The sequence below is a fragment of the Agrococcus sp. GCM10030265 genome, assembly GCF_042666675.1.
In the GTDB taxonomy this organism is placed as follows: Bacteria; Actinomycetota; Actinomycetes; order Actinomycetales; family Microbacteriaceae; genus Agrococcus.
In genome coordinates this window covers 1-115,343 of the sequence record NZ_JBHTCZ010000001.1, presented here as the reverse complement: position 1 = coordinate 115,343, position 115,343 = coordinate 1, and the positions used below count along the sequence as shown (strand labels likewise).

Annotated in this window: 77 protein-coding genes and 1 tRNA gene (1 of these 78 running past the window's edge); 51 read left to right on the top strand and 27 right to left on the bottom strand. The window is 73.6% G+C overall.

Annotated elements, in window-relative coordinates; all coding sequences use genetic code 11:
- Both lysS and ACFQPP_RS00385 read left to right on the top strand, forming a co-directional pair.
- Positions 1-1,705, top strand: partial view of a lysine--tRNA ligase gene (gene lysS, locus ACFQPP_RS00390; protein WP_376914476.1) — the 3' portion only. 26 nt of this gene lie to the left of the window's left edge; 1,705 of the gene's 1,731 nt are visible here — the last part of the coding sequence; its start codon lies beyond the left edge, outside the window; the stop codon is at positions 1,703-1,705.
- 57 nt (positions 1,706-1,762) lie between these two features.
- Positions 1,763-1,939: a hypothetical protein gene (locus ACFQPP_RS00385; protein WP_376914475.1), complete on the top strand. Its 177-nt coding sequence runs from the start codon at positions 1,763-1,765 to the stop codon at positions 1,937-1,939.
- Positions 1,940-2,000: 61 nt separating this feature from the next.
- Here the strand turns inward: ACFQPP_RS00385 and ACFQPP_RS00380 are convergent, their stop codons facing one another.
- Complete coding sequence (locus ACFQPP_RS00380; protein ID WP_376914474.1) at positions 2,001-3,680, bottom strand: type II CAAX prenyl endopeptidase Rce1 family protein; 1,680 nt, start codon at positions 3,678-3,680, stop codon at positions 2,001-2,003.
- A gap of 131 nt (positions 3,681-3,811) precedes the next feature.
- On the opposite strand from ACFQPP_RS00380, the gene ACFQPP_RS00375 reads away from it, so the two are divergent.
- The 4 genes from ACFQPP_RS00375 to ACFQPP_RS00360 all read left to right on the top strand — a co-directional run bounded on the left by ACFQPP_RS00375 (position 3,812) and on the right by ACFQPP_RS00360 (position 8,118).
- Entirely contained in the window at positions 3,812-6,292 is a 2,481-nt protein-coding gene (locus ACFQPP_RS00375) for an ATP-dependent Clp protease ATP-binding subunit (RefSeq protein WP_376914473.1), read from the top strand.
- A 213-nt stretch (positions 6,293-6,505) separates the two neighbouring features.
- Positions 6,506-7,024, top strand: a complete 519-nt coding sequence (locus ACFQPP_RS00370; RefSeq protein WP_376914472.1) for an amino-acid N-acetyltransferase — start codon at positions 6,506-6,508, stop codon at positions 7,022-7,024.
- A 9-nt stretch (positions 7,025-7,033) separates the two neighbouring features.
- Positions 7,034-7,699 carry a hypothetical protein gene (locus ACFQPP_RS00365; RefSeq protein WP_376914471.1) on the top strand — a complete coding sequence of 222 codons (666 nt, stop codon included), beginning with the start codon at positions 7,034-7,036 and terminating at the stop codon, positions 7,697-7,699.
- A 149-nt stretch (positions 7,700-7,848) separates the two neighbouring features.
- On the top strand, positions 7,849-8,118 hold the full coding sequence (locus tag ACFQPP_RS00360; protein WP_376914470.1) for a hypothetical protein: 270 nt from the start codon (positions 7,849-7,851) through the stop codon (positions 8,116-8,118).
- 36 nt (positions 8,119-8,154) lie between these two features.
- On the opposite strand, the gene ACFQPP_RS00355 is transcribed toward ACFQPP_RS00360, so the two are convergent.
- On the bottom strand, positions 8,155-8,481 hold the full coding sequence (locus ACFQPP_RS00355) for a hypothetical protein (protein ID WP_376914469.1): 327 nt from the start codon (positions 8,479-8,481) through the stop codon (positions 8,155-8,157).
- A gap of 231 nt (positions 8,482-8,712) precedes the next feature.
- Here ACFQPP_RS00355 and ACFQPP_RS00350 point away from each other — a divergent pair, with 231 nt between their 5' ends.
- Together ACFQPP_RS00350 and ACFQPP_RS00345 are read left to right on the top strand one after the other, a co-directional pair.
- Entirely contained in the window at positions 8,713-10,077 is a 1,365-nt protein-coding gene (locus ACFQPP_RS00350; RefSeq protein WP_376915279.1) for a flavin monoamine oxidase family protein, read from the top strand.
- Positions 10,074-11,618, top strand: coding sequence for an APC family permease (locus tag ACFQPP_RS00345; protein WP_376914468.1), 1,545 nt, complete (start codon positions 10,074-10,076; stop codon positions 11,616-11,618). The genes ACFQPP_RS00350 and ACFQPP_RS00345 overlap by 4 nt, the downstream gene beginning before the upstream one ends.
- Before the next feature lie 111 nt (positions 11,619-11,729).
- Here ACFQPP_RS00345 and ACFQPP_RS00340 read toward each other — a convergent pair whose 3' ends face one another.
- The 3 genes from ACFQPP_RS00340 to radA all read right to left on the bottom strand — a co-directional run bounded on the left by ACFQPP_RS00340 (position 11,730) and on the right by radA (position 13,861).
- Entirely contained in the window at positions 11,730-11,927 is a 198-nt protein-coding gene (locus tag ACFQPP_RS00340) for a hypothetical protein (protein ID WP_376914467.1), read from the bottom strand.
- Between the two features lie 97 nt (positions 11,928-12,024).
- Positions 12,025-12,441, bottom strand: coding sequence for a GNAT family N-acetyltransferase (locus ACFQPP_RS00335; protein WP_376914466.1), 417 nt, complete (start codon positions 12,439-12,441; stop codon positions 12,025-12,027).
- Between the two features lie 64 nt (positions 12,442-12,505).
- Positions 12,506-13,861 carry a DNA repair protein RadA gene (gene radA, locus ACFQPP_RS00330; protein WP_376914464.1) on the bottom strand — a complete coding sequence of 452 codons (1,356 nt, stop codon included), beginning with the start codon at positions 13,859-13,861 and terminating at the stop codon, positions 12,506-12,508.
- A gap of 183 nt (positions 13,862-14,044) precedes the next feature.
- Between radA and ACFQPP_RS00325 the strand changes: the two genes are divergently transcribed.
- The 4 genes from ACFQPP_RS00325 (at position 14,045) to ACFQPP_RS00310 (ending at position 15,693) form a co-directional block, all read left to right on the top strand.
- Positions 14,045-14,440 (top strand): VOC family protein, encoded by a 396-nt coding sequence (locus tag ACFQPP_RS00325; protein ID WP_376914462.1) that lies wholly within the window; start codon positions 14,045-14,047, stop codon positions 14,438-14,440.
- Between the two features lie 11 nt (positions 14,441-14,451).
- Positions 14,452-15,006 (top strand): GNAT family N-acetyltransferase, encoded by a 555-nt coding sequence (locus ACFQPP_RS00320; protein ID WP_376914460.1) that lies wholly within the window; start codon positions 14,452-14,454, stop codon positions 15,004-15,006.
- On the top strand, positions 15,003-15,557 hold the full coding sequence (locus ACFQPP_RS00315; protein ID WP_376914459.1) for a GNAT family N-acetyltransferase: 555 nt from the start codon (positions 15,003-15,005) through the stop codon (positions 15,555-15,557). The genes ACFQPP_RS00320 and ACFQPP_RS00315 overlap by 4 nt, the downstream gene beginning before the upstream one ends.
- A gap of 45 nt (positions 15,558-15,602) precedes the next feature.
- A tRNA-Ser gene (locus tag ACFQPP_RS00310) sits at positions 15,603-15,693 on the top strand.
- Positions 15,694-15,747: 54 nt separating this feature from the next.
- On the opposite strand, the gene ACFQPP_RS00305 is transcribed toward ACFQPP_RS00310, so the two are convergent.
- Together ACFQPP_RS00305 and eccCa are read right to left on the bottom strand one after the other, a co-directional pair.
- Positions 15,748-16,953 (bottom strand): S8 family serine peptidase, encoded by a 1,206-nt coding sequence (locus tag ACFQPP_RS00305; RefSeq protein ID WP_376914458.1) that lies wholly within the window; start codon positions 16,951-16,953, stop codon positions 15,748-15,750.
- Positions 16,950-20,933, bottom strand: coding sequence for a type VII secretion protein EccCa (eccCa, locus tag ACFQPP_RS00300; RefSeq protein ID WP_376914456.1), 3,984 nt, complete (start codon positions 20,931-20,933; stop codon positions 16,950-16,952). The genes ACFQPP_RS00305 and eccCa overlap by 4 nt, the downstream gene beginning before the upstream one ends.
- Before the next feature lie 200 nt (positions 20,934-21,133).
- Between eccCa and eccD the strand changes: the two genes are divergently transcribed.
- The 12 genes from eccD to ACFQPP_RS00240 all read left to right on the top strand — a co-directional run bounded on the left by eccD (position 21,134) and on the right by ACFQPP_RS00240 (position 47,908).
- Positions 21,134-22,582, top strand: a complete 1,449-nt coding sequence (gene eccD, locus ACFQPP_RS00295; RefSeq protein WP_376914454.1) for a type VII secretion integral membrane protein EccD — start codon at positions 21,134-21,136, stop codon at positions 22,580-22,582.
- Positions 22,583-22,637: 55 nt separating this feature from the next.
- Positions 22,638-23,912: a type VII secretion protein EccB gene (eccB, locus tag ACFQPP_RS00290; RefSeq protein ID WP_376914452.1), complete on the top strand. Its 1,275-nt coding sequence runs from the start codon at positions 22,638-22,640 to the stop codon at positions 23,910-23,912.
- 93 nt (positions 23,913-24,005) lie between these two features.
- Complete coding sequence (locus tag ACFQPP_RS00285; RefSeq protein ID WP_376914451.1) at positions 24,006-24,299, top strand: hypothetical protein; 294 nt, start codon at positions 24,006-24,008, stop codon at positions 24,297-24,299.
- A 29-nt stretch (positions 24,300-24,328) separates the two neighbouring features.
- Entirely contained in the window at positions 24,329-24,613 is a 285-nt protein-coding gene (locus tag ACFQPP_RS00280; RefSeq protein ID WP_376914450.1) for a hypothetical protein, read from the top strand.
- A 61-nt stretch (positions 24,614-24,674) separates the two neighbouring features.
- Positions 24,675-25,007: a hypothetical protein gene (locus tag ACFQPP_RS00275; protein WP_376914449.1), complete on the top strand. Its 333-nt coding sequence runs from the start codon at positions 24,675-24,677 to the stop codon at positions 25,005-25,007.
- Between the two features lie 45 nt (positions 25,008-25,052).
- Positions 25,053-28,481 (top strand): hypothetical protein, encoded by a 3,429-nt coding sequence (locus ACFQPP_RS00270; protein ID WP_376914448.1) that lies wholly within the window; start codon positions 25,053-25,055, stop codon positions 28,479-28,481.
- Complete coding sequence (locus tag ACFQPP_RS00265; protein WP_376914447.1) at positions 28,478-28,879, top strand: YbaB/EbfC family nucleoid-associated protein; 402 nt, start codon at positions 28,478-28,480, stop codon at positions 28,877-28,879. Before ACFQPP_RS00270 ends, ACFQPP_RS00265 begins: the two co-directional genes overlap by 4 nt.
- Positions 28,869-29,186 (top strand): hypothetical protein, encoded by a 318-nt coding sequence (locus ACFQPP_RS00260; RefSeq protein ID WP_376914446.1) that lies wholly within the window; start codon positions 28,869-28,871, stop codon positions 29,184-29,186. Before ACFQPP_RS00265 ends, ACFQPP_RS00260 begins: the two co-directional genes overlap by 11 nt.
- Before the next feature lie 61 nt (positions 29,187-29,247).
- Entirely contained in the window at positions 29,248-41,025 is an 11,778-nt protein-coding gene (locus tag ACFQPP_RS00255; protein WP_376914444.1) for a hypothetical protein, read from the top strand.
- 72 nt (positions 41,026-41,097) lie between these two features.
- A complete protein-coding gene (locus ACFQPP_RS00250; RefSeq protein ID WP_376914443.1) occupies positions 41,098-44,109 on the top strand; it encodes a hypothetical protein in 3,012 nt (1,003 codons plus the stop codon).
- 11 nt (positions 44,110-44,120) lie between these two features.
- Positions 44,121-44,918, top strand: coding sequence for a hypothetical protein (locus ACFQPP_RS00245; protein ID WP_376914442.1), 798 nt, complete (start codon positions 44,121-44,123; stop codon positions 44,916-44,918).
- Complete coding sequence (locus tag ACFQPP_RS00240; RefSeq protein WP_376914441.1) at positions 44,903-47,908, top strand: AAA family ATPase; 3,006 nt, start codon at positions 44,903-44,905, stop codon at positions 47,906-47,908. The genes ACFQPP_RS00245 and ACFQPP_RS00240 overlap by 16 nt, the downstream gene beginning before the upstream one ends.
- Positions 47,909-48,004: 96 nt before the next feature.
- Here ACFQPP_RS00240 and ACFQPP_RS00235 read toward each other — a convergent pair whose 3' ends face one another.
- A complete protein-coding gene (locus tag ACFQPP_RS00235) occupies positions 48,005-48,541 on the bottom strand; it encodes a sigma-70 family RNA polymerase sigma factor (protein ID WP_376914440.1) in 537 nt (178 codons plus the stop codon).
- 128 nt (positions 48,542-48,669) lie between these two features.
- Positions 48,670-50,610 (bottom strand): Hsp70 family protein, encoded by a 1,941-nt coding sequence (locus tag ACFQPP_RS00230; RefSeq protein WP_376914439.1) that lies wholly within the window; start codon positions 50,608-50,610, stop codon positions 48,670-48,672.
- Positions 50,611-50,743: 133 nt separating this feature from the next.
- On the opposite strand from ACFQPP_RS00230, the gene ACFQPP_RS00225 reads away from it, so the two are divergent.
- Positions 50,744-51,415 carry a response regulator gene (locus ACFQPP_RS00225; protein ID WP_376914438.1) on the top strand — a complete coding sequence of 224 codons (672 nt, stop codon included), beginning with the start codon at positions 50,744-50,746 and terminating at the stop codon, positions 51,413-51,415.
- Positions 51,412-53,163, top strand: a complete 1,752-nt coding sequence (locus ACFQPP_RS00220; protein ID WP_376914437.1) for a hypothetical protein — start codon at positions 51,412-51,414, stop codon at positions 53,161-53,163. The genes ACFQPP_RS00225 and ACFQPP_RS00220 overlap by 4 nt, the downstream gene beginning before the upstream one ends.
- Positions 53,164-53,170: 7 nt before the next feature.
- On the opposite strand, the gene ACFQPP_RS00215 is transcribed toward ACFQPP_RS00220, so the two are convergent.
- Genes ACFQPP_RS00215 through ACFQPP_RS00205 form a run of 3 tightly spaced genes read right to left on the bottom strand, consistent with a single transcriptional unit; the run spans position 53,171 to position 54,900 of the window.
- Positions 53,171-54,118, bottom strand: coding sequence for a sensor histidine kinase (locus tag ACFQPP_RS00215; protein ID WP_376914436.1), 948 nt, complete (start codon positions 54,116-54,118; stop codon positions 53,171-53,173).
- Between the two features lie 21 nt (positions 54,119-54,139).
- Positions 54,140-54,475 (bottom strand): hypothetical protein, encoded by a 336-nt coding sequence (locus tag ACFQPP_RS00210; protein ID WP_376914435.1) that lies wholly within the window; start codon positions 54,473-54,475, stop codon positions 54,140-54,142.
- Between the two features lie 56 nt (positions 54,476-54,531).
- The gene (locus tag ACFQPP_RS00205) at positions 54,532-54,900 is read right to left on the bottom strand and encodes a hypothetical protein (protein ID WP_376914434.1); all 369 of its coding nucleotides are present in this window, start codon (positions 54,898-54,900) and stop codon (positions 54,532-54,534) included.
- Positions 54,901-55,060: 160 nt separating this feature from the next.
- On the opposite strand from ACFQPP_RS00205, the gene ACFQPP_RS00200 reads away from it, so the two are divergent.
- Entirely contained in the window at positions 55,061-56,425 is a 1,365-nt protein-coding gene (locus tag ACFQPP_RS00200; protein ID WP_376914433.1) for an ABC transporter substrate-binding protein, read from the top strand.
- A 106-nt stretch (positions 56,426-56,531) separates the two neighbouring features.
- On the opposite strand, the gene ACFQPP_RS00195 is transcribed toward ACFQPP_RS00200, so the two are convergent.
- A complete protein-coding gene (locus ACFQPP_RS00195; RefSeq protein ID WP_376914432.1) occupies positions 56,532-57,047 on the bottom strand; it encodes a metallophosphoesterase family protein in 516 nt (171 codons plus the stop codon).
- Complete coding sequence (locus ACFQPP_RS00190; protein ID WP_376914431.1) at positions 57,044-58,225, bottom strand: MFS transporter; 1,182 nt, start codon at positions 58,223-58,225, stop codon at positions 57,044-57,046. The genes ACFQPP_RS00195 and ACFQPP_RS00190 overlap by 4 nt, the downstream gene beginning before the upstream one ends.
- 22 nt (positions 58,226-58,247) lie before the next feature.
- On the opposite strand from ACFQPP_RS00190, the gene ACFQPP_RS00185 reads away from it, so the two are divergent.
- The gene (locus tag ACFQPP_RS00185) at positions 58,248-58,817 is read left to right on the top strand and encodes a TetR/AcrR family transcriptional regulator (RefSeq protein WP_376914430.1); all 570 of its coding nucleotides are present in this window, start codon (positions 58,248-58,250) and stop codon (positions 58,815-58,817) included.
- Here the strand turns inward: ACFQPP_RS00185 and ACFQPP_RS00180 are convergent.
- A complete protein-coding gene (locus tag ACFQPP_RS00180) occupies positions 58,814-59,761 on the bottom strand; it encodes a carbohydrate ABC transporter permease (RefSeq protein WP_376914429.1) in 948 nt (315 codons plus the stop codon). The genes ACFQPP_RS00185 and ACFQPP_RS00180 overlap by 4 nt on opposite strands.
- Positions 59,761-60,651, bottom strand: a complete 891-nt coding sequence (locus ACFQPP_RS00175) for a carbohydrate ABC transporter permease (RefSeq protein ID WP_376914428.1) — start codon at positions 60,649-60,651, stop codon at positions 59,761-59,763. The genes ACFQPP_RS00180 and ACFQPP_RS00175 overlap by 1 nt, the downstream gene beginning before the upstream one ends.
- 285 nt (positions 60,652-60,936) lie before the next feature.
- On the opposite strand from ACFQPP_RS00175, the gene ACFQPP_RS00170 reads away from it, so the two are divergent.
- Positions 60,937-61,953: a GNAT family N-acetyltransferase gene (locus tag ACFQPP_RS00170; protein WP_376914427.1), complete on the top strand. Its 1,017-nt coding sequence runs from the start codon at positions 60,937-60,939 to the stop codon at positions 61,951-61,953.
- Positions 61,950-62,717 carry a LysR family transcriptional regulator substrate-binding protein gene (locus tag ACFQPP_RS00165; protein ID WP_376914426.1) on the top strand — a complete coding sequence of 256 codons (768 nt, stop codon included), beginning with the start codon at positions 61,950-61,952 and terminating at the stop codon, positions 62,715-62,717. The genes ACFQPP_RS00170 and ACFQPP_RS00165 overlap by 4 nt, the downstream gene beginning before the upstream one ends.
- Positions 62,718-62,862: 145 nt before the next feature.
- Here ACFQPP_RS00165 and ACFQPP_RS00160 read toward each other — a convergent pair whose 3' ends face one another.
- Both ACFQPP_RS00160 and ACFQPP_RS00155 read right to left on the bottom strand, forming a co-directional pair.
- Positions 62,863-63,510, bottom strand: a complete 648-nt coding sequence (locus tag ACFQPP_RS00160) for an alpha/beta hydrolase (protein WP_376914425.1) — start codon at positions 63,508-63,510, stop codon at positions 62,863-62,865.
- Positions 63,507-63,938: a YdeI/OmpD-associated family protein gene (locus ACFQPP_RS00155; RefSeq protein WP_376914424.1), complete on the bottom strand. Its 432-nt coding sequence runs from the start codon at positions 63,936-63,938 to the stop codon at positions 63,507-63,509. Before ACFQPP_RS00155 ends, ACFQPP_RS00160 begins: the two co-directional genes overlap by 4 nt.
- A 192-nt stretch (positions 63,939-64,130) precedes the next feature.
- Between ACFQPP_RS00155 and ACFQPP_RS00150 the strand changes: the two genes are divergently transcribed.
- Entirely contained in the window at positions 64,131-64,670 is a 540-nt protein-coding gene (locus tag ACFQPP_RS00150; protein ID WP_376914423.1) for an NUDIX hydrolase family protein, read from the top strand.
- A gap of 173 nt (positions 64,671-64,843) precedes the next feature.
- Positions 64,844-65,290, top strand: a complete 447-nt coding sequence (locus tag ACFQPP_RS00145) for a hypothetical protein (protein ID WP_376914422.1) — start codon at positions 64,844-64,846, stop codon at positions 65,288-65,290.
- A gap of 42 nt (positions 65,291-65,332) precedes the next feature.
- Here the strand turns inward: ACFQPP_RS00145 and ACFQPP_RS00140 are convergent, their stop codons facing one another.
- The 9 genes from ACFQPP_RS00140 to ACFQPP_RS00100 form a co-directional block, all read right to left on the bottom strand.
- On the bottom strand, positions 65,333-66,151 hold the full coding sequence (locus ACFQPP_RS00140; protein WP_376914421.1) for a spermidine synthase: 819 nt from the start codon (positions 66,149-66,151) through the stop codon (positions 65,333-65,335).
- Positions 66,148-66,597: a SprT-like domain-containing protein gene (locus ACFQPP_RS00135; protein ID WP_376914420.1), complete on the bottom strand. Its 450-nt coding sequence runs from the start codon at positions 66,595-66,597 to the stop codon at positions 66,148-66,150. The genes ACFQPP_RS00140 and ACFQPP_RS00135 overlap by 4 nt, the downstream gene beginning before the upstream one ends.
- An 83-nt stretch (positions 66,598-66,680) precedes the next feature.
- On the bottom strand, positions 66,681-68,321 hold the full coding sequence (locus ACFQPP_RS00130; protein ID WP_376914419.1) for an amidohydrolase: 1,641 nt from the start codon (positions 68,319-68,321) through the stop codon (positions 66,681-66,683).
- Between the two features lie 96 nt (positions 68,322-68,417).
- Entirely contained in the window at positions 68,418-69,281 is an 864-nt protein-coding gene (locus ACFQPP_RS00125; RefSeq protein ID WP_376914418.1) for an ABC transporter permease, read from the bottom strand.
- On the bottom strand, positions 69,278-70,213 hold the full coding sequence (locus ACFQPP_RS00120) for an ABC transporter permease (RefSeq protein WP_376914417.1): 936 nt from the start codon (positions 70,211-70,213) through the stop codon (positions 69,278-69,280). Before ACFQPP_RS00120 ends, ACFQPP_RS00125 begins: the two co-directional genes overlap by 4 nt.
- Positions 70,210-71,343, bottom strand: a complete 1,134-nt coding sequence (locus ACFQPP_RS00115; RefSeq protein WP_376914416.1) for an ABC transporter ATP-binding protein — start codon at positions 71,341-71,343, stop codon at positions 70,210-70,212. The genes ACFQPP_RS00120 and ACFQPP_RS00115 overlap by 4 nt, the downstream gene beginning before the upstream one ends.
- A gap of 2 nt (positions 71,344-71,345) precedes the next feature.
- Positions 71,346-72,521, bottom strand: a complete 1,176-nt coding sequence (locus ACFQPP_RS00110; protein ID WP_376914415.1) for a spermidine/putrescine ABC transporter substrate-binding protein — start codon at positions 72,519-72,521, stop codon at positions 71,346-71,348.
- Between the two features lie 196 nt (positions 72,522-72,717).
- On the bottom strand, positions 72,718-73,317 hold the full coding sequence (locus ACFQPP_RS00105; protein ID WP_376914414.1) for a hypothetical protein: 600 nt from the start codon (positions 73,315-73,317) through the stop codon (positions 72,718-72,720).
- Between the two features lie 94 nt (positions 73,318-73,411).
- A complete protein-coding gene (locus tag ACFQPP_RS00100; RefSeq protein WP_376914412.1) occupies positions 73,412-74,254 on the bottom strand; it encodes a spermidine synthase in 843 nt (280 codons plus the stop codon).
- Positions 74,255-74,437: 183 nt separating this feature from the next.
- Here ACFQPP_RS00100 and rpoB point away from each other — a divergent pair, with 183 nt between their 5' ends.
- From rpoB to ACFQPP_RS00005, 19 genes are all read left to right on the top strand, one after another.
- Positions 74,438-78,019, top strand: a complete 3,582-nt coding sequence (gene rpoB / locus ACFQPP_RS00095) for a DNA-directed RNA polymerase subunit beta (protein WP_376914411.1) — start codon at positions 74,438-74,440, stop codon at positions 78,017-78,019.
- 40 nt (positions 78,020-78,059) lie between these two features.
- Entirely contained in the window at positions 78,060-81,947 is a 3,888-nt protein-coding gene (gene rpoC / locus ACFQPP_RS00090) for a DNA-directed RNA polymerase subunit beta' (protein ID WP_376914410.1), read from the top strand.
- A 174-nt stretch (positions 81,948-82,121) separates the two neighbouring features.
- Positions 82,122-83,516, top strand: coding sequence for a hypothetical protein (locus tag ACFQPP_RS00085; RefSeq protein ID WP_376914409.1), 1,395 nt, complete (start codon positions 82,122-82,124; stop codon positions 83,514-83,516).
- A gap of 136 nt (positions 83,517-83,652) precedes the next feature.
- Positions 83,653-89,805 carry an Ig-like domain-containing protein gene (locus ACFQPP_RS00080; RefSeq protein WP_376914408.1) on the top strand — a complete coding sequence of 2,051 codons (6,153 nt, stop codon included), beginning with the start codon at positions 83,653-83,655 and terminating at the stop codon, positions 89,803-89,805.
- Positions 89,806-89,916: 111 nt separating this feature from the next.
- Positions 89,917-96,090 (top strand): Ig-like domain-containing protein, encoded by a 6,174-nt coding sequence (locus ACFQPP_RS00075; RefSeq protein ID WP_376914406.1) that lies wholly within the window; start codon positions 89,917-89,919, stop codon positions 96,088-96,090.
- 25 nt (positions 96,091-96,115) lie between these two features.
- Complete coding sequence (locus tag ACFQPP_RS00070; RefSeq protein ID WP_376915278.1) at positions 96,116-97,087, top strand: AAA family ATPase; 972 nt, start codon at positions 96,116-96,118, stop codon at positions 97,085-97,087.
- Complete coding sequence (locus ACFQPP_RS00065; protein ID WP_376914405.1) at positions 97,087-98,466, top strand: DUF58 domain-containing protein; 1,380 nt, start codon at positions 97,087-97,089, stop codon at positions 98,464-98,466. The genes ACFQPP_RS00070 and ACFQPP_RS00065 overlap by 1 nt, the downstream gene beginning before the upstream one ends.
- Positions 98,463-100,799 (top strand): transglutaminase domain-containing protein, encoded by a 2,337-nt coding sequence (locus ACFQPP_RS00060; RefSeq protein WP_376914404.1) that lies wholly within the window; start codon positions 98,463-98,465, stop codon positions 100,797-100,799. The genes ACFQPP_RS00065 and ACFQPP_RS00060 overlap by 4 nt, the downstream gene beginning before the upstream one ends.
- A complete protein-coding gene (locus ACFQPP_RS00055; RefSeq protein ID WP_376914402.1) occupies positions 100,796-102,439 on the top strand; it encodes an RDD family protein in 1,644 nt (547 codons plus the stop codon). The genes ACFQPP_RS00060 and ACFQPP_RS00055 overlap by 4 nt, the downstream gene beginning before the upstream one ends.
- Positions 102,432-103,265 (top strand): PP2C family protein-serine/threonine phosphatase, encoded by an 834-nt coding sequence (locus ACFQPP_RS00050; RefSeq protein ID WP_376914400.1) that lies wholly within the window; start codon positions 102,432-102,434, stop codon positions 103,263-103,265. Before ACFQPP_RS00055 ends, ACFQPP_RS00050 begins: the two co-directional genes overlap by 8 nt.
- Positions 103,265-104,671 (top strand): FHA domain-containing protein, encoded by a 1,407-nt coding sequence (locus ACFQPP_RS00045; RefSeq protein ID WP_376914398.1) that lies wholly within the window; start codon positions 103,265-103,267, stop codon positions 104,669-104,671. The genes ACFQPP_RS00050 and ACFQPP_RS00045 overlap by 1 nt, the downstream gene beginning before the upstream one ends.
- On the top strand, positions 104,668-106,251 hold the full coding sequence (locus ACFQPP_RS00040) for a serine/threonine-protein kinase (protein ID WP_376914396.1): 1,584 nt from the start codon (positions 104,668-104,670) through the stop codon (positions 106,249-106,251). The genes ACFQPP_RS00045 and ACFQPP_RS00040 overlap by 4 nt, the downstream gene beginning before the upstream one ends.
- The gene (locus ACFQPP_RS00035) at positions 106,244-106,978 is read left to right on the top strand and encodes a hypothetical protein (RefSeq protein WP_376914395.1); all 735 of its coding nucleotides are present in this window, start codon (positions 106,244-106,246) and stop codon (positions 106,976-106,978) included. Before ACFQPP_RS00040 ends, ACFQPP_RS00035 begins: the two co-directional genes overlap by 8 nt.
- A complete protein-coding gene (locus tag ACFQPP_RS00030; RefSeq protein ID WP_376914394.1) occupies positions 106,975-111,564 on the top strand; it encodes an FtsK/SpoIIIE domain-containing protein in 4,590 nt (1,529 codons plus the stop codon). The genes ACFQPP_RS00035 and ACFQPP_RS00030 overlap by 4 nt, the downstream gene beginning before the upstream one ends.
- Before the next feature lie 87 nt (positions 111,565-111,651).
- Positions 111,652-111,942, top strand: coding sequence for a hypothetical protein (locus ACFQPP_RS00025; RefSeq protein ID WP_376914392.1), 291 nt, complete (start codon positions 111,652-111,654; stop codon positions 111,940-111,942).
- Between the two features lie 17 nt (positions 111,943-111,959).
- Positions 111,960-113,126, top strand: coding sequence for a hypothetical protein (locus ACFQPP_RS00020; protein WP_376914391.1), 1,167 nt, complete (start codon positions 111,960-111,962; stop codon positions 113,124-113,126).
- 31 nt (positions 113,127-113,157) lie between these two features.
- The gene (locus ACFQPP_RS00015) at positions 113,158-113,772 is read left to right on the top strand and encodes a hypothetical protein (protein ID WP_376914390.1); all 615 of its coding nucleotides are present in this window, start codon (positions 113,158-113,160) and stop codon (positions 113,770-113,772) included.
- Positions 113,769-114,392 carry a hypothetical protein gene (locus tag ACFQPP_RS00010; RefSeq protein ID WP_376914388.1) on the top strand — a complete coding sequence of 208 codons (624 nt, stop codon included), beginning with the start codon at positions 113,769-113,771 and terminating at the stop codon, positions 114,390-114,392. Before ACFQPP_RS00015 ends, ACFQPP_RS00010 begins: the two co-directional genes overlap by 4 nt.
- Positions 114,389-115,156, top strand: coding sequence for a hypothetical protein (locus tag ACFQPP_RS00005; RefSeq protein ID WP_376914386.1), 768 nt, complete (start codon positions 114,389-114,391; stop codon positions 115,154-115,156). The genes ACFQPP_RS00010 and ACFQPP_RS00005 overlap by 4 nt, the downstream gene beginning before the upstream one ends.
- Positions 115,157-115,343: the final 187 nt, after the last annotated feature.

Below are 115,343 nucleotides of genomic sequence, written 5' to 3'. Positions count from 1 at the left end.
CGACGTCCGCGACGACTGGGTGTCGAGGCTCGCCGACGAGGTGATCGCAGAGGCCGAGCGTCGCGGCACGATGCCTCGCGTCGCGTCCGGCCTGTCGCCCTCTGGCGTCATCCACCTCGGCAACTTCCGCGAGGTCATGAGCCCGCACCTCGTCGGCGACGAGATCCGCCGTCGCGGGCTCGAGGTCGAGCACATCATCTCGTGGGACGACTACGACCGCTTCCGCAAGGTGCCCGCGGGCATCGAGGGCGTGGATGCGTCGTGGGCCGAGCACATCGGCAAGCCGCTCACGTCGGTGCCCGCGCCTCCCGGCTCGCCGCACGCATCGTGGGCCGCGCACTTCCGAGCGCAGGCCGAGGAGGGCTTCGCAGCCCTCGGCATCCGCTACCGCGGCATCTCGCAGACCGAGCAGTACACGTCGGGCGCGTACGCGGACCAGATCCTCGACGCCATGCGGATGCGGCGCGAGATCGACGCGATCCTCGCGCAGTTCCGCACGCTGCCGGCGGCGAAGGACGAGGACGAGGAGCTCCAGCGCGTCCTGGACGCGGGCTCGGGCGCGGCGTCGGAGGACGACGGCTCGGGCGGCGCGGAGTACTACCCGTACAAGCCGTACTGCACGGCGTGCGGCACCGACCTCACGACGATCACGGCCTACGACGACGACACGACCGAGCTCTCGTACACGTGCCGGTGCGGGCACGCCGAGACCGTGCTGCTGCGCGAGCACCGCTCGGGCAAGCTCGTGTGGAAGGTCGACTGGCCGATGCGCTGGGCCTACGAGCGCGTGGTGTTCGAGCCCTCGGGCGTCGACCACCAGTCGCCGGGCTCGTCGTTCCAGGTCGGCCTCGAGCTCGCACCGCTGTTCGGCTGGGAGCGCCCCTACGGCCCCATGTACGCGTTCGTCGGCTTCGGCGGCGCCGCGAAGATGTCGTCCTCGCGCGGCGGCGCCCCGGCGCCCATCGACGCGCTGCAGGTCATGGAGGGCCCCGTGCTGCGCTGGCAGTACGCGCGGCGCCGCATGAACCAGTCGTTCGACGTCGCCTTCGGCTCCGAGCTGCAGCGGCTGTACGACGAGTGGGATGCCCTCGGTCGCAAGCTCGATGCGGGCACGGCCGGCGCAGCCGAGATCGCCGCGCACGCGCGCGCCGTCGGCACCGCCGACGAGACCCTCGAGGCGACGCCGCACCGCGTCGCCTTCCGCACCCTCGCATCGCTCGTCGACCTGTCGACGGGCGACCCCGCGCAGCTCGTGCGGCTCGTGCGCCAGGTCGACGCATCCATCGACGACCTCGGCGACCTCCAGCCGCGCCTCGGCCGCGTCGAGACGTGGGTGGCGACGCAGATGCCCGCCGACGAGCGCACCACCGTGCGCGAGACGCCCGACGCCGAGGCGCTCGCCGCGCTCGAGCCCGGGCAGCGCGACGCCATCGCGCTGCTGCTCGACGGCGGGGGTGGCCTGCCGGCCATCGGCGACGCCTGGACGCTCGACGGCCTCACGAACCAGGTCTACGGCGTCGTCAAGGTGCAGCGCGGCCTCGAGCCGAGCGCGGTCGTGAAGGGCGACAAGGCCATCGCCGCCGAGCAGCGCGCGTTCTTCACCATGCTGTATCGCCTGCTCGTCGACCGCGACGCCGGGCCGCGACTGCCGACGCTGCTGCTCGCGATCGGCGAGGAGCGCCTGCGGGGGCTGCTGGCGGCGTAGGCACGCGCTCGCACGAGCGCGGGGATCGCGCGCTCGCGGCGGCGGTACGATGGATGCATGCCGCAGGACTTCTGGGGGAACGCGATCTTCTCGCTCGTCCCGACGATCCTCATCGTCGCGATCTTCTGGTTCGTGCTGCGCTCGATCGTCCGCGCCGACCGCACGGCACGCCGCGCCTACGACCGCATCGAGGCCGAGGAGCGCGAGAAGGCCGGCCTGCCGCCCAAGGCCTGACGCCCCGAACGACGACGCCCGCACCGGATGGTGCGGGCGTTCGTGCGTCTGGGGGTCGCCCTCAGCGGTCGTCGGGGCGCGCCGCCTGCTCGGCGGGAGGTGCCTCGTCGGGCCGGGGCGCCTGCTCGGCGTGCGGCGCCTGGGCGTGCGGTGCCTCCTCGGCCGGCGCACCCCATCCGTGCGTCTCGGCCGGGCTCGCATGCTGCACGGGCGGCTGCGACGGATCCGGCTGCCAGCCGGGCTGCGGGATGCCGTAGCCGGCTGCGCCGTAGCCGGGCTGTGCGCCGTAGCCGGGCTGTGCGCCGTAGCCGGGCTGTGCGCCGTACGCGGGCTGGGCGCCGTAGCCGGGCTGTGCGCCGTAGCCGGGCTGTGCGCCGTACGCGGGCTGGGCGCCGTAGCCGGGCTGTGCGCCGTAGCCGGGCTGCGCACCGTACGCGGGCTGCGCACCGTACGCGGGCTGCGCACCGTACGCGGGCTGCGCGCCGTACCCGGGAGCGACCGCCATGGCCGCAGGCTTCGGCAGCAGGAGCAGCTCGGCGCCCGGCGCGCCCTCGGTGGTGCGCTGCCACCGCCTCGAGATGAGGTGCACGCCGAGGTACGACAGGCCGAGGGCCACGAGCGCCGCCGCGAACGACACGAGCTCGACCCACACGGGGCCCGACTCGCCGGTCGACGTCGCGAACGGCGAGATGCCCATGAGCGCGAGCGGCAGCATGATGAAGAGGTTGTTCGCCGTGTGCAGCACGCTCGCCGACTCGAGGCCGCCCGTGCGCCACGTGAGCAGCGTGCACACGAAGCCGACGAGCGTCACCTGCAGGATGGCGAGCGGGCCGTAGCCGTTGGGGATGTGGACGAGGCCGAACACGACGGCGATCGCCGCGCCGGGCACGAGCGACGCGACGACCGGATGCCGGATCCAGGAGCCCAGCTGCTGCGTGAGGAAGCCGCGGAAGAGGAACTCCTCGCCCGTGGCCTGCAGCGGCGTCGTGAGCAGCACGACGGCGACGAGCACCCAGTTCGGGTCCCACCGCCACTCGACGCTCGAGTCGATCGCGAGCATCGAGCCCACGTAGACGACGAAGATCGGCACGACGACGAGCGCCGCGCGCCCCGTGATGCCCCACCGCCACCGGCCCGCGACGCTCGACGCGAAGCCGAGCAGCCGATCGCCGTAGGCGGCGATGGCGAGGATGCCCGCCGGGATCCAGGAGGCGAGCAGCAGGTTGTTGGCCAGGAAGACCTCGGGCGACGACAGCAGGTCGCCGACGAGCGACCGATCCGTCGGGTCGACGACGAGGGGCATGTCGGCGAACGACGAGAGCAGGGCGGGCACCATGATCGCCATCGCGACGATGGTGCCCGCGCCTGCGACGCCGAGGAAGATCGCCCACGCGAGGAACCATCGGCCGACGCGGCGCGTGAGCGGCCGCAGGGTCTGCGCGAACACCTGGCCCTCGAGCGGCAGCGCGGCCGGCACCCGGGTGCGCGACGCCGCAGCGGGCGGCTGCTGCTGCCATCCGGGCGGCGCCTGCGGCGCCGCGGGCGGCGTCCATGGATGCGGGGTGCCCCACTGCGCCTGGTAGATGGCGTCCTCGCCGCGGCTGAACCCTGCGGGCACGACGCGGTCGGGTGCGCGATCGGCGGCGGTCGCGGGGTTCTCGACCGGTCCGGCCGCCTCCGCGGGCTGCTGGCGTCCGAGCGGCGCGGGGGCGCCGGTGCGACGCGGGTCGTCAAGGGTCACGGGACCTCCTCGAGAAGGCAGGGTATCCAGCCCGCATCGGTCGCGCCTGTGCGCGCCATGCCGACAGCGAACAGGGCGCCGCAGCGCTCGCGCACGGTCTAGCCTCGAATCCAGACGTCAGGAGGCATGCGATGTTCGAACGGTTCACCGATCGCGCCCGCCGTGTGGTCGTCCTCGCCCAAGAAGAGGCGAAGATGCTCAACCACAACTACATCGGCACCGAGCACATCCTGCTCGGTCTCATCCACGAGGGCGAGGGCATCGCCGCCAAGGCGCTCGAGCAGCTCGGCATCTCGCTCGACGCCGTGCGCGAGCAGGTGCAGGACATCATCGGCACCGGTGCGCAGCAGTCGAGCGGGCACATCCCCTTCACGCCGCGTGCGAAGAAGGTGCTCGAGCTCTCGCTGCGCGAGGCGCTGCAGCTCGGCCACAACTACATCGGCACCGAGCACGTGCTGCTCGGGCTCATCCGCGAGGGCGAGGGCGTCGCAGCCCAGGTGCTCGTGAAGCTGGGCGCCGACCTCAACCGCGTCCGCCAGACCGTGAACCAGCTGCTCTCGGGCACGCAGTCGCGCGAGTCGACGACGGTCGGCGGCGAGTCGCAGCAGCAGGGCGGCGACCAGAAGGGGTCGCAGATCCTCGACCAGTTCGGGCGCAACCTCACGCAGGCAGCGCGCGACGGCCGGCTCGACCCCGTCATCGGGCGCGAGAAGGAGATCGAGCGGGTCATGCAGATCCTCTCGCGTCGCGGCAAGAACAACCCCGTCCTCATCGGCGAGCCCGGCGTCGGCAAGACCGCCGTCGTCGAGGGTCTCGCGCAGGCCATCGTCAAGGGCGAGGTGCCCGAGACGCTGAAGGACAAGCAGGTCTACACGCTCGACCTCGGCTCGCTCATCGCCGGCTCCCGCTACCGCGGCGACTTCGAGGAGCGCCTCAAGAAGGTGACGAAGGAGATCCGCACCCGCGGCGACATCATCACCTTCATCGACGAGATCCACACCCTCGTCGGCGCGGGTGCCGCCGAGGGCGCGATCGACGCGGCCAACATCCTCAAGCCGCTGCTGGCGCGAGGCGAGCTGCAGACGATCGGCGCGACGACGCTCGACGAGTACCGCAAGCACTTCGAGAAGGACGCCGCGCTCGAGCGCCGCTTCCAGCCGATCCAGGTGGCCGAGCCGTCGGTCGCCCACACGATCAACATCCTCAAGGGCCTGCGCGACCGCTACGAGTCGCACCACAAGGTCACGATCACCGACGGCGCGATCGTCGCCGCCGCGAACCTCGCCGACCGCTACGTGCAGGATCGCTTCCTGCCCGACAAGGCGATCGACCTGATCGACGAGGGCGGCGCACGCCTGCGCCTGTCGATCCTCTCGGCACCGCCCGAGCTGCGCGAGTTCGACGAGCGCATCGCTGACGTGCGCACCCGCAAGGAGCGCGCGATCGAGGATCAGGACTTCGAGGGCGCCGCACGCCTGCGCGACGAGGAGAAGAACCTCCTCGGCGAGCGCCTGCGCCTCGAGAAGCAGTGGCGCTCCGGCGACGGCGGCCCCACGGGCACGCTCGACGAGGGCATCATCGCCGAGGTGCTGGCGAACGCGACCGGCATCCCCGTCTTCAAGCTCACCGAGGAGGAGTCCGCTCGCCTCGTGTTCATGGAGAAGGCGCTGCACGAGCGGGTCATCGGCCAGGACGAGGCGATCGGCGTGCTCGCGAAGTCCATCCGTCGCCAGCGAGCGGGTCTGAAGGACCCGCGTCGCCCCGGTGGGTCGTTCATCTTCGCCGGCCCCACGGGCGTCGGCAAGACCGAGCTCGCCAAGGCGCTCGCCGAGTTCCTGTTCGACGACGAGGACGCCCTCATCTCGCTCGACATGTCGGAGTACAGCGAGAAGCACACCGTCTCGCGCCTCTTCGGCGCCCCTCCCGGATTCGTCGGCTACGACGAGGGCGGCCAGCTCACCGAGAAGGTGCGCCGCAAGCCGTTCTCCGTCGTGCTCTTCGACGAGATCGAGAAGGCGCACCCCGACATCTTCAACTCGCTGCTGCAGATCCTCGAGGAGGGTCGTCTCACCGACGGTCAGGGTCGCGTCGTCGACTTCAAGAACACCGTCATCATCATGACGACGAACCTCGGCACGAAGGACATCGCGGGCGGGCCGGTCGGCTTCGTGCTTGAGGGCTCGAGCGCCAACGACTACGAGCGCATGCGTGCCAAGGTCAACGAGGAGCTGAAGAAGTCCTTCCGCCCCGAGTTCCTCAACCGCGTCGACGAGACGATCGTCTTCCCGCAGCTCACGCCGCAGGAGCTCCTGCAGATCGTCGACCTGTTCGTGAAGCGTCTCGCCGACCGCATGATGGATCGCGACATGACGATCGAGCTGACGACCCCGGCCAAGGAGCGCCTCATCCACCTCGGCTACGACCCGGCGCTCGGCGCCCGCCCGCTGCGGCGTGCGGTGCAGCACGAGGTCGAGGACGTGCTGAGCGAGAAGATCCTGCACGGCGAGCTCACCGCGGGTGCGCACGTGCTCGTCGACTTCGTCGACGGACAGTTCGCGTTCTCGGTCGAGGACCGCTCGGGCGCGGCCGAGGCCGTGGCCACCGCCGGCTGACGCCCTCGCTCGATCGACGCCCCCGCATCCACCAGGATGCGGGGGCGTCGTCGTGGGTGCCGCGGGGCCGGTGGCGGGTGGTTGCGTCTCGCAGGCGATCCCGGCTGCGGAGGGAACATGCCCCTCCGCCACCGGGATCGCCTGCGAGACGCGTACGCCCGGGTCGACCAGGGCGTGGTCGGCGGGGCATCGCCGCGGGGATAGCGTGGATGCATGCCCTCCGTCGCCGTCCGCCAGGCTCGCACGAGCGACGTCCGCGCCATGCGCGACCTCATCGAGCCGTACGTGCAGCGACGCATCCTGCTCGGCAAGGAGCTCGTGACGCTGTTCGAGGCGGTGCAGGAGTTCGTGGTCGCCGAGGTCGACGGGCGCGTCGTCGGGTGCGGCGCCCTGCACGTCATGTGGGAGGACCTCGGCGAGATCCGCACCATCGCGGTCACCGACGACGTGCACGGCTCGGGCGTGGGGCACCGCATCCTCGACGCCCTCGAGCAGCGCGCGCTCGACCTCGGCCTCTCGCGGCTCTTCTGCCTCACGTTCGAGACCGCGTTCTTCGGCAGGCACGGCTACGACGCCGTCGCCGACGAGGTCGTGCCGCCCGACGTCTTCCAGCAGCTGCTGCGCTCGAACGACGACGGCATCGCCGAGTTCCTCGACCTCGCGCACGTGAAGCAGAACACGCTCGGCAACACCCGCATGGTGAAGCGCCTCCAGGGGCCCGTCGCCGCCTAGCCTTGGCTGGTGACGACGGAACGGGAGCGCAGGCGGCGGCAGGCCGTCGCACGACGACGTCGCACGATGGCGCTGCTGGCGCTGCTCGTCGTGGCGGGACTCGTGGTCGTCGCGCTCATGTGGCGACCGTGGGAGGCAGCCGGCGAGCCGTCGGCCGAGCCGGCGCCGAGCGCGGCGCCCACGCCGAGCGCCTCGCCGAGCCCCTCGCCGACGCCCACGTCGACGCAGCCGTACACGCCCATCGGCGGCATCCCCGAGGACGGCGACGGCTCAGCCGCCTGCACGCCCGAGCAGGTGCTCCTGACGCCCATCACGGATGCCGTGACGTACGCGTCGGGGCAGGAGGTGCAGATGTCGTTCCAGATCCAGAACGTGTCCGGCGATCCGTGCAGGCTCAACGTGGGCACGACGCAGCAGCGCTACGAGGTGCGCACGGGCGAGCAGGTCGTGTTCCGCTCCGACGACTGCCCGGTCGACCAGGTCGACCAGATCGTCGAGCTCGCGCCCGGCGTGCCCCAGCGCACCCTGCCCATCACGTGGGATCGCACGGCCTCGTCGCCCGAGACGTGCGCCTCGCCGCGCGACCAGGTCACCGCCGGCGGCGCGAGCTATCACCTCGCCGTGACGGTCTCCGGCATCGCCGGGGCGTCGGAGCAGCAGATCATCCTGTCCTGATGGGCGCGCCGATGCTCGAGCGCTGAGGCGGTCGCCGCGCACGGGACGCCGAGGGCGGGGCATCCGACGCCACGCGCGCCCGGTATCACATGCGGGCGAGGTCGGAGGGGGCCTCGTGGCCCGTGGCGCAGGCTCCTACGCTTCGAAGCATGTCGAGCTCGAACAATAACCGCGTGATCGCCTACACCGGCACGACCGCCACCGACGCCGCCGCGTCGCTCGAGGCGGCGATCGAGGCGCTCGACTTCCCCGCGGAGGTCGTCTGCGTCGCCCTCGCCTCGCACGATGGCGTGCTCCACGGGGTCGCGACGGTGCGCCTCATCGAGGTCGTCGACCCCGAGGGCATCCCGGTCACCGCGGGCAGCGTCGCAGACGAGCCTGCCGTGCTCGACGAGCTCGACGCCACCGTCGTGCGCTGACGCGCGGCGCCGCACGACGCCGCAGGCTGCGGCGGCTCAGGCCCGGTCGAGCGCCTGCGGCTCCTGCGACTCGGCCTCCGTCATGAGCACGAGGCCCCGCGGCGAGTTCGCGCCCTCCATGAGCGCCTGCGTCCACCGCGGGTTCAACCGCTCGGGCTGCGCCGAGCGGAACGAGAACTCGAGAGGGATCGCCGGGTCGATCGTGAGGGCGACGCGGCCGGAGCCGGCATGCGCCTCCACGGTCCAGCTCAGCTCGAAGTGCTGGTGCTGGCGGAGCTTCGCGACGATCACGGCACGGAGGTGCGCGAGCGTGCGGTCGTCGATCTCGTATGCGGTCGAGCCACCGTAGGTCAGGATGCCCATCGAGCAGACCGTAGGCCATCGCAGCCGATAGCGGCGAAGTCACCGGCCCTCCGACCGCCGCCGCGCGCCCGTCGACGTCACCATGGCGGCGTCGTACGCGAGCCGCTCGCGCGTCGCGCATGCGGATACCGCCGTGCTCGGCATCGTGCGCTATCGGATCCGTCGCCGGTGCGCGTATGCTGCGACGACATCCATCGTGAGGGAGCCGTGGGAATGACCGATCCGCAGCAGATCGAGCACGTCGATGCCGACGTCGTCGTGGTGGGAGCCGGTGTCGCCGGGCTCTCGGCGGCGACGAGGCTCGTCGAGGCCGGGCACGACGTCGTGGTGCTCGAGGCACGCGAGCGCGTCGGCGGCCGACTCTGGACCGAGACGATCGACGGCGCGATGCTCGAGCTCGGCGGCCAGTGGGTGTCGCCCGACCAGTCGGCGCTGCTCGAGACGCTCGACGCCCTCGGGCTCGAGACGTACGCCCGCTACCGCGACGGCGACTCGGTGTACGTCTCCGAGACGGGCGAGCGCATCCGCTTCACGGGCGAGCAGCTGCCCGTCGCCGACGCGACCGTCGCCGAGATGGAGCGCCTCACGGTGCTGCTCGACGAGCTCGTCGCCGAGATCGGCGCCGAGGCGCCATGGGCGCATCCCCGGGCCCGCGAGCTCGACACCGTGTCGTTCTCGAGGTGGCTCGAGCAGCAGTCCGACGACGAGGTCGCTCGCCGCCACATCGCGATGTTCATCGGCGAGGCGATGCTGACGAAGCCCGCGCACGCCTTCTCCGCGCTGCAGGCCGTGCTCATGGCCGCGTCGGCCGGCTCGTTCTCGAACCTCGTCGACTCGGAGTTCATCCTCGACCGCCGAGTCGTCGGCGGCCTGCAGCGGGTGCCGCTGACCCTCGCCGAGCAGCTCGGCGACCGCGTGCGCACCGGCACGCCCGTGCGCCGCCTCGAGCACACGGCCGACGGCGTCGTCGTCACCTCCGACCGGGTCGTCGTGCACGCGCGCCGCGCGATCGTCGCCATGCCGCCGACGCTGTACGGCCGCATCGACTACCAGCCGCCGCTGCCTCGCAGGCAGCACCAGCTGCACCAGCACCTCTCGTTCGGGCTCGTCATCAAGGTGCACGCCGTCTACGACCGACCGTTCTGGCGCGAGGACGGCCTCTCGGGCACGGCGTTCAGCCCCTACGAGCTCGTGCACGAGGCCTACGACAACACGAACCACGAGGACGCCCGCGGCACGCTCGTCGGCTTCGTGTCCGACGAGCACGCCGACGGCGTCTTCGCGCTGCCCGCCGACGAGCGCAAGGCGCGCATCCTCGCCTCCCTCGCCGCCTACTACGGGCCCGAGGCCGCGAACCCCGTCGTCTACTACGAGTCCGACTGGGGCTCGGAGGAGTGGACGCGCGGCGCGTACGGCGCCTCGTACGACCTCGGTGGGCTCACCCGCTACGGCGCCGACCAGCGCACGCCCGTCGGGCCCATCCACTGGGCGTGCAGCGACTTCGCGGGCCTCGGCTTCCAGCACGTCGACGGCGGCATCCGATCCGGCTGGGCCGCAGCGGCCGACGTGGCCTCGAGCCTCGAAGGCCGATCGTGACCACCGAGCACGCCGTCGCGAAGGTGGCGCAGAAGGGCCTCGCGAAGGGCTCCGTCGGGCTCATCGGCGCCGTCGTCATCGGCATCTCCTGCATCGCGCCCGCCTACACGCTGACCGCGGCGCTCGGCCCGACCGTCAGCGCCGTCGGCGCGCAGGCGCCAGCGATCGTGCTGCTCGGCTTCATCCCGATGCTGCTCGTCGCCTTCGGCTATCGCGAGCTGAACTCGGTCATCCCCGACTCGGGCACCTCCTTCACGTGGGCGACCCGCGCCTTCGGCCCCTATGTGGGGTGGATGGCCGGATGGGGCCTCATCGCCGCCACGATCCTCGTGCTGTCGAACCTCGCAGGCATCGCGGTCGACTTCCTGTACCTGCTCATCGCGCAGATCACCGGGCAGCCGTCGATCGCCGACATCGCGGCGAACCCGCTCGTCAACGTCGTCACGTGCCTCGCGTTCATGGCCGGCGCGACCTTCATCGCCTACCGCGACATGCAGACGACGCAGCGCGTGCAGTACGTGCTCGTCGGGTTCCAGGTGCTCGTGCTCGTGGTCTTCGCGATCGCGGCGTTCGTGCACGTCGCGAACGGCACCGCGTTCGACGCCACCCCCGTCTCGCTGTCGTGGTTCGACCCGTTCGCCGTCGACTCGTTCTCGGCGCTCGTCGCCGGCCTGTCGCTGTCGATCTTCATCTTCTGGGGCTGGGACGTCACCCTCACGATGAACGAGGAGACGAAGGATCCGTCGCGCACCCCCGGTCGCGCCGCGACGGCGACGGTGCTCATCATCGTCGTGCTCTACCTGCTGCTCACCGTGGGGCTCCTCGCGTTCGCCGGCACCGGCGAGGGGGAGTTCGGGCTCGGCAACCCCGACATCCAGGACAACGTGTTCTTCGCGCTCGCCGGCCCCATCCTCGGCCCGCTCGCGGCGTTCGTGTCGCTCGCCGTGCTGTCGTCGTCTGCGGCGTCGCTGCAGTCGACGTTCGTCTCGCCCGCTCGCACGCTGCTCGCCATGGGCCACTACCGGGCGCTGCCGAGGCGCTTCGCAGCGGTGACGCGGTTCAAGACCCCCGGCTACGCGACGCTCGTCGCCGCGATCGTCGCGTCGGCGTTCTACGCCGTCATGCGCTTCGTGAGCGAGAACGTGCTGTGGGACACCATCACGGCCCTCGGCATGATGATCTGCTTCTACTACGGCCTCACCGCGTTCGCGACGGTGTGGTACTTCCGCACCACGTGGTTCCGGTCGGTGCGCAACGCCTTCTTCCAGCTGATCTTCCCGCTCGTCGGCGGCGTCGTGCTCGGCGTGCTGTTCGTGACGACGCTCGTCGACTCGATGGATCCGGCCTACGGCTCCGGGTCGTCGATCGGCGGCCTCGGCCTCGTGTTCGTGCTGGGCGTCGTCGTGCTCCTGCTCGGCGCGGTCGTCATGATCGTGCAGCGCGTGCGCGAGCCCGGCTTCTTCCGCGGGGAGACGCTGGATGCCTCGACCGCGACGGGCATGATCGACACCGAGGTGACGACCAGGGGCGTGCAGGACTAGGCGTCCCGAGGAGCGGGTCGGCTCCTCGGGCGAACCGGCCACGGCGCGCGTCCTCGCTCCCAGGGCGACGAGCGCCGTGGCCTCCCTCGTGCGGTGGACCGTGCGCGGCGGTCAGCGCGTGCGGGTGCGGGCGAGCACGACGTTGGCCACCACGGCGCCGGCCACGAAGCCGACGAGCAGCGCCACGCCCCACTCGACGATCGGGAACAGCTGCAGCTGCGCGAGCAGCGTGCGCACCCCGATGGCGACCACCACGGTCGTGACGGCCGCGGCGACGACGTGCCACGGGAAGCGGCGGGTGTCGAGCATGGAGCTCCTCTCGTCCGCCGCCACCATGGCAGGTGCGCCAATGGATGCCCTGGGTGCGGGGCCGGGTCGGCATGCGCGGCTGCCCGCTCTCGGCTGCTCAGCGCAGGAGCACGAACGCGCGCAGCGCATGCGGGGCGACGTCGTGCGCCTCGGTGAAGCCCGCCGCCTCGTAGAACGAGCGCTGGCCCGGCTCGGCGTCCGTGAGCAGCACCGTCTGCCGGATGCCCGACGTGCGCTCGAGGATGGCGTCGAGCAGCGCGCGTCCCACGCCGAGCCTCTGATGCGTCGGTGCGACGAGGACGTCCTGCACGTACGCGATCGTCGCGCCGTCGGAGACGACGCGCGCGAGCCCGACGAGGCGGCCGCCGTCACGCGCCGCGACCACGAGCCACGATGCGGCGACGCCCGCGACGAGCACCTCGGGCTCGCGCGTGTACGCGCTCCACCCCACGGCGTCGTAGAGCGCGAGCAGCTCGGCACGGCTCGGGACCTCGGCGGCGACGACGGTGGGCATGCGTCCATCGTCGCAGTCGCGCCGGATCCGGCGCGCTCGCTCGGGCTCGAGCTCGAGCTCGAGGCTAGAACTCGACGACGCCCGCCGGCTGGCGCAGCGCGTCGGACAGGAGGGTGATCGTCTCGACGGCGCCGCGCAGGTGCACGGCCGAGTCGTCGAGCACGTGCTCGTAGCCGAGCCTGCGTGCCTCGGCGACGCGCTTGCGCGCCGCCGCAGCCGGTCGGATCTCGCCAGCGAGCGAGAGCTCGCCGACGGCCACGAGGCGCGCGGGCAGCGGCACGTCGCGCACCGACGAGACGATGGCGAGGGCGATCGCGAGGTCGGCGCCCGGCTCGTGGAGGCGCATGCCGCCCACGGTGGAGACGTACACGTCGCGATCGGCGAGCCGCAGGCCGACGCGCTTCTCGAGCACGGCGAGCAGCATCGCGACGCGCGACGAGTCGACGCCGTTCACCACGCGACGCGGGTTGGGCGTCGACGACGTGACGGCGAGCGCCTGGATCTCGACGGGGATCGCGCGGCGCCCCTCGAGCGCGACGGTGACGCAGGAGCCCGAGTCGGGCGAGGTCTGCCGCGAGAGGAAGAGGCCGGAGGGGTCGGGCACCTCGGCGATGCCCTCGCCCGTCATCTCGAAGCAGCCGATCTCGTCGGTGGGGCCGAAGCGGTTCTTCGTCGCGCGCACGAACCGCAGCGCCGTCTGACGATCGCCGTCGAAGTGCGTCACGACGTCGACGAGGTGCTCGAGCACGCGCGGCCCCGCGATCGTGCCCTCCTTCGTCACGTGGCCGACGAGCAGGACGGGGATGCCCGTCGTCTTCGCGAGGCGCGTCAGGGCGTTCGCGACGTCGCGCACCTGGCTCGGACCGCCGGCGATGGCGTCGTTGTCGGCGTTCGCGACCGTCTGCACCGAGTCGACGATGACGAGGTCGGGCTCGACGGCGGCGATCTGGCCCATGATCTGCGCGAGGTCGGTCTCGGCGATGAGGAAGAGGCGCTCGTGCAGGGCTCCCGTGCGCTCGGCCCGCAGCCGCACCTGGGCGACCGACTCCTCGGCGCTCGCGTAGAGCACGCGCCTGCCCGACTGCGCCGCTCGGCTCGCGACCTCGAGCAGCAGCGTCGACTTGCCGACGCCCGGCTCGCCGGAGCACAGGATGGCGGCGCCCGGCACGATGCCGCCGCCGAGCACGCGATCGAACTCGCCGATGCCGCTCGCCCAGCGCGGCGCATCGGACACGTCGATGTCGGTGATGGGGCGCGCGACGCGGCTCGCCGGGATGCTCGCCGCCTTCACGCGCTCGGCCGCCTGCGCCCCGACCTCCTCGACGGTGCCCCACTGCTGGCACTCGCCGCAGCGGCCGACCCACTTCGCGGTCTGCCAGCCGCACTCGGAGCAGCGGAAGCGCGCGTCGGTCTTGGCCATGCTCACGAGGCTAGCCGCGGCCGCCGACACCGCTCACCGTCGGTCGCCCCTCGCGTTCCGAGGTGCGCGACGTGCGCCGTGAGGGACCCGAGTCGCAGCGGGGTGCCGCACGAGCAGCGTCTGCGCGCGGCTCGCGTCCCTCGCGACGGGCCTCGCGGCGGGGCGGGTGCGCAGGGTGGCCGCATGCTCGTCGTTGGGTCGATCGTCATCCGGGTCGTCGACCTGCACGCGCAGATCGCGTTCTGGACGGCCGCGCTCGACCTCGTCGTGCGCGAGCCCGTCGACGACGACTTCGCGCTGCTGCGCCCGCGATCGGGAGCGGGCCCGAACGTGTCGCTCGACGCGCACGCGAGCGAGCGCGCGCTGCCGCCGCGCATCCACCTCGACCTCTACGCCGACGACCAGCAGGCGGAGGTCGCGCGCCTCGAGGCGCTCGGCGCCGAGGTCGTGCCGTGGGATCGCATGCCGGGCGACGCCGACTTCGTCATCATGCAGGACCCCGAGGGCAACCGCTTCTGCGTCGTCGACGCTGCGGGCTGGCCAGGGTTCGAGCGCCACGGACGCCCAGGCGCTCGGTGAGATGGTGGGGGATGCCCGCCGCCGTCTCCGTCCGCACCGCGACCGTCGACGACGCCCGCGCGATCTCGATCGTGCAGGTCGAGACGTGGCGCGCCGCGTACGCCGGCCTCATGCCCGAGGCGCTGCTGCGCCGCATGGACGTGGACCGCAACGCCGAGCGGCGAGCCGAGCGCTGGCGGGTGCGGCACGTCGATCCGCGCGCCGTCGACCTCGTGGCCGAGCGCGACGGCGAGGTCGTCGGATGGGCGGCGACCGGCGCGACCGACCAGCGAGACCTGCCCGGCCACGGCCAGCTGTACGCCATCTACGCGCTCGAGCGTGCGTGGTCGTCGGGCGTGGGTCACGCGCTCCTGACGGAGGCCGAGCGGCGCCTGCGCGAGCACGGCTTCGCGCACGCGTGCCTGCTCGTGCTCGACGGCAACGACCGCGCCGCGGGCTTCTACGAGCGGCACGGCTGGCGCGAGGACGGGCACACGTGGGTCGACGAGCGCTTCGGGTACGGCGGCGTGCTCGTGCCGCTGCTCGAGCGGCGACGCATCCGCGACCTGGGCGAGGTGCTGCCGTGACGCTCGTGCTGCGCGACGGGGCCGTGGGCGACGCCGCCGCGATCGCGCGCATCCACGTCGACGCGTGGCGGCACGCGTATCGCGGGCTCATCGGCGACGCCGTGCTCGACGCGCTCGACGTGGCCGACCGCACCGCGAGCTGGACGCGCTGGCTCGAGCGCTCGCTCGCGGGGCGCGGCACCGACGGCGACGTGCGCCACGATCTGCTCGTCGCCGAGCGCGACGCCACGGTCGTCGGATGGGCGACGTACGGCCCAGCGCGTGAGCCCTCGCGGGTGGGGTGGGGCGAGCTCGCCGGGCTGTACGTCGCGCCGTCGGCTGCGCGGGGAGGCGTGGGACGCGCGCTCGTGGCCGAGGTCGAGCGCCGCCTCGCGGCGAGCGGCGTCGCCGAGGCGTACCTGTGGGTGCTCGAGGGCAACGCGCCTGCCGAGGCCGCGTACGAGCGCTACGGCTGGCTCGAGGACGGCGCGACGCTCGTCGACCGCGAGACCGACCCGACGCGCGTGCTCGTCGACCGCGCCCGCGTCCGCCGCCTCCCGCCCGCGCGCTGACGGCCGTTTTGGGCGCAGCGCCCGATGCTGTGTATCCTCGTCCACGGTGACGTGTCCGAGCGGCCGAAGGTGCAACTCTCGAAAAGTTGTGTGGAGTAACCCTCCACCGTGGGTTCAAATCCCACCGTCACCGCCAGCGAGAAGCCCCGACCAGATGGTCGGGGCTTCCGTCATGTGCGGCGCGACCGCGTCAGGGTGCCTGCGCACGGCGCCGCCGCACCGCGACGATGCCGAGCACGGGGCCGAGCAGGGCGAGCACGCCCGCGAGCGCCGCGAGCGCGACGGTGCGCGCGAGGTCGGCGGGGCGCTCGTCGGGCTCGGGCGGCATGTCGAGGGTGGGGGTGTCGTCGGATGCGGCGACGACGCCCACGGGGTCGAGCCGCGAGACGGCGGCGACGGGGTCGACGACCCCCGCGCCGAGCGAGGGATCCGTCGTCATGCCCTCGGGGATCGGCGCCGTCGACGGATCGGCGGTCGAGAGGAGGCGCTGCCGCACCTCGTCGGCAGTCAGCTCGGGCTGCTCGGCGCGCACGAGCGCCGCAGCGCCCGCCGCGTACGCGACGGCGAGGTCGGCCTCGTCGGCAGTGACGTGACCTGCGCCGTCGGGCACGGCACCCACGAGACCCCCGGAGGGGGCTGCGAGATCGGGCTCGGCGCCGAGCGTCGAGGGGTCGGCGCCGCCGTCCTCGTCGACGGGCGCGACCGACAGCACGCCCTCGAGGCTCGCCGGGTAGGCGAGCGCGTCGGTCGTGGGGGCGCTCGCCGCGGCGACGACGAGCACGTCGGAGGCGACGGCGGCCTGCACGGCCGACTCGAGCTCGGGCGACGTCGACGCAGCCGTGAGGGGGATGGCGACGACCCGTGCGCCGCCGGCGACCGCGGCCGTGATGCCACGCGCGAGCAGGCCGGGCAGATCGGTCGAGAGCGTGAAGTCGTCGGGATCGTCGGTGATGCGCACCGGGAGGATCGAGGCGCCCGGGGCGACGCCCGCGAACGCGGTGCCCTCGACGGGCCGCCCCGCGATGAGGGAGGCGACGAACGTGCCGCGCCCGTAGCAGTCGGCGTCGCCGGTGCCCGCGCCGAGGTCGGTGCCCGGCAGCACGACGCCCTGCAGCGATGCTGCGTTCGCGCTGACGCCCGTGTCGAGCACCGCCACGACGACGTCGCCCGTCGAGCGCGGCCAGGCGCGCTCGGCGCCCATGCGCTGCTGCCCCCACGACGCGTCCTCGATGACGGGCGAGCCCGCCGTCGCCGCGCACGACTCGGCGGCCGCCTGCGTCGTCTGCCCGATGGGCGCGACGACGCCGACGAGCGCCGCGAGCGTCGCACCGACGGCGAGCAGGGCGACGCGGCCCGTCGTCGCGCGCGAACCCATGCCGACGCGAGCGCCGCTCATGCCGGCGGCTCCGTCCATCCGAGCTGCAGCCCCGTGCCGCCGCGGCGCGTGAGCAGCGCGGCGCGGCCGGGAGGCAGCGGCCTGCCGCGGCCCGGCGTGAACGTGAGCGGCTCGGATGCGGGCAGCGAGAGCGTGAGCTCGGGCGTGTTCGACTCGTGCAGCCTGCGGATCACCGCATCCATCGCCGTCCTGCTCGAGCCGGCGCCGGCCCGGGCGAGGACGAGGTGCAGGCCGATGTCGCCCGCCTGCGGGATGAGCTCGACGAGCGGCGCGAGCGGCCCGCCCATCGTGCCGAGCAGCAGGTCGTAGTCGTCGACGAGCACGAAGTGCTCGGGCCCGCTCCACCAGTCGCGCCTGCGCAGCTGCGCGGGCGTGATGTCGGCGCTCGGCACCCGCTCGCGCAGCTCGGCGACGAGCCGTGCGACGACCTGCTCGGTCGCCGCCGTCGAGAACGCCGTGGCGAACTGGTACGCATCGGGCACCGACTCGACGACGCCGCGGCGCGGGTCGATGACCGTGATGCGCACCTCGTCGGGCGAGTAGGCGCCGACGACGCCGGTCGCCAGCAGGCGCAGCGCGCCCGTCTTGCCGCTGGCGGAGTCGCCGACGATGCTGAGATGCGGCCTGGCGGCGAAGTCGTGCCAGACGGGCTCGAGATCCTGCTCGCCGTGGCCGAGCGCGATGCGCGGGCCGGGCGTCGTCGGCGCGGGTAGCAGGGATGCGTCGAGCACGCCGGGCAGCATGCGCACCTGCGGTGCGACAGGGCCGCTCCACGCCTCCGCGACGGCGTCGCCGAGGTCGCGCGATGCGGCGGCGAGGGCGTCGACGCTCGTCGCGCCGTCGATCCTCGGCACGCCCGCGAGGAAGTGCATGCCGTCGACCGTGATGCCGCGGCCCGGCAGCTGCGGCACCGTGGCGGCCTTGCGCATGCCGTGCACCGAGTCGATCGGGTCGCCGAGCCTCAGCTCGACGCGCGTGCCGAGCTGGTCGCGCAGCGAGCTGTGGACGTCGGTCCAGCGGTTCGTCGAGATCATGACGTGGACGCCGTAGGCGAGACCCTGGCGGGCGATCTCGCGCAGCGCCATGTCGTGCTGCTCGTGCTCGGCGCGCAGCGCCGCCCAGCCGTCGACGACGAGGAAGACGTCGCCGAACCGCTGCTCGGCGAACTCGCCCGCCGCGCGTCGCGCTCGGTACTCTGCCATGCCCTCGAGCGACGCGTCGGTGAAGAACTGCTCGCGATCGCGCAGCAGCGTGCCGACCTCGGCGATCGTGCGCGCCACCTGCTCGGCCTGGCGACGGGTGGCGACGCTGCCGACGTGCGGCAGCGTCTCGAGCGTCGAGAGTCCGCCGCCGCCGAAGTCGATGCAGTACACCTGCACCTCGGCGGGCGTGTGGGTGAGGGCGAGCGCGCTCACCATCGTGCGCAGCAGCGTCGTCTTGCCCGACTGCGGGCCGCCGGCGACGCCGACGTTGCCGCCCGCGCCGGCGAGGTCGATCTCGTACAGCTCGCGCGTCTGCTCGTACGGCTTGTCGACGACGCCGATCGGCACGCTCAGATGCCCGGATCCGGTCCATCCGATCGCGTGCAGGCCGCGATCCGGATCGGGCAGCAGCGGCGGCAGCAGCTGGTCGAGCGTCGGCGGAGGGCCGAGCGGCGGCAGCCACACCTGGTGCGCGGGCGGGCCGTGGCCGACGAGCTTGTCGACGATCATCCCCATCACCGTCTCGTCGCTCGACGGCTGGTCGACGACCGGCTGCGGCGCGACGACGGCATCCTCGAGCGCCGGCAGCTGCGACTCGTCGACCGCGGGCGGCGCGACGCGCGCCGCGCCGAACCTGACGACCTGCTGACGCACCTCCTCCTGCCGCTGCTCGCGCGTGCGCCTGCGGTAGGTGCCGGAGACGTAGGCGGCCTTGAAGCGCGTCAGCGTGGCGACGTCGCTGCGCAGGTAGCCGTTGCCCGGCGCGTTCGGCAGCTGGTGCGCGTCGGGCACGCCGATGACGCTGCGGCTCTCCATCGCCGAGAACGTGCGCAGACCGATGCGGTACGAGAGATGGCTCTCGAGCTTCGTCATGCGGCCGTCCTCGAGACGCTGGCTCGCGAGCAGCAGGTGCACGCCGAGCGAACGGCCGAGCCTGCCGATCATCACGAAGAGCTCGGCGAAGTCGGGGTTCGATGCGAGCAGCTCGCTGAACTCGTCGACGATGACGAAGAGCGTCGGCATCGCCTCGAGCGGCGCGCCCGCGAGCCTCGCCTTCTCGTGCTCGAGCAGCGACGAGTAGTTGCCTGCCGCGCGCAGGTACTCCTGGCGTCGATTGAGCTCGCCGGCGAGCGCATCCTGCATGCGGGTGACGAGCGTCGCCTCGTCGGCGAGGTTCGTGATGAGCGCAGACACGTGCGGCAGCTCGTCGAGGCCGAGGAACGTCGCGCCGCCCTTGAAGTCGACGAGCACGAAGTTCAACGTCTCCGACGAGTGCGTCATCGCCATGCCGAGCACGAGCGTGCGCAGCAGCTCGCTCTTGCCCGAGCCGGTCGCGCCGATCAGCAGGCCGTGCGGGCCCATGCCGCCCTGCGCCGCCTCCTTCACGTCGAGGTCGACGGGGTGGCCGCGCTCGTCGACGCCGAGCGGGATGCGCAGCCGGGAGCGGTCGAGGCCCTCGCGCATGAAGCCCTCGGGCCGCCACTGGTCGACGTCGTCGATGCCGAGCAGCGTCGGCAGCTCGAAGTCCGACACCATCGGCTCGCTCGCATCCGCCGACCTGCTGCCGACGCGATACGGCGCGATGACGCGCGCGAGCGCCGTCGCCGCAGCGACGCCCATGCCGTCGGGAGCGCAGAGGGCCGTGCGCTGCACGCCCTCGGTGCGATCGGTGCGCAGCATGTGCACGGCGTCCGGCTGCACGTCGAGCAGCAGCCCCGAGGTGTCGCTCTCGTCGACCTCGACGCCGAGCGTGATCGTCGTCGTGCAGCGGTAGCCGGCCGAGGCGACCCGCGAGCCCGTCGGGGGAGCCACGCCGTCGAAGACGACGACGTGGTACGGCTCGTCGGCGGTGGGGGAGGCGCCGGGCTCGAAGCGCGAGCGGCCGTTGAGCTCGCCGTCGAGCAGGTCGACGAACTCGGCGACGTCGACGGCGAACAGCCGCGCGGATCCCGCGCCGTCCTGGCTGCTGGGATGCTGCGCGTGCGGCAGCCACTTCACCCAGTCCCAGTCGGCCGCACGCTCGGGCGTCGTGCAGATCGCGATGCGCAGCTCGTCGGGCGCGTGCGCCGTGACGGCCTGCGCCACGAGCGCGCGCACCATGCCGCGCGCCGCATCCTCGTCGCCCATGAGGCGGATGTCGGCGAGGCGCCGCACGAACAGCGACACGGGCAGGTCGGGCACCGAGCCGTGCACGGCGATGAAGCGCCGCAGCGCGCGAGCCGAGAGCGGCTCGAGGTCGGCGATCGGCTTCGTCGACAGCGGGGTGATGCGCTGGCTCAGGCTGTGCGAGCCCGTGCCGATGCGCAGCTCGCCGAAGTCGCCGTGGCTGCCGCGACGCTCCCACAGCCTCGCCGTCATCGCGACGTTCGACAGCGACGCGGGATGGGGATGCCGCCACATGAGCGACGCGCGCTGCTGGGCGGCGGCGCCGCGCACCTTGTCGCGCACCTGGCCGAGGTAGCGCATGAAGTCGCGGCGATCGCCGCGCACGGTCGTGCGACGCTCGGCGGCTGCGCGCGTGAGCTGCACGAGCACCATCAGCACGGCGAGCGCGAGCATGCCGAGGAACAGGCCGACGGCGAGCGCCGGGTTCCGCTGGCCGAGGAAGACGAGCATCATCACGCCGCTGATGAGCATCATCGGCACCATCATGAGCATCGCGACCGGATCCTTCGGCTGCAGCTCCGGCAGCGACGGCGGCTCCTGCAGCTCGATGTCGCCCGAGGGCAGCTCGGGCGGCTTCTCCCGCTGCTGCCTGCGGAATGGGATGGTGCTCATCTCGGCTCTCCTCGATGCGTGTCACCCCTCCCACGGCTGCGACCCCCTCGCGGGGTTCACCCGGGATGGACGAGGCCGGGGATGGCGGGTCGAGGCGGCCGCGTCGGGTCGAGCGATCGGCCGAGGGCCGACGCACGCGACGTGAGGTGGAGCGCACCGGTCGCGTGAACCCTCCGCTCGTCGCCGCGCGTGTGCACTGCATGACGACGCTCGATCAGCGCATGGAGACCGGTGCGGCACAGGGCACGGCGCAGGCCGCCGAGCCATCCGTCGCCGCCGCGGGTGCCGGCGACATGTGCAGGCTCAGCGTCGTCGGGCCGACGTCGCGCGTCGAGCTCGCCGTGCCCTCGCACATCCCCATCGCCGAGCTGCTGCCGACGATCGTCGGCCACCTCGACCCCATGCTCGCCACCCGCGGCCTCGACCACGGCGGCTGGGTGCTGCAGCGGCTCGGGCACCCGCCGCTCGACGAGGACCTCGGCACGGCATCCGCCGGGCTGCTCGACGGCGACGTGCTCTACCTGCGGCCGCGCACCGCCGCGCTCGCGCAGGCGCAGTACGACGACCTCGTCGACGGCGTGCAGTCGGTGCTCGACGCGCGCGACGACGACTGGACCGCCGCATGGACGCGGCGCGCCGCGCTCGCCGCCGCGACCGTCGCATGCCTCGCCGCCGTCGCGATCGCCGGCGCCACCGGCACGGCCGCGCCGATCGTCGCGGGCTCGCTCGCGCTCGTGCTGCTCGCGGCGGGGGTGCTCGTCGGCAGGCTGTGGGACGACGCGATCGGATCCGTGCTCACCGGCACGGGCGTCGTCGCCGCGACCGTCGCCGGCGCCGCGCTGCCCGCTGCGCTCTTCCCCGACGTCGGCGCGACCCCGCTCGCGGCCGTCGCGATCGGCGCCGCGACCACCGGCGGCGCAGCCGGCGCCGCCGCCTACGCGCGCGGCGGCGTCCGCCCCGTGCTGCTCGCGACCGCGGGCGCCGCCATCGTCACGGTGCTCGGCCTCGCCGTGCCGCTCGTGCTCGGCCTGGGCCTCGTCGCAGGCGCCGCGATCGTCGTGGTGCTCGCCCTCGCGCTCGCTCGCGCCATCCCCGCCCTCGCCGCGTGGACCGGTGGGCTCGCCGTCGACCCCGTGCCGCTGTCGTCGAAGGAGTTCCAGACGGGCCTCGACGCCGTGCCCGCCCGCGACGTCGAACGGGGCGCGACCATCGCGCACGCGATGGCCACCGCGCTGTGGGCCGCATGGTCGGCGGTGCTGTGCGCCGCGATCGTCGTGCTCGCCCTCAGGCCGGACTGGGCGTGCGTCGCGCTCACCATCGCCGCGAGCGTCGGCGTGCTGCTGCAGGCCAGGGAGCTGCGCGCCACGCTGCAGCGCGGTGCCGTGCTCGTCGCCGCCGCGCTGCCGCTCGTCGTGCTCGCGCTCGCGCAGACGGCGGCATTCGACCCGCCGTGGCAGATCCTCGCGGCCGCCCTGCTCGTCGTCGTCGCAGCCAACGCGTGCGTCGCGGCGCTGCTGCTGCCGCGCAAGCGCCTCGCGCCCACGTGGGGCAGGGCCGGTGACGTCCTGCACTGGTGCTGCGCCATCGCCGTGCCCGCGCTCATGCTCGCCGTCGTCGGTCTCTACGCCTGGATCGCCGACCTCGTGTGAACCATCCACGGCGACGACGCCGTGGTCGAGATGAAGCAAGGAGAGGAGGAGCGACATGTACGGCAGACGTGATCTCGTGGATGCGCACCTCTTCCTGCGCGGGCGCCTCTCGGCAGCCGTGCTGCGCTCCGACCCCGACGCGCCCGACCGCCCGCTGCGTCGCACGTCGACCGGCATGGGCATCGGCGTCGCCGTCGCAGCCGCCGTCCTCGTCGTCGTCGTCGTGCTCAACATCTTCCTGTTCACGACGAACGACGCGTGGCGGGAGGAGCCGGGTGCGCTCATCGTCGACGAGACGACGGGCAGCCGCTACATGCTCATCGACGAGACGCTGCACCCCGTCATGAACCTCGCATCCGCCGCGCTGCTCGCAGGCGGCCCGCCCACCGTCATCCGCGTGTCGAGCGAGGATCTCGCCTCCGTGCCTCGCGGGCAGGCCGTCGGCGTGGAGGGGCTGCCGGACGAGCTGCCCGCCCCGCAGCCGACGCCGCCCAGCTGGACCGCCTGCGTCGCCGACGGCGGCACGGCGCTCGCGATCGGCGGCACGCCCGACGCCACCCCCATCGGCGACGACGAGGCCGTGCTCGTGACGTCGGGCGACCGGCTCTCGCTCGTGTGGCAGGGCGTGCGGTCGCAGCTCGCCGGCCCCTGGGCGGCCCGCGCGATCGGCTTCGAGCCCACGTCGGCCGTGCCCGTCGAGGCCGCGTGGCTGGACACCATCCCGAGCGGCCGCGACCTCGCGCTCACCCCGCTGACGCTCGGTGGCGAGGGCCCCACGATCGCCGGCGAGCCGACGACGCTCGGCCAGGTCGTCGACGCCGACGGCGAGGGCACCCGCTACGTCGTGACCGAGGACGGGCTCATGCCCATCACCGAGACCGTCGCCGCCCTGCTGTCCGCCGAGCAGGAGTCGGCCCTCCCCGAGCCGCGCACCCTCACGCGTCGCGACCTCGTCGCCGCGCCGATCACCGACGCCGCCGCCTGGCAGGCGGAGCTGCCCGAGACGCCGCCGAGCCCGCGCGCCGCAGGCGACGCGCCGTGCTCCGTGTGGACCGACGGCGAGACGAGCATCGCGACCGTCGACGCCACCACCCTCGCCGACGCGGCGGGCGCCGTCGACGTCGCCCCGGGCGCCGGCCTCCTCGCCGCCTCGGCCGCAGCGCCCGGCGTCAGCGGCACCGGCCTCTACCTCGTCGCCGACGACGGCAGCAAGTACCCCGTCGCCGACGCCGCCACCGCATCCGCCCTCGGGCTCGATGCCTCCAGCTCCCCCGCCGTGCCAGCAGCGCTCCTCGCCCTACTGCCGACGGGGCCGACGATCGCGACGTAGGACAGGAGACCGCCGACGACGCACGCATCCGACCTCATGACCACCCCGACCAGCATCCGACCCTGAGAACACCGACCGACGAAGGAGAACCCCATGGCACAGCTCACCGGATTCGAAGCAGGCACCCTGCAGCAGATCATCAGCCGCACGATGGAGCAGGTCTCCGCGATGGAGGCCGCACGCGGCCGAGTCGAGGACGCCACCCAGACGATCGCCTCCGCGGCGCAGGCGCAGGCGGGCACCGTGCTCCGCCAGCGCCTCACCGAGTGGCAGGGCGAGTACAGCGACATCAAGAACAAGCTCGACGTCCTGAACACCCAGGTCCAGACGCTCCTCTCGCAGCGCACCAGCACCGACGACTCGACGACGTCGAGCGCCGCAGCCTGACCCTCACCCCTTCCACGAAAGGAACCGACATGTCCTTCAACGTCGACCTCGTCCAGTTCGAGGTGGCCAACCAGTCGCTCAACAGCTCCTGCCAGGAGGTCGAGCAGATCCTGCAGAGCATCTACGACACCATCCGCCCGATGGGCGAGGCCCAGTGGGGTCGCTCGCTGCCCGTGTGGGGCGAGCTGCAGCAGCGCTGGAACACCGAGTACCAGGAGGTCCAGCAGGCGGGCCTCAACATCAAGAACGCCGCCGTGCGCGTGCGCGAGGAGTTCTTCGACGGCGACGTGCGAGGCGCGGCCGTCTTCAGCTGAGCATCACGGGGTGCCCGCCGCACGGCGGGCACCCCGCGCTCCACGACCAGAGGAGAAGACCATGGCAGACGACGGCACCCGCGTCGCGTTCGATCGCGAGCAGTACAAGAAGGTGCAGGCGCTCGTCTCGGACGTCGAGCGGACGAACGACGACGCCCTCTACGGCACCGACGGCTACGCGATCGGCACGGACCTGCGGGCGCAGCCCGCGGCGGCGCGCTGGGAGGTCGCCGTGCAGGTCGGCAACGACGTGTCGGCGCTCGCCGGCCAGGTGCGCCAGTTCACCGACACCTTCACCGACAAGACCCTCCCCGAGTTCCGCGATCAGCTGGAGAAGGCGGAGCGGCTCTTCGAGGAGACCGACGACCTGAGCGTCGCCGACGCCCAGGCCTGACGGCCCCGCCCACCCACACGAACCCCCTGCGCACGAGGAGACGACATGGCCGACGACGAGACGAACGGCGGCTCGGGCGACCACGGAGCCTCGGGCGGAGGGGGTTCGTCGAGCGGATCGACCGCGACGGGCGGCATGGGTCTCGAGGCGCTCCTCGCCCTCGTCACCGGCGTGGAGGACAGCGGCCTCGCGACCGTCCTCGAGCAGATGCAGGACGCCAAGAGCGGATGGATCACCGGCACGCCCGGCGGCGACGGCCGCGGCGCGTGGTCGGCGAACATGCGGTACGGGTACTACCACTACGAGGACGACGTCCGCTCCTACGAGCTCATCAACAATCCCGGCGCGATGCCGCAGTTCTCGGATGCGTACGAGGCGCTGCGCCGCAACATCCAGACGATCGCCGACGACGACTCGCCCGGCCTCAGCGCCAGGCGCGCCGACACGGCCGCAGCCCTGTTCGCCAACTTCACGACGGTCACCGGTCAGAACGCCGAGCAGATCTCGGCGCTCGCGACGGCGCTGGGCGCCGACGACTCGTCGATCCGCGGATCCGCGGCCGCCGCGCTGCTCGCGCAGCTCACGGCGCAGCAGAAGTCGCTCGAGGCCATGCACCGCCAGCTCACCGACGACGGCGGCGTCGCCGCCGGGCTCGAGGGCGTGGCGGCCGCGGTGCGCACCTTCATGACGTCGGTGCTCGGCACCTGGAACCAGCACGGGCCGGCGATGGGCGCCCTGGCCGCGCAGGCCAAGTCGGCCGTGATGGAGGACATCGTCCAGTACATCGAGCAGGCCGACCGGGAGTGGCGCGCGGGTGCCCGCGGTCGCAACGGCATGACGGTCGAGCACGCGAAGGGCGTGTTCGCCGCCTACACGTGGGGCGACCGCGCCGGCATGGCGCCCGCGGGCTTCACGAGCGTCGGCGGCGACCTGCGCAGCGAGGCGACCTACGGCCAGATCAATCGCGCGATCTCGCAGTCGGTCCGCGACGTCCTGGCGACGATGGCGCGCGAGGTCTTCACGGCGCAGCAGACGCTCGAGACGGCGATGCGCTCGTCGCTGCGGGCGCTCAAGGACATGCAGGACCCGACCGCGACGGCCGAGAGCACGACCCCCGACTACCCGGGTGGCGGCGGCGTCGGCGGCGACGGCCCCGGTGGCGGCGGCGACGGCCCGAACTGGGACGAGATCTTCGGCGACGGGCCGGGCGGCGATGGCGTCGGCGGCGACGGTCCGGGCGGCGGCGATGGCATCGGGGGCGACGGGCCCGGCGGTGGTGACGGCGTCGGTGGCGACAGCGGCAACGGCGACGGCGTCTTCGGCGAGGGTCCCGGTGGCATCGGCGGCGACGGTCCCGGCGGGGACGGCGTCGGTGGCGGCGGCGATGGCGTCGGGGGCGCGAGCGGCAACGGCGACGGCATCTTCGGCGAGGGCCCCGGTGGTGGAGCCGGCGCCGGTGGCGACGTGGCGGGAGGCGGTGGCGCAGGCTTCGGCGGTGGCGGCGACGGCGTGGTCGGCGGATCGGGCGCGGGCGGCGACTCCGCCGGCCTCGGTGGCTCTGGAGCGTTCGGCGACGGCTCCGGCGGGTTCGGCGGCGCAGGGGATCTCGGCGGCGGCGGTGGCGCCGGCGTCGGGGGCGACCTCGGCGGAGACGGCTCCGCCTCGTGGTCTGCGGACGACGCAGGGGGCGGCCAGGGCGTCGGGGGCGTCGGCGTCGTCGGCGCGCCCGGCGGAGGCGGAGGCTCCTTCGGCGGCGCGCGAGGCTCGAGCAGCGGATCGAACGGGCAGCGGCCCGGCTCCGGCGCGGCCGGCCAGGACGACGGCGGCGCGGCGGCGGCAGGCGACGTCGCGATGCCCGAGCTGGAGGATCCGAGCACGGCCTTCTCCGACCTCACCGCCCCCTCCGAGTCCGGTGGCGGCGCGGGCGTCGGCGGAGCGGGCCAGGGCGCCTGGGCGGGCTCCGGCGACCTGGGCGGCGCCGGCGCGGTGGCGCCGGGCGGCCTCGGTGCCGTGGGGCAGGACGATGGCGGCGCCGGCCTCGGCGGCGGCGCGGGCGTCGGAGCAGGCGCGGGTGCGGGTGCCGGAGCGAGCTGGGACGGCCCGGGTGGCCTCGGCGGCACGGCCGGCGGCGACACCGGCGCGGGCGGCAGCGGCGCGGCCGGCGACTGGTCGACGGGCGGTGCGGGCATCGGCGGCGACGTCGCGGGATCGCCCGGTGGCGCCGGGTGGTCGTCTGACGACGCCGGACTCGGGGGCGCCGGCATGGGCGCCGGTGGTGGTGCTGGCGTCGGTGGTGACTGGGCTGCCGGTGGTGGCGCGGGCCTGGGTGCTGACGCGGGCGTCGGTGGTGGTGCTGGCGTCGGTGGCGACTGGGCTGCCGGTGGTGGCGCGGGCCTGGGTGCTGACGCGGGCGTCGGTGGTGGTGCTGGCGTCGGTGGCGACTGGGCTGCCGGTGGTGGCGCGGGCGTCGGTGGTGACTGGGCTGCCGGTGGCGGCGCGGGCCTCGGTGCTGACGCGGGCGTCGGTGGTGGCGCTGGCGTCGGTGGTGACTGGGCTGCCGGTGGTGGTGCTGGCGTCGGTGGTGACTGGGCTGCCGGTGGCGGCGCGGGCCTGGGTGCTGACGCGGGCGTCGGTGGTGGCGCTGGCGTCGGTGGCGACTGGGCTGCCGGTGGTGGCGCTGGCATCGGTGGCGACTGGGCTGCCGGTGGCGGCGCGGGCAGCGGTGCCGGTGGCGACTGGTCGGCCGGTGGCGGGGCTGGTGCCGGCGCCGGTGCAGGCGGCGACTGGTCGACCGGCGTCGGCGCGGACTTCGACCCGATCCAGGGCGACGCCGGCTGGGATGCCGACGACTTCGCCGCCGGCGGTGGCGCAGGCGCAGGTGGCGCAGGTGCAGGCGCAGGCGGTGCCGGCTCGCTCCCCGGCGCCGGCGGTGGCGGCTTCTCGCCGATCGGCGGCGCGGGCATGGGCGGGATGCCCGCAGACGCGCTCGGTGGCGCAGGCGGCGGCGCCGGCGGCGGGCTCGGCAGCGACGCATCCTTCGGCGCACCCGGCGGTGCCGCGGGCGCGGGCAGCGACGCGTGGGGTGCGACCGGCTCCGGGCGCGACGACGCGGGCTTCTCGGCCGGCGGCGCCCTCGCCGGTGGAGCAGCGGGCGGCGCGGGTGCCGCGAACGGCGGCGCAGCCGGCGGAGGCATGGGCGGTGGCGGCGGCGGGATGATGCCGATGGCGCCGCAGTCGCAGGCCTCGCGCGACCGCGATCGCGAGCGCAACACGTGGCTCGCCGAGGACGAGGCCGTGTGGGGCACGTCCAGCGCAGACGGCAACGGCGTCATCGGCCTCGGCGAGGACCGCGAGCCGGTGCAGCCGGCCCACGTGCCCGCAGGCGTCGCAGGCGGACGCGCCCCGGAGGCGAAGCGGCGTGCCGAGCCCGGCACGCCCCAGCAGGCTGCGGCAGCGCAGCAGGAGGGAGCATGATGCAGCTCACCGGAGACGACATCGAGCAGATGATGGCCGAGGTGCGGCAGACGCACGCCGACCTCGCCGAGCGTGCCGCCGAGGTCGACGCGCTCACGGCCACCGCGACGTCGAAGGATCGCGTGCTGAGCGCGACGGTCGACGCTCGGGGCGTGCTCACCGACCTGCGCCTGACGGGCCAGTCCTGGCGCGAGCTCGCGCCGAAGGAGCTGTGCTCGAAGATCGTCGCGATCGTCGCGCAGGCGCAGCAGGAGGTGCAGGAGCGCGGCCGCGCGCTGCTCGGCGAGGGCGGCCCCGAGGGCGTCGACCCGATGGCGGGCCTGCCCTCGGCCGACGAGATGGCGGCGATGATGCAGGGCCTCGTCGCCCAGTTCGGCGAGGTGCGCCATGAGCGCTGACCACTTCGCCGCCGATCCCGACCGCATGCGGCACAGCGCGCGTCGACTCCGCAGCCTGCAGAGCCGCGTGCACGGACTCTCGTCGATGGTCGACCAGCTCTCGTCGCGGTATCCCGACGCAGCAGGCGACGGCGACTTCAAGGAGTCGTACGACACGAACTACGTGCCTGCCGCCACCGCCGCGAAGGAGTTCATGGCCCAGCTGTCGACCTCGATCGACGGCGTCGCCGAGGACACGACGACCGTCGCGCGCGAGTTCGCCGACACCGAGGACACGGCGACGCGCGAGTCCAGGCACCAGCGATAGCAGCACCGGGTCGGAGGACCCGACGGGAAGCCCGCGGAGGGCACGAGGGAGAGGGGACGCGATGGCGCTGATGGTCAGCAACGAGGCCGCGAACCTCTTCCTCGTGCTCGCGGGCGAGCGCTTCCCCATGGCCAACGAGGACCAGCTGCGCGCCCTCGCCCAGGGCTGGCAGCTCGCGGCGCGAGAGCTCGCCGACCTCGACGGCGACGTGCGGCGCGACCTCGCCGCGACGAAGCAGGGCTTCTCGGGCATGAGCCGCGACGCCTACGACCAGTACGTCGCCTCGCTCATCAAGGGCGACGCCCTGCGCGAGGTCGCCGAGTCGATGCTCTCGAGCTCGCAGTTCCTCGAGAAGCTGGCCCTCGACGTCGAGTACACGAAGTACACGCTGATCGGCGCCCTCATCGCGCTCGTCGCCGAGATCGCATGGGCCATCGCCATGGCCGTGCCGTCGTTCGGCGCGTCGATGGCGTGGCTCGCCGCCCGGAAGGCGATGTACTCGATCCTCTTCCGCACGCTGCTGCGCAAGCTGCTCGCCGAGATCGCGAAGGGCGCCGCGTTCAACGTGCTCAGCGAGGTCGCGATCGACGCGGTCGCGCAGCTCGCGCAGATGGCGGAGGGCAACCGCACCGAGTGGGACGGCGACAAGACGTCGGGCGCCGCGGCGGGCGGCGCGCTCGCCGGCATGTTCGGCGGCGCGGTGATCCTCGGCGGTGCGGGGGTCGGCAAGGCCTTCGGCAAGGGCGCGGGCGACGGCGTAGGCATCCCCGGCCCGGGTCCCGGCAGGGGCGTGGGCGACGGCGCAGGCGACGGCGTGGACGTCCCCGGCCCGGGCAGGGGCGTGGGCGACGGCGCGAGCGACGGCGTCGACGTCGGCGGCCCCGGCCGCGGCGCGGGGCCCGACGGCGCGAACCTGCCGCCCACGACGCCCTCCGGCGGCGCGCCGAGGCCCCAGGGCTGGAAGGACACCGCGCAGGACATCGTGACGGACTTCGCGGGCGAGGCCTTCGTCGAGGTCATGACCGAGGGCACCTACAGCGCGATCCAGGGCGAGGGGTTCCAGGTGGGCGTCGGCGGCGTCCTCTCCGCCGCGTCGTCGAGCGTCGGCACCGGCCTCGGCACCGCCGCTGGGCAGCACATCGGCGCCGCCCTCGATCGGCCGGGCGCCGCGGATGGCCACGGCGCCGACGGCGACCCCACCCGGGCGGATCCCGGTGCCGTGCAGGCGCTCAGCACGGACACCGGCTCCGGCACGGGCACGGGGTCCGGTGCGGGCACGGGGTCCGGCGCGGACACCGGGTCCGGCACGAGCGCCGGCTCGGGCACGGGCACGGGCACGGGCACCGGCACGGGCACCGGCTCCGGCGCGGAGGCGGGGCCAGGCATCGGCGTGGGCGCGGTGGCCGCTCCGGGAGCGGCGACCGTCGGCGGCGCGGGGAGCGCCTCGGGTCGCGGCAGCGGTGCAGGCGACGGTCCGCGGCCCGACGACGGTGCGGGCACGTCCCAGGGCCTGCGGGACGGCTCGCAGCAGGAGGCCGGCGGCGACCGGGGCGGCGATGGCACCGTGGCGCCCGCGGGCTCGCTCGTCGACGGCTCGAGCACCGCACCCGATCCGCTCGGCGGGCGGCCATCGACCGATCCGCAGGCCGCTGCGACGGCCTCGTCGACCACGACCCCGAGTCCCGCAGGCGAGAGCGCGACGAGCCATGGCGACCAGACCGCTCCTGGTTCGCAGGGCTCGACGTCGACCGATGGCTCGCTCGACGTCGACGCGAGCGCCGACGCGACGTCGCCGCAGGACTCGGCCACCGACCAGGGCTCGACGATCGCGCAGGGCTCGCCGACCGAGCAGGGCTCGCCGACCGAGCAGGCCGCGACCACCGGTGCGCCGCCCACCGCCGGCCCGTCGTCGTCGCCCGCTCCCGGCGCCGCCACCACCGGGACGAGCGATGGCGTCGCGAACGCGAACGCCGCACCCAGCCCCGGCACCCAGGTGGATCCCGACGCGCAGTCGAACCCGGACGCGCAGGCGAATCCGGATGCGCAGGCGAATCCGGATGCGCAGCCGAACCCGGATGCGCAGCCGAACCCGGATGCGCAGGCGAACCCGGATGCGCAGTCGAACCCGGATGCGCAGGCGAATCCGGATGCGCAGTCGAACCTGGATGCGCAGGCGAATCCGGATGCGCAGTCGAACCTGGATGCGCAGGCGATTACGGCTGCGCAGTCGAATCCGGATGCGCAGGCGATTACGGCTGCGCAGTCGAACCCGGATGCGCAGTCGAACCCGGATGCGCAGTCGAACCCGGATGCGCAGTCGACCCCGGACGCGCAGTCGAACCCGGACGCGCGGTCGAACCCGGACGCGCAGTCGAACTCCGACGTCGACACGTCGCAGTCGGAGGGGCAGCCGACGACCGATCCCACGAGCACGCCGACCGGTCAGACCGCCACGACGGGCCCGACGCCGAGCCAGGCCGCGGCACCGAGCCAGCAGGGCGCCGCCTCACCGCAGCCCGATGCGGCGCCGACGGGCACGGATCCTGACGCTGCCCACATCTCGACCGACACGGACACCTCGAGCACGGACACCGACTCCGACACGTCGGACACGGACACGTCGGACACGGACACCGACTCCGACACGTCGGACACGGACACGTCGGACACGGACACGGATACGGACACGTCGAGCACGGACACGGACCCCGACGCGTCGAGCACGGAGTCCGACGCGTCGAGCACGGACACCGACACGGACTCCGACACCGACACGTCGAGCACAGACACCGACACCGACACGGACTCCGACACCGACACGTCGAGCACGGACACCGACACCGACACGGACTCCGACACCGACACGTCGAGCACGGACACCGACACGGAAACCGACACGTCGAGCACGGACACCGACACCGACACGGACTCCGACACCGACACGTCGAGCACGGACACCGACACGGAAACCGACACGTCGAGCACGGACACCGACACCGACACGGACTCCGACACCGACCCCGACTCGTCGAGCACGGACACGGACTCCGACACCGACACCGACACGTCGAGCACGGACACCGACTCCGACACGTCGGACACGGACACGCACGCCGACACCACCACCGATGCCCCGAGCATCGCGACCGCCGACGCGACCGCCGTCCCGTCGCGCGACCAGGCCCCTGCGGCGCCGACGCCCGCGTGGCAGGCCGCATACGACCAGGCAGCACCCAGGCAGCTGCGCACCGAGATCTTCACGCCCACGCGTCCCGAGGGGCCCGGGCTCGGCATCCGCGGCGAGATCGCCACCGTCGACTACGTGTCGCGCGACCTCACGGTCGACGGCGAGCGCATCCGCCTCTTCGAGGTGCCCGTCGAGATCACGTCGGACGTCGATGGGATGACGCCCGAGCGGCTGCGCGCGGTCACCGACGACGTGCAGGCGCACCTCGACGAGTTCGTCAACGGCCGGCACGCACTCGGAGGCACGCACACGATGCACGTGCGCCTCGACCCGACGTTCGTGCCGAGCGACGCGCCGCCGAGCGACCGCGTGCGCGTCACGGTGCACGACGGCGCGGACATCCATCAGCGCGCATGGTCGACCGACCCGGCCCGTGCGCCGCAGCTCGTGCACGAGGTCCTGCACTTCGTCGGGGCGCGCGAGGGCTACCGCGCTGGCCACCACCTCCTCCGCACGCAGCAGCGACCGGGCGTCATGGGCGACGACGTGCACGACCTCCCGCGCCGCGGGGAGGATGCGACGGGCACGCCGCCGTACCTCACCGAGGTCGACGTCGCGCACATCCACGCGACCTGGCGGGATGCGACGCCGCAGCGTGCGGGCTTCACCCCGACGCCCCACGGCGCGCTGCCACCGTCGACGACGGCGGCGCAGGCTCCGAGGCCGCAGGCTCCGAAGCCGCAGGCTCCGAAGCCGCAGGCCGCCGCGGCGTCGGGCGCTCCGGTCGGCGGCACGCGCGCGCGTCCCGAGGCGCGGGCAGCGACGGGGTCGCAGGCCCCCACGCCTGCGCGGCCGCTTCCCACCGAGCGCCGGATGCACGAGCGGGCAACGCCCCCGGCACCCGTTCGCGCCTCCCGAGGGCCCGCGTCGTGGCTGCAGACGGCGCGGGCATCGCTGCGGCGATCGGGAGGGCCATCCGACGCACGCGCACCCGAGCCGGACGCGTCGATGGAGCTCGGCGGCCGCGCGGCCAGAGAGCCGGACCCCCACCCGTGGGAGGCGCTGCTGCGGAACCAGCCCGTGCCGATCACCGCGATCGATCACCACGACGCCCTGCGCGCGCAGGTCGCCACGCACCTCGGCGTCGATCCGCGACGGGTCGACGACGCGCTCGAGCTGCACGACGCGTCGACGCCGGCCGAGGTCGCCAGGGCGTGGCGCGCCGTGCTCGGTGCGGGCTCCATGACGGTCGACGGCACGACGGCGTCCGTCCGCTGGGATCGCCTCACCGTGCCGCCGAGGCAGGCGCCGACCACCACCGACGAGACCGGCGGCACGTCGACGGGCGAGTCGAAGCCCGACCCCGACGCGATCGCCCGCGACGTCTACGGCCGCACGGAGGCCGTGTCGAGGTCGAGCAAGACGTCGGTGAGCGCCACGACCAAGGTGGAGGCGCAGGCCGCGTTGAGCATGGCGATCGCGCTCCCGCTGCCGGGGAGCCCGCCGCTGCTCCCGGCGCTCAGCGGCACGATCGCGAGCTCGACGTCGCAGGATCTCGCCGTCAAGGAGTCGGCGAGCGAGGCGATCGCCCCGAAGGTCGAGGCGGAGCCCGCGGCCGCGACCCTGAGCCTCGTCCTCACGACGGACGCGGTCACGACGCCCGTGCAGGTCGACGTGCAGCTGACCATGCCCGACGTCACGCACGTCGCGACCGCGAACGCGCAGGACGGCACCTCGTCGCCGAGGGCGACGCGCGATGGGCACGTCCGGCTGCGAGGCATCGCGCCGCGCCGCGTCACGCAGCTGACGCACGGCGACCTGCGGCCGCGGACGCAGCGCGACGTCGATGCGCTCACGAAGGCGCTCGTGGCCCCCGCGGACAGCCGCGAGCGGGGCGACTCGATGACCTTCACCGCAGGCAGGGATGCGCCGAAGGCGACCTACCTCGGCACCGTCGCGGGGTCGTCGAAGCTCACGCAGGACCTCGCGCTCACGGCGGGCTGGTCGAAGAGCGGCGACGCGAGCATCACGGTGGGCTCGCGCGGCGGGAAGACGAGCGTCGTCCGCGGCGGCGGTGGCCTCACGCTGTCGACGAACGAGCAGGTCGGCGGCTCGAGCGAGCAGAAGCGGTCGGCGTCGCGCAGCGACGAGGATCCCGTCGCCGTGTACGCCCTGAGCCGCACGGTCGAGATCGCGGACGGTCGCGGCGCACCGCAGCGCGTCGAGGTGCGATCGACGTTCTCGGTGCCGATCGCCGACGCCGAGCGCCGCGGCCTCTGGCTTCCCGCTGACGTGCTGGCGACCGGTCGTGCCGCCGCAGCGCTCGGCCCGGTGCGGGAGGAGGGCGAGTACGACCCGTCCCGCGACGCCATCGTCTCCGTGCCACCCGACGTGCACCAGACGATCGCCGAGCATCTGGGCCTCTCCGAGGCGGGCACGGCGGCGGTCGCGGCGCGCTTCGCCGAGGCGCGCGGCACGCTCGGGATGGAGGACGCGGCCGCAGGCAGCCTCACGGCGGAGTGGCAGGAGGGGGGCCGCACGCATCGCGTCACGATGACGGCCGACATCGATCTCGGCGCGGCCGACACGATGGCGAAGGACCTCGACAGCACGCAGAAGGAGTCGCTCGGTGCGAAGCGCGAGGTGACGAGGAGCACGAAGGCGGGCGTGGGTCTGACGCTCGGCGGGCAGCTCATCATCGGAGCCGGTGGCCGCACGTGGGGCTCCGGCGTCCTCCAGGTCGTCACCGGCTACAAGCGCTCCAAGAAGCTCAGCAGCGGGACCTCGACGCAGGGCGACCGATCGGCGGCGGGCACGTCCGACGTCAGCATCCACGACGCGACGACGCGACTCACCCTCGTGCACGAGTCGACGAAGGACGCGAACGTCCTGCAGGTCGCGCTCTTCGGAGGCCGGATGCTCGGCAGCGGACCTGCGGCGGACAGGCAGCGCATCGAGGGCCCCGGCGACCCGACGGGGCGCCGTCAGGCGTCGACGTCCGTGGCGATCGACGGCGTGCGGGTGCGCAGGCCGCACGTCGACGTCGAGCCCGCGGGCGATCGGGTGGCGAGCACCGTCGTCGGAGGACGCCGCGCCGACTTCGCAGCCGTCGACCCGGCCGACTTCGGCGCCTTCGCGAAGATCGAGGGCGTCGTGGGGCAGCGCGCCCACGGCGAGCTGATCGAGGCGTCGCTCTCGAAGCGCGCCGACGACGCGCGAGGCGATGGGCACCAGCACCGATCGCCGCTCGGCAGCGGCAACCACTCGAGCTGGGGGTCGCGGCGATTCACCGCCGTCGACGGCCGACCCCTCCTCACGCTGTCGCCGTTCACCAAGCCGGGCACCGTCCCCGGGGCGACCACGCAGCGGATCGCCTCCTACGGCGGGCTGCGATCCGTCGCGCAGGCGGGGCTGCACGGTCGCACGATGCAGACGGGTGCGATGCACCTGCCGGGCACGATCCGCGACCTGCGCGGCTCCCTCGACGTGCAGCAGCGCTTCGCGAACCCCACCTTCGTCTCGACCCGACCCGACCGGACGCTCACCCGTGCCGACGGCGGCGACCGATCCGTCGGCACGAGCAAGGAGTGGAGCGTCAACCTCGGGGGCGACGGCCTGCTGCGCGCGACCCCGCCGGGGGCCGAGCACAACGCGCTCATCCACGGAGGCGTCAAGGGCGGCCGCACGTGGAGCGGCGCGACGGAGCAGGAGCACTCCTCGGGCATGACGAACGAGCGCAGCAGGAAGGGCCCGACGGCCGTGCTGCGCTTCGACTCCGAGCGCGTCTACACGCCGTCGATGGAGCTGCGGGGCTGGCGCTGGAGGACGGGCTACGGGAACCCGACGTTCGCCCGGTACGAGCCGGCATCCGTCGACGTCGAGATGCCGGTGCAGGAGGCGGTGGCGCTGCTGCAGAAGCACGGCGTCGACCTGCCGCCCGAGCTCGAGCCGTTCGCCGCAGCGCCGCAGCGTGCCGTCGACGACGGCGCCGAGATCTCGGAGGTCGCACGGGATCCCGCGCCGCAGCCGGAGCCTCGCCCCACGCACCTCGAGCACGACTCGGATGCCGTCGTGTCCGGGGGCGTCGTGCCCGTCGACCTCGCGGCGATCGAGGCGAGCCTCGAGGCTGCGGGACTGGATCGCGGGCATCGAGCGACCGTGCTCGCCGAGGTGCGCGCGCTCACCACGCCGGCCGAGGGCTCCGTGGCGCTCCGCGACGCGTTCGTGCGGCCGAAGCGGGTCACGGTGCCCCTGCACGCAGGCACGTTCCGGCGGCGGAGCATCACGATCGAGCTGTCGGCCACCCGCACACCCGAGTCGGGCAAGGGCAAGGGCAAGGGCAAGGGCAAGGCTGCGGCGACGGACGCGGCGCCGGCGCGGACCCCGCTGCGCGGCGAGACGCTGTCGACCGAGCGCAGCAGCGGAGCCTCGGGCAAGACGTCGCGGTCGAGGCAGTGGACGCTGGGGGTCTTCGGCAGGGCCGGCTACTTCCATCGCGCGCAGGGCGTCTCCGACGTGGGCGGCGAGGCAGGCTTGCAGTTCGACCGCGGGGTCGTCGACCGCACCACCGAGTCGAGCACGACGCGGCCCGGTCCGTCGAAGGTGTCGTCGACCGTCGAGTTCTCCGAGCTCGAGCAGCACCGCGTGCCTGCGACGTTCACGGTCGACCTGACGATGCACGACGTGCTCGGCCCCGTGGTCGACCCGTTCGTCCCGCGCACGCTGAGCGGAGGCGACCACCGCGGCATCGGGAGCTTCGCAGCCGAGGGGTTCGTGGACCTCGTCGTGCCGCAGGACTCGCCCGAGGTGCAGCCCGTCGAGCCGGAGGCGGATGCCGAGGACATCCATCTGCCCGCCGTGGGGGCGTGGCGCCCCGTGACCTGGGACTCCGACGCGATCCAGGCCGTGCGAGACGGTGCGATGGCCCAGCTCGGCACGAGGGGCGCGACCCGCGACGGCGACGCCTACGCGGACGCCATCGACGCCGTGCTGTCGAACCAGATGCTCTTCAACGCCATCCCGACGATCGTGTCGGGTGCGCAGCTCGATCCCGATCGGCTCATCGCTCGCGGAGGTGCCCTGCGCGACGTGCTCGCCGACGTGTCGATCTCGGGCGCACTCGTCACCCCCCGGGTGCGCGTGGGCGTCCCCGCGCCGAAGGCCACGCTGAAGCACACCGTCGACCTCTCGAGCGGCCTCACCGACGGGCAGAAGCGCGGCGACGAGAAGGGCCTGGCCCTGCCGCTCACCGCGGTGGGCGTGACCGAGCCCGGCGTGGTCGTGGGCGGCCTCGTGCCCTCGTACTCGGTCGCGTCGAGTCGGAGCAGCGCGCAGGGCGTCGACGTCAAGACCTCCGAGACCTACACGCACGCAGGCAGGTCGGTGATCGTCGACGCCACGCTGCGCCTCCGCGTGCAGGCGGGCACGAGCACGATCGTGAGCAGCGGTGGTCCGCGACGGCCGGAGGAGATCGACGTGCCGATCGTGCTGCAGGTGTGGGAGCAGCAGCTCGCCGGGCTCGGCCTGTCGATGCCCGACGTCGAGGGTGAGCGCGAGCGAGCGGCTGCGACGCGATCGTCGGAGCGTCGGCAGGCGCAGCTCGACGAGGCGGCGCGCGAGCGCCAGGAGCGAGCCGACGCCTCGGCCCGAGAGCGGGCGAGGGGCGAGGAGCAGGAGCGGGCCGCGCGCGACGAGGAGCGTGCGGCGGATCGTGCGCAGGCGCAGCGCGACGAGGCCGCGCGTGCCGCAGCCGAGCGGACGGACGGGGAGCGGCGTGCCGCGGCCGACCGCGCCGAGCGGGAGCGGTCCGAGCGGGAGCGCACGCGCGCGGAGGATCGCGCACAGGCGCGTCGCGACGAGAGGCGGCGAGCGCAGCAGGAGGAGGACGACGCGTCGGCGCGCGAGCGTGCGCGCGGCGACGCGCGGGAGCGGGCCGAGCGGGCCCAGCAGCGCGTCGACGATCGTGCGCAGGCCGAGCTCGACGAGGCGGCGCGCGCGAGCCAGGAGCGCGCGGACGCGGAGCAGCGCGGCGAGGCGGATCGTGCGGAGCGGGAGCGCGTCGCGCGGGATCGCCAGCGGGCGGACGAGCGTGCGCGGGCGCAGCGCGACGAGGCAGCGCGCGTCGAGCAGGAGCGCGGCGACGCGGCGGCGCGGGATCGGGCGACGGCCGAGGAGCGGGAGCGGGCGCGGCGCGACGAGCAGCGGGCGGCGGATCGGGCGCAGGCGCAGCGCGACGAGGCGACGCGCGCGACGCAGGAGGGTGCCGCGCTCGATCGTGCAGAGGCGGATCGTGCGAGCGCGCAGCAGCGGGCGGCGGATCGTGCGCAGGCGGAGCGCGACGAGGCGGCGCGGGCCGAGCAGGAGCGGGCCGACGCGGTGGCGCGCGAGGCTGCGCAGGACGAGCAGCAGGAGCGGGCCGCTCGGGAGCGGCAGCGGGCGGCGGATCGTGCGCAGGCGGAGCGCGAGGAGGCGGCGCGCGTCGAGCAGGAGCGAGTGGATCGTGCGGCTCGCGAGCCCGCGGTGCGTGCGACGGGGGAGTCGGTCGCCGCCGAGGGGTCGCTCGGGGGGTCGCTCGAGGGCGACGCGGCGATCGGCGCCACCGGGGATGCGCCGATCGCGCCCGACGGCCCTGCGGCGGGCGAGGTCGCCGCCGACGCGACGGCGGGGTCCGTCGCATCCGAGGGGTCGCTCGGGGCTGACGCCGCGGCCGCCGAGGTGGCGCGACCGGTCGACGCCGAGGGATCGCCGGAGGGCGAGGGCGTCGCAGACCCGACGCGGGAGCCGGTCGACGCGGAGGGGTCGCCGGAGCGCGACGCCGCCGCCGCTGCGACGGGGGAGCCGGTCGACGCCGACCGCGCGGAGCAGGAGCGCATCGCTCGGGACCGTCGGCGGGAGGACGAGCGTGCGCAGGCGCAGCGCGACGAGTCGGCGCGCATCGAGCAGGAGCGCGGCGACGCGGCGGCGGCGGAGCTCGCGCGGGATGCGGAGCGCGAGCGGGCCGGGCGCGCGGAGCAGCGGGCGGCGGATCGTGCGCAGGCGCAGCGCGACGAGGCGGCGCGCGTGACGCAGGAGGGTGCCGCGCACGAGCGTGCCGAGTCGGATCGTGCGAGCGCGCAGCAGCGGGCGACGGATCGTGCGCAGGCGCAGCGCGACGAGGCGTCGCGGGTCGAGCAGGAGCGCGGCGATGCGGCGGCGCGGGAGCGCATGCAGGGCGAGCAGCAGGAGCGGGCCGCGCGGGAGTGGCAGCGGGCCTCGGATCGTGCGCAGGAGGAGCGCGAGGAGGCGGCGCGCGTCGAGCAGGAGCAGGCCGATCGTGCGGCTCGCGAGCGCGCCGAGCGTGCGGAGCAGGACAGGGCGCAGCGTGCGCGGCAGCGGGCGTCGGAGCATGCGCAGGCGCAGCGCGACGAGGCGGCGCGCACGACCGAGGAGCGAGCCGATGGCGACGCTCGCGAGCGCGCCGAGCGTGGCGAGCGCGAGATGGCCCGGCGGGAGCGGCAGCGCGAGTCGGATCGCGATCGGGCGCGCAGCGACGAGGAGGCTCGCACGCAGCAGGAGCGCGACGACGCGTCGGCACGCGATGCGGCGCGGGACGCCGAGCGGGAGCGCGAGCGACGCGATCGGCAGCGGGCGTCGGATCGCGAGCAGGCGCGCCGCGACGAGGAGGCGCGTGCGCAGCAGGAGCGCGACGACGCGGCGGCGCGAGCCGCGGCGAGGGGTGCAGAGCAGGAGCGCGTGGGGCGCGAGCGGCAGCGTGCATCCGACCGCGCGCAGGCGCGCCGCGACGAGGCTGCGCGTGCGACCCAGGAGCGGCGAGAGCGCGAGGCGATCGAGCAGCAGGCGCGGAGGGAGCGCGAGCGGGCCGAGGACGCCGAGCGCGCGACCGCCGAGCAGGAGCGGCAGGAGCAGCAGGAGGAGGTCAGGAGCGCGGAGGCCGAGCTGCGCAGGGCCCGGAGGGTCGAGGCGGAGCGTGTCGCGAGGGAGCGCGCCCAGGTGCAGCGCGCGGCGGATGCGCGGTCGCAGGAGGCGTCGAGCGGGGGCGGCGGCTCCGGCGAGCGAGCACGCGCGGCGGCGGCACGCGACGCCGGAGGGGCCGTCGATGCTCGGGTCGAGCGCACGGAGGTGCGGGCACCCCGACCGCTGCCCGCGCGGGACGCCGGCGATCCCGTGTCGGCCGTGCAGCGCGGCTCCGAGGCCGACGCCGCCCCGGTCGTCGAGGCCGGCTCGTCGCGCGACGTCGGCTCGTCGCGCAGCGCCGACCCGGTCGTCCGCACCGACCCGGTCGGCCACGCCGCCCCGGTCGTCGACGCGGGCTCGTCGCGCGACGTCGGCTCGTCGCGCGGCGCCGACCCGGTCGTCGGCTCGTCGCGCGACGTCGGCGATGACCCCGCGCAGGCGCCTGCCGCGACGCGTGCGCTCGAGGAGCGCGACGATCCGCAGCAGGCGGCGCCCGAGCAGCAGGCGGCGGCCCCGTCGTCCGCCCCGTCGTCGAGCACCACCTGGATCCCGAAGGCCCCCACGGCGGGCTACGTGCCCGAGGAGGAGGACGAGCACGAGGATCGCGGCGTGCTCCTGCCGGACGGCACGGTCACCGGCGACGACGCCGTCTTCGACGCGCAGTCGTTCTTCGACGACGCGCTCAGCGACGCACGCTGACGACGGGCGGCCGCGTCGCGGTGAACCCCTCGCGACCCTGCGGCCGTGGTCGGGGTGAGGGAAGGGGGTGCCGTGACGTCGATCACCGTGGAGCGGACGGGGTTCGGGATCGTGGTCGCCGAGGACGGCGAGGCCGACGCGGCAGCGCTCCTCGACGGCCTGCCGCCGCTGCGCGCCGCACGGTACCTCACGGCGACGCCTGCCCTGCGGCAGGCGCTGCGCGATGCCGCCCCCGAGGTCGTCGACGCCGTGCTGCCCCATCTCGACGGCACCGTCGTCGTGCCGGATGCAGGGCTCGCCCGCGTCGGCGACGACGGCGCGACGGCCGGCAGCACGCGGCTCGCGCAGGCGCTCGGCGTCGCCGTCATCGCGCCCGAGGGCCGCTTCATCCCCTGCGAGGGCACGCTCTTCTCGGTCGGGGGAGGCGACGGCTGGATCGCGCAGAGCCCACGCGGGGCGCGCAAGCCCGCGGGCAGGCGCTACCCGGCGCCCACCTGGCAGCCGCAGCTGCCCGAGGATCTGCGCGGCGCGGCGCACATCCCGGCAGGGCTGTGGATCACGGCAGGCGCCGAGCCCCGGCACGCCGTGCACCTCGCGGGCATCGCGGTGCGCGAGCGACGCCTGCTCGTCGTCGTGGGCAGCCCCGCGGAGCCCGCGCCCACCGAGGAGCGGCTGCTCGACGTGCTGCGGGCGCTGCCCGTCGAGACGCGCTCGGCGGTCGTGCTCGCGGGCTACGGGCCGGGGAGCCTCCCGCTCGCGACGGCGCGCGCGCTCGCCGCATCCCTCGACCATCCGCTCCGCATCGCGCACGGCGTCGAGATCGACGGACGCCACGTGCGGATCGACGGCGACGAGGCGGCGCCTGTGCCCGCGCTCGCGCTCGAGAGCGTCTGCGACCCGGGCGGCACCGTGACGCTCGAGCGCTGGGCGACGCCCGCCGGGCTCGTCGCCGGCGACGACGGCGCGTACCGGCTGGGGGAGACGCCGAGGGTGCGCAGGTGTGCGGGCGACCGCTGGCTCGTGCACGTCGTGGCCGCCGGGATCGTGGTGCGATCCTCTGACGAGCCGCTCGTGGATCCTGCGGAGCTCGAGACGCCCGCCGACTCGCTCGGCGTCTTCCTGCAGTGCGACGGCGCCGGGCGCCCGGCGGCGCTGCCTGCGCTGCTCGGTCCGCTGCTCGAGCGCCTCGAGCGCGGCGGTCCCGTCTCGATCCATCCGGTCGACGCGGCAGCGAGGCGCGTCGTGCGCGACGCCTACCCGGGGCGGTGGGCGCCGACCGAGGCGCTCGCGATCACCGCCGACGGCAGGCTCGTCGCCGCGGAGGCGGATGCGAGCGGCGACACCGACGTGGAGCGCGTCGCCGACGCGACGGACGCCGAGGTCGTCGCGGATGCCGCCGTCGGCGAGGCCGAGGTCGGCGTCGATGCCCCGGTCGGCCTCGATGCCGAGGTCGTCGTCGCCGAGCTGGTGGGCGATGCGCAGGCCGACGGCGCGTCGGTCGACCCCGCCGCCTCGCAGCTCGTCGCGACCACGCCGGCTGCCGAGCGCGCGACCCGCGCGCTCGATGCCGCGCGGCATGCGAGCGCCGCCCACGCGGGCGTCGCGTCGCAGCCGACCACCTCCGAGCCCCGCACGGCCGACGTGCAGACGACCGTCGCGGCCGTCGTCGGCGGCGATGCGGAGGAGCGGGCGCCGCGCGAGAGCGCCGGCGCGGCGCGACGCCGGGCTCGCGACGCCGAGGTCACGAACGTGCGCAGCGCCGATGACGCGGCGGCGGCCTGGTACGCGGCTGCGCTGCCGCGACGGGTGGCCGAGCCCGCCGAGGACGCGGGGAGCGAGACGCCGAGCGCTCCGCCCGCGCCCGCGGCCAGGGCGGCGGAGCCCGCCGCGCCGCCCGCATCGCCCACGCGTCGCGCGGCCGCCGCCGCCGCGCCGGACGACGAGCCCGTGCGTCCCACGCGCGCCTCGAGCGCGGCACCGATCGACGAGCCCGCGCGTCCCGCGCGTGGCGCTGCGAGCGCCGCGCGGATCGACGAGCCCGTGCGTCCCGTGAGCGCTGCGAGCGCCGCGCAGATCGACGCGCCCGCGCGTGCCGAGCGCATCGACGCGGGCGCGGCGCGATCCGCGCAGCCGGCCTCCACCCCGGGCAGCGCCGCGAGCGACGCGCTGACGCGTGCCCTGCAGGGGTCGGCGGTCGCGCGCTCGCTCGGCGTCGCAGCCCGCGCGACCGTCGCGCCGGCGAACGTGCCGCATCCGACCGACCAGGCGCCCGCTGCCGCCGAGCCGGAGCGCGACGCCGACGACGGATCGACGACGCAGCCCACGACGGAGGCGGCGGCGCCCGCATCCGGGCCCGTCGCGTCGGAGCCTGCACGCCCGGCCGGGGAGGTCGCCGAGCCCGTGCGCGCCGCTCGCGTCGAGCGCAGCGACGCCACCCTCGACGTGCCCGCAGGCGCACGGTCGACCGCCGAGCAGCGGCACCGCGTGCGCACGGCGCTCGGCTCGCGCTACGACGTCGCCAGCCGCACCGTGTCGCAGCTGCTCGCCCAGCAGCCCGGCATGCGCGTGGCGTCCGGCGACCGCTCCGCGATGCTCACGGGACTCTCGCTCGTGCGCGTCTTCGCCACCGACCCGCACGGCGAGTACGACCTCGACTTCCACACGTGCCTCGCCGAGGGCCTCGCGATGCTGCCCACGGCCCGCTCCGTCGTCGTGCGCGGCATCCCGGTCGCCGCCGACGCGGCGACGGGCTCGACGCTGCGGCTGCGAGTGCCGCTCGTCGCCGCAGCGGCCGACGGCCCGGCGGCGGGTCCGTCCGAGGCGCTCATCTGGACGACGAGCGGGCGCAGGCTCGACCGCGTCCTCCACGGCGCTGCCGGCGCCGCCGACGTCGTCCTGCCCGCCGGCGCGCGGCTGCGCGTGCTCGGCAGCGTCGCGGGCTCGGCCCCGAGGCTGCTGCTCGCCGAGGAGGGGACCGACGCCGAGCAGGCGCTCGCGCGACTGCAGGCGGTGGCCGAGGCGCGCGGCGACCTCGGCGCGCACGCGCACGACCGCTGGCTGGGCGACCTCCCGCTGGCAGCATGAGGAGCACCGCGATGACGCACGAGCGCCCCACCGACGACCAGGTCGGCGAGCAGCCGGGCATGCTCGTGGCCGACGTGACCGACGTGACCGACGTGGCCGACGTGGCCGACGTGCCCGAGGTGGCCGACCCTGCCGACGTGGCCGACGTGCCCGAGGTGGCCGACCCTGCCGACGTGGTCGACGCGGTCGACGTGGCCGACCCTGCCGAGGTCACCGGCCCGATCGGTCCGCAGCCCGCGCCCGATGCGCCCTCCGTCGACCCGACCCCCGCCGCCCTCGTCGAGCACGACGCGACCGGCGTCGCCCCGGGGGCGCGGCCACGCCGCGAGCCACGCGGCGTCCGCGCCGGGCAGCGGATGCGCGGCTTCCTCCACGGCGTCGCCGCACGGCTCGCGCACCGTCGGAGCCCCGCCCCGCCGAGGGTCGCTCGCGTGTTCGACGGCCACCGCGACGGCCGGCCCTGGTTCGCGCCCGAGCATCGCGTCGTCGTCGACCGGGCCGAGCGCGACGGCCTGCTCGCGCTGCTGCGCTCCGGCTCGGTCGTCGTGCACGCCGCGCGGCCGCTGCGCGACGACCTCGGCGACCACGACGCCGCCGTCCCCGCATCCCTGCGCTCGGACGGCACGTGGATCTGGAGCGACGCCTCCGCGTACTACCTCGAGCGGCACTGGATCGCGCCGGATGCCGAGCTCGTCGCGCACCTGCGCACCGCCGGTCCGCCGGCGGCCATCGACGCGAAGACCTGGCAGCGGCTCTCGGCCGCCATCCGCCCCGACGCCTGGGAGGGCACGACATGGCCACTCGACTGATCGCGCAGGAGCGCTCGGTGCTCACCGTCGCCGCCGACAACCCCGACTGCCATCAGTCGATCGCGTCGGCCGTGGCATCCGCGAACGACGGCGACGTCATCTCCATCCGCCCGGGCGTCTACCGCGAGTCGGTCACGATCGACCGCGCCGTCTCGCTCTCGGGCGTCGGCGACGCCGGCGAGGTGCGCATCGAGGGCACCGGCGGCCCCGCGGTGCGCAGCGCAGCCGTCGAGGTGCGCGTCTCGGGCGTGACGATCGCCCGCGCCGAGGGCGACGTGGCCGTCGACGTCGAGTCGGGTGCGCTGTCGCTCGACGACTGCACGATCGAGGCGTCGACGGAGGTCGCGCTCGTGGTGCGTGCCGAGGCGCAGCTGTCGATGCACGACACGAGCGTCGCGAACGACGTGGGCGCGGGCGTGCTCGTCTACGAGGGGGGCCGCACGGAGATGTCGGGTGGCAGGCTGCACGACGTCGCGACGACGGCGCTCGTGGTGCGCGGCCCGAGCGCCGCGCACCTCGTCGACGCCGCCATCGCGTCGGCGCAGGGCGGGCTGCTCGTCGCCGACGGCGGCCAGCTCACGATCGTGCGCGGCACGATCGGCGCGATCGCGAACGCGGCCATCACGGTCGAGGGCGGCGCGAGCCTCGACGCGACCGGCACCGTCGTCGCCGACAGCGACGGCATCGGCCTGCTCGTCACCTCCGGCGGCTCCGCGACGCTCGCCGACGTCACGATGCGGCACCTCGGCGGCCAGGGCGTCGTCGGCATGGCAGACGCGAGCATCGAGCTCTCCGGCGTCGGCATCCACGACGGCGCGACGCATGCGCTGCACCTCATCGAACGCGCACGGCTCACGGGGGAGACGTGCGAGCTGCGCGGCGCAGGGCACGATGCCGTCGTCGTCGCGGGCTCGGCGTCGCTCACGCTCGCCGACTCCACGATCCAACGGCCCGGCGGCACCGGCGTGACGGTCTCCGACGAGGCGACCGCTGCGCTCACGAACGTGCGCATCGTCGAGCCCGAGGGGGAGGGAGCCGTCGCGCGCGACGCCGCGCGGCTCGTGCTCGAGGGCGGCTCGGTGCGCGGTGGCAGGCACGGCGTCGCGTGGGAGGACTCGTCGACCGGCGCGCTGCGGCGCACGCGGGTCGTCGACGTCGCGGGCGAGGCCGTGCGCGTCGACCCGGACGCCGACGTCGAGCTCGACGGGCTGCGGCAGGCCGACGACGAGGATGCGCACGACGGCGCCCCCGCTCGGGAGCGCGCCGACGGCGACGGCGCCCGTCGTGCGGAGCCCGAGCAGGCGCCGGGAGGCGAGAGCGAGCTCGAGCGCCTCCTCGCCGAGCTCGACCAGCTCGTCGGCCTCGACAGCGTCAAGCGCCAGGTGGAGACGCTCGTGCGCATGCACCAGATGGCGGAGCGCCGTGCCGAGGCCGGGCTGCCCTCGCCGCCCGTCTCGCGGCACCTCGTCTTCGCGGGCTCGCCCGGCACGGGCAAGACGACGGTCGCCCGGCTCTACGGCCGCATCCTCGCCGCCCTCGGCGTCGTGCGCACCGGCCAGCTCGTCGAGGTCGCGCGCCCCGACCTCGTGGCGGCCGTCATCGGCGGCACGGCCATCAAGACGACGGAGATGTTCGACAAGGCGCTCGGCGGCGTGCTGTTCATCGACGAGGCCTACGCGCTGTCGAAGGACGGCGGGTCGAGCAACGACTTCGGCGGCGAGGCCATCGACACGCTCGTGAAGCTCATGGAGGACCACCGCGACGACGTCGTGGTCATCGTCGCCGGCTACACGAACGACATGCGCACGTTCATGGCGGCGAACCCCGGCCTGTCCTCGCGGTTCTCGCGCACCATCGAGTTCACCGACTACTCCTCCGCCGAGATGGTGACGATCGTCGAGGGCCTCTGCAGGGCGAACCACTACAGCCTCGAGTTCGAGACGCGCGCCGCGCTGCACGACTACTTCACGAAGCTGCCGCGCGACGAGACCTTCGGCAACGGCCGCACGGCCCGCAAGGTGTTCGAGGAGATGCTCGGCAGGCAGGCGTATCGGCTGGGCACCGCAGACGAGGTCGACGCGTTGACGCTCACCCGGCTCGTGCCCGACGACCTCGGGCCGCTGCCCGGATCCTCGATCGGCGCGGGCGTCGGTCGCGTCGACGACGAGCGCGTCGAGCAGCTGCTCGGCACGCTGCGCGAGCTCGTCGGGCTCGACGGCGTGAAGGAGGAGGTGCAGGGGATGGTCGACCTGCTGACCTCCGCGCGGCGCAGGCAGGCGGCGGGGCTGCCGGCGCCCTCCCTCAGCAGGCACCTGATCTTCGCCGGCCCTCCAGGCACGGGCAAGACGACGGTCGCGCGCCTCTACGGCTCGCTCCTCACGGCGCTCGGCGTCCTCGCCCAGGGGCAGGTCACCGAGGTGTCGCGCGCCGACCTCGTCGGCGAGTACGTCGGGCACACGGCGCGCAGGACGACGGAGGCCTTCGATCGCGCCCGCGGCGGCGTGCTCTTCATCGACGAGGCGTACACGCTCGCCTCCGGCGGCGGAGGCGGCAACGACTTCGGCAAGGAGTCGGTCGACACGCTCGTGAAGCTCATGGAGGACCACCGCGACGAGGTCGTCGTGATCGCGGCGGGCTACGAGCGCGAGATGGATCAGTTCCTCGCGACGAACCCCGGCCTCGACTCGCGCTTCTCGCACCGCGTGCGGTTCGCGAACTACACGCCCGACGAGCTCGTGACCATCGTGAACCAGCATGCGACGAGCTCGGGCTACGAGTGCACGGGCTCCACGGTCGCGGCGCTGCGGGGCCACTTCACCGCCGTCGACCGCTCGGCGTCGTTCGGCAACGGCCGGTACGCGCGGCAGGTCATGGATGCGGCGATCGCCAACCATGCCCGGCGCACGCGGGCGATCGACGACCCGTCGATGGACGACCTCGTGCTGCTGCTGCCGGAGGACGTGCCGCTGCCCGAGGCGATCGGCGCGTGACGGCGCGCGCTCGGCCGCACGCCGAGCCCGCGCATCGCGCCGCGCGCAGCAGCGCGCCCGCCGGATCCTCGGATCCGACGGGCGCGAAGCCGTGCGTCAGGCTGCGAGCGCCGTCTGCGAGCGCATCGTGCGCAGCGCGTGGAACACGCGGCTCTTCACGGTGCCCACGGGCACGCCGAGGCGCTCGGCGGCGGATGCGGTGGTCTGGTCGGCGAGGTACACCTCCGCGAGCGTCCTGCGGTGCGCCTGCGAGACGTGCGCGAGCAGCTCGGTCACGAGCACCCGATCCTCGACCTCGCGGGCCGGGTCGTCGAGCGCGGCCGCGCGCTCCTCGTCGAACTCCGACCAGGCGATCTCGGTGGGGCGCGCTCGTCGGGCCCGGTGGTGGTCCATGGCGATGTTGTGCGTGACGCGCGTCAGCCATCCGCGCACGGATCCCTGCTGCTCGGTGAGGCGGTCGAGGTGCCGCCATGCGCGCAGCAGGGTCTCCTGCACGACGTCCTCCGCGGCGGCGACGTCGCCGCCCATGAGGCTCGTCGCGTAGCGCACGAGTCCGTGTCGGTGCGCGGCGACGAGCTCGTCGAACGCGGTGGTGCTGGTGGTGGTGGCGCGGGGTGCTGCGGTGATGGCCATGATCGGGTCCCTCCGTCGGTCGACGTCCGGTTCGATCGTCCGACCGCGCGGAGGCGCTGTCTCTGGGCCCATCCCTCCCTTCGGGAGGTCGGCCCGAGGCCGACGGTAGGGGTGTCCCTACGGCTGCATCACGTGCCGCATCGCACGGCGGCCGGCTCGGCGCCTGCGAGGTTCTCCCAGCGGATCTCCGAGAACGTGAGGTCGAGGTCGCCGCTCGCGAGCGCGAGGAAGGGCGTGTCGACGGCCTCGGCGGCGAGCCCGGCCTCCGTGAAGCACGACGCGGGGATGACGACGTGCTGCGTGGCGCCCTCGTCGATGCCGTTGATCGTGCTCGTCATGTCGACCGACGCGCCGCACGGGTAGCCGCAGTGCGCGGCGATCTCGATGCGCTCGGCGGCGCCCGCGTTGCGGGTGACGTCGAAGACGAGCGCTCCGTCGTCGGCGGCGATGGCGGCGAGGTCGAGCACGTCGGCGGTGCTCTGCGCGTACATCTGGGCCGGTCCGCCGCTCGTCCAGCTCGCTCGCAGGCCGGCGTCGGTCTGGGTGAGGGTCAGGTGCGGGCGGGTCGCCTCGCCCTCGGCGAGGGCCGTCGACCCCCACACGCCCGACTCGTCGTTCGACTGCACGAACCATCCGAGCCCGGCCGTCGAGCTGCCGCCCGTGAGGATCGGCGAGGCGACGGTCGCGATCTGGGTGTCGCCGGCGTCGGGGTCGTCGGGCGCGGAGGCCGTGACGGTGGGCGGCGTGCTCGCGGACTCGCTCGCCTGCGCCTGCTGCGTGGAGGGAGGGTTGGCGCCTGCGACGTCGGATGCGCTCGCGCGTCCGAGCACGACGGCCACGACGATGGCCGCGACGACGAGTGCGGCGAGGGCGACGCCGGCGAGGATCGCCGTGCCGCGCGGCACCCGGGGGCGCGTCGCCGTCGCTCGCGGCGCTCGCCAGGCGCCCGCGTCGTCGGATGCGGGCGCCGCCGTGGCAGCCGGGCTCGTCGTCGTCGCGGGCTCGCCGGCGGCGAGCGCCCTCGCGTGCTCGGCCGCGCCGAGGGCGACGGTGAACTTGGGGTGGTGGGTGGCGGCGACGGGCCCGCCGACGCGCGCGACCTCCTCGGCGACGAGCGGGATGCGCGACGAGCCGCCGGCGAGGATCACGACGTCGACGGCGTCGGCGTCGATGCCGGCCGAGTCGATCGTGCGCAGCAGCGCGGCGACCGCGAGCTCGACCGAGGGGCGGATGCCGCGCTCGAGGTCGGCGCGCGCGATCGTGAGCGCGTGGTCGGCGTCGTCGAACGGCAGCCGCACGACGGTCTCGTCGCGCACCGACAGCGCCTCCTTCGCGCTCGTGCACGCGTCGTCGATCGCGACGAGCATCGCGGCGTCGTCGGGGTCGGCGGCGTCGAGCGCCGAGATGCGGCCGCCGGTGCGCTGGTCGAGCAGGCCGCGGATCACGTCGTCGAAGTCGTCGCCGCCGAGGTGCTCGACGCCCTCGGGGGTGCCGAGCACCTCGAAGCCGCCTGCGGCCATCCGCAGCACCGTCGCGTCGAACGTGCGCCCGCCGAGGTCGAAGACGGCCACGATCGCGCCCTCCTCGAGCCGACGCTCGCGGGCGACGGACGTCGCGGTGGCGACGGGCTCGGTGACGATCTCGTCGATCACGACGCCCGAGAGCTCGCCGATGCGTGCGAACTGCTCGCTGCGGTAGGGGCCCCACGCGGCGGGGCACGTGAGCACCACGCGCTCGGGCGGTGCGCCCTGCTGCTCGACGATCTGAGCCACGACGTCGCGCAGCTGTGCGGCCATCAGCGTCTCGGGCGGGAAGCCCGCCCCGCCGACGATGATCGGCGTCGGGTCGCCGAGACGGCGCTTGAACCCGCGCACGAGCCGCGCGGGCTCGCCGTCGGCCGCGGCGTCGAGGGCGGCCTGGCCGGTGAGGATGGCCCCATCCGCGGCGCAGAACGCGGCGGATGGCACGACGAGCAGCGGGGAGAGCTGCGCGGCTCGCGTGCCCAGGTCGTCGCCGATCGCTGCCGCGATCGACGTGGTGCCGAGGTCGACGCCGATGGAGTATCGCACGGTGCTGACGATAGACGACGGGGGCGACGGGAGTGTGGCGTCGACCGCCTTCCACGGCGACCCGGCATCGCAATAGCATGAGCCCGGATCCCGCTGCGGCGGGGTGGGACGGCGTGCGAGAGGCGGGGGATCGATGCGTGTCGCGATCGCCGACGACGGCTCGCTCTTCCGCGAGGGCCTCGTGCTGCTGCTCGACGCCGCGGGCCACGAGGTCGTCGCCGCCCACGACGACGGCGACCAGCTGCTCGCGACGCTCGGCGAGCAGCACGTCGACATCGCCGTGCTCGACATCCGCATGCCGCCGGGCGAGGAGGGCGGGCTCTCGACGGCCACGCGCATCCGCGCGCGCCACCCCGAGGTCGGGCTGCTGCTGCTGTCGCACTACGCCGAGTCGCACTACCTGCGCACGATGCTGTCGATCGGCACGGAGGCCATCGGCTATCGCCTCAAGGAGCGCATCGCGGGCGTGCGCATGCTGAACGACACGCTCGAGCGCATCATGGCGCGGGAGATCGTCATCGAGCCGGCGCTCGCGAGCCGGCTCGTCGAGATCGGCGAGCACCGCGACGGCGTCGTCGGCGCGCTGGGCGCGCGCGAGCTCGACGTGCTGCGGCTCATGGCCGAGGGGCGGGCGAACCGCTCGATCGCCGAGGAGCTCTTCGTGTCGGTCAAGGCGGTCGAGAAGCACGTCGCCTCGCTGTTCGTGAAGCTCGGCATCCCCGCCGACGCGACGATGCATCACCGCAGGGTGCTCGCCGTGCTCACGTACCTGCAGGCGCAGAAGGTCGGCGGCGGCGGGCGATGACGGCGCACGCCGCCCCGCGCGGGGTCGTCGAGCTCGTCGCGACGACCCCGCGCGAGGCGCTGCTGCCCGCGCTGCTCGAGCACGTCGCGCGCGGCGTCGCGACCCGCGGGGAGCCGGTGCCGCAGGTGCGGCTGCTGCGACGCCTGGCCGACGGCCATCACCAGCAGCTCGCCGTCTGGCCGGAGGAGGCGGTCGCGCCGAGCGGGGATGCCTCGCGGCATCCCGTGCCCGGCGTCGGCGTGCTCGAGATCCGCCCGCGTCCCGACCTGGCGAGCGCACGCCGGGCCGTGCTCGTCGACGAGGCCTGCGCGTGGATCGGCGCGACCGTGCGGGCGGCGCGCGCCATGCGAGGGCTCGACCGCGCCCGGCGAGCAGCCGTGCAGCGCGAGGGGGAGGCCGAGCGCGCGCAGGTCCGTGCGGCGCGCGTGCGGGAGGGCGAGCGCATCCGCCTCGTCGAGACGGTCACGACCGCGACGGTGCATGACCTCGCCGCGCTGCGCGGCATGCTCGCCCAGCCGGCGGACGAGCTCGACTGGTCCGGGGTGCACGCGCTCGCCGACCGGGTCATCGACGACCTGCGCGACGCCGTGCGGGGCGTGTTCCCCGCGATGCTGCCGGAGCGGGGCGTCGAGGAGACGCTGCGCGAGCTCGCGGCCGCGCTGCCCGTGCACGTCGACGTCGATGGCGACCTCGGGCGACGGGCGGGCTGGGACGTCGAGTCGGGGTTCTACCACGCCGTGGCTAGGGCGATGACGGCGCTCGCGAGGGCGGGCGCTCGCATGCGGGTCGTGCTGCGCCGCGGGGCCGCGCTCGTCGCGACGATCGAGGGCTCGGGGGCGCTCGAGGCGGCCGCCGTCGCGCGCGCGCTCGGTGCGGATGCCGAGCGCATCGGCTCGCTCGGCGGCGAGCTCTCGACGCGAGCGCTCGACGACGTCGGCCGCGTCGAGGTCGTCGTGACGATGCCGGATCGCAGCGAGGTCACGTCGCTGCCCATCGCGGGCGCGCAGATCGCGGCGCGGCCCGTGCACGGCAGGGTGTCGACGCTCGTCGAGACCGCCGGGCTGCCCCCGGACGAGCTCGAGGACTGCCGCGACGCCCTCGTGGCCCCCGTGGCGCTGCTCGTCGTGCAGGGGCCGCTGCCCGCGCCCATGCCGGGCGTGCAGACGCTCCTGTGCGATGCGGCGCCCGACGTCGCGCTCGCCGAGCAGATCCACGCCCGCGACGGGCGGTGGGGCGACGTCGACGCGGTCGTGTGCGCGCTCGCGCCGCGTCCGGGCTTCGCTGCGGCGCTCCGGCACGAGCAGCTGCTGTTCCGCGACGGCACCGCACCCGCGGAGGCGGTCGCGGCGCTCTCGGCGAGGGCGCCCGTGCTCGCAGCGCGCCGCGTGCTCGCGCGGCTCGCCGCGCATGCCGCGCGGGAGGACGACGCGTCGCTGCGCTGGCAGATCGACGAGCTGCGCGCCGCGGCGCACGAGCTGGTCGAGGATCGGCTGCTCGACGAGGTCGCGAGCGGCACGGCGGCCGAGGTGGTCGACGCGGAGGCGGCGCGGCTCGCAGGCGCCGAGGGCGGCGAGGCGCGCACGAGGCTCCGCCTGCCGCCGGACGCCGATGCCGAGGGCGTGCGGGTCGCGGCGCTCGCGGCGGTCGAGCACTGGCAGCGGGTGGCTGCGCGGCCGGGGCTCGACAGCGCGGGGCGCAGGGCGGCCGACGTGCTGCAGCGCAGCGCCGCGGGGCTCCTCGTGCGCTGACGCCGCGTCAGTACGGAGCGGAGGCCACGACGCGCGTGCCCGCGCCGGGCGTCGAGCGCACCTCGAGCGCGCCGCCGATGGCCTCGATGCGCTCGGCGAGGTGCGCGAGGCCGCCCACCTCGCCACCCGCGTCGAAGCCGGGTCCGTCGTCGCGGACCTCGACGCGCGCGCGTCCGGCGTCGAGCCGCGCCTCGACGGCGATCCTCGCGCCCCCTGCGTGCTTGCGGGCGTTGCTCACGGCCTCGAGCGCGGCGTAGTAGAGCGCCGACTCGACGGCCGGCATGAGCCTCGGGATGTCGGCCCGCACGACGACGCCGGGGCCTGCGAGCGCCTGCAGGGCACCCTGCAGGCCCGAGGTCGCGAGGGCCTTGGGCAGCACGCCCCTCGCGGTCGCGACGAGGAGCGACTCCGCGGCGTCGAGCTGCGCGCGCAGCGCGGCGAGCCGCACCTCGCCGTCCGGCTCGAGCCGGCGGTGGTCGGCGAGCGCGATCGACATCCGCAGCGCGACGAGATGGTGCTGCGCGCCGTCGTGCAGGTCTCGCTCGAGGCGGCGCCGCTCATGCTCCATGTCCGCCGAGGCGCGCCATCGCGCGTCGTCGATGCGTGCGACGGCCTCCTGCTGCCTGCGCCTCGCATGCCACGTCGCATCCTCGGCGGCGTACGGCGTGAGCAGCAGCAGGAGCGGCTGCCACGCCTCCGGCGCGGGCATCGCATCGGCGGGCGCGACGATCGCGACCACGTCGGGGTTCGCGCCGAGCACGAGCGTCGCGGCGTCGTCGTCCGCTCGTGCGCCGCGCGCGCTCCAGCTCAGCGACTTCGCGCCGAGCCGCAGCTCGCAGCGCGTCGCGCCGATGGCCTCGGCCACGATGCCGACGAGCGTCGACGGCGGCGGCGGCGTCTCGGTCTCGAGCAGCGCGGCGGTCAACGCCGCGCCGATCCTGTCTGCGGCGCGCATGCTGCTGCTGCCGCGCCCGGGTCAGACGCCCAGCTCGTCGAGCGCCGCCTCGAGCGTCTCCTGCTCGGCGGAGGGCTCCGCGCCGTCCTCGGGCACGACGAGCACGCCGTAGCCGTCGTCGACGGGCACGACGAGCCCCACGACCTCGCCGCCGACGACGACCTCGAGCACGGCGTCCGCGCGGCCACCGTCGAGGGTGAAGGGCGTGCCCTCCTCGTCGTCGCCCGCGGGCACCTCGGCCATGTACGAGGACTCCTCGCGCTGCGGGCCTCGCAGCAGCACGTCCGTGCCGTGGTGGTCGAAGTGGAGCGCGGTCTCGGCGACCGCCTCCACGAATGCGTCGTCCAGATCCGTCATGTCCCAAGCCTCTCGCGTGCGACGCGTCGACCGCCACCCGGTTGCGGCCGTGGCGGTCAGCGCACGTCCTCGTCGGGGTCCTCGCCCAGCAGCGCTCGCCGTGCGCGCTCGCGCTCCGCCGCGTCGATGCGGCCGGCTGCGAACGCCTCGTCGAGCTCGGCGAGCCGCTGCTCGAGGGGTGCGTCGTCGGGTGCGGAGGGCGAGGGCGGGCCGGAGGCCGACGCTCGGTCGTCGTCGCGCGACCAGGGCCGCCTGGGCAGCGGCGGCGCGCCGTCCTGCAGCTCGCGATTGCGACGCATGGCCGCGACCATGGCCGCGATGCCGACGACGCCCGCGGCGACGACGACGACCGCGATGAGGATGCGCAGCCATTCGGGCATGCCCGACGCGGGCAGCAGGATGGCGGGGAGGTCGGTGGCGGCCATGCGCCCACGCTACGCGCGTCCGCGGCGCGACGAGCAGCCCGCATCGTCATGCTGCACGAACCGACCACCCGCCGCAACGGCCTGCTGCGGCGTCGCGGCGCGCGCCTACGGTCGCATCGGGCGGGCCCAGGGGCGTCGGCCGAGGACGAAGGAGTCGAGGATGCGCAGGGGACGGATGGCGGTGGTCGCGGCGGGAGCCGCGACGGTGCTGGCGATGACGGGGTGCGGCGGAGGGTCGGCGAACGGCCCGATCGAGTTCACCGACGAGACCGAGGATGCGCTCGAGGTGTGGGGCTTCGAGAACGCCGACGACGTGGGCCAGTCGCGGCTCGACCACGCCGCCGCGCAGCTCGACGGCGTCGAGATCGAGATCGACGCGGCGGCGTTCGACGCGCAGCGCTTCACGGCGCAGGCGGCGAGCGGCGACCTGCCCGACGTCGTGCAGATGGATCGCAACTTCGTGGCGACGTACGCGGCGCAGGGCCTCATCGTGCCGCTCGACGAGTGCATGGCGCTGCAGGACGTCGACCCTGCCGAGCGCTGGTACCCGCAGGTCGCGGCCGACGTCACCTACGACGACCAGGTGTGGGGCGTGCCGCAGTTCTACCAGCCGCCGCTCGTGCTGCTCAACGAGCGCGTGCTCGCGGAGTCCGGGCTCGACGCATCCGCGTTCGACCTGACGGATGCGGACGGCGTCGTCGCGGCGGCCGAGCAGATGACGGTGCTCGAGGGCGGCGTGCCCACGCGCATCGGCTTCGACCCGCAGGGCGTGTCGAAGGCGGCGCTGTGGATGCTCGCGTTCGGCGGCAGCATCGTCGACGACGAGGGCGTGCCCTCGCTCGACGACCCGGCGAACCTCGAGGCCATCGAGTTCCTGCAGCAGGTGTACGACGCGCAGGGCGGCTACGCGGAGGTGCGTTCGTTCGTCGACGCCTTCGACCTCTTCGGCGACGGCAACCCGTACGTGACCGACCAGGTCGGCGCGGCGGTCTTCGACCAGTGGTACGTCAACGTGCTCACGCCGTACGCGGCGCAGGTCGAGCTCGGCGCGACGCCGCTCGTCGATGCCGAGGGCGCGCCGTTCACGGCGGCGAGCGGCCAGGCGTTCGTCGTGCCGATCGGCGCGGAGCATCCGTCGGCGGCGTGCCGGTGGATGCTCGAGCTCACGAGCGAGGACGCGTGGATGGCGGCGGGCGAGGCGCGTGCCGAGACGACGGCGGCCGAGCCGGAGCGCAACGGCATCAACGCGGGCCTCTTCACGGGCTCGCCCGCTGCCGACGAGGCCGTGCGCGCCGAGTTCGTGCAGGAGACCGACTACCCGGGCTTCGACTCCACCATCCAGGCGTACTACGACGTCGCGGCCGAGGGCGTCTCCTTCGGTGCGACGCCCGCCGGCCAGCAGCTGCAGTCCGAGCTGCAGGATGCGGTGCTCTCGACCCTGCTCGGCGAGGCGAGCGCCGAGGATGCGCTCGCCGATGCGCAGGACGCCGCGATGCGCGCCTACGACCAGGTCTCGGGCGGCTAGGCGCTCGGCCGCCCGCGCCGCGGCGCCCGCCCTCGGGCGGCGTCGCGGTCGGCGTCGTGCCCGGCAGCGCCGGTGGCCGCTCGGCGGTCGCGGGCGTCGGCGATCGTCAGCGCGGCGTCGGCACGAGCTCGACGTCGAGCGAGCCGGCGTCGACGGTCGCGAGCATGACGGTGCCGACGGGCTGACGGCGGCGGTCGGTGGGCGAGCCGGGGTTCAGCAGCCGCAGACCGCTCGGCGTCGTGGTGTCCCAGGGGATGTGCGAGTGGCCGAAGACGAGCACGTCGCACGGCTCGCTCGCCCCGGGTCCGAAGCGCTCGTCGCAGCGGCGCTCGCGACCGGCTGCGGCACCGGTCTCGTGCACGACGGCGATGCGCACGCCCTCGACCTCCACGCGCGCCACCTCGCCGAGGCGCGCCCACAGCTCGTCGCCGTCGTTGTTGCCCGCGACGCCCACGACGCGGCGCGCGCGGCGCTCGAGCTCGTCGAGCAGGTCGACGTGCACCCAGTCGCCCGCGTGGACGACGACGTCGACGTCCTCCACGAGCCCCCAGACCTGCTCCTGCATCGCCTTCGCGCGCGTGGGCAGGTGGGTGTCGGCGATCAGCAGCAGCCTCGTCGTCATGCCTGCGAGTCTGCCCGCTCCGGGATGCGCGCCCAGGGGGTCGACGCGGCGGCGATCGCGAGGCAGGCGACGACGGCGGCCGCAGCGAACGCGGCGCCGAGCCCCACGGAGGGTGCCGCGACGCCCACGACGGCGGCGCCGACGGCCTGGCCGAGCACGAGCACGACGAACAGCATCGCCGTGCCGGGCGCGGCGCGGCGGGCGTCGATGGCGCGCGTCCAGGCGATGAGCACGCCCGAGCCGGCGGTGTAGCCCCAACCGAACGCCGCGCAGCCCGCGAACGCCACGATGGTCGACGACGGTGCCACGGCGAGTGCTGCCGTCGCCGCGGCGACCGTGCCGATCGTGACCGCCCAGGCGCGGCGCGGGCCCATGGCGTCGAGGGCGCCGGCGCTCGCGACCGCGAGCGCTCCACCGGCGCCGAGCGCGGCCCAGGCGACGATCGACGTGCCCTCGTCGGCGCCCGCGTCGACGAGGATGGTGCGGCCGAAGCTCCAGGTCGCGGCGGATGCCGCGCCCATGAGCAGCGCAGCGGTCACGACGGGGCCGTGGGCGCGCATCCACGCGAGCGAGGGCGCGGGCGCGCGCGGTGCAGCCCCGCGCGGGCCGCCCTCGCGGTGCGCGGCGATCGTCGCGACGGCGGCGATCGCGGCCGCGGCAGCCGCGACGACCCACACGGCACGCCAGTCGTCGAGCACGAGCGCGAGGATCGCCGCCGCGACGAGCCCGGGTCCCGTCCCCGCGTTCACGACCGACTGCAGCCGCGGCTGCTCGCGCGTGGCGCGATCGGTCGCCAGCAGCGCCACGAGCGCGGGCGAGGCGAGCCCGGCCCCCGAGGAGGCGGCGATCGCGGCGGCGGCGAACGCCGCGGCGTCGGCGGCGCACGCCATGCCGACGGCGCCGAGCGCCGCACCCGTGCCCGCCAGGGCGACGAGGGTGCGCGGTCGTCGGCTCGCGAGCAGGAAGCCGGCGACGGCGCCGACGCAGTAGACGGCGGATGCCCCGGCCGAGATGGCGCCCGCCGCGGGGGCCGTGAGCAGCAGGTCGCGCTGCACGTCGGGCAGCAGCAGTCCGTAGGCGAGCCGCACGAGCCCGTAGGCGCTCGCGATCAGCGCGAGCCCGGCGGCGACGAGCGCGAACGATCCGAGCCGCCCCGAAGACAAAAACGATCGTTTCACTTTTGCAGTCTACGGTGGGGGGATGGCGATGCGCACCTCCACCCGGGAGCGCCTGCTCGACGCCGCAGACGCGCTCTTCGCCGCCCGCGGCATCGCGGCGACGCCGGTCGACGCCGTGCTCGCGCGCGCCGGGGTCTCGAGCGCCACCCTCTACCGCGGGTACGCGAGCAAGGAGGCGCTGCTCGCCGCCGTGCTCGAGCGCCGCCACCGCGAGTGGATCGCATGCTGGGATGCCGCGATCGAACGCGCATCCGACGCCGACGGCAGGCTCCTCGCCGTATTCGACGCGCTCGACGACTTCCGCGACCGACCGCTCGGCTCGCGCTGGTGCGCCTTCCTCGGCGCCGCGGCCGAGTACGCCGACGCGCCCGCCGAGGTCGCCGACGCCGTGCGGCTCGACACCGACGCGCTGCGCACGCGCCTCGCGCGGCTCGCGCACGAGGCGCACGTCGACGACCCGGCGGCGCTCGCCGAGGGCCTGCTGCTCGTCGTCACGGGCGATCTCGCGATGCGGCTGCGCGCGCCTCGCCACACGACGAGCACGGCCCGAGCGGTGGCCGCGACGCTCGTCGCCGCGGCCGCCGCGCGCTAGCCCTTCCTGCCCTGCGTCGCGATGCCCTGCACGAAGTAGCGCTGCCCGAAGGCGAAGAGCAGCAGCATCGGCAGCGTCACGAGCAGCGCCGCCACCATCACGAGCTGGTAGTCGCCGTGCCCGCCGTTCGTCGGGCTGAAGCGCGTCATGGCGCTCGCGATGCCGAGCGGCACGGTGTAGCCCTCCTCCGACCCCGTGTTGAGGTAGATGAGCGCCGCCTGCAGGTTGTTCCACGACGCCTGGAACTCGAACAGCAGCACGATGATGAACGACGGCACCGACAGCGGGAAGGCGATGCGCCAGAACATGCCCCACGGCCGCAGCCCATCCACCGTCGCCGCCTCGAACAGCTCGCGCGGCAGCCCCAGGTAGAACTGCCGCTGCAGGAAGATGTAGAACGCGGAGCCGAAGAGGTTCGCACCCCACAGCGGCACGTTCGTGCCCACGAGGCCCAGCTCGTTCCAGATGAGGTACTGGGGCACGAGCGTCACGGCGCCCGGCAGCATCATCGTCGCGAGCACGATGCCGAACAGGACGCCGCGGCCGGGGAAGCGGAAGTAGGCGAAGCCGAACGCGACGAGCGACGACGACACCGCGACGAGCACGGCGGCGAGCACCGCGATGAGCAGGCTGTTGCCGACCCATGCCGCGAGCGGCAGCTGGTCGAAGACCTCCACGTAGTTCTCGGGCGTGAACGTCTCGGGCCACAGCCGGTTGTCGAAGACCTCGCCGCGCGGCTTGAGGCTCGCGGCGAGCAGCCACAGCAGCGGGTAGAGGAACAGCGCCGAGATGACGAGCAGCAGCGCCCAGCGCACGATCTGCCCCGCCCATCCCCACGCCGTGAGGGGTCGGTTCCGCCGGTCGCCGAGACGCCGCCTGCGCCGCGGGGGCGGTGCGGCCGCGCCGGTCTGCACCGCGGTCGCCGCCTGGGTGGTGGCAGTCATCAGCGCTCGCTCTCGTAGTAGACGAACCGGTTGCCGACCCGCAGCTGGATGAGCGAGATGACCAGCACGATGACGAACAGCAGCCAGGCCATCGCCGCCGCGAACCCGAAGTCGAACTGCCGGAACGCCTGCTGGAACAGGTAGATCGCGTAGAAGACGGATGCGTCGGACGACGCCTGGACCTGATCGCGGTGGAACAGCAGGAAGGCCTGGTCGAAGATCTGGAAGGCGGCGATCGTGAGCACGAGCACGTTGAAGAAGATCGCGCCCGAGATCATCGGCAGCGTGATCGACCAGAACCGGCGCACGGGGCCCGCGCCGTCGAGCTCGGCGACCTCGTACAGGTCTCGCGGCACCTGCTGCAGCGCCGCGAGGAAGATCACCATGGTGCCGCTGACGCCCCAGATGGTCATGAGCACGATGGAGGGCTTGATCCAGGCCGGGTCGACGAGCCACTGCGGGCCGTCGATGCCGAAGGCGGCGAGGCCGCGGTTGATCGCACCCTGGCTGCCGTTCAGCAGCAGCAGGAAGACGGACGCCGTCGCGACGGCGGGCGTCATCTTCGGCAGGTAGAAGACGGTGCGGAACAGGGCCGAGCCCTTGCGCAGGCTGCTCAGCAGCAGCGCGAGGCCCAACGCGACGGCGATCTCGAGCGGCACCGCCATGACGGCGTAGTACAGGGTGTTGGCGAGCGCCGTCGCGACCATGGGGTCCTCGACGAGGCGCTCGTAGTTCGCGAACCCCGCGGGCGTCGCCGTGTTCGTCGCGAGCTGATACCTCGAGAACGAGATGACGAGGCTGTAGACCATCGCGCCGAGCGTGAACACGAGGAAGCCGACGACCCAGGGCGAGATGAAGAGGTAGCCGGCGATCGCCTCCCTGCCGCGCATCGTGCGATGCCATGGGCGCCGCTCGCGCTCCCGGGGCGGATCGCCGCCGGTCGCCGTGGTGCGTCGTCGGTCGTCGGGCGCCGTCGCCCTCGTCTCGCTCACCGCCATCGTGTCGCCTTCCCGCGCGCGCGGCGCCCGGGCGCCGCTGCTCGGACGCTAGGAGCGCTGCTCGCGCTTCGGCAGGTGCTTGCGGCGAGCAGCGCCTCTCGCGTAGGGGATCGGCGGCGGCAGGCGCGACGCGTCCGCACCCTGCCCGCCACCAGCGCGCGCCCGTAGGCTCGGAGCATGAGCCTCGGTCCCATCTCCGCGCGCGTCCCCGACCTCGGCGAGCCCGGCCTGCCGGATGCCGTCGCCGGCGTCGCCTGGCGCCGCCCGACCATCGACGACGCCCCCGGCATCCGCGCAGCCCTGAACCTCGCGGGCCGCGTCGACCATCCCGAGTACCAGGTGCCGCTGCAGGAGGTCGTCGACGACTTCGAGGCGAGCCACGTCGACGTCGAGCGCGACCTCGTCGTCGGCGAGCGCGACGGCGAGATCGTCGCGTTCGGCTCGGCGGTCATGCCCGATGGGCAGACCGACGTGCGCCGCGTCTTCGTCGGCGGCACCGTCGTGCCGCAGGCGCGGCGGCAGGGCATCGGCGCGGCGATGCTCGCCTGGGAGGAGCGCCGCGCCGCCGAGCGCCTGCGCGCCCACGGCGACGACGAGCTGCCCGCGCAGATCCACGCGTGGGCGGGCTCCGAGACGTCGACCGTGCCGTTCCTGCGGGGCGCCGGCTACGACGTCGCGCGCTACTTCACCGACCTGCACCGCGACCTGTCGCAGCCGATCGAGCCGCTCGACGACGCGGGCCTCACGATCGTGCCGTTCACGCCCGACCTCTTCGAGGCCGGCCGCATCGCACGCAACGATGCCTTCCGCGACCACTGGGGCTCGCAGCCGACGACCGCCGAGCGCTGGGGCCGCTTCGTGGGCAGCCCCGTGCTGCGGCCCGACCTCTCGGCCGTCGCGGTCGAGGGCGACCGGATCGTGGGCTTCTGCCTCGCGGAGCACGACCCCGAGGATGCGGAGGTCGCGGGCTTCACCTCGGTCTACGTCGCGCTCGTGGGCGTCGTGCGCGATCGGCGCGGGCTCGGCATCGCGCCGCGCGTGCTCACCCGCACCCTCGAGGCTGCGCGGGCCGCGGGCCTCGAGCGCGCCGTGCTCGACGTCGACTCCGAGTCGCCCACGGGCGCCGTGGGCCTGTACGAGCGGCTGGGCTTCACGACGTCGAAGCAGTCGGTCGTGCTGGAGCGCGCCTGGTGAGCGGTCGCGCGCGCTCGCCGCGGCCGCCGCGACCCGGCAGGCCGGCGGGGCAGCGCGCGCAGGGGACGGGCGGCGCCGGCAAGGGTGCCGCGGGCACGGGCAAGGGCGGCGCTGGCAAGGGCGGCGCTGGCAAGGGCGGCGCTGGCACGCGCGGCGCAGGCGCGACGGCAGCCGCGAAGGGTCGGGCTCGCCCGGCGGCGCAGCAGCCCGCACCCGCGCCAGCCGCGCCCGCCGAGCCGTTCCGTCTCACCTACGTCGAGGGCTCGACGCCGTCGAAGTGGATCCGCGCATGGATCGAGCGCATGCCGCAGCCGCTCGTGCACGACCGCCTCGAGGTCGAGCGGCAGGACCGCGGGCTGCGCTCGGGCGAGGCCGACGCGGCCATCGTGCGCCTGCCCATCGACGAGGAGGGGCTGCACCTCGTGCGCCTCTACGACGAGCGCGCGTTCGTCGTGGTGCCGAGCGAGCATCCCATCGCCGAGATGGACGCGGTGGTCGCCGCCGACCTCGAGGGCGAGCCGACGATCGCGCGCGGCGGCATGACGTGGCGCGAGCTCATGGAGGTCGTGGGCTCGGGCGCCGGCATCGCGACGATGCCGCAGTCGCTCGCGCGGCTGCACCATCGCCGCGACGTCGCGGCGGTGCCGATCGAGGATGCGCCGCCGACGACGATCGCGCTCGCCTGGCGGCGCGACCGCGACGGCGCCGACGTGCAGGCGCTCGTCGCCATCGCGCGCGGCCGCTCGGCGCGCTCCTCGCGCTGACGCGACCCAGCCCGTCCGCGCCGCCCCGCGCGCACCCGCGCCGCCGGGAACCGCACCCCGACACTGGGCAGTCGATGCGCGCGAGTGGGCACCAGATGCTCTCGTGAGCCCGAGATCGGAGCATCTGCTGCCCAGTCGCCCGGGGTCAGGCGGGCAGCACCCGATCCAGGAACCCCGCGACGTCCCGCAGCTCGTCCTGCACGATCGAGTGCCCCATCGCGTACTCGTGCGCGTCGACGTCGGTGTGGTCGCGCATCCACGCGATCGTGCGCGCCGTCGCCTCCCGCGCGATGAGGTCGTCGGCCGAGCCCCACGCCTGGAACGCGGGGATGCGCGGATCGGCTGCGGCGAGCGCCGCGTCGCCCTCCGCATCCCCTGCGAACACGAAGCCCGACAGCTGCACGACGGCGGCGAACCGCTCGGGCGCGTGCCGCAGCAGCTGCAGCGTCATCGCGCCGCCCTGCGAGAAGCCGAGGAGCGACACCGATCGGAACTCGTCCTCCAGGTCGTCGAGCCAGGCGAGCACGCCGCGACAGGATGCGTCGATGAGCGACGAGTCGGTCGACATCTGGCTGCCCGCCGCGTACCAGGCGAAGCCGGGCCCGTACTGCAGCGGCGCCCGCAGCGCCGCGATCGTCATGCGCTCGGGCAGGAAGGGCGCGAGCGCGAACAGGTCGCCCTCGTGGCTGCCGATGCCGTGCATCACGACGAGCAGGTCGCTGCCCGCACGCCCGTCGAGCCCGTCGCGCCACAGCACGACGTCCGGGTCGATCGCATGCGCATCCGTGCTCATGCGAGCGACTCCACGACCTTGGCGACGCGACGCGCACGCGTGTCCTCCGCCTTCGCCGACTCGACCTGGCGCACGTGCTCCTTGCGCCTCGAGGGCGACTGCGCGTCGAACGCCGCCCGCACGCCCGCGGCGTCGAGCGCCGCAGCGAGGTCGGCGGGCACGGGGGTGTCGCGGCTCGAGGTGTCGTGCTCGAGAGTGACCTCGTGCTCCTCGCCGCCTGCGACGCCCGCCTCGCGGCGCACCTGCGCCGACACCGGCACGAGGTACCGGCCGCCCATGACCGCGATCGTCGAGGGGTACTCGTAGCCGTTCAGGGTGACCGTGACGGGCACTCGCCTGCCGGCGCCGAAGCCCAGCACGACGGCCTCGGGCACCTCGATGCCGACGTTGCTCCCCTGCAGCAGCAGGGTCGTGGTGAAGGTGGCCATCGCCGCTCCTCTCGCGCACGTGCGGCGCGTCGGCGCCAGCCTAGGCGTCGCGGCCGCACCGCGGGGCTGCACCGGCGGGGGCGGGCGGGCGCGGGCCGGGACCGGTCGCAGCAGCGCCGTGTCGCGACGGTCGCCGAGCGCGCCGCATCCCCGTGGCGCCGCGATGCGCCCGAGGGATGCCACGATGGAGGCATGGCCGTGAGCACGCCCGACCGCAATCCCGGATGGCTGAGCGACGACGACCTCGCCGACGCGAGGCGCCGCATCCCCATGCTGTACGTCGAGGCCGTGCCGGTGCGCCTCGATGGGCAGGGTCGTGTCACCGACGTGGGCCTGCTGCTGCGCGTCGGAGCCTCCGGCGGCATCGCGCGCACCATCGTCTCGGGCCGGGTCATGCACGGCGAGTCCCTGCGCGACGCGCTCGACCGGCACCTCGAGAAGGATCTCGGGCCCATGGCGTTCCCGCAGCTGCCGCCGTGCCCGACCCCGTTCCACGTCGCCGAGTACTTCCCGCTGCCGGGCGACGGCAACTACCACGACGACCGTCAGCACGCGGTGTCGCTCGTCTTCATCGTGCCCGTCACGGGCACGTGCGAGCCGCGGCAGGACGCCCTCGAGCTCACATGGCTCACCCCCGACCAGGCGGCGTCCGAGCTCGTGACGTCCGAGATGGAGGGTGGCCGCGGCGCGCTCATCCGTGCGGCGCTCGCGCACCTGGGCGCCCTGCGCTGACGCGCCGCGCCCCGCTGACGCGCCGCGCCCTGCGCTGACGCGCCGCGCCCTGGGCTGACGCGCCGCGCCCTGGGCTGACGCCGGGCACGTCGCCGAGGCGTCATCGCGCCCGCGTGACGTCCGGTGACGGGCGGAAGCGGCGACTGCTCCGGCGCGCCCGTACGCTCGCGTGCATGTCCGCCGAGTACCAGGTCCAGCTCGAGTGGGGTGCGCAGGCGCTGCGCGCCCATCCCGCCGACGTCGTCGTGGTCGCGGATGCCGACGCCGGCGAGACGGGCGACGCGTTGCGCGCCGCCGACGCGGGGCTCGTGCTCGCCGCCACCCTCGAGACGGCTGACGAGGTCGCCGAGCTCGTGGTCGCGCAGCAGGCGCGCCTCGGGCGTCGCGCGTCCGTGACGATCGCGGCCGCCGGCGACCGGTGGCCGGATGGCTCGCTGCGCGTCAGCGTCGCCGACACGCTCGTCGCGGGCAGGGTCGTCGACGCGCTCGCGGAGCGCGGCATCGACTTCCACTCGCCGCAGGCAGCCGTCGCGTGCGCGGCGGCCGTCGCGCTGCGCGGCGCGACGAGCCACCTCGTGCGCGCGGAGGCTGCGGCGCGGCCGGTGGCTGCGACCGCCTGACGCGACCCGGATGCGACGGCGACGCGTGCGTGCGCCCGCGCGTCACGCAGGTGGGATGAACGCCGCGCGGATCGGCTCGGGCGACCACCGCTCGTCGGCGTCGCGCATCGGCACCGCGTCGCCCACGATGCGCGACACGTCGTCCACGAGCGCGCCGCGTGCGGCGTCGCCGGCGAGCGCTGCGCGGATGCGGTCGCTCGCGATGGGTGCCCGACTCGCGACGAGCACGGCGTTGCCGAACCGCGCACCCGCGAGCACCGAGCCCTGCACGACGAGCGCCGTGTGGGCGAAGGCCGCCTCGAGCGACGCGAGGTGCGCAGCCGTGAACGCGAGCTCGGGGCCTGCGACACCGTTCGTCACGAGCACGCCGTCGTCGGCGAGCGCGGCATGCGCGGCGGTCGCGCATTCGAGCGACGTGAACGGAGGCGGGATGCGCCCGCCCGCGTAGACGTCGATCGCGATGGCGTCGAGCGAGGCGGGCGGCGCGGCGTCGAGCCACGCGCGCGCATCGCCGACGACGACCTCGACGCCCGGGGGCGGCGGCGCGTGCCGCACGACGAGGTCGACGATCGCGGGCTCGAGCTCGACGACGACCTGCTGCGCGTCTGGGCGTGCGTGCGCGACCTGCCTCGGCAGGCTCATGGCCGCGCCTCCGAGATGCGCCACGCGCGGCGCCGGCGACGCCGTGAGCGGCGATGCGAGCGCCGCGAGCATCCACCGCACCGTCGCGTGCGGCGACGGCTCGTCGTCTCGGCCGACGTGCGACTGCCTGAGGCCGTCGATCTCGAGCGCCCAGCCGTCGTCGAGTCGCACGATCGATGCGGACTGCCCGCTCGACAGCAGCGCGGAGGCGTCGCTCATCGCGCCCGCTGCCACGCGATGCGGTGCGCGGCGTCGAAGCGCTTCGAGCACTGCCCGCAGCTCGCGGCACGAGTCGGGCGGCGGAAGCGATGGTGCACGTGGCCGGCGGGGCAGCGGCCCACCCAGGTCGCCAGCTCGGTCGCGACCTCGCCGTCGTGCAGCCTGCCGCCCTCGAAGCCGATGTCGCGCGCGATCCGCCGCCACTGCGCGCCGTGCCCGGCGTCGAACCCGGCGAGCGCGTGCGCGACCTCGTGCAGCAGGATCTGGTGCACCTCGTCGTCGTCGTAGCGCGCTGCGAGATGCCGCGACACCGAGATGCGCCGTGCGCGGTGGTCGGTGAGGCCGGCGCGGCGGCGCGCGTGGTCGAACGCGAACGACCAGGAGTCGTCGAGGTGGATGCGGATGAGCGACTCGGCCCACACCTGCACGCGCGCGAGGTCAGCCACGAGCGCTCCGCCCGGCCGCGCTGCGCATCCCCATCCCTCCATGGTGGCATCCGCCACCGACGCACGGCCGGGGCGCGCGGGGGTCACGCGCGTGCGAACACCCGGACGCCGCCGACCCACGTCTCGTCGTTCGCGGTGTCGCCGATCTCGTCGGGTGCGCCCGCGAAGGGGTCGCGAGAGGCGATCGCGAGGTCGGCGAGGCGGCCGGGAGCGAGCACGCCGCACTCCCACCGGTTCACCCACGACGACCCGGCCGTGTACGCCGCGAGCGCCGTCGGCAGCGGCAGCGCCTCGGCCGGGAGGAAGGGGCGCATCCCGCGCGAGCCGGGCTCGGTGCGGCGCACGCCGACGTGGATGGCGGCCCACGGGTCCGGGGTCGAGACCGACCAGTCCGAGCCGGCCGCGAGCACGGCGCCCGCCTCGGCCAGCGACGCGAACGGGTACTGCCACGACACCCGCTCGGCGGCCTCGCCGCCGAGGAAGGGGATGGTGAGGTCGACCATCTGGTCCTCGTACACCGCCCACAGCATCTGCATGTTGGCGGCGACGCCCAGCGCACGGAAGCGCGCACGATCGTCGGGGTGCACGACCTGGATGTGCGAGATGTGCGGCCGCGAGTCGATCCAGCCGTTCGCCGCGCGAGCCGCAGCAACCGCGTCGAGGCACTCGCGCACCGCGCGGTCGCCGATCGCGTGGAAGTGGGCCTGGAACCCGAGCCGCTCGAGCTCTGGCAGCGCCTCGGCGAGCACCGCGGGGTCGTGGAACGACAGCCCGTCGTTCGCCGTCGCATGCCCGTGGCCGTCGCAGTACGGCTCGAGCATGCCCGCGGTGAAGTTCTCGGCGACGCCGTCCTGCATGATCTTCACGCTCGTCGCCGCGAACGTGCCCGCCGTCCATGCCGCCCTCCGCTCGACGAGCTCGGGGATCTGCTCGACGCCGCGCCCGCGCTCCCACCACAGGGCGCCGCGCACGCGCGCCGTGAGCTCGCCGGACTCGGCGAGCGCGAGGTACGTCGCGCCCGGGTTCGGCGCGTCGCCGTAGTCGCCGAGGATGGCGTCCTGCCAGCCGGTGATGCCGAGGGAGTGCAGGTACCGCTGCGCGACCCGCAGCGCCTCGCGCATCCGCTCGGGCGACTCGACGGGGATGAGTCGGTTGACGAGCGTCATCGCGCCCTCGTGCAGCGTGCCGCTCGGCGAGCCGTCTGCGAGGCGCTCGATGCGCCCGTCGGCGGGGTCGGGCGTCGTCGCCGTGATGCCCGCCATGCGCAGCGCCACCGAGTTCGCCCATGCGCCGTGGCCGTCGCGGTTCGTGAGGAACGCGGGCCGGTCGGGCACGAGCGCGTCGAGGTCGGCGGCGAGCGGCGTGCCGCCGGGGAAGGCGGCCATCGCCCATCCGCCGCCGAGCAGCCACGGCTCGTCGCGGTGGTCGTCCACGTACGCCGCGATGGTCGCGAGATAGGCGCCGCGGTCGACGGCCGTGTCGGCGAGGTCGCAGCGCAGCATGTCGAGGCCGCCCCATGCCGGATGCACGTGCGCGTCGACGAAGCCGGGCGTGAGCAGGCGTCCGCGCAGGTCGACGACCTCGGTGGATGCCGTGCGCAGCTCGAGCACGTCGTCGTGGCCGACCGCGACGATGCGGTCGCCCGTCACGGCGAGCGACGTCGCGAAGGATCGTGCCGCGTCGGCGGTGAAGATGGGTCCGTTCGTGAAGATCGCGTCGACCACGAGCCTGCCTTTCCGTCGGTGCGTCGGGTGCGTGCGCGGCGGAGCGACCGCCGACGATGGGCGCCGACCGCGTCGAGCGGGCGGCGGCGGTGGCGGTCAGCCGCCCGTCATGGTCCGTGCGATCTGCGTCGTGGAGTCGCCGGAACGGCGCAGCACGATCGCGACGAGCACGAGCACGAGCAGCGTGAGCACGAGCATGACCGTCGACATCGCGGCGATCTCGGGTCGCAGCCCCGAGCGCACGGAGCCCAGGATGTACACGGGCCACGGCGTCGCGCCCTGCACCGACACGAACGCAGCGATGATCGTGTTGTCGAGGCTCAGCGTGAACGAGAGCAGGAAGCCCGAGACGACCGCGGGCGCCGTGAGCGGCAGCGTGACGCGCGTCAGCGACTGGAGGGGCGTGGCGTACAGGTCGGCTGCGGCGTGCTCGAGGTGCTCGTCCATGCCGACGAGCCGGGAGCGCACGAGGTACGCGACGACGGCGGTCGAGAACAGCGAGGAGCCGATCGCGAGGCGCACGATGCCGTCGTTGAGGATCGTGATGCCGAGCTCGGTGCCCAGCTGCACGAACCACGGCAGCAGCGCCACGGCATCCACGATCTCGGGCGTCACGGTCACGAGCAGCAGCAGCGCCGTGAACGCCACCGTCCACCTGCCGGGCCGGCGTGCGAGCGCGATGCCCGCCATGGTGCCGAGCACCGTCGCGACGATGGCCGACCAGACGGCGACGCGGATCGTCACGAGCACCGTCGCCACGATCTGCCGATTGCCGAAGGCCGCCTCGTAGGCCGAGAGCCCGAAGCCGTCCCACGACGAGAGCAGGCGCCCCTCGTTGAAGGAGTAGGCGACGATGACGAGGATGGGCGCGAAGAGGAAGGCCATGACGAGCCAGCCCCAGATCGACAGCAGCACGTCGGTCGCGGGCCTGCGGCGGCGCCGCACGGCGGGGGCGCTCACGAGCCCTCTCCGATGCGCAGCCGGTTCGCGCGCCGCACGGGCAGCGTGACGAGCCACAGCATGCCGGCGGCGACGACCGCGGACAGCACGGTGGTGAGGATGAGCACGACGGCCATCGCCGAGCCGAGGGCCCAGTTCTGCGCGGTCTGGAACTGGCTCGCGACGAGCTGCCCCGCCATCGTGCCCTGCGCGCCGCCGAGCACGGTTGCGGTGATGTAGTCGCCCATCAGCGGGATGTACACGAAGAGCACGCCTGCGACGATGCCGGGTCGCGCGAGCGGCAGGGTCACGGTGAGGAAGGTGCGCACGCGGTCGGCGCCGAGATCCTTGCTCGCCTCGCGCAGCGGGCCCTCGACGCGGTCGAACGCCACGTAGAGCGGCAGGATCATGAGCGGCAGGTAGTTGTAGACGACGCCGATGACGACGGCGGCGCGCGTGTTCAGCAGCTCGATGGGGCCGAGGCCGAGCGCCATCGTCCACTCCGAGAGGAACCCCTCGGGTGCGAGCATGACGCGCCATCCGATGGTGCGCACGAGGAAGTTCGTCCAGAACGGCACGAGCACGAGGCCGAGCATGAGGCCGCGGCGATGCGCGGGCACCTTCGTCGCGATCCAGTACGCCGCCGGCATCGCGATCACGAGGCACAGCACCGTGCCGACGACGCCGACCCAGAGCGTGTTGACGAAGACGGAGGCGAAGGTGGGCGACAGCGCCTCGACGTACCGGTCGAACGAGAGCCGATCGGTCGCGACCGTCTCGAACAGGCTCGGCTTGTAGCCGAGCGAGTAGAAGAGCACGAGCCCCACGGGCGCGACGAAGAACACGAGCAGCCAGAACCATGCGGGCAGCGCCAGCAGGAAGGGGGGAGGGCGCAGGCGGTGGCGCGGCCGCGGCGGAGCCGCGGCGCGCGGGGCGGATGCCGTGGCCGTCACGACGCCGCCGTGACCGGCTGCTCGGTGGGCGTGCGGTCGTCGGGGAAGACCGCGACGTCGGCCGCATCCCACGACAGGGTCACGGCGTCGCCCGGCTGCACGCTCGGCGCGCTCGGGCGCGGCGTGAGCGCGACGATCGAGTGCCTGCCCGACTCGACGATGTACTGCATCGACTCGCCGAGGTGGCTGATGCCGACGAGCCTGCCGACGAGCCGGTTCTCGCCCGCGTCCTCTCCGAGGGCGATGCGCACGGCCTCCGGTCGGATCGCCGCTCGCACCGGCGTGCCGTCGACGAGGGATGCCGTGCCGCGCAGCGCGAGGCCGTCGGCCTCGACGCGAGCACCCGAGGCGATGCCTGCGAAGAAGTTCTGCCTGCCGATGAAGCCGGCGACGTAGGCGGACGCGGGCGCGCCGTAGACCGTGTCGGCGTCGGCGAGCTGCTCGATGCGGCCGTCGCGCATGACGGCGATGCGGTCGCTCATCGAGAGCGCCTCGCCCTGATCGTGCGTGACGAACACGAAGGTGGTGCCGAGCCGTGCCTGCAGCAGCTTCAGCTCGACCTGCATCTCCTCGCGCAGCTGGCGGTCGAGCGCCGACAGCGGCTCGTCGAGCAGCAGCACCGACGGGCGGTTCACGAGCGCGCGCGCGAGCGCGATGCGCTGCTGCTGCCCGCCCGAGAGCGCAGCCGGTCGGCGGTCGGCGAAGCGCCGCATCCGCACCATGTCGAGCGCCTCGACGACCCGGTCGCCGATCTCCGCGCGAGGCACGCGCGCCCGGCGCAGCCCGAAGGCGACGTTCTCGCCGACCGACAGGTGGGGGAAGAGGGCGTACTGCTGGAACACCGTGTTGACGGTGCGCCGGTGCGGAGGCACGCCCACCACCGAGGCGCCCGAGATGCGGATGTCGCCGGCGTCGGGCTCCTCGAAGCCCGCGATCATGCGCAGCGTCGTCGTCTTGCCGCATCCGGAGGGCCCGAGCAGCGAGAGGAACTCGCCCTGCGCGATGTGCAGGTCGATGCCGTCGACGGCGATCTGGTCGCCGTAGCGCTTCGTGAGCCCCGAGAGGGTGACGTCGCCCGCCTGCGCCTCGGCGGCGGCGTGCAGGGCTGCCTGGGCCGCGGTGTCGGTCATGCCTACTGGCCCGCCGCGGCCTTCATGGCGTTCCAGATCTCGACGCCGCGCGGCTGGGCCTCGTTGACCTCGCCGTTGTGCATCGTCGCGAGCTGCTCCTCGGTGAAGAACACGATGTCGGTGCGCTCGAGGCCCTGCTCGGTCGCCGCCTCCTCGATGCCGGCGACGCCCGTGTGGTACCCGATGTAGTCGAGCTCCTGCAGCGACACGACGGGGTCGAGCACGTAGTCGATGAAGGCGTGCGCGGCCTCGGGGTGCGGGGCGCCCGTGGGGATGCACCAGTTGTCCATCCACAGCTCGGTGTCGGGTGCGCCGAGGCGCCACTGCCAGCGATCGGGATCCTCGGACTCGAGGATGCCGAGGCGAGCGTCGCCGTTCCAGCACTGCATGAGCACCTGCGTGCCCTGCTGCATCGCGCCCGAGCCCGGATACGAGTCGAACGCCGAGACGTGCTGGGCGAGCGTGTTGACGAGGAAGTCCTCGGCGGCGTCGAGGTCGGCGGCGTCGGTCGTCGTCCACGGGATGCCGTTCGCCCAGAAGTAGAGGCCCGTGATGTCCTCGGGGGCGTCGAGCAGGCTCGTGCGGCCGCTCGCCTCGTTCTGCGCGGCGTCGAGGAAGTCCTCCCACGTCACGAGGTCGCGGGTGATGACGGTCGAGTCGAACACGAACCCCGTCGTGCCCCAGTCCTTGCAGATCGAGTAGGCGTTCTCCGGGTCCCAGTCCTGCGCGGCGAACGCCGGGTCGAGGTTCGAGAGGTTGGGGATGAGGTCGAGGTTCAGCTCCTGGATGAGGCCCTGCTCGATGAGCTGCGGGATGAAGACGCCCGTCGGCACGATGATGTCGAAGCCCGACGTGCCGTTCGCGGCGACGAGGCGCGCGATCATCTCCTCGTTCGACGAGTAGGAGTCGAGGGTGACCTGCGGCCCCTCGGCGTCGGCGAAGCCCGTCATGGTCTCGGGGGCGTCGTAGTCGCCCCACGTGTAGATGGCGAGCGAGTCCTCGAGCTCGCCTCCGGTCGCGGCGGGCGCCTCGCTCGTGGAGGGTCCGGAGCACGCGGCGAGGAACGCCGTCGCGCCCGCGCCGGTCGCGACGGCGAGGAAGCCGCGGCGCGTGAGCTCGCTCGTGATCGCCTGCGAGCCTGCGCGGCTCGCCAGGATGCGGATGGGTCGTCGTGCCATCGGAGCTCCTCGGGGCTGTGCGGCGCTCGACGTCGTGCGCCTGGTTCCCGTGAGCGTAGGGCGGTGCGCACGACGCTGACAATGGATTCGATGGCGCGGGCGTCGGATCGTCACGATTCCGTGACCGCGACGCAACATCCGCGACGCATTCCGTCGCCGCCGGGCGTCGTGCGCAGCGTTCGGGGTACGCGGGCGGCTAGCGCTCGCCGAACAGCGGATGCGTCGGCCTGGCCCGCCCGGAGGCGCCCTCGGCCCGGTCGGCGCGATCGAGCGCGACGAGCAGCGACACCTCTGCTGCGTCGATGGCGTCGCGGCGCTCGCGATCGGCCTGCTCGTCTCCGGTCGGCTCCGCAGCGGCGGACTGCAGCAGCGCGAGCGACTCGCCGAGGTCGTCGGCGGCCTCGCGCCACCGGCGCGCGGCGAAGCGCGCGACCCCGCGCTCGTGCAGAGCCTCGGCGAGCACGGCGTCCCACCCCGACGCCCTGGCCTCGTCGACGACCGAGTCGCAGTCGCGCAGCGCGGCGGCGATGCGCCCGCCGCCCACGGCGATCGCGGCGCGCAGCAGGCGCATGCGCGCGCTCTCGCGCCGATCGCCCGTCGCACGCGCGACCATGAGCGCCCGCGCCGCCGATCCCGCCGCCTCGTCGATGCGCCCGACGGCGAGCAGCAGCCACGCGCGCTCGGCGAGGTCGGCCATCGCCCGCGACAGGCCGATGGCGTCGATGCGCGCCGTCGCCGCCGGGACGTCGACCGTCGGGCGCAGCGTCGTCACGTCGAAGCCCAGCACCGCATGCATGCGCACATCCTGCACCCGACCGCCGACGCCATCCGGCTGCATCGCCTGGCGCGTCGCCGACACGCCGTGCCGCGCCCCGGAGTCCGTGCGCGACCTATCCGAAGACCGAGCGGCTCGGCGGCGGCGAGGGGATGGCCGTGGCGTCGGTCACGATCGCGCCGCTCGCCGCGAAGCGCCGCAGCTCGTCGCCGTCGACGACCTTCGCGGGCCACGGGTCGCGCTGCAGCGCGGCGGGCACCCCGTCGAGACGCAGCGGCTGCTGCGAGGCGATCGCCACGAGGTTGCCGTACCTGCGCCCCTTGAGGAAGCCCGTGTCGGCGATCGCGGCGACGTGGGGGTGCGCGGCCGACAGCGTGGCGAGCTGCGAGCGCACGAACCGCAGCTCGCGCCCGTCCGCCAGGTTGACGAGCAGCACGCCGTCGGGCGCGAGCAGCGCGCGCACGCGCTCGTGGAACTCGAGCGACGTCACGTGCGCGGGCGTCTGCGAGCCGGCGAACACGTCGACGACGACGAGGTCGCACACGCCCGTGAGCCCCGCGGGCAGGCGCTCGAGCACCGCCCGGGCGTCGCCGTAGCGGATGCGGATGCTCGCCTCCCTGGGCAGGGGGGCCACGGCGCGCACGATCTCGACGACGCCGGGCTCGAGCTCGATGACCTGCTGTCGCGACCCGGGCCGCGTGCGCGCGACGTAGCGGGGGAGCGTCAGGGCGCCGGCGCCGAGGTGCACGGCGGTGAGGGCGCCCGGCCGCATCGCGTCGAGCACGTGGCCCATGCGCTGCACGTACTCGTAGACGAGCAGCTCTGGCCGCTCGGGGTCGACGTGCGACTGCGGCGTGCCGTCGACGACGAGCTGGTAGCCGCCCTCGCCCGCGAAGCGCATCTCGGCGTGCATGCCGTTCGAGAGCGTCGTCGAGGGGAGTCCTGCCACGCCGACCATCCTGCCCTGCGTCGCCGGGCGGGCCGTGCGCGCTCCCGCGGCAGGTGCCCGACGCGAGGCGAGGGACGTGCCGAGCACCCGTCCGTTCGCCGTCGGCGCACGCGGAGCGGATGTCGAGACACGCCGCGGAGTGGACAGGCGGATGGCCCCGGCGTATCGTAGGAGTTTGCCTCTGGCTTCCCCATGCCCTCATATTGCGGTCGGCGTGCGCCCACAGCGCGATCGGGGCCAGATCGCACCTCACCTTACGACGTCGACCCGCAGCGGCTGCAACCCGCATGCGGCACGGAGGTAGTCACCTTGGCAGATGCCATCACCGGGCGCAGCGCCGCCCGTCTGAGCTTCGCGAAGATCCCCGAGACCCTGACGGTCCCCGACCTTCTCGCTCTCCAGACCGAGAGCTTCGAGTGGCTCATCGGCTCGAAGGGCTGGCAGGACCGCCTGGCCCTGGCCGACGCGGAGGGGCGCGACGACGTCTCCCGCCAGTCCGGCCTCGAGGAGATCTTCGAGGAGATCTCGCCCATCGAGGACCTCGGCGAGAAGATGCAGCTCTCCTTCTCGGAGCCGAGCCTCGAGGAGCCGAAGTACACGATCGACGAGTGCAAGGAGCGCTCGAAGACGTATGCGGCGCCCCTCTACGTGGCCGCCGAGTTCATGAACCACGAGACCGGCGAGATCAAGTCGCAGACGGTCTTCATGGGCGACTTCCCGCTCATGACCGAGAAGGGCACGTTCATCATCAACGGCACCGAGCGTGTCGTCGTGTCCCAGCTCGTCCGCTCGCCCGGCGTCTACTTCGAGCGCACGCCCGAGAAGAACTCCGACAAGGACGTCTACTCGGCTCGCGTCATCCCGAGCCGTGGTGCATGGCTCGAGTTCGAGGTCGACAAGCGCGACGCCGTCGGCGTGCGCATCGACCGCAAGCGCAAGCAGTCGGTCACGATCTTCCTCAAGGCCCTCGGCCTCGAGACCGAGGACATCGCCCGCGAGTTCGCAGGCTACGAGTCGATCCTCGCGACGCTCGAGAAGGACCCGGTGATGTCGAAGGAGGACGCCCTCCGCGACATCTACCGCAAGCTCCGTCCGGGCGAGCAGGTCGCCGCCGAGGCCGCGCGTGCGCTGCTCGACAACTTCTACTTCAACCCGAAGCGCTACGACCTCGCGAAGGTCGGCCGCTACAAGATCAACCGCAAGCTCGGCATCGACGTGCCGATGAGCGACTCGGTCCTGTCGGTCGACGACATCGTCGCGACGATCAAGTACCTCGTCGCGCTCCACGCGGGCGAGCAGACCCTCCCGGGTCAGCGCAAGGGCGAGGCCGTCGACGTCCGTCTCGACACCGACGACATCGACCACTTCGGCAACCGTCGCATCCGCGCGGTCGGCGAGCTCATCCAGAACCAGGTGCGCACGGGCCTCGCCCGCATGGAGCGCGTGGTCCGCGAGCGCATGTCGACGCAGGACATCGAGGCGATCACGCCCCAGACCCTGATCAACGTCCGGCCCGTGTCGGCGGCGATCAAGGAGTTCTTCGGCACGTCGCAGCTGTCGCAGTTCATGGATCAGAACAACCCGCTCGCGGGCCTGACCCACAAGCGCACGCTGTCGGCGCTCGGCCCCGGCGGCCTGTCGCGCGAGCGCGCAGGCGTCGAGGTCCGCGACGTCCACCCCTCGCACTACGGCCGCATGTGCCCGATCGAGACCCCCGAGGGCCCCAACATCGGCCTCATCGGTCGTCTGGCGACGTTCGGCCGCATCAACGCGTTCGGCTTCATCGAGACGCCGTACCGTCGCGTCGTCGACGGCGTCGTCACCGCGAAGATCGACTACCTCACCGCCTCCGAGGAGGACGAGCACGTCATCGCGCAGGCGAACTCGCCGTTCGACGCCGACGGCAGGCTGACGAGCGAGAAGGTCCTCGTCCGCAAGAAGGGCGGCGAGGTCGAGCTCATCGCGCCCGAGGACGTCGACTACATGGACGTCTCGCCCCGCCAGATGGCGTCGGTCGCGACGAGCCTCATCCCGTTCCTCGAGCACGACGACGCGAACCGCGCCCTCATGGGTGCGAACATGCAGCGTCAGGCCGTGCCGCTGCTCCGCAGCGACTCGCCGCTCGTCGGCACCGGCATGGAGGGCTTCGCGGCCATCGACGCCGGCGACGTCGTGACCGCCGACAAGGCGGGCGTCGTGGCCGAGGTCTCGGCCGACGTCGTCACGATCCAGCTCGACGAGGGCGGCACGCAGGACTACTACCTGCGCAAGTTCGACCGCTCGAACCAGGGCACGTCGTACAACACGCGCGTCATCGTGTCCGCGGGCGACCGCGTCGAGGTCGGGCAGGTCATCGCCGATGGCCCCGCGACCGAGAACGGCGAGCTCGCGCTCGGCAAGAACCTCCTCGTGGCGTTCATGCCGTGGGAGGGCCACAACTACGAGGACGCGATGATCCTCAGCCAGAACCTCGTGAAGGAGGACGTCCTCTCGTCCATCCACATCGAGGAGTACGAGGTCGACGCGCGCGACACGAAGCTCGGCAAGGAGGAGATCACCCGTGACCTCCCCAACGTGAGCCTCGACCTCATGGCCGACCTCGACGAGCGCGGGATCATCCGCATCGGCGCCGAGGTGCGCCCCGGCGACATCCTCGTCGGCAAGGTCACGCCGAAGGGCGAGACCGAGCTGTCGGCCGAGGAGCGCCTGCTCCGCGCGATCTTCAACGAGAAGAGCCGCGAGGTGCGCGACACGTCGCTCAAGGTGCCCCACGGCGAGCAGGGCACCGTCATCGCGGTGAAGCACTTCAACGCGGAGGACGGCGACGACGAGCTCGGCTCGGGCGTCCACGAGAAGGTCGTGGTCTACATCGCGCAGAAGCGCAAGATCACCGAGGGCGACAAGCTCGCCGGCCGTCACGGCAACAAGGGCGTCATCGCGAAGATCCTGCCCGAGGAGGACATGCCGTTCCTCGCCGACGGCACGCCCGTCGACATCGTCCTGAACCCGCTGGGCATCCCGAAGCGCATGAACTTCGGCCAGGTGCTCGAGACCCACCTCGGGTGGATCGCGGCGACGGGCTGGGATGCCGACGAGCAGGCCGAGTGGGCGAAGAACCTGCCGAAGGAGATCCTGAAGGCCGGTCCCGGCACGAAGGTCGCGACCCCCGTGTTCGACGGTGCGACGGAGGAGGAGATCATCGGTCTCCTCGACTCGACGCTCCCGACGCGCGACGGCGACCGCCTCATCGACGGCTCAGGCAAGGCCCGACTGTTCGACGGTCGCTCGGGCGAGCCGTACCCGTACCCGATCTCGGTCGGCTACATGTACATCCTGAAGCTCCACCACCTCGTCGACGACAAGATCCACGCGCGCTCGACGGGCCCGTACTCGATGATCACCCAGCAGCCGCTGGGCGGCAAGGCGCAGTTCGGTGGCCAGCGATTCGGCGAGATGGAGGTGTGGGCGCTCGAGGCATACGGCGCGGCCTACACGCTCCAGGAGCTCCTCACGGTGAAGTCCGACGACATCGTCGGCCGCGTGAAGGTGTACGAGGCGATCGTCAAGGGCGAGAACATCCACGACCCCGGCATCCCCGAGTCCTTCAAGGTCCTCATGAAGGAGATGCAGTCGCTCTGCCTGAACGTCGAGGTCCTCAACGCCGCAGGCGAGGTCGTCACCCTGCGTGACGACGAGGACGAGGCGCTGCGCACGGCCGAGGAGCTCGGCATCAACATCTCCCGCCCGGAGCTCTCGTCGATCGACGAGATCTGAACCGGCCGCCCCAAGATTCAGAACTGACAGGAAGCAAGCATTGATCGACGCAACCACGTTCGATGAGCTCCGGATCAACCTGGCGACGGCGGATGACATCCGCAAGTGGTCGCACGGCGAGGTGAAGAAGCCGGAGACCATCAACTACCGCACGCTGAAGCCCGAGAAGGACGGGCTCTTCGGCGAGCAGATCTTCGGTCCCTCGCGGGACTGGGAGTGCTCGTGCGGCAAGTACAAGCGCGTGCGCTTCAAGGGCATCGTCTGCGAGCGCTGCGGTGTCGAGGTCACGAAGTCGTCGGTGCGCCGTGAGCGCATGGGCCACATCGAGCTGGCCGCGCCCGTCACGCACATCTGGTACTTCAAGGGCGTGCCGAGCCGTCTCGGCTACCTCCTCGACATGGCGCCGAAGGACCTCGAGAAGGTCATCTACTTCGCGGCGTACATGATCATCGAGATCGACGAGGACGGCCGCCACGAGGACCTCCCCGGCATCGAGCAGGAGATCCGCCTCGAGATGGCCGAGCTCGAGAAGCGCCGCGACGCGGCCATCGCCGAGCGCCTCCAGCAGCTGGAGACCGACGTCGCCCAGCTCGAGGAGGAGGGTGCGAAGGCCGACCAGAAGCGCAAGGTGCGCGACGCGGGCGAGCGCGAGATGGCGCAGATCCGCAAGGGCACCGACGAGCAGATCGCGCACCTCGAGCGCGTGTTCGACGACTTCCGCTCGCTGAAGGTCGGCGACCTCAAGCCCGAGGACGCCGTCTTCCACGAGCTCGTCGACCGCTTCGGCGACTACTTCGAGGGCTACATGGGTGCGGAGGCGATCAAGCGTCGCCTGCTCGCGTTCGACCTGAAGACCGAGGGCGAGAACCTCCACAAGGAGATCGCCGAGGGCAAGGGCCAGCGTAAGATCCGTGCGATCAAGCGCCTCAAGGTCGTCAACTCGTTCCTGCAGACGGGCACCAACCCGGCTGCGATGGTGCTCGACGTCGTGCCGGTGATCCCGCCGGAGCTGCGCCCCATGGTGCAGCTCGACGGTGGCCGCTTCGCGACCTCCGACCTGAACGACCTCTACCGTCGCGTCATCAACCGCAACAACCGTCTGCGTCGCCTGCTCGACCTCGGTGCTCCCGAGATCATCGTGAACAACGAGAAGCGCATGCTGCAGGAGGCGGTCGACGCCCTGTTCGACAACGGTCGTCGTGGCCGTCCCGTCACGGGCACGGGCAACCGCGCGCTGAAGTCGCTCTCGGACATGCTGAAGGGCAAGCAGGGCCGGTTCCGTCAGAACCTGCTCGGCAAGCGCGTCGACTACTCGGGCCGTTCGGTCATCGTCGTCGGCCCGCAGCTCAAGCTGCACCAGTGCGGCCTCCCCAAGCAGATGGCGCTCGAGCTGTTCAAGCCGTTCGTCATCAAGCGCCTCATCGACCTGCAGCACTCGCAGAACATCAAGCACGCCAAGCGCATGGTGGAGCGTTCGAAGCCGCAGGTGTGGGACGTCCTCGAGGAGATCATCGCCGAGCGCCCCGTGCTGCTGAACCGTGCACCCACGCTGCACCGTCTCGGCATCCAGGCGTTCGAGCCGCTGCTCGTCGAGGGCAAGGCCATCCAGCTGCACCCGCTCGTCTGCTCGGCGTTCAACGCCGACTTCGACGGCGACCAGATGGCCGTGCACCTTCCCCTCTCGGTGGAGGCGCAGGCCGAGGCTCGCGTGCTCATGCTCGCGTCGAACAACATCCTGAAGCCGTCCGACGGCCGTCCGGTGACGCTGCCCACGCACGAGATCGTGTCGGGTCTGCACCACCTCACGACCCTGAAGCCGGGCGCGCTCGGCGAGGGCCGTGCGTTCTCGTCGGTCGCCGAGGCGATCATGGCGATGGACCAGGGGTCGCTCGACCTCGGTGCGCTCGTGCGCATCCGCATGGAGGGCCTGCACTTCCGTGAGCAGGACCGTCCCGAGGGCTTCGTCGACGGCGAGCCGTTCGTGCTCGAGACGTCGCTGGGCCGTGCGCTGTTCAGCGAGACGCTGCCGAACGACTTCCCGTTCGTGCAGGAGGCGACGACCAAGCCGGTCATCTCGCTGATCGTCAACGCGCTCGCGGAGCGGTACCCGAAGGTCGTCGTGGCGGAGACGCTCGACAAGATCAAGGACGCCGGCTTCCACTGGGCGACGCGCTCGGGCATCTCGGTCGCGCTCTCCGACGTCATCACGCCGGCGGAGAAGAAGGAGATCGTCGCCAAGGCCGAGGTCGCGGCGGAGAAGATCCAGGACCAGTACGACAACGGCTTCATCTCCGATGCCGAGCGTCGTCAGGACCTGACCGAGCTGTGGACGAACGCGACGAACGAGGTCCAGAAGGCGACGCAGGACGCCTTCGACGAGGACAACTCGATCTACCGCATGGTCACGGCAGGCGCCAACGGCAACTGGATCCAGGTCCGCAACATCACGGGCATGCGCGGTCTGGTGACGAACCCGAAGGGCGAGGTCATCGTCCGTCCGATCATCTCCTCGTACCGCGAGGGGCTGTCGGTGGCCGAGTACTTCATCGCCACGCACGGTGCTCGCAAGGGCTCGGCGGACACGGCCCTCCGTACCGCCGACTCGGGCTACCTCACGCGTCGTCTCGTCGACGTGTCGCAGGACGTCATCATCCGCGAGGAGGACTGCGGCACCGAGAAGGGTCTCGACATGCCGATCGGCGACGTCATCGACGGCGTCCTCGTGCGCGGCGAGAACGTCGAGTCGTCGGTCTACGCCCGTACGCTCGCTGCCGACGTCGTCGCCCCCGACGGCACCGTCATCGCGGCTGCAGGCTCCGACTTCGGCGACGTGCAGATCAGCGCCGTCATCGCGGCAGGCGTCGAGGAGGTCAAGGTCCGCTCGGTCCTGACCTGCGAGTCCGCCACGGGCGTCTGCGCGGCCTGCTACGGCCGTTCGCTCGCGACGGGCAAGCTCGTCGACATCGGCGAGGCCGTCGGCATCATCGCGGCCCAGTCGATCGGCGAGCCCGGCACGCAGCTCACGATGCGCACCTTCCACACCGGTGGATCGGTGGGCGCGAGCGACATCACGCAGGGTCTGCCCCGTGTGACGGAGCTCTTCGAGGCCCGCACGCCGAAGGGTGCATCGCCCATCGCCGAGCTCGCGGGTCGCGTGCGCATCGAGGAGGACGAGAAGTCGAAGCGCATCGTCATCGTCCCCGACGACGGCAGCGAGGAGATCGCCTACCCCGTGCTGCGCCGTGCCACGCTCATGATCGCCGATGGCGACCACGTCGAGCAGGGCCAGCAGCTGCAGGTCGGCACCGTCGACCCCAAGGAGGTGCTGCGCGTGCGCGGCGTGCGCGAGGTGCAGAAGCACCTGGTGTCCGGCGTGCAGGACGTCTACCGCTCGCAGGGTGTGCCGATCCACGACAAGCACATCGAGGTCATCGTCCGTCAGATGCTCCGCAAGGTCACCGTCGTCGACCACGGCGAGACCGACCTGCTGCCTGGCGAGCTCGTCGACCGCATGCGGTACAACGACCTCAACCGTGCGGCGCTGACGTCGGGCAAGAAGACCGCGTCCGCCCGCCAGGAGGTCATGGGCATCACGAAGGCGTCGCTCGCGACGGAGTCGTGGCTGTCCGCCGCCTCGTTCCAGGAGACGACGAAGGTCCTCACGGAGGCGGCCCTGAACGGCCGCACCGACTCCCTCGTCGGCCTCAAGGAGAACGTCATCATCGGCAAGCTCATCCCGGCGGGCACCGGTCTGCACCGGTACCGCGACGTCGAGGTGGAGGCGACCGAGGAGGCGAAGGCTGAGCGGTACCCGAACCGTCTGTTCGGCGACTCGTCGTCGTTCGGCGACGGCGACCTCGACTTCGTCGACTTCGACTCGTTCACCTCGGGCGACTCGTTCGGCGACGAGCCGGGCGTCTACCGCTGATCGATCGATCCCACGTGAGGAGGGCCGCACCGCGAGGTGCGGCCTTTCCGCGTCTCGGCGCGCGCACGGGTGGACTCTGCGGAGGCGTGGCGTGCCTCCCGGGGCGCATGGCGAGCGCTGGCTAGGCTCGGCCGTCAGCGCAGCCCGCTGCGCGACGGACCAAGGAGCGTATCGATGAGCGACCCCATGAACCGCGACGGCCGCCAGGGCGATGCCGACGGGGTGCAGCCGCACTCGTCGGCCGAGGACGCCTCGACGTCGGTGACCGACTACGACGCCCACCAGTCGCTCGTCGAGGACGCGCCGACGCAGCAGATGCCCGCGCAGGACGCCGCGGGCGATGCGCCGACGCAGCAGCTCCCCGCGCAGGGCGACGCGCCCGCGCACGCATCCGAGCCCGACGCGCCGCGCGACGAGGCCGACGACTGGCAGCGCACGTGGGACGAGGCCGGCGGGGGCTCCATCGAGCCCACCGTCATCGCGCCGTCGGCGCTGCGCGGCCCGTCGCACGACGCCGAGTCCGAGCAGTCCTCGCTCGAGCAGGCACCCGACGAGCCCGTCGAGCACTCGGCGGAGGTCAGGACGACCGATCCCGCGACGGCCGACGCGCTCGCCTCGACGCGCGCCCTCGAGACGCGCGACGACACGCCGCGCAGCGACCCGCCCGAGCTCGTCGAGCCGCGGCGCCCGAGCCTGAGCCTGCGGGGCGAGCCGCGGCCCGACCTCGCCGACACCGCCCCGTTCGCGGGGATCGTCGGGGCCCCGGAGCCGACCGAGCCCGCACCGGCGGCGCGCGTCGAGGAGCCCACGCCCACCGAGGCGATGCCGACGCAGACCGCGCTGCTGCCCGAGCAGGATCGCGAGCCGCAGTTCGAGGTCGACGAGACGTCGACCGCGACGGCGACGGCCCCGCGCACCGAGCGCACCGAGCGCATCGGATCCATCTCCGTCGACGACGAGACGGCGCGTGCCGCCGCGACGGGCACGCCCATCGTGCTGGTCGAGACGGCGACGCCGCCGCGCAAGAAGGGCGCCCGCGGCGTCGGCTTCCTCGTCGTGCTGCTGTCGACCATCGTCTTCGCTGCGCTGCTGGCAGCCGTGTTCCTCGCGGTGCAGTACCTCTTCGACCGCGACTTCGTGCTGCAGGACGCGCTGCAGACGCTGTGGCTGCGGCCCTCGTGGCTGCTGCCGGTCGCCGTGTTCTTCGTGGCCTACTGGATCACGACCCTCATCGTGAACCGCGCCGGATGGTGGGCGCACGTGCTCGGCGGCTTCATCGTGGCGCTGCTCGCCTACGCGGCGCACGTCGCGGGCGCGTACCTCGAGACGCAGTCGAACGTGTGGGACGTCACGGGCCTCGCGAGCCTCGGCGTCTCGGATCTCGGCCAGCTGCTGCTGGCACCGACGGCGATCGTGACCTTCCTCATCGCCCGCGAGGTGCCGATCTGGTTCGGCGGCATCGTCGCGCGGCGCGGCCGCCGCGTGAAGGCCCGCAACAAGCAGGCGCTCGAGGAGTACGAGGCCGAGCAGTCGCGCAGGCTCGAGGAGTACGAGGCGACGCGCGCCTGACCACGCGCCCGACGAGGCCCGTCGCACCGTCCGGTGCGGCGGGCCTCGCTGCGTGAGCCCCCAGGCCACGCTCAGCGCGGCAGGCTCGCGGTAGGGCATGATCGTCGGGTCCGACGGTCTCGGGGGGTGGCGACACGTGGGTGTGCTGCGATGGGTGCGACGGCGTCGCAGGACGGCCGCGTCGATCGCCGTCGTCTCGGCCGCTGCCGTCGCCCTCGGCGTGCTCGCGTTCACCTACGAGGGCTTCACGCAGACCGACGTCGACCTGCACGATGGCGGCGTCTGGGTCACGAAGACCTCCTCCGCGCAGGTCGGCCACCTCAACGTGCAGGCGCAGGAGCTCGATGGCGGGTTCTTCGTGCCATCCGGGTCGTCGTCGTTCGACGTGCTGCAGGACGGTGACGCCGTGTTCCTCCGCGACGGCGACGGTGCCCTCATCCAGATCGACCCCTCGTCGATGGTGCTCGGGGCGAGCGTGCCGCTGCATCCGGATGCGCAGGTGCAGCAGCGCGGTGGCACGCTCGCGATCCTGTCGCCCGAGGGTCGGCTGTGGGCGATGCCGGTCTCCGAGGTCGGCGCCTTCGACGCCGAGGAGGTCGACCCGCTCGCCGAGGTCGGCGACGACGCCGCGATCGCGGTGGGGCTCGACGGGGCCGTCGCGGTCGCGGCGCCCGACGAGGGCGCGGTGCTGCGGTGGGAGCCGGACGACGACGGCGCCTTCGCCGAGCCGACCCGCGAGCCCCGCGAGCCCCGCGAGGGGCTCGAGGGTGCGAGCGACGTGTCGATCACCCTCGTGGGCGATCAGGCCGTCGCGCTCGCCGACGACCGCCTCCTCCTGCCGGGGCGCACGGTCGACGTGCCCGAGGGGGCCGCGCTGCAGCAGGTCGGCGACGACGCGTCGTCGGTCATGCTCGCGACGGGCGAGCTGCTGCTGCGGCAGCCGCTCGGCCCGGGCGAGCTCGTGCAGCAGTCGGTCGGCGATGGCGACGGATCCGTCGTGGCGCCCGTGCAGCTCGGCGGCTGCGTCTACGCCGCGTTCCCGTCGGCGAGCCGCTTCGTGCGCACGTGCCAGGATGCCTCGCGCAACGAGGAGCAGGTGATCGAGGGGCTCGAGGGCGCATCGACGTTCCGCGTGAACCGCGGCCTCGTGGTGCTGAACCAGTTCGAGAGCGGCCAGTCGTGGCTCGTGACCGACCAGGTCGTCCTCGTCGACAACTGGGACGACCTCATCCCGCCGGAGAGCGACGAGGAGTCCGACGAGCAGGACGAGTCGCTCGAGGACATCCTGCAGCAGACGGTGCCGCCGCCCTCGGCCGAGAACCACGACCCCGTCGCCACCGACGACCAGCTGGGCGCGCGCCCGGGGCGGGCGAGCATCCTGCCGGTGCTCGCGAACGACTCCGACCAGGATGGCGACGTGCTCACGGCACGCGTCGTGAGCGAGCTGCCATCCGGCATCACGGTGTCGCCCATCGCGAACGACTCGCAGCTGCAGCTCGAGATCCCGGAGTCGTTCTCGGAGCGGACGATCACGTTCCAGTACGAGGTCGACGACGGTCGCGAGGGCACCGCCACGGCCACGGTCGTCGTCACGGTTCGAGCGCCCGAGGAGAACGCCGCGCCCGAGCCGCTCTTCGAGCAGTCGTTCACGATCGAGCAGACCGCGCGCTTCGAGTACCCCGGCCTCCAGGGCTGGTACGACCCCGACGGCGACGACTTCTACCTGCGCTCGGCGACGAGCCCCTCCGGCGACCAGATCGAGGCGTCGCCCGCCGGTCGCATCCTGTACACGGCGACCGGTTCGCCCGGGCCCACCGTCGTCGACCTCCTCATCGCCGACTCGCGCGGCGGCGAGGCGCAGGGCACGATCGCGGTGACGGTCCTCGAGCGCAACACGGCCGACATCGTGCCGAACGCCGACTTCGTCTCGACGACGATCGGCCAGGAGGTGTCGATCGACCCGCTCGCCAACGACTACGTGCCGGGCACGCAGGATGCGCGCGTCGCGCAGGTGTCGTTCGAGCAGACGCCGCAGCTCACGGGCTCGCTCGACCCCGACACGGGCATCGTGACGCTCTCGAGCGAGACGCCGGGCACCTACTACCTGCCCTACCTCGCGTCTGCGGGCGCCTCGTCGCAGCCCGGCCGCATCCGCGTCGACGTGCGCGAGGCCGACGACGAGGCGCGGCCCGTGGCCGTGCGCGACATCGCGCTGCTGCCGCAGCTGGGCGAGACGCTCGTCGACCTGCTCGCCAACGACGTCGACCCCTCCGGCGGGGTGCTCGTCGTGCAGTCGGTGACGGCGAACGGCGTGCCGGTCTCGGCGCAGCTGCTCGAGCGTCGCGTGCTCCGCCTCGTCGACGCGCAGGGCCTGTCGGCCGAGACCACGATCTCGTACACCGTCTCCAACGGCCGATACACCGAGACGGGGCAGGTCGTCGTCATCCCCGTGCCGCCGCCGGACCAGCCGGCGCAGCCCACGGCCGTCGCGGACACGGCGCTCGTGCGCGAGGGCGACTTCGTCTCCATCCCGGTGCTCGACAACGACTTCAGCCCGGACAACGTCGAGCTGACGGTGTCCGACGAGCTCGTGGAGACGACCTTCGCCGCCGGCGACGACGGCTGCGACGTCTCCGGCGAGGATGCCGAGGGATGCGCGTTCGTCGACGGCGAAGACGTGCGCGTCTTCGTCCCCGTCGGTGGGCCGGCCTCGGTGCGGCTCGTCTACGAGATCAGCGACGAGTACGGCGGCGTCGCATCCGCACCCATCGACCTCACGGTCGTCGAGCGCGGCGCCGACAACGACCCGCCGATCGCGCAGACCGTGACGTCGCGCGTCGTCGAGGGCAACCGCGTCTCGATCCCGATCCCGCTCGATGGCGTCGACCCCGACGGCGACGGCGTCGAGCTCGTCGGCTACGACGAGGCCCCAGACGAGGGGCGCATCGTCGAGGTCGGCGACGGCTTCTTCGTCTACGAGGCGTACGAGGGCAGCGCGGGCACCACGTCGTTCACCTACCGCGTGCGCGACCGTTGGGGCGCCGAGGCGACGGCGGCGGTCGTCGTCGGCATCGCACCGCCGCCGGAGGTCAACCAGAGCCCCTTCGCCGAGCGCGACGAGGTGCTCGTGCAGCCCGACCGGGCGATCGCGGTGCCGGTGCTCGCGAACGACTTCGATCCCGACGGCGACGTGCTGACGCTCGAGGACGACGGCATCTCGAATGCGTCCGACGAGCTCGGCGAGGTCGCGATCGACGACGAGCGCAGCACCGTCGACTTCACGTCGCCGGAGGCGACGGGGGAGTACGAGCTGCGGTATCGCATCTCGGACGGCCGCGGCGGCTCGACGCAGGGCGTCGTGCTCGTCACGGTGTCCGAGGACGCTCCTCCGCAGCCGCCCCTCGCGGTGGACGACGTGGTCCCGGCTGCCGACGTCGTCGTCGGCGAGCCCATCGCGGTGCCCGTGCTCGACAACGACCTCGATCCCGACGGCAGCCCCGACGCGCTCGAGGTCGAGGTGCTGCAGGGCGCGGGCGACGAGGCGGCCGACGGCATCCGCGTGACGCCGAGCGAGGAGGAGTTCCAGGTCGTCACGTACCGCGTGACCGACCCGGACGGCGAGAGCGCCGAGGCGTTCGTCTTCGTGCCGATCGCACGCGACCTCGCCCCTCGTCTGTCGGATCCGAGCATGGTCTACGAGGTGCGATCGGGCGTCTCCGAGGAGTTCGACCTCGCCGACCTCGTCGAGGTGTCGCAGCACAGCCCGCGCATCACGACAGCGAGCCGCGTGAGCGCGACGAACGCGAACGGCGACCCGCTCGTCGTCGACGTCGACACGCTGCAGTACACGTCGGAGGCGGGCTACACGGGGTCTGCGACGCTGTCGTTCGAGGTGTCCGACGGCGCCGACGAGTCCGATCCCGATGCGAACGTCGCCACCTTGTCGATCGCGCTGCTCGTGCGGCCGTCGTCGGCCGTGCCGCCGACGTTCGACGGCGCTGCGCTGCAGGTGCCGCAGGGCGGCAGCGTGGAGTTCGACCTCACCTCCGCGACGCGCGACCCGGATCCCGACGACCTGCCGACCATGGAGTACGAGCTGCTCGGTGGCGCATCCGACCAGGTCGACGCCGACGTGTCGGGGCAGGTCATGACGCTGACGGCGCCCGTCGACGCCAACGTCGGCTCGACGGTGTCCTACACGGTCGGCGTGCGCGACCGGCACGGCAACGAGGTCCAGGGCACGGTCGTCGCGACCGTCGTGATCTCGAACGAGCCGCTCGCGATCATCCGCGACGACGTCGCCGAGGCGACCCAGGGCGTCGCATCGAACGTCGCGGTGCTCGCGAACGACTGGAATCCCTTCGAGGGCCAGGCGCCGCTGCGCGTCCTGGAGACCGCCGTGGTGGGTGGCATCGGCGAGTCGTCGACCGACGGCGCGACCGTGAGCGTCGTGCCCGGCGGCGACTTCTCCGGGGTGCTCACGGTGCGCTACACGGTGCAGGATGCGACCGAGAACGCGCAGCGGCATCAGACGGGCCAGATCGTGCTGAACGTGCAGGGCCGGCCGGAGGCGCCGATCCGCCCGAACGTGCTGTCGGTGGGGGACCAGACGGTGACGCTGGCGTGGGCGGCGCCCGCGGCGAACGGCGCGCCGATCTCGGGCTACACGGTGCAGAGCGCCGACGGGTCGTTCTCGCAGGCGTGCGCGTCGACGACGTGCACGCTGCAGGGGCTCGTCAACGATCAGACCTATCAGTTCACGGTGGTCGCGACGAACGAGGTCGGCGACTCGGATCCGTCGCCCGCGTCGTCGGATGCGCGCCCGGACGTGCGCCCCGATCCGCCGGCTGCGCCGCGCGCCGAGCGTGGCGACACGCAGCTGACCGTGACGTGGGCCGCGCCCGCGAACCGCGGCTCGGCCATCACCCGCTACCTGCTCGAGATCAGCCCGCCGCCCGCGAACGGCCAGCCCATCGTCGAGATCGAGGGCGCGGCGACGTCCCACGTCTGGCAGGGCCTGACGAACGGCACCGCCTACTCCTTCCGCGTGCAGGCCTACAACGACGCGCCCGAGCCGAGCGACTGGAGCCCCGCCTCGGCGACGGCGACGCCGGCTGGCCCGCCCTTCCCGGTGACGGGCGTCGCCGCGACGCGCGACCAGTCCATCCCCGACAACGTGCAGATCGTCGTGACCTGGGATCAGCACGAGACGCAGTCGAACGGCGCTGCGATCCAGAGCTACACCGTGACGCCCGTGCGCGACGGCGCGCCGCAGCCGGGGCTCGCGCAGACCGTGCCGGGTGCGGCGGCCACGAGCGCCGTCTTCGGCGCCGGCGCGCTGCCGGGCTCGTCCGGGTCGACGTACGCGTTCACCGTGGTCGCGACGAACGACGTCGGGCCGTCGCAGGCCTCGGCACCGTCGAACGGCGTGCGCGATGCGACGACGCCGGGCGCACCCACGATCACGACCGTGACCGAGGGAGACGGATGGGCCGACATCGCGATGCAGCCCGGCCCGACGAACGGTGCGCGCGCGGAGGAGATCCAGTACCAGGTGCTCGTCAACGGATCGCAGCGCGGCACGGTGTCGTCGACGGGCGGCCGGGTGCCGATCGCGAACCAGACCCCGCCGGGCGCGAGCATCGTCGTGCGCGCGGTGTCGACCGTGCAGGGCATCACCTACGCCGGCCCGCAGTCGAACCGCGTGCAGGCGGCGCCGTACGGCCCGATCGGTGCGCCGTCGGCCACGGCGACGGCCCGTGTCGACGGGGTCGACGTGTCATGGCGCGGACCCGCGCAGAACGGCCGCGCGGTCACGGTCGAGATCCGCATCGACGGCGGCGCGTGGGAGCGAGTGGCGGCGGATGGCTCGCGGACCGTTCCGGCGGGTCGAGGGCAGCAGGTGACGATCGAGGTGCGCGCATCGACGGGCGCCGCCGAGCCGGGGCACGGTGCGCAGACCACGACGGCGAGCGACTCGGCGCGCGTGCCCGATCCGTCGATCTCGCTGCGGCGTGGACCGCAGGTGACGTCGCCCGAGAACGGCAACACCGCGCCGAACTTCGTGGTGTCGTGGAGCAACATGCCCACGGGCGTGCAGTTCATGTACCAGTGCTTCGACGGCCAGGGCGAGATCCGCAGCGGGCGTCAGCCGCACACCTTCGGCAGCGCCGACGGCACGTCGCCCGAGAGCCAGTACACCTTCTGCATCAGCGAGCGCGGCGGCCCGTACCGCATCACCTTCTACTACCAGGGCGCCGAGTACGTGTCGGCCTCGACCCCGGGCTGAGGCTCCATCGCGGACTCCCACGCGCGACCCGGCGCCCGGCTCAGCCCGCGTCCAGGCCCGCGGATGCATCGTGCGGCATGATCGTGAGGTTCGAGCGTTCAGGGGGCCAGCGTGAGCGTGCTGCGGTGGATCAAGCGGCGTCGGAGGACGACCGCATCGGTCGCCGTCGTCGCCGCAGCCACCGTCGCGCTCGGCGTGCTCGCCTTCACGTACGAGGGGTTCACGCAGACCGACGTCGACCTGCATGACGGCGGCGTGTGGGTCACCCGCACGAGCGACGCGCAGGTCGGGCACCTCAACGTGCAGGCGCAGGAGCTCGACGGCGGGTTCTTCGTGCCGTCGGGGTCGTCGTCGTTCGACGTGCTGCAGGACGGCGACGACGTCTTCCTGCGCGACGGCGACGGCGCGCTCATCGACATCGACCCGGCATCCATGGTGCTCGGCGGCACCGTCGCGTTGCATCCGGATGCGCAGGTGCAGCAGCGCGGCGGCACCATCGCGATCCTGTCGCCCGAGGGCGAGCTGTGGGCGATGCCCGTCGCCGAGGTCGGCGCGTTCGACGCCGAGGAGACCGAGCCGCTCGCCGAGGTCGGCGAGGGTGCCGCGCTCGCGGTGGGCCTCGACGGCACGGTCGCGGTCGCAGCCCCCGACGACGGCGCCGTGCAGGCATGGCAGGTCGACGACGAGGGCGGCTTCCGCGACCCCGAGCGCGAGGCGCGCGACGGCCTCGACGGCGCCGACGACGTCTCGATCACCATGGTGGGCGACGAGGTCGTCGCGCTCGCCGGCGAGCGCCTGCTGCTGCCCGGCCGCTCGGTCGACGTGCCCGAGGGCGCCGTGCTGCAGCAGGTCGGCGACGGCGCGACCTCGGTGCTGCTCGCGACGAGCGAGCTGCTGCTGCGGCAGCCGCTCGGTACGGGCGAGCTCGTGCAGCAGTCGCTCGGCTCGGGCGACGGCCCCGTCGTCGCGCCGGTGCAGCTCGGCGGCTGCCTCTACGCCGCCTTCCCCTCGTCGGGCGAGTTCGTGCGCTCGTGCCAGGACTCGTCGCGCGACGAGGAGCTGCCGATCGAGGGCTTCTCCGAGGCGGCGACGTTCCGCGTCAACCGCGGCCTCGTCGTGCTCAACCAGTTCGAGACGGGCCAGTCGTGGCTCGTGACCGACGAGGTCGTGCTCGTCGACAACTGGGACGACCTCCTGCCGCCGCCGAGCGACGAGGAGTCGGAGGAGCAGGACGAGTCGCTCGAGGACTCCCTGCAGCAGACGATCCCGCCGCCCTCGCAGGAGAACCACGACCCGGTCGCGACCGACGACGAGCTCGGTGCGCGCCCGGGCCGCGCGAGCATCCTGCCCGTGCTCGCGAACGACTCCGACCAGGACGGCGACGTGCTGACTGCGCGCGTCGTGAGCGACCTGCCGTCGGGCGTGACGGTGGCGCCCATCGCGAACGACTCGCAGCTGCAGATCTCCATCCCGCAGTCGTTCTCGGAGCGCGTGATCTCGTTCGAGTACGAGGTCATCGACGGCAAGGGCGGCAGCGACACCGCGACCGTCACGGTCACGGTGCGCGCGCCCGAGGAGAACAGCGCGCCCGAGCCGCTCTTCGAGCAGTCGTTCACGATCGAGCAGACCGCGCGCTTCGAGTACCCGGGCCTGCAGGGCTGGTTCGACCCCGACGGCGACGACTTCTACCTCGCCTCCGCCACGAGCCCCTCGGGCGACCAGATCGAGGCCTCGCCCGCCGGCCGCATCCTCTACACCGCGACCGGCGCGCCCGGCCAGACGAGCGTCGAGCTCGAGATCGTCGACTCGCGCGGCGAGGTCGCGACGGGATCCATCGCGGTCACCGTCCTCGAGCGCAACACGGCGCAGATCCAGCCGAACGCCGACTTCGTCTCGGCGACCGTCGGGCAGGAGGTGTCGCTCGAGCCGCTCGCGAACGACTACGTGCCCGGCACCCAGGATGCGCGGCTCTCGCAGGTCTCGCTCGAGTCCGTGCCGCAGCTGCAGGGCACGTGGGATGCCGCGACCGGCCTCGTGACGGTGTCGAGCGACACGGTGGGCGTGTACTACGTGCCCTATCTCGCCTCGGCGGGCGCGTCGTCGCAGCCCGGGCAGATCCGCGTCGACATCCGCGAGGCGGACGACGAGGCGCGGCCCGTCGCGGTGCGCGACATCGCGCTGCTGCCGCAGCTCGGCGAGACGCTCGTCGACCTGCTCGCGAACGACGTCGACCCCTCGGGTGGCGTGCTCGTGGTGCAGTCGGTGCGCGTCGACGGCGTGCCCATCTCGGCGCAGCTGCTCGAGCGACGCGTGCTGCGCCTCACCGACACCCAGGGCATCACGACCGAGACGACGATCTCGTACACCGTCTCGAACGGACGCTTCACCGAGACGGGCCAGGTCGTCATCATCCCCGTGCCACCGCCCGACCAGCCGGCGCAGCCGACGGCCGTGGCCGACACCGCCACGGTGCGCGAGGGCGACTTCGTCTCCATCCCCGTGCTGCAGAACGACTTCAGCCCCGACAACCTCGAGCTCACCGTGACGCCGCGCCTCGTCGAGACGTCGTTCGCGACGGGCGACGACGGCTGCGACGTCGCGGGCGACGACGCCGAGGGCTGCGCGTTCGTCGACGGCGACATGGTGCGCGTCTTCGTGCCCGTCGGCGGGCCGTCGTCGGTGCGGCTCGTGTACGAGATCAGCGACGTGCACGGCGGCGTCGCCACCTCTACGATCGACGTCACGGTCGTGCAGCGCGGCGAGGACAACGACCCGCCGATCGCCGAGACCGTCACGGCCCGCGTCGTCGAGGGCAACGCCGTGAGCATCCCCATCCCGCTCGACGGCATCGACCCCGACGGCGACGGCGTCGAGCTCGTCGGCTACGACACCGCGCCGGATGCCGGGCGCATCAGCGAGACCGGCGACGGCTTCTTCGTCTACGAGGCGCACGAGGGCAGCGCGGGCTCGACGACGTTCACGTACCGCGTGCGCGACCGCTGGGGTGCCGAGGCGACGGCCGCGGTCGTCATCGGCATCGCGCCGCCGCCCGAGCTGAATCAGGCGCCGTACGCCGAGCGCGACGAGGTCACGGTGCGCCCGGGCCGCGAGATCGCCGTGCCGGTGCTCGCGAACGACTTCGACCCCGACGGCGACCGGCTCGTGCTCGAGCTCGACGGCATCTCGGATGTCTCGCCCGAGCTCGGCGACGTGACGATCGACGAGGAGCGCAGCACGGTCGACTTCGTCTCGCCCGACGACGAGGGGGAATACGAGCTGCGCTACCGCGTGAGCGACGGTCGCGGCGCCTCCACCCAGGGCGTCGTGCTCGTGACGGTGTCCGAGGACGCCGATCCGCAGCCGCCCGTCGCGGTCGACGACGTCGTGCCCGCCATCGAGGTCGTGGCGGGCGAGCCCATCGCGGTGCCCGTGCTCGACAACGACCTCGACCCCGACGGCAGCCCCGATGCGCTCGAGGTCGAGGTGCTGCAGGGCGACGGCACCGTCACCGCGGCGAACGAGGTACGCGTCACGCCGAGCGAGGAGACCTTCCAGGTCGTCACGTACCGCGTGACCGACCCCGACGGCGAGCGCGCGCAGGCGTTCGTCTTCGTGCCCGTCGCCACCGACCCCGTGCCGCGTCTGCGCGACCCCGAGATGGTCTACGAGGTGCGCTCGGGCATCGCCGAGGAGTTCGACCTCTCGGAGCTCGTCGAGGTCTCGCAGAACAGCCCGCGCATCACGTCCGGCGACACGGTGTCGGCCACGAACTGGAACGGCGACCCGCTCGTCGTCGACGTCGACACGCTGTCGTACACGTCGATCGCCGGCTACACGGGCCCCGCGACCCTCAGCTTCGAGGTGACCGACGGCACGGATGCCTCGAGCGCCGACGCCAACACGGCGACGCTCTCGATCGCCCTGCTCGTGCGCCCGTCGTCGGTCGTGCCGCCGACGATGAGCGGCACGGCGCTGCAGGTGCCGCAGGGCGACGAGGTCGAGTTCGACCTCACGTCGGCCACGCGAGACCCGGACCCCGGCGACATCGACGGCATGGACTACGAGCTCGTCGGCGGATCGTCCGACCAGGTCGACGCCTCGGTCGACGCGCAGACGCTGCGGCTCTCGGCTCCCGTCGACGCGAACGTCGGCACGAGCGTGTCGTACACGATCGAGGCCACCGACCCGCACGGCAACGCGGCGCAGGCGACGTTCGTCGCGACGGTCGTCATCTCGACCGAGCCGCTCGCGATCCTGCGCGCCGACACCGCGGAGGCGACGCAGGGCATCGCCACGAGCGTGCCCGCGCTCGCGAACGACTACAACCCCTTCGAGGGGCAGGCGCCGCTCACGATCGTCGAGACGGCCGTCGTCGGCGGCGACGCGACGGCCGACACCGACGGCTCGACCGTCACGGTGACGCCAGGCGGCGACTTCTCTGGCGTGCTCACGGTGCGCTACACGGTGCAGGATGCGACCGAGACGGTGCAGCGGCAGCAGACCGGGCAGATCGTGCTCAACGTCAAGGGGCGCCCCGAGGCGCCGATCCGCCCGAACGTGCTGTCGGTCGGCGACCAGACGGTGACGCTGTCGTGGGCGGCACCGTCGGCGAACGGCGCGCCGATCTCGGGCTACACGGTGCAGAGCGCGGACGGAGCGTTCTCGCAGGCGTGCGCGTCGACGACGTGCACGCTGCAGGGGCTCGTCAACGATCAGACGTATCAGTTCACGGTCGTCGCGACGAACGAGGTCGGCGACTCCGATCCGTCGCCCGCGTCGTCGGATGCGCGCCCGGACGTGCGCCCCGATCCGCCGGCTGCGCCGCGCGCCGAGCGTGGTGACGGGCAGCTGACCGTGACATGGGCGGCGCCCGCGAACCGCGGCTCGGCGATCACGAGCTACCTGCTCGAGATCAGCCCGCCGCCCGCGAACGGCCAGCCGACGGTCGTGCTCGAAGGCGGCGCGACGAGCCACGTCTGGCAGGGGCTCACGAACGGCACGAGCTACACGTTCCGCGTGCAGGCGTACAACGAGGCGCCAGAGCCGAGCGACTTCAGCCCGCCGTCGGCGGCCGAGTTCCCGGCCGGACCGCCCTTCCAGGTCACAGGCGTGAGCGCGACGCGCGACGACGGCATCCCGAGCTACCCCCAGGTCACGGTGACGTGGGCGCAGCATCAGACGCAGAGCAACGGCGCAGCCATCACGCACTACGTCGTGCAGCCGCTCGCGAACGGCAACCCCGCCGGAGCGGCGCAGCAGGTGAACGGCGCGGGCGCCACGTCGGCCACCTTCGGCAGCGGCGCGCTGCCCGCGGGCACGGGCGTGACCCTGACGTTCACGGTCGTCGCCGTGAACTCGGAGGGGTCGTCGCCGGCGTCTGCGCCGTCGAACGGCGTGCGCGACGCGACGACCCCCGGGGCGCCGCGCATCGACAGCGTCGCCGACGGCGACGGGTTCGCACGCATCAGCTGGACGGCGGGGCCGACGAACGGCGCCAACGCGAACGAGATCGAGTACCACTGGTTCGAGGGCGGAGCCGACCGAGGCCTCATCCCGGCGAACGGGCAGCTGCCGCTCGCCAACAGGCAGAACCCGTACACGATCACGATCGGCGCGTTCTCGACGGTGCAGGGCGTGCGCTACGACAGCCCGCGGTCGAACGCGGTGCAGTCGGCGCCCTTCGGCCCGCCGCCTGCACCCACCTCGCGCGTCGACGGCGGCGTCAACGAGGTGACGTTCCACTGGGGGCCGAACGGCACGAACGGTCGCCCGCTCGCAGAGATCCGCTACTCGCTCAACGACGACCCGAACCAATGGCGCAGCGAGCCGCCGACCGCAGGCAGCCTGCGGATGCAGTTCCAGCCCGGGCAGCAGGCGTGCATCCAGGTGATGGCCGTCGACACCGAGGGCACCCAGAGCGCCCTCGGCCGATCGTGCGGGCAGGCGCTGCCGGCACCGTCGCTGACGCTCCTGCGTGGTCCCATGTTCGAGACGGCCAGCACGTGCAGCGACGGACGCGGGGGCGCGTGCTACTTCTTCCAGATCCAGTGGTCGAACTTCCCCGCGGGCACCTACAGCTACCAGTGCCTGCACTCGAACACGTCCACCGGCAACCCGCAGTTCCAGAGCGGGCAGGTGCAGCTCGGGCAGAACGGCAACACGCACAGCTTCCCCAGCGCGGGGCAGCCGCACGGCGGACTCTGCTACTCGAGCTTCAGCGGCACCGCCACGGTCCGCATCCAGGGCAACGGCGTGAACCTCGAATCCTCGAGGCAGTGGCCATGACGAACGAAGGAGCGCCGACATGGCGATGACGATGACCCGCGAGCAGGCGGCATGGTTCCAGGAGACGTTCCAGCGTCTCGTGGCGAACGTGGGCGCGGTCGTGCTCGGCAAGGACGACGTGATCGCGCTCGCGTTCACGGCGATGCTCTCCGAGGGTCACCTGCTGCTCGAGGACGCCCCGGGCACCGGCAAGACGCAGCTCGCGAAGTCGATGGCCGCGACGGTCGCCGGCGCGAACACGCGCATCCAGTTCACCCCCGACCTGCTGCCCTCCGACGTCACGGGCGTCACGGTCTACGACCAGAAGACGCAGGCGTTCGAGTTCCACAAGGGACCGATCTTCGCCCAGATCGTGCTCGCCGACGAGATCAACCGCGCGAGCCCGAAGACGCAGTCGGCGCTGCTCGAGGTCATGGAGGAGGGGCGCATCACCGTCGACGGCGACCCGTACGAGGTCGGTCGCCCCTTCATGGTCATCGCGACGCAGAACCCCATCGAGCAGGCGGGCACGTACCGCCTGCCCGAGGCGCAGCTCGACCGCTTCCTCATGAAGACGTCGATCGGCTACCCCGGTCGCGAGCAGACGGTGCGCATCCTCGCGGGTGCGTCGCAGCGCAACGCGTCGTCGCTCGTGCAGCCCATCGTCACGACCTCGGCCGTCGCCGAGATGATCGACCTCGCCGCGACGGCGCACGTCGACGCCGCGGTGCTCGACTACGTCGCAGGCCTCGCCGAGCACACGCGCGACTCGAAGGACACGCGCCTGGGGGTCTCGGTGCGCGGCGCCATGGCGATCACGCGCGCCGCGAAGGCGTGGGCGGCGGCGCGCGGCCGCAACTACGTGCTGCCCGACGACGTGAAGGCGCTCGCGCAGCCCGTGTGGGCGCACCGCGTCGTGCTCGACCCCGAGGCCGAGTTCTCGGGCGTCACGGGCGAGCGCGTCATCGAGCGCGCGATCGCCGACGTGCCGGCGCCGCAGGAACGGGCGATGGTCTGATGACGCAGACCGTGCCGCCGAGCGGGCAGCAGCCCGCTCCCTCGGCTGCGAGCGCACCCGCGCCGGACGAGCAGCAGCAGACGCCGCCGCGCGCGCGGCGCGCGCTGCCGCGCTCGCCGCGCGCCGTGCTCGCCTCCGTGGGCGGCGGCATGCGCGCCATCGTCGACTCGGATGCCGTGCACGGCGCGCGTCGCGTCGTCGCGCGCGGCGCACGCGCGACGCTGCCCGTGCTGCGGCCCGTCACGCGATTCGGATGGGTCGCGATCGGCATCACCGTCGCGGCGCTCGTGCTGGGGCTCGCGCTCGAGTGGACCGAGCTCGTCGTCATCGCCATCGCGGGCGGCGTGCTGCTGGCGATCGCCGTCGCCTACGTCATCGGCCGCACGATGTACCGCATCGAGCTCGACCTGGCGTATACGCGCGTCGTCGTCGGCGAGCGCGCGCTCGGCCGCATCGAGATCCACTCCGCGAGCTCGCGTCCGCTCATGCCGGCGACGATCGAGGTGCCCGTCGGCTCGGCCGTCGCAGCCTTCCACCTGCCGCGCATGCAGCCGCGCGACGTGCACGAGGACGTCTTCGCCATCCCCACCTCCCGTCGCGCGGTGCTGCGCGTCGGGCCCGTGCGCTCGGTGAAGGGCGACCCGCTCGGCATCCTGCGTCGCCAGGTGCGGTGGACGGAGCCCGTCGAGCTCTTCGTGCATCCCCGCACCGTGCAGCTCGACGAGACGGCGCCCGGCCTCATCCGCGACCTCGAGGGCATCACGACCCGCGATCTCACGAACTCCGACATCGCGTTCCACGCGCTCCGCGACTACGTCGCGGGCGACGACCGCCGCTACATCCACTGGAAGTCGTCGGCGCGCACGGGCCAGCTGATGGTGCGCCAGTTCGAGCAGACGAGGCGCTCCGTGCTCGCCCTCGGCCTCTCGACGAACCCCGACGACTACGGCGACCCCGACGAGCTCGAGACCGCCATCTCCGTGCTCGGCTCGCTCGGCCTGCAGGCCATCCGCGACGAGATGGACGTCGTCGTGCGCACCTCGCGCCGCTCGCTGCCCGCCACGAACGGCAAGCGCCTGCTGGACGGCCTCTCGGGCGTCGACTGGAGTCCCCGCCACGACCGCCTCATCGGGCTCGCGGGCGAGATCGGGCGCCAGCACCCCGGCGCGTCCGTCGTCATGCTGCACGCGGGCCGCGGCGTCGACGTCGCGACGGTGCGGCGCGCGACGTCGCTGCTGCCCTCGCAGGCGCGCATCCTCGTGATCCAGGCCATCGCGGGCACGAAGGCGCGCGTGCAGCCGCTCGGCAACGCCACCCTCGCGCAGCTGCCCTCGATCGTCGAGCTGCCCCGCATCGTGAGGGCGGTGAGCGAGCAGTGAGCGCAGACGCCCCCGCGCCGTCGGCGACGACCCGCGAGCCGCTGCTGCCCAGGAGGCCGTGGCAGGTCGCGATCGACTGCGCCGCGATCCTCGTCGTGCTCACGATGGCGACGCTCGCGTTCGGCCCCGTCTTCGGCGGCGTCGACTACGCCATCGCGGGCATCGGCGGCGCGCTCGCGGGCATCCTCGTCGGCGTCGTGACGTCGCTGCGGCCGCTGCGCGGCTGGCTCGTGACGGTCGCGGGCGTCGTCGTGGCGTACGTCGTCGTCGGCCCGGCGCTCGCGGTGCGGCACGCGACGATCGGCGGCGTCATCCCCACGCTCGACGGGCTGCGCGAGCTCATGCTCGGCTCGTTCGTGTCGTGGCGCAGCCTGCTCACGGCGCAGCCGCCCGTGCAGGGCTTCCCGAGCCTGCTCGTCGTGCCGATGCTCACGATGCTCCTGTGCGGCGCGGTCGCGACGGTGCTCGCGATCCGCCTGCGACGCGGGGCGGCCTGGGCGATGCTGCCCGGCCTCGTGGCGCTCGTCGTCGGCATCGCGTTCGGCACCCGCATCGCCGCGCAGCCCATCCTGCTCGGCGTCGTCACGGCCTGCACGTCGATCGCATGGATCGCATGGCGCGGCGCGACCGCGCGTCGCAACCTCGCCGAGGAGGTCGAGGTCACGCGCGACGACGCCAACCGCAGGGCGTTCGCGCGCCGCCGCCTGCTCGGCGGCGTCGGCATGGTCGCCGCCGCCGCGCTCGTCTCGAGCGTCGCGGGCCTGCCCATCGCCTTCACCGACCGGCAGGTGCTGCGCGACGACGTCGAGCCGCCCATCGAGCTCGCCGACTACCCGAGCCCGCTCGCGGGCTTCCGCCTCTGGCACAAGAACTACGAGGAGGCGACGCTCCTGACGGTCTCGGGCATGCCGGAGGGGTCGCGGCTGCGCCTCGCGACGCTCGACTGGTACGACGGCACCGTCTACGCGGTCGCGGGGAGCCAGGAGTCGTCGGCGTCGGGCTCGTTCACGCGGGTCGGCGACGCGATCGACGCGTCGCAGCCGGGCACGCCCACGACGATCGAGGTCGAGGTCGGCGAGTACGCGGGCGTGTGGGTGCCGAGCGTCGGCTACGCCGAGCGCATCGACTTCGCAGGCGACGACGCCGTCGCGCTGCAGTCGTCGCTCGCGTACAACGGCCTCACGGGCAACGTGCTCGCGGAGGCGGGCCTCGGGCCGGGCGACTCGTACACGGTCGACGCGATCGTGCCGACGCTGCCCGATGTCGAGGATCTCGAGGGTCTGCCCGCATCCGACATCGACATGCCCGCTGCCGAGGACATGCCCGAGCTCATCACGGCGTTCGTGTCGACGCACGCCACCGAGCGCACGACGCTCGACAACATCCTCGCGATGGCTGCCGTGCTGCGCGCGGGCGCGTTCAGCCACGGCGTCGGCGAGAGCGAGGCGCCCTCGCTCGCCGGTCACGGCGCCAGGCGCCTCACGCAGATGTTCGACGCCGAGACGCTGCTCGGCGACGACGAGCAGTACGCGGCGGCCTTCGCGCTCGCGCTCGAGTTCTACGGCGTGCCTGCGCGCGTCGTCATGGGCTTGTACCCGGGCGACGAGGGCTTCGAGGGCGACGAGGGCCCCGTCGAGCTCACGGGCGGCGACATGCACGCGTGGGTCGAGGTCTCGTTCCAGGGCGTCGGCTGGGTGCCGTTCACGCCCACGCCGCCGGAGGAGAACACGCAGGTCGAGCCCGAGCCGCAGCCCCAGCCCGATCCGCGCCCGCAGGTGCTGCAGCCCCCGCAGCCGCCGGAGGAGCCCGCCGAGCTGCTGCCCAACACGCAGCCCGACCAGGCGCAGGACGACGAGGAGGAGCAGGGCTCGACGGTCTGGCTCATCGTGCTCGCCGTCGCGGGCATCATCCTGGGCCTCCTGCTGCTGCTCGCGCTGCCGTTCCTCGTCATCGGGGCGCTGAAGGCCCGGCGCAGACGGCGGCGCATCGAGGCCGCGAGCGAGAGCGAGCGCCTCGCCGGCGGCTGGCATCAGGTGGTCGACGAGGCCGTCGACCTCGGGCTGCCCGTGCCCGCCGGCATCACGCGACGCGAGACGGCCTCGTCGGTCGAGGAGCGCTACCCGGGCTCGCGCGCGACGGCGATCGGCGAGTACGTCGACTCCGGAGTCTTCGGCCCCGGGGAGCCGCATCGGGGCGAGATCGACGCGTTCTGGAAGGATGTCGACCGCAGCGTGGCTGCCATGCGGCAGGAGGCGAGCAGGCGCACGAGGATCCTCGGGATGCTCTCGCTGCGCTCGTTCCTCCGCCGCCGAGTGGAGCGGAGGGGTCGATGATCTGGTCGATCGAGGACGGCGCGTCGAAGCGACCGGAAGGCGTCGACGAGGACGGCATCCCCGACCCGGCGTACGCCGCGAGCCTCGGGCTCATCCCGGCGCCGCTCGGCCGTCGCGTCGCGGCGACGCTCGTCGACGCCGCGGTCTACGCGCTCCTGTCGCTGCCGCTCGTCATCGGCGCCTCGCCACGGCTCGTGAGCCTCGCGTCGGGCGCGACGAGCTGGTACGGGTTCCTGAACCACCCGGACTTCGTGCTCACGGTCGTCATGATGGCCGTCTCGGTCGTGCTCACCCTCGCGTTCACGATCGTGCAGCTCGTGCTGCACGGCAAGAAGGGCGTCACGCTCGGCAAGGCGCTCACGGGGCTGCGCACCGTCAACGTCGCGACGCTCTCGAGCCCGGGCTTCGGTCGCGCGCTGCTGCGGGGCGTCGTGCTCTCCGCGTCGTCGATCGTGCCGATCGTGGGGCCGGCGCTGTTCCTCTGCTCGCCGCTGCTCGACCGGCAGCGGCGCCGCGGATGGCTCGACCTCGTCGGGCGCACCTGGCTCGTGGATGCGACGAACGGGCTCGACCCGTACGACGTGAAGCGCATGCGCATCGCGCGCAAGACCGTCGCCGCCGATCCCGTGGCCGCGCAGCAGGCGCTGCCGTCGCTCGCGACGCCCGTGCAGCACGGCGCACCGACGGCGTACCAGCCGGGGGCGCGCGTGAGCGCGGGCGTGCTGGGCGCAGCCCGGCCGCACGCGCCGGGCGAGCAGCCGGTCGTGGGCCTCGCGTCGTCGCAGCAGCAGGCGGCGGCGCAGCAGCCGCATGCGGCCCCGCACGCGCAGGCTGCGCCCGCGGCGCCGTACCGGCCCGGCGAGCTGAGCGGCGCGCCCGCAGCGGGCGTGCCGCAGGCGGCGCCCGTGCCCGCGCCGTCGGTGCCGTCGTCGCCGTTCGCGCGGCCCGTGGGCGTGCCGAGCGCGCCGCAGGTGCAGCAGGCGGGCACGCCCGTGCAGGGCGTGTCGTCGCCTGCGCCGGTCGCGCCGCAGCAGACGCCCGGCCAGCCGCCGATCGTGACCGCCCCCGCGCAGGGCGCTGGCGCATCGGCGCCGCCGCAGGGATGGATGCCGCCGCAGGCCGATCCCGCGGGCGCGCAGCAGGGTGGGCAGCAGACGGCGCAGCAGCCCGTGGCGCAGCAGCCCGTGGCGCCGACCCCGACCCCTCCCATCCCGGCCCCGGCCGCAGCCCGGGGCGAGCAGGTCTCCGAGGCCACGATCGTGCGCGGCGCGGGCGACGACGACGACGATCTCGAGGCGACGCGCATCGCGCGTCCCCGGGCGCTCGTGCTCGAGCTCGACGACGGTGGGCGCATCCGGCTCGGCGGCCGCGTGCTGATCGGCCGCAACCCCACGCTGCAGCCCGGCGAGGCCGGCACGCTCGTGCCGATCCCCGACGACACGCGCTCGGTCTCGAAGACGCACGTCGCGATCGACGTCGAGGGCGGCACGATCCAGGTGATCGACCGCCACTCGACGAACGGCACGGCCATCGTGCACGGCGGCAAGGAGACGCGCCTCGTCGGCGGCGTGCCGACGCGCGCCGAGGTGGGCGACACCGTGCTGCTCGGCGATCGCAGGGCGGTGATCACGCGTGGCTGAGCTGCACGTCGGCGAGTACCGCTACGAGCATGCGGCGATCGTGCTGCGCTGGGCGGGTGCGACGCACGAGGGTGCGAGGTCGATGAACGAGGACTCGGTCTTCGCGTCGTTCCCGGTCTTCCTCGTCGCCGACGGCATGGGCGGCCAGGCGTCCGGCGACGTCGCGAGCGCGCTCGCCATCGAGTCGTTCCGCACCCTGAAGGGCCGCACGCTCGCGACGGTCGACGGCGTCGAGCAGAGCGTCGAGCGCGCGTTCCGCGCCGTGCGGCACGAGGCTGCGTGGCACGGCGCGGCAGGTGGCACGACCCTCGCGGGTGCCGTCGCGGTCGACGTCGGCGGCGTCGCCCATTGGTACGTGCTCAACGTCGGCGACTCGCGCACCTACCTGCTCGAGCGCGGCGTGCTGCAGCAGGTGAGCGTCGACCACTCGGTCGTGCAGGAGCTCGTCGACGCCGGCGCGGTCGAGCGCACCGCGGCGCGCACGCATCCGCAGCGCCACGTCATCACGCGCGCGATCGGCGCGGGCGAGGAACTCGCGCCCGACAGCTGGCTGCTGCCCGCCGAGCAGGGCCAGCGCCTGCTCGTGTGCTCGGACGGACTCTCGAGCGAGCTCGACGACGACGAGATCGCGGGCGTCCTGCGCGCGACGCCCTCGCCTGCGGATGCCGCGGCCTCGCTCGTCGCCCGCGCCCTGCGCGCGGGTGGTCGCGACAACGTCACGGTCGTCGTCGTCGACGTCGACGAGGTCTCGGGTGCCTGGGAGCTCGAGGACACGCATCGCGGCGCGCTCGTCGACGACACCGTGCCGACCGCGAGGCGTCGCTGATGCGCGCGTCGTACACGGTCGGCGAGGCGTGGTGCGTCGTGCGCGGCGATCGCCTCGTCGTGCTCGATCGCGGCCTCGACCCCGCAGGTGCCGCTGCGATCCACGGCGCCTCGCCGTCGGCTGCCGAGCTGCGCGACGATCCGCTGGCGCTCGCCGTGCTCGAGCCCGTCGACGACGGATGGCTGCTGTGGCGCAGGCGCGGCGTGCCGGCCGTGGCCGATGGGCCGTTGCCGGAGCGCGCGGGCGAGGCGTGGGGGAGCGACCTGCTGCCGACGGGGTCGACGGTGGCGTTCGGCGCCGTGGGCGCCCTCGCCGACGCGCTGCCCGTCGAGGGCGGCGTCGTGCTCGCGAGCGCCGTGCGCGTCGAGCTCGTCGCGGCAGTGGCGGATGCGCCGGCCCGTGCCGACGTCGACGCGATGCCCGTCGCACGGCCCGAGCCCGTCGCGGAGCGCGAGCCCGTCGCGGAGCGCGAGCCTGTCGTGGAGCCCGAGCCTGAGCCCGAGCCCGCCGCGGGGCGCGAGCCGGTCGCGGAGCCCGAGCCTGCCGTCGAGCCCGAGCCTGCCGCCGAGCCCGAGCCGCCCGCAGCACCCGAGCGGCTCGTCGAGCATGCACCGCCGGCCGCCCACCCGGCGGACCCTGTGCCGTCGACGACGTTCGAGCCCGCCCCCGCGCCGCAGTCGCAGGGCGAGCCCGTGTCGCATCCCGAGCCCGAGACGCAGACCGCGCATGCAGGCATCGTCGGCATCATCGACTCCGTGCCCGGCTTCATCCGACCCGCCGCGGTCGTCGAGGTCCCCGATCTCGCGGTCGGCGACCACGACGGCATGACGATCGCAGGCGACGCCGCGCGCGCCCTCGCCGACGCGGCGCGCGAGCATGCCGACGCAGCCGAGCCTCCCGCGCCGGCGCTCGGCCCCGCGACGGGCCCCGTCGTGCTGTCGACGCTGTGCGCCGCCGGCCACGTGAACCCTCCCGGCGCGACGGCGTGCGCATGCGGCGAGCCCATCGCCCACGGCTCGTCCGACCAGCGCGCGCGGCCCGAGTTCGCCGACGTCGTGCTGCCGGGCGGCGAGCGCGTGCCGCTCGGGCGCGGCGTCGTGCTCGGCAGGCGCCCGAGCAGCCGCCGCGTCGAGCACGGGCGCGTGCCGCGGCTCGTCACGGTGCACAGCCCGAGCGAGGACATCTCGCGCAGCCACCTCGAGCTGCGCTGCGAGGACTGGAACGTGCTCGCGGTCGACCTCGACTCGACGAACGGCACCGTGCTGCTGCGCGACGGCGCGGCGCCCATGCGCCTGCGCGCCGATGCGCCCCAGCTCGTCGCGTTCGGCGACCGCCTCGACCTCGGCGACGGCGTCGTCGTGCGCGTCGAGCGCGTCGAGCGCGTCGACGGGCGGGGCACGCGATGAGCGCGCGCCGCGCGCCCGCGCCGCCGCCGCAGCTGCCCGGCTACGAGTTCCGCAGGCTCGTCGCATCCGGCGGCTTCGCCGACGTCTTCCTCTACGAGCAGGTGCTGCCGTCGCGTCCCGTGGCCGTGAAGGTGCTGCTCACGGGCGCCGTCGACCGCGACGTCGTCGAGCACTTCCGGCAGGAGGCCAACGTCATGGCCCAGCTGTCGTCGCATCCCTCGATCGTGACGATCTACGGCGCCGCGGTCTCCGACGACGGCCGACCGTACCTCGTGATGGAGTACTGCCCGCGACCGAACCTCGGCGTGCGCTACCGCAACGACCGCTTCTCGGTGGCGGAGGTGCTCGCGCTCGGCGTGCAGATCGCCGGAGCCGTCGAGACCGCGCATCGCGCGGGCGTGCTGCATCGCGACATCAAGCCCGCGAACATCCTCGTCACCGCCTACAACCGGCCGGCGCTCACCGACTTCGGCATCGCGACGACGACGGGCATGGTCGACGGCTCGACGGGCATGTCGATCCCGTGGGCGCCGCCGGAGTCGTTCGCCGAGCAGCCGTGGAGCGGCCGCGAGTCCGACGTCTTCTCCCTCGGGGCGACGCTGTACACGCTGCTGGCCGGCAGGTCGCCGTTCGAGCTGCCGGGCGGCTCGAACACGAGCCTCGACGTCATGACCCGCATCCAGCGCGGCGACGTCGCGCCGCTCGCGCGCTCCGACGTCCCGGCGTCGCTCGAGGCCGTGCTGCGGTCGTCGATGGAGGTGGATGCGCGCAGGAGGTACGCGAGCGCGCAGGCGCTCGGTCGTGCGCTGCAGCAGGTCGAGGCCGAGATGAGCCTCTCCGTCACGCAGATGGACGTGCTCGACGACTCGCTGCCCGTCGACGAGGTCGACGACCAGGACGGCGGGGCGACGCGCATCCGCGGCGTGGTCGAGATCGACCCGCACGTCGACGACCCGCCGCGGCTCGCGACGTCGACCCCCGCGCCCACGCCGCCGACGTACGCGGCGGCGGTGGCGGCGGTCTCGGATGCGACGGTGCTGCGCGCGCCGGGAGATCCGCAGGCGACCGCCGTGGCTGGCCCGCCCATCCCGCGCCCCGGCGAGCTGCCGGTCGCCGCCGATCCCGCCTCGCCGTGGGGTGCCGCGGCCGAGCAGGCGCAGGCGGTGCGCCGCAGGCGGTCGCGCACGCCGGTCGTCGTCGCGGCGGCGGCCGTGGTGCTCGTGCTCGTGCTGGGCGCCGGCGTCTGGCTTGCGGTCACCGCCGAGCGCGGCGAGCAGCCGGGCGACCCGACGTCGACGATCGCGGCCCCCGAGGCGAACGCGCCCTCGCCGCCCATCGCGCTCACGGGCGTCGTCGAGGGCGACCAGGTGCGCTTCACGTGGGCGAACCCGTCGCCCCTGGACGGCGACACCTTCGTCGTGCGCACGAGCCCGTCGTCGGGCACGCCCATCCGCGACTCGGCGCTCGTCGCCGAGTACGTCGTGCCGGTCGACCCCGACGGCAGCACGTGCCTGTCGGTCGCGATCCAGCGCACGAGCGGCCTGCAGTCCACGTTCGATGAGGAGTGCGTCGATGCCTGACCCCACCACGATCCGCGTGGAGTTCGCCGGCGAGTGGTTCGACCCCGCCGCCGACCGGCCGTTCACGATCGGGCGCGAGGGCGACCTCGCGGTCGACGACAACCCGTACCTGCATCGGGCGTTCCTCGAGATCCAGCATCGGGATGGGCTGTGGTGGCTCGCGAACGTCGGCTCGCGCCTGTCTGCGACGCTGTCGAGCGCCGGCGGCGCCGTGCAGTCGTGGCTGTCGCCCGGGGCGAGCCTGCCGCTCGTCTTCGCCGAGTGCGTCATCGTCTTCACCGCTGGTCCGACGACGTACGAGATCGGCGTCCAGACGACGACGGCGCCCTTCGCGATGGCTGCGAGCGGCCACTCGGCGCCCGTGGGCGACGCGACCGTGATGCCCTCGCAGCTCACGGCGCTGCAGAAGGCGCTCATCGTCGCGCTCGCCGAGCCGATGCTGCGACGCGAGGGCGTCGGGGTGAGCGAGCTGCCCACGAGCACCGCCGCCGCCGAGCGGCTCGGCTGGTCGATGTCGCGCTTCAACCGCAAGCTCGACAACGTGTGCGACAAGCTCGACCGCATGGGCGTGCAGGGGCTCCGCGGCGGCGCGGGCAGGCTCGCGAGCAACCGCAGGGCGCGACTCGTCGAGTACGCGGTGTCGTCGCAGCTCGTGACGCGCGCCGACCTCGCGCTGCTCGACGACGATGCGCTGCGCGGTGCGGACGACGAGGGGACGGACGCATGAAGGTCAAGCTGACGCTGCACAAGGATGGCGCTGCGCCGCGCGACATCGTCGTGACGGCCGACTCGACCGCGACGGTCGAGGACGTCGCGCGGCAGATCGCCGATGCCGATCCCGCCGGCGGCATCGCGATCGCCGACGACCAGGCGGTGACCCTCGCCGTCGCGCCGCCCACGAGCCCGAGGCTCGAGCCGCTCGAGCCCGACGCCCTCATCAACGAGGCGGCGATCGGATCCGGCTTCAACGCCGCGCTGCTGCCGCTCGGCCCGCGTCGGGCGCAGCGCTCGGCGAACGCCGGCGGTCCGGCGCTCGCGGTCCTGCGCGTCGTCGGCGGTCCCGCGGCAGGGCTCGAGGTGCAGCTCTCGGCGGGGCAGCACACCATCGGGCGCGACCCCTCGTGCGACGTCGTCGTCGGCGACCGTCAGGTGTCGAAGCGCCACGCGCGCATCGAGGTCGGCACGCACATCGAGGTCGTCGACCTCAACTCGGCGAACGGCGTGCTCGTCGACGGCCAGCTCGTCTCGCGCCTGCGCGTCATCCCCGGGCAGCCGTTCACCCTCGGCGAGTCGGTGCTGCAGGTGCAGCTCGCCGGCGCGTTCGACGCGGGCGGCGCCGACCCCGTGCTCGAGCGCGGCGGCTCGCTCATGTTCAACCGCAGCCCGCGCGTCGAGGAGCGCTACTCGGGCGAGGCATGGGACGAGCCGCGCATGCCGAAGGAGCCGTCGTCGCGGATGTTCCCGTGGCCGATGCTCATCGCGCCGATCATCCTCGCCTCGACGCTCTTCGCCATGACGGGCCGTGCGCGGTCGCTCATCGTCGCGTTCATGACGCCGCTGATGCTCGCCGGCAACTTCATCTCGCAGCGCACGCAGCTCGGGCAGAAGATCAAGGCCGAGGCTGCGACGTTCGAGAAGCAGTTCGAGCGGCTCGAGGAGCTGCTGTACCGCGCCATCCCGGAGGAGCGCCGCGTGCGCAACCTCGAGGCGCCGCCCGTCGCCGAGGTCTTCGACCACGCGATGCGGCTCGGTCCGATGCTGTGGACGCGGCGTCCCGAGCACTGGAACTTCCTCGGCGTGCGCCTGGGCACCTGCACGACCGAGAGCCGCAACGAGGTGAAGCGCGCGGAGGTGCAGGAGGGTCTGCCCGAGTACGTCGAGCGCGTCGACGCGCTGCAGGAGCGCTACGCGATGATCTCCGACGTGCCCGTCTTCGAGACGCTGCTGTCGACGGGATCCCTCGGCGTCGCAGGTCCGAAGGCTGCCGCGAGCGACGCGCTGCGCGGCCTCGGCGTGCAGCTCTTCGGCCTCCACGCGCCGAACGACGTCGTCGCGGTCGCGCTCGCCGACCCCGACTGGGTCGAGGAGCTCGAGTGGCTGAAGTGGCTGCCGCACACCTCGAGCGAGAAGAACCCCTTCAAGGACATGCCGCTCGCCGACTCGGCGCCGACGGGGCAGGGGCTGCTCTCGGCGATCGAGGAGCACATCATGCGGCGGTCGAAGAAGACCGAGGCCGACCTGCGCCCGCCGTACAAGGACGACTGGGATCCGATGGACTTCGGCACCGACGTCGAGCGCGCGTCGAAGGAGGCGAAGTTCCCGGGTGGCACGGCGATCGTGCTCATCGTGACGAACGACGCGCCCGTCGACCGTCCGCGTCTGACGCAGATCCTCGAGCGCGGTCCCGACGTCGGCGTGTACACGCTGTTCGTCGCGCCCACGGTCGAGTCGCTGCCGGCCGCGTGCCGCACGTTCATCGACGTCACGGCGGGCCTCGAGCAGGCGAACGTCGGCACGGTGCGCTCGGGCGTCACCTACCGCGACGTCGTCGTCGAGGGCGTGTCGAACGAGTACATGCACATGCTCGCGAAGCGCCTCGCGCCCGTCGTCGACTCGTCGACGGTCATCGAGGACTCCTCCGACATCCCCACGTCCGTGACGCTGCTGTCGCTGACGGGGCACGAGATCGCGAAGGATCCGGGCGCCGTCGTCGAGCGCTGGCGCCAGAACGACACGATCATCGACCGCTCGGGCGCCCAGCAGCCGCGCCTCAAGAAGGCGGGCAACCTGCGCGCCGTCATGGGGCAGGGCGCGACCGACGCCATGACGCTCGACCTGCGCACCCAGGGGCCCCACGCCCTCGTCGGCGGCACGACGGGAGCCGGCAAGTCGGAGTTCCTGCAGGCCTGGGTGCTCGGCATGGCCGCGGCGCACAGCCCCGATCGCGTCACGTTCCTCTTCGTCGACTACAAGGGCGGATCGGCCTTCGCCGACTGCGTCGAGCTGCCGCACTGCGTCGGCCTCGTCACCGACCTGTCGCCGCACCTCGTGCGCCGTGCGCTCACGAGCCTGCGCGCCGAGCTGCACCATCGCGAGCATCTCTTCAACCGCAAGAAGGCGAAGGACCTGCTCGAGCTCGAGAAGCGTCGCGACCCCGACTGCCCGCCGGCGCTCGTGCTCGTGATCGACGAGTTCGCGGCGCTCGCGGGCGAGGTGCCCGAGTTCGTCGACGGCGTCGTCGACATCGCGCAGCGCGGTCGCTCGCTCGGCATCCACCTCATCATGGCGACGCAGCGCCCCGCGGGCGTCATCAAGGACAACCTGCGCGCCAACACGAACCTTCGCGTCGCGCTGCGCATGGCCGACGAGTCCGACTCGAAGGACGTCGTCGACGACCCCGTGGCCGGCACGTTCGACCCCTCGATCCCCGGCCGCGGCATCGCGAAGACCGGTCCCGGCCGTCTCGTGCCCTTCCAGTCCGCCTACGCGGGCGGATGGACGGAGGAGGACGTCGTGCAGACCGCCGACGTGCAGGTGGCCGAGCTGCGCTTCGGCTCGCTCGTGCGCTGGGAGCGGCAGCAGCAGGTCGAGGTCGACGACGACGGCGACCCCGGCCCCAACGACCAGAAGCGCATCGTGCGCACGCTCATCGACGCCCAGCTCGAGGCGGGCATCCCCGCGCCGCGCAGGCCGTGGCTCGACGACCTCGAGCGCACGGTCGACATCCGCGACCTGCCGATCCACGACGACCGTCGCATCCTGCTCGGCAAGGCCGACATCCCCGAGCGGCAGCTGCAGGAGCCGATGTACTTCGTGCCGGACCGCGACGGCTCGCTGCTCGTGTACGGCACGTCGGGCGCCGGCAAGTCGAGCGTGCTGCGCACCGTCGGCATCGGCGCGGGCATGCGGCCGGAGAACGACGTCGAGGTCTACGGCCTCGACTTCGCCTCCGGTGCGCTGCGGTCGCTCGAGGTGCTGCCGCACGTGGGCTCGGTCATCTCGGGCGACGACGCGGAGCGCGTGCAGCGCCTGCTGCGGTCGCTCGGCATGCTGCTCGACGAGCGCGGGCGCCGGTTCTCGGATGCGAACGCATCCGACATCTCGGAGTTCCGCGAGATCACGGGCGAGCGCATGCCGCGCATCATCGTGCTCATCGACAACTTCCCGCAGTTCAAGGCCGAGTGGGACATGACGAGCGCGCGCGCGCCGTTCTACGCGGTCTTCATGCGCATGCTCGGCGAGGGTCGACCGCTCGGCGTGCACGCGGTGTTCACCGCAGACCGCTCGGGCGCCGTGCCCACGGGCGTCTCGTCGAACGTGTCGCGCCGCGTCGTGCTGCGCCTCGCCGACGAGAACGCGTACGTCATGGTGGGCGTCGCGCGCGACGTGCTCGACGAGCACTCCGCGCCCGGCCGCGCGATCGTCGACGGGTTCGAGACGCAGATCGCGGTGCTCGGCGGCACGCCGAACGTCGCCGAGCAGTCGAAGCTCATGGCGCAGCTGGCCGACGAGCTGCGCAGGCAGGGCGCGCGAGAGGTCGAGGAGATCGGCGCGCTGCCGACGCGGCTGTCGGAGGACCAGCTGCCTGCGCGCATCAAGGGCTTCCCCGTGCTCGGCGTCGCCGAGGACACGCTGGCGCCGCGCGAGTTCGACGCGATCGGCACGTTCATCGTCGCCGGGCCGCCCGAGTCCGGCAAGACGAACGCCATGAAGGCGATCGTCAACGGCATGCTGCGCTTCGACCCCGACGTGCGTCTGTTCCACTTCGCGGGCCGTCGCTCGGTGCTGCACGACTACGCGCCGTGGGTGCGCAGCGCCGTGAACGTCGACGATGCGAAGGCGCTCGCGACCGAGCTCGTCGACGTCGTCAAGGACGAGTCGATCCCCGGTCGCATCATGATCGTCATCGAGAACGTGCCGCAGTTCGCCGACTCGGACGCGGAGCGCAAGCTCAAGGAGCTCATGCAGGCCGTGAACCGCTCCGACCACTTCCTCGTCGGCGACGCCGACGTGTCGCAGGTCACGAGCGGCTTCGGCTTCATCGGCGACTTCAAGGCCGGCCGCAAGGGCATCATCCTGAAGCCCGACGCGTTCGACGGCGACTCGGTGTTCAAGGTGCCGTTCCCGAAGGTGAAGCGCACCGACTTCCCGGTCGGCCGCGGCATCTTCGTGCAGTCGGGCCGTGCCGTCACGATGCAGATGCCGCTCGTGCAGACCGCGACGGCGCCCGTGCCGCTCGCGACGGTCGGCGTCCCCGCCGTCGCGCACGCCGACGCACCCGTCGGCGACGCGACCGTGCTGCCGCCCGCCTGAGCGCCGCCATGGGGACTCCTCCCCATGGTGGCGTCCAGCGTCGCGACCTAGCGTGGACGACGACCCGACGGCAGAAGGAGGCGGCGCGTGGACGTGCTGGTGAAGTTCGACGATCTGCGGACGCTCAACGAGTACCTCGTGACGATCGTCGCCGAGTTCGACGCCGCGGAGGGCCGCGCCGACCGCCTCGAGGACGCCATCGGCGATCCCTTCGGCCGGAACCGGCTGCGGGAGGCGGTCGAGGACTTTGAGGATCGCTGGGACGACAAGCGCGACGAGCTGCGCGACGACCTGAAGAAGGTGCAGGAGCACGTGCAGGGCGTCCTCGACGGGTTCACCGACTGGGACGTCGAGACGGCGAAGGGGATGGAGGGCTGATGGGCTGGCTCGGCGGCATGGACAGGTCTCCCGACGACCACGAGATCGAGCGGCTCGAGGGGAGGCCCGGGCAGATCATGGCCCGCGGCACCGAGATCCGCAGGCTCGGCGAGACGATGATCGACAGCGCCACGGTGCTGCAGTCGCTCGCCGACGGCACCCACGGCCTGCGAGGCAAGGCCGTCGACAGGCTGGTCGAGGGCGTCGGCAGCGCCCACGGCACGCTCAAGGAGGCAGGCGAGCTCTACAAGCCCACGGGGCCCGTGGTGTGGCGCTACGGCTTCGCCCTCTCGCAGGTGCAGGACAGCCTCAACGACCACGTCGCGAACTGCGAGACCCTCTGGCAGACGTACGAGGAGCTGCCCGGCGACAAGGACGGCCGCGGCGTCGGCGGGTTCCTGCAGCCCGACGCCGACAGCGACGAGGCGAAGGCGCAGAAGGCAGAGGACGACGCCAAGGAGGAGGCCTACGACGCGTGGAAGGCCGAGGCCGACCTCTTCGACGACGACTACGACACGTGGGAGACGGCGTTCGAGACGGCCGCCGACGACGTCGGCACCGCGCTCGCAGGCAAGATCAAGGACTCCCGGTGGGACGACCTCGACGGCTTCGTCGCCGGGGCGCTCACGGTGCTCAAGTGGGCTGGCGTCGTGCTCATGGTTGCCGCGCTCGTCATCGGCGGGCCCATCATCGGCGCGCTCGCGGCGATCGTCGCCATCGCGACGCTCGTGCTCGTCGTGTACCAGAAGACCAGGGGCGACGCCGGCTGGGGCGACGTCATCGGCGCCGCGATCGGCGTCATCCCGTTCGGCAGCCTGTCGAAGCTCGGGTCGATGAAGTTCATGGACGACGTCGCGGGCGGGCTCCTCACGGGTCCGGGGCGTTCGGCGATCCGCACCGAGATGTCGGTCGTGCTCGGCTCCGGCAGGGCGGCGTTCCGCCACACGGGATCCATGTCGCAGGGGTTCCGCAACTCGTTCTCGCACTTCGCGCGCAACCACGGCACCGAGGGCAGGTTCGTCGACATCATGGCGCGCATCCACACCGGCAAGGACATGGGCAAGCTCATGAACATGAACGGCTTCGACATCTTCGTGTCGACGCAGATGACGATGCTCGGCAGGGTCAACACCGGTCTCGGGCTCGGCACGGGCGAAGGCCTCTACAGCCGCGTCTTCAACTGATGCCCCAGCGGGACGTCGATAGGGTCGAGGCGTGATGTCGTCGCTTCGCGCCGAGCTCGGCGCCACCGACCCGGACTTCGTGCTGCAGCTGCCGGAGGGTTGGGTGCGGATGGATGCCTCCGACGACTCGCGCGACGCGCTGCTGCGGCAGGCGCGCGACCGTCTGATGCGCGCGCATCGCCCCGAGCTGTACGCGCATGTGCGGCAGAGCCTGCTCGAGGCGTTCGAGCAGCTGCAGCGTGCGGGCGGCGCGGCGGTGATCCTGCCGATCGGCGACGTCGAGGGCTACGTGCCCGCGAGCCTCAGCGCGGCCTTCCGCTCCGGCCGTGGCGGCGAGCGGCTCGACGACGCCGTCGCAGGCCTCATCGCAGACGGCGGCACGCCGCTCGGCGACGACCGTCGCTTCGTGCGGCGCGAGGCGCGCGACGAGACGACGCAGGACGGCCAGCGCCTCGGCGTGACGACCGTGCACTACCTCACGCCCGTGCCGCGCACGAACCGCTCGCGCATGCTCGTGCTCACGGCCGTCATGCCGCATCCGGTCGACGCGCCCGACGACGAGCCGCTGCTCGTCGCGACGCGCTTCCTCATGGACGCGATGGTCGCGACGCTGCGCTGGCGCCGACCGGCGGGGGCGAGCGCATGACGACGCTCGACGTCATCGTCGAGGCGCACGCCTCGAGCGAGCGCGTGCTGCAGCTGCCGCTCGGCATGGACGACGCGGCGCGCGCGCGGTGGATCGCCGAGGCCACCGAGCGCATCCGCCCGGCGACCGAGCACTGGGGCGAGGCGGGCGAGGTGCTCGTGCCCGCCGTCGTCGAGCGCGCCACCGAGCTCGTGCAGCCGGAGGACGTGCTCGTGCTCCAGCTGTGGCCCGAGGCCGTGCCGGTCGCGGGCGTCGTGCGCGTCTCGGTCCACGAGTCGCCGGGCGTCGACGCCGTGCGCGCCGAGCTGCTCGAGCATCCGGGCGACGTCGCGACGGCCCTCGGCGAGGCGCGCATGGGGGTCGGGTGGGAGTGGTTCCACTCGGAGGAGGTCGACGACGTCGCGACCATGGGCTGGCAGGCGGCGTTCGCCGACGAGCGGCTGCTCGTGGTCGTGACGCTCGAGCCGACGCTCGCCATGCTGCTGCCCGCGCTGCTCGACGACGTGCGCGTGCTCGCCCGCGACCTCGCGCTGCAGGTGGGCGGCGAGCCGTGGCGGGGCGCCGACCTCGGCGATCCCGGACTGTCGCATGGCGGCGAGGAGTGGACGGCGGCCCCGTGACGACGGCCGCCGAGTGGGTGCGATCGCTGCCGCGCGGCGCCCGTCCCGACTGGGACGAGCTCGAGGCGCACGTGCTGCACGAGCATCCCCGCATCCTGCGTGCGCTCGGCGCCGCGGGGCGCGCGGTCGCGACCGACGGGCGGGGATGGCGCATCGGGTTCGCCGTTGCCGTCGCCGTCGTGGTCGTCGTGGGCCTCGCCGTGGTGTGGGCGCCGCTGTGGGGTGCGGCCGCGATCATCGGCGACCCGCTCGGCATCGACCCCGTCGACGGCGCCGCAGCGGTGCCGGTCGCGGCGGCGTCCATGCTCCTCACGGCGGTCGTGCAGACGGTGCTGGCAGTGCGCGCCGCGCTGCGCGGCACGTCGGGCGACGGCACGAGCGCGACGATCGGCATCGGGCTCGTCGCCGTGCTCGTCGTCGTCGGCATCGCGCTCGTGGGGGAGCGCCAGGGCGTCGACGGCTGGCAGGGGTGGCTCGCGGTCGCGCTGCTCGGTCCGCTCGCGTGCGCCGCGCACCTCCTCGTCCTGCGCCGCGCCGCGCGACGCGGGCGGCCGTCGACCGTGTCGGCCGGCGCACCCGATGGCGCGGCCGTCGAGACCCTCGTCGCCGCGCTGCCGGACGCCGAGCGCGATCGCCTCCTCGCCGATCGCGCCGATGCCGTGGGGTGGCTGCGCATGCAGGGCGTCGTGTCGCCCGACGCCGCGGCCCACGCTGCGCGCGCGCCGCTCGGCCGGCTCGGCACGTGGATGGGCGGCGCTCGCTGAGCGGTGGGCAGTTGTGCCCATCGACACCCCACCGGGCCCTTCGTAGCGTGGATGCACACGGTCCAGGCGGGCCGTACGGGACTTCGAGGAAGGGAAGACCATGACGGACTTCGGTGCGAGCTATGGCGAGATGGAGCAGGTCGCTGCGGCGCTGGTCGATGGTCGTGACGACATCGTGCAGACGCTG

Excerpts from the sequence above, each read along its gene's own strand:
- ACFQPP_RS00145 (WP_376914422.1), top strand. The coding sequence starts at position 64,844 with ATGTCCGCCGAGTACCAGGTCCAGCTCGAGTGGGGTGCGCAGGCGCTG.
- ACFQPP_RS00160 (WP_376914425.1), bottom strand. The coding sequence starts at position 63,510 with ATGAGCACGGATGCGCATGCGATCGACCCGGACGTCGTGCTGTGGCGC.
- ACFQPP_RS00255 (WP_376914444.1), top strand. The coding sequence starts at position 29,248 with ATGGCGCTGATGGTCAGCAACGAGGCCGCGAACCTCTTCCTCGTGCTC.
- ACFQPP_RS00045 (WP_376914398.1), top strand. The coding sequence starts at position 103,265 with ATGCGCGCGTCGTACACGGTCGGCGAGGCGTGGTGCGTCGTGCGCGGC.
- eccD (WP_376914454.1), top strand. The coding sequence starts at position 21,134 with ATGACGACGCTCGATCAGCGCATGGAGACCGGTGCGGCACAGGGCACG.
- ACFQPP_RS00220 (WP_376914437.1), top strand. The coding sequence starts at position 51,412 with ATGACGGCGCACGCCGCCCCGCGCGGGGTCGTCGAGCTCGTCGCGACG.
- ACFQPP_RS00280 (WP_376914450.1), top strand. The coding sequence starts at position 24,329 with ATGTCCTTCAACGTCGACCTCGTCCAGTTCGAGGTGGCCAACCAGTCG.
- ACFQPP_RS00170 (WP_376914427.1), top strand. The coding sequence starts at position 60,937 with ATGAGCCTCGGTCCCATCTCCGCGCGCGTCCCCGACCTCGGCGAGCCC.
- ACFQPP_RS00040 (WP_376914396.1), top strand. The coding sequence starts at position 104,668 with ATGAGCGCGCGCCGCGCGCCCGCGCCGCCGCCGCAGCTGCCCGGCTAC.
- ACFQPP_RS00030 (WP_376914394.1), top strand. The coding sequence starts at position 106,975 with ATGAAGGTCAAGCTGACGCTGCACAAGGATGGCGCTGCGCCGCGCGAC.
- ACFQPP_RS00175 (WP_376914428.1), bottom strand. The coding sequence starts at position 60,651 with ATGCGCGGCAGGGAGGCGATCGCCGGCTACCTCTTCATCTCGCCCTGG.
- ACFQPP_RS00070 (WP_376915278.1), top strand. The coding sequence starts at position 96,116 with ATGACGATGACCCGCGAGCAGGCGGCATGGTTCCAGGAGACGTTCCAG.
- ACFQPP_RS00150 (WP_376914423.1), top strand. The coding sequence starts at position 64,131 with ATGGCCGTGAGCACGCCCGACCGCAATCCCGGATGGCTGAGCGACGAC.
- ACFQPP_RS00105 (WP_376914414.1), bottom strand. The coding sequence starts at position 73,317 with ATGCATGCGGTGCTGGGCTTCGACGTGACGACGCTGCGCCCGACGGTC.
- ACFQPP_RS00265 (WP_376914447.1), top strand. The coding sequence starts at position 28,478 with ATGATGCAGCTCACCGGAGACGACATCGAGCAGATGATGGCCGAGGTG.
- ACFQPP_RS00305 (WP_376914458.1), bottom strand. The coding sequence starts at position 16,953 with ATGAGCGGCGCTCGCGTCGGCATGGGTTCGCGCGCGACGACGGGCCGC.
- ACFQPP_RS00260 (WP_376914446.1), top strand. The coding sequence starts at position 28,869 with ATGAGCGCTGACCACTTCGCCGCCGATCCCGACCGCATGCGGCACAGC.
- ACFQPP_RS00205 (WP_376914434.1), bottom strand. The coding sequence starts at position 54,900 with ATGGCCGCCACCGACCTCCCCGCCATCCTGCTGCCCGCGTCGGGCATG.
- ACFQPP_RS00285 (WP_376914451.1), top strand. The coding sequence starts at position 24,006 with ATGGCACAGCTCACCGGATTCGAAGCAGGCACCCTGCAGCAGATCATC.
- ACFQPP_RS00195 (WP_376914432.1), bottom strand. The coding sequence starts at position 57,047 with ATGACGACGAGGCTGCTGCTGATCGCCGACACCCACCTGCCCACGCGC.
- ACFQPP_RS00370 (WP_376914472.1), top strand. The coding sequence starts at position 6,506 with ATGCCCTCCGTCGCCGTCCGCCAGGCTCGCACGAGCGACGTCCGCGCC.
- ACFQPP_RS00245 (WP_376914442.1), top strand. The coding sequence starts at position 44,121 with ATGACGCACGAGCGCCCCACCGACGACCAGGTCGGCGAGCAGCCGGGC.
- ACFQPP_RS00185 (WP_376914430.1), top strand. The coding sequence starts at position 58,248 with ATGGCGATGCGCACCTCCACCCGGGAGCGCCTGCTCGACGCCGCAGAC.
- ACFQPP_RS00385 (WP_376914475.1), top strand. The coding sequence starts at position 1,763 with ATGCCGCAGGACTTCTGGGGGAACGCGATCTTCTCGCTCGTCCCGACG.
- eccCa (WP_376914456.1), bottom strand. The coding sequence starts at position 20,933 with ATGAGCACCATCCCATTCCGCAGGCAGCAGCGGGAGAAGCCGCCCGAG.
- ACFQPP_RS00270 (WP_376914448.1), top strand. The coding sequence starts at position 25,053 with ATGGCCGACGACGAGACGAACGGCGGCTCGGGCGACCACGGAGCCTCG.
- radA (WP_376914464.1), bottom strand. The coding sequence starts at position 13,861 with ATGGCCAAGACCGACGCGCGCTTCCGCTGCTCCGAGTGCGGCTGGCAG.
- ACFQPP_RS00085 (WP_376914409.1), top strand. The coding sequence starts at position 82,122 with ATGAGCGACCCCATGAACCGCGACGGCCGCCAGGGCGATGCCGACGGG.
- ACFQPP_RS00375 (WP_376914473.1), top strand. The coding sequence starts at position 3,812 with ATGTTCGAACGGTTCACCGATCGCGCCCGCCGTGTGGTCGTCCTCGCC.
- ACFQPP_RS00320 (WP_376914460.1), top strand. The coding sequence starts at position 14,452 with ATGCCCGCCGCCGTCTCCGTCCGCACCGCGACCGTCGACGACGCCCGC.
- ACFQPP_RS00100 (WP_376914412.1), bottom strand. The coding sequence starts at position 74,254 with ATGGTCGGCGTGGCAGGACTCCCCTCGACGACGCTCTCGAACGGCATG.
- ACFQPP_RS00035 (WP_376914395.1), top strand. The coding sequence starts at position 106,244 with ATGCCTGACCCCACCACGATCCGCGTGGAGTTCGCCGGCGAGTGGTTC.
- ACFQPP_RS00020 (WP_376914391.1), top strand. The coding sequence starts at position 111,960 with ATGGACAGGTCTCCCGACGACCACGAGATCGAGCGGCTCGAGGGGAGG.
- ACFQPP_RS00355 (WP_376914469.1), bottom strand. The coding sequence starts at position 8,481 with ATGGGCATCCTGACCTACGGTGGCTCGACCGCATACGAGATCGACGAC.
- eccB (WP_376914452.1), top strand. The coding sequence starts at position 22,638 with ATGTACGGCAGACGTGATCTCGTGGATGCGCACCTCTTCCTGCGCGGG.
- ACFQPP_RS00055 (WP_376914402.1), top strand. The coding sequence starts at position 100,796 with ATGATCTGGTCGATCGAGGACGGCGCGTCGAAGCGACCGGAAGGCGTC.
- ACFQPP_RS00210 (WP_376914435.1), bottom strand. The coding sequence starts at position 54,475 with ATGACGGATCTGGACGACGCATTCGTGGAGGCGGTCGCCGAGACCGCG.
- ACFQPP_RS00115 (WP_376914416.1), bottom strand. The coding sequence starts at position 71,343 with ATGACCGACACCGCGGCCCAGGCAGCCCTGCACGCCGCCGCCGAGGCG.
- ACFQPP_RS00010 (WP_376914388.1), top strand. The coding sequence starts at position 113,769 with ATGACGACGCTCGACGTCATCGTCGAGGCGCACGCCTCGAGCGAGCGC.
- ACFQPP_RS00235 (WP_376914440.1), bottom strand. The coding sequence starts at position 48,541 with ATGGCCATCACCGCAGCACCCCGCGCCACCACCACCAGCACCACCGCG.
- ACFQPP_RS00140 (WP_376914421.1), bottom strand. The coding sequence starts at position 66,151 with ATGAGCGACGCCTCCGCGCTGCTGTCGAGCGGGCAGTCCGCATCGATC.
- ACFQPP_RS00340 (WP_376914467.1), bottom strand. The coding sequence starts at position 11,927 with ATGCTCGACACCCGCCGCTTCCCGTGGCACGTCGTCGCCGCGGCCGTC.
- ACFQPP_RS00240 (WP_376914441.1), top strand. The coding sequence starts at position 44,903 with ATGGCCACTCGACTGATCGCGCAGGAGCGCTCGGTGCTCACCGTCGCC.
- ACFQPP_RS00335 (WP_376914466.1), bottom strand. The coding sequence starts at position 12,441 with ATGCCCACCGTCGTCGCCGCCGAGGTCCCGAGCCGTGCCGAGCTGCTC.
- ACFQPP_RS00215 (WP_376914436.1), bottom strand. The coding sequence starts at position 54,118 with ATGCGCGCCGCAGACAGGATCGGCGCGGCGTTGACCGCCGCGCTGCTC.
- ACFQPP_RS00200 (WP_376914433.1), top strand. The coding sequence starts at position 55,061 with ATGCGCAGGGGACGGATGGCGGTGGTCGCGGCGGGAGCCGCGACGGTG.
- ACFQPP_RS00065 (WP_376914405.1), top strand. The coding sequence starts at position 97,087 with ATGACGCAGACCGTGCCGCCGAGCGGGCAGCAGCCCGCTCCCTCGGCT.
- ACFQPP_RS00180 (WP_376914429.1), bottom strand. The coding sequence starts at position 59,761 with ATGACTGCCACCACCCAGGCGGCGACCGCGGTGCAGACCGGCGCGGCC.
- ACFQPP_RS00225 (WP_376914438.1), top strand. The coding sequence starts at position 50,744 with ATGCGTGTCGCGATCGCCGACGACGGCTCGCTCTTCCGCGAGGGCCTC.
- ACFQPP_RS00110 (WP_376914415.1), bottom strand. The coding sequence starts at position 72,521 with ATGGCACGACGACCCATCCGCATCCTGGCGAGCCGCGCAGGCTCGCAG.
- rpoB (WP_376914411.1), top strand. The coding sequence starts at position 74,438 with ATGCCCTCATATTGCGGTCGGCGTGCGCCCACAGCGCGATCGGGGCCA.
- ACFQPP_RS00275 (WP_376914449.1), top strand. The coding sequence starts at position 24,675 with ATGGCAGACGACGGCACCCGCGTCGCGTTCGATCGCGAGCAGTACAAG.
- ACFQPP_RS00325 (WP_376914462.1), top strand. The coding sequence starts at position 14,045 with ATGCTCGTCGTTGGGTCGATCGTCATCCGGGTCGTCGACCTGCACGCG.
- ACFQPP_RS00155 (WP_376914424.1), bottom strand. The coding sequence starts at position 63,938 with ATGGCCACCTTCACCACGACCCTGCTGCTGCAGGGGAGCAACGTCGGC.
- ACFQPP_RS00360 (WP_376914470.1), top strand. The coding sequence starts at position 7,849 with ATGTCGAGCTCGAACAATAACCGCGTGATCGCCTACACCGGCACGACC.